At 34.9% G+C, this 106,192-nt stretch carries 93 protein-coding genes and 3 tRNA genes (1 of these 96 cut by a window edge); 43 read left to right on the plus strand and 53 right to left on the minus strand.

Annotated elements, in window-relative coordinates; translation table 11 throughout:
* From secA to BW936_RS08205, 10 genes are all read right to left on the minus strand, one after another.
* Positions 1-402 carry the start of a preprotein translocase subunit SecA gene (gene secA / locus BW936_RS08165; protein WP_076547836.1) on the minus strand. 2,958 nt of this gene lie to the left of the window's left edge, so only the first 402 of its 3,360 coding nucleotides appear in the window; the start codon lies at positions 400-402; its stop codon lies off the left edge, out of view.
* Between the two features lie 216 nt (positions 403-618).
* Complete coding sequence (locus BW936_RS08170; protein ID WP_027064442.1) at positions 619-843, minus strand: DUF2795 domain-containing protein; 225 nt, start codon at positions 841-843, stop codon at positions 619-621.
* A gap of 133 nt (positions 844-976) precedes the next feature.
* Positions 977-1,552, minus strand: a complete 576-nt coding sequence (locus tag BW936_RS08175) for a cob(I)yrinic acid a,c-diamide adenosyltransferase (RefSeq protein WP_076547837.1) — start codon at positions 1,550-1,552, stop codon at positions 977-979.
* 73 nt (positions 1,553-1,625) lie between these two features.
* Positions 1,626-1,775: a hypothetical protein gene (locus tag BW936_RS19720; RefSeq protein ID WP_167368347.1), complete on the minus strand. Its 150-nt coding sequence runs from the start codon at positions 1,773-1,775 to the stop codon at positions 1,626-1,628.
* Between the two features lie 30 nt (positions 1,776-1,805).
* A complete protein-coding gene (locus tag BW936_RS08180; protein WP_076547838.1) occupies positions 1,806-2,300 on the minus strand; it encodes a hypothetical protein in 495 nt (164 codons plus the stop codon).
* A gap of 96 nt (positions 2,301-2,396) precedes the next feature.
* A complete protein-coding gene (locus BW936_RS08185) occupies positions 2,397-2,657 on the minus strand; it encodes a hypothetical protein (protein WP_076547839.1) in 261 nt (86 codons plus the stop codon).
* Positions 2,658-2,965: 308 nt separating this feature from the next.
* The gene (locus BW936_RS08190) at positions 2,966-3,226 is read right to left on the minus strand and encodes a hypothetical protein (protein ID WP_076547840.1); all 261 of its coding nucleotides are present in this window, start codon (positions 3,224-3,226) and stop codon (positions 2,966-2,968) included.
* Positions 3,227-3,380: 154 nt separating this feature from the next.
* Entirely contained in the window at positions 3,381-5,252 is a 1,872-nt protein-coding gene (locus BW936_RS08195) for an ABC-F family ATP-binding cassette domain-containing protein (RefSeq protein ID WP_076547841.1), read from the minus strand.
* A 16-nt stretch (positions 5,253-5,268) separates the two neighbouring features.
* Positions 5,269-6,453 (minus strand): lipoprotein N-acyltransferase Lnb domain-containing protein, encoded by a 1,185-nt coding sequence (locus BW936_RS08200; RefSeq protein ID WP_076547842.1) that lies wholly within the window; start codon positions 6,451-6,453, stop codon positions 5,269-5,271.
* A 171-nt stretch (positions 6,454-6,624) separates the two neighbouring features.
* Positions 6,625-10,077 carry a pyruvate carboxylase gene (locus BW936_RS08205; protein WP_076547843.1) on the minus strand — a complete coding sequence of 1,151 codons (3,453 nt, stop codon included), beginning with the start codon at positions 10,075-10,077 and terminating at the stop codon, positions 6,625-6,627.
* A 392-nt stretch (positions 10,078-10,469) separates the two neighbouring features.
* Between BW936_RS08205 and BW936_RS08210 the strand changes: the two genes are divergently transcribed.
* The 10 genes from BW936_RS08210 to BW936_RS08255 all read left to right on the plus strand — a co-directional run bounded on the left by BW936_RS08210 (position 10,470) and on the right by BW936_RS08255 (position 19,456).
* Entirely contained in the window at positions 10,470-11,207 is a 738-nt protein-coding gene (locus BW936_RS08210) for a CDP-alcohol phosphatidyltransferase family protein (RefSeq protein WP_076547844.1), read from the plus strand.
* A gap of 27 nt (positions 11,208-11,234) precedes the next feature.
* Complete coding sequence (locus tag BW936_RS08215) at positions 11,235-11,747, plus strand: DinB family protein (RefSeq protein ID WP_076547845.1); 513 nt, start codon at positions 11,235-11,237, stop codon at positions 11,745-11,747.
* Positions 11,748-11,982: 235 nt separating this feature from the next.
* Positions 11,983-13,047, plus strand: coding sequence for a flavin monoamine oxidase family protein (locus BW936_RS08220; RefSeq protein ID WP_076547846.1), 1,065 nt, complete (start codon positions 11,983-11,985; stop codon positions 13,045-13,047).
* A gap of 7 nt (positions 13,048-13,054) precedes the next feature.
* Positions 13,055-13,999 (plus strand): tRNA dihydrouridine synthase, encoded by a 945-nt coding sequence (locus tag BW936_RS08225; RefSeq protein ID WP_076547847.1) that lies wholly within the window; start codon positions 13,055-13,057, stop codon positions 13,997-13,999.
* Positions 14,000-14,098: 99 nt separating this feature from the next.
* Entirely contained in the window at positions 14,099-14,551 is a 453-nt protein-coding gene (locus tag BW936_RS08230) for a hypothetical protein (RefSeq protein ID WP_076547848.1), read from the plus strand.
* Between the two features lie 59 nt (positions 14,552-14,610).
* Entirely contained in the window at positions 14,611-16,791 is a 2,181-nt protein-coding gene (locus BW936_RS08235; RefSeq protein ID WP_076547849.1) for a B12-binding domain-containing radical SAM protein, read from the plus strand.
* Between the two features lie 15 nt (positions 16,792-16,806).
* Complete coding sequence (locus BW936_RS08240) at positions 16,807-17,337, plus strand: GNAT family N-acetyltransferase (RefSeq protein WP_076547996.1); 531 nt, start codon at positions 16,807-16,809, stop codon at positions 17,335-17,337.
* Positions 17,327-17,806: a GyrI-like domain-containing protein gene (locus BW936_RS08245; protein WP_076547850.1), complete on the plus strand. Its 480-nt coding sequence runs from the start codon at positions 17,327-17,329 to the stop codon at positions 17,804-17,806. The genes BW936_RS08240 and BW936_RS08245 overlap by 11 nt, the downstream gene beginning before the upstream one ends.
* The gene (locus BW936_RS08250) at positions 17,803-19,086 is read left to right on the plus strand and encodes an MFS transporter (protein ID WP_076547851.1); all 1,284 of its coding nucleotides are present in this window, start codon (positions 17,803-17,805) and stop codon (positions 19,084-19,086) included. The genes BW936_RS08245 and BW936_RS08250 overlap by 4 nt, the downstream gene beginning before the upstream one ends.
* Positions 19,064-19,456, plus strand: a complete 393-nt coding sequence (locus BW936_RS08255) for a DUF4345 domain-containing protein (protein ID WP_076547852.1) — start codon at positions 19,064-19,066, stop codon at positions 19,454-19,456. Before BW936_RS08250 ends, BW936_RS08255 begins: the two co-directional genes overlap by 23 nt.
* A 6-nt stretch (positions 19,457-19,462) precedes the next feature.
* Here BW936_RS08255 and lptB read toward each other — a convergent pair whose 3' ends face one another.
* From lptB to BW936_RS08275, 4 genes are read right to left on the minus strand one after another with little or no spacing between them, the layout of a single operon-like run.
* Positions 19,463-20,203, minus strand: coding sequence for an LPS export ABC transporter ATP-binding protein (lptB, locus tag BW936_RS08260; protein WP_068486398.1), 741 nt, complete (start codon positions 20,201-20,203; stop codon positions 19,463-19,465).
* A 51-nt stretch (positions 20,204-20,254) separates the two neighbouring features.
* Positions 20,255-20,605, minus strand: a complete 351-nt coding sequence (locus tag BW936_RS08265) for a carboxymuconolactone decarboxylase family protein (RefSeq protein ID WP_076547853.1) — start codon at positions 20,603-20,605, stop codon at positions 20,255-20,257.
* A complete protein-coding gene (gene tatC, locus BW936_RS08270) occupies positions 20,589-21,470 on the minus strand; it encodes a twin-arginine translocase subunit TatC (RefSeq protein WP_076547854.1) in 882 nt (293 codons plus the stop codon). Before tatC ends, BW936_RS08265 begins: the two co-directional genes overlap by 17 nt.
* Positions 21,470-22,447 (minus strand): KpsF/GutQ family sugar-phosphate isomerase, encoded by a 978-nt coding sequence (locus tag BW936_RS08275; RefSeq protein ID WP_244156181.1) that lies wholly within the window; start codon positions 22,445-22,447, stop codon positions 21,470-21,472. Before BW936_RS08275 ends, tatC begins: the two co-directional genes overlap by 1 nt.
* Positions 22,448-22,619: 172 nt before the next feature.
* Between BW936_RS08275 and BW936_RS08280 the strand changes: the two genes are divergently transcribed.
* Complete coding sequence (locus BW936_RS08280; protein ID WP_208611110.1) at positions 22,620-24,830, plus strand: RecQ family ATP-dependent DNA helicase; 2,211 nt, start codon at positions 22,620-22,622, stop codon at positions 24,828-24,830.
* 98 nt (positions 24,831-24,928) lie between these two features.
* On the opposite strand, the gene BW936_RS08285 is transcribed toward BW936_RS08280, so the two are convergent.
* From BW936_RS08285 to BW936_RS08300, 4 genes are all read right to left on the minus strand, one after another.
* Positions 24,929-26,164 carry a carboxypeptidase-like regulatory domain-containing protein gene (locus BW936_RS08285; protein ID WP_076547999.1) on the minus strand — a complete coding sequence of 412 codons (1,236 nt, stop codon included), beginning with the start codon at positions 26,162-26,164 and terminating at the stop codon, positions 24,929-24,931.
* A 177-nt stretch (positions 26,165-26,341) separates the two neighbouring features.
* Positions 26,342-27,073 carry a 23S rRNA pseudouridine(2604) synthase RluF gene (gene rluF, locus BW936_RS08290; RefSeq protein ID WP_076547855.1) on the minus strand — a complete coding sequence of 244 codons (732 nt, stop codon included), beginning with the start codon at positions 27,071-27,073 and terminating at the stop codon, positions 26,342-26,344.
* 23 nt (positions 27,074-27,096) lie between these two features.
* On the minus strand, positions 27,097-28,224 hold the full coding sequence (locus tag BW936_RS08295) for a serine hydrolase (protein ID WP_076547856.1): 1,128 nt from the start codon (positions 28,222-28,224) through the stop codon (positions 27,097-27,099).
* Positions 28,225-28,239: 15 nt separating this feature from the next.
* The gene (locus BW936_RS08300) at positions 28,240-28,479 is read right to left on the minus strand and encodes a hypothetical protein (protein ID WP_076547857.1); all 240 of its coding nucleotides are present in this window, start codon (positions 28,477-28,479) and stop codon (positions 28,240-28,242) included.
* Between the two features lie 224 nt (positions 28,480-28,703).
* On the opposite strand from BW936_RS08300, the gene BW936_RS08305 reads away from it, so the two are divergent.
* The 6 genes from BW936_RS08305 (at position 28,704) to BW936_RS08330 (ending at position 38,188) form a co-directional block, all read left to right on the plus strand.
* A complete protein-coding gene (locus BW936_RS08305; RefSeq protein ID WP_143744071.1) occupies positions 28,704-29,585 on the plus strand; it encodes a peptidyl-prolyl cis-trans isomerase in 882 nt (293 codons plus the stop codon).
* The gene (locus BW936_RS08310) at positions 29,554-31,017 is read left to right on the plus strand and encodes a peptidylprolyl isomerase (protein WP_076547859.1); all 1,464 of its coding nucleotides are present in this window, start codon (positions 29,554-29,556) and stop codon (positions 31,015-31,017) included. Before BW936_RS08305 ends, BW936_RS08310 begins: the two co-directional genes overlap by 32 nt.
* Before the next feature lie 4 nt (positions 31,018-31,021).
* A complete protein-coding gene (locus tag BW936_RS08315) occupies positions 31,022-31,975 on the plus strand; it encodes an AAA family ATPase (RefSeq protein WP_076547860.1) in 954 nt (317 codons plus the stop codon).
* A gap of 367 nt (positions 31,976-32,342) precedes the next feature.
* Positions 32,343-35,117 carry a bifunctional aconitate hydratase 2/2-methylisocitrate dehydratase gene (locus tag BW936_RS08320; protein ID WP_076547861.1) on the plus strand — a complete coding sequence of 925 codons (2,775 nt, stop codon included), beginning with the start codon at positions 32,343-32,345 and terminating at the stop codon, positions 35,115-35,117.
* 164 nt (positions 35,118-35,281) lie between these two features.
* Positions 35,282-37,555, plus strand: a complete 2,274-nt coding sequence (locus BW936_RS08325) for an aconitate hydratase (protein ID WP_076547862.1) — start codon at positions 35,282-35,284, stop codon at positions 37,553-37,555.
* Positions 37,556-37,633: 78 nt separating this feature from the next.
* Positions 37,634-38,188 carry a TlpA family protein disulfide reductase gene (locus tag BW936_RS08330; protein ID WP_076547863.1) on the plus strand — a complete coding sequence of 185 codons (555 nt, stop codon included), beginning with the start codon at positions 37,634-37,636 and terminating at the stop codon, positions 38,186-38,188.
* 23 nt (positions 38,189-38,211) lie between these two features.
* Here BW936_RS08330 and BW936_RS08335 read toward each other — a convergent pair whose 3' ends face one another.
* The 6 genes from BW936_RS08335 to BW936_RS08360 all read right to left on the minus strand — a co-directional run bounded on the left by BW936_RS08335 (position 38,212) and on the right by BW936_RS08360 (position 42,995).
* Positions 38,212-38,658 carry a sterol desaturase family protein gene (locus tag BW936_RS08335; protein WP_076547864.1) on the minus strand — a complete coding sequence of 149 codons (447 nt, stop codon included), beginning with the start codon at positions 38,656-38,658 and terminating at the stop codon, positions 38,212-38,214.
* Entirely contained in the window at positions 38,658-39,497 is an 840-nt protein-coding gene (locus tag BW936_RS08340; RefSeq protein ID WP_076547865.1) for a phytoene/squalene synthase family protein, read from the minus strand. Before BW936_RS08340 ends, BW936_RS08335 begins: the two co-directional genes overlap by 1 nt.
* A gap of 6 nt (positions 39,498-39,503) precedes the next feature.
* Positions 39,504-40,961: a phytoene desaturase family protein gene (locus BW936_RS08345; RefSeq protein WP_076547866.1), complete on the minus strand. Its 1,458-nt coding sequence runs from the start codon at positions 40,959-40,961 to the stop codon at positions 39,504-39,506.
* Positions 40,962-40,974: 13 nt separating this feature from the next.
* Entirely contained in the window at positions 40,975-41,874 is a 900-nt protein-coding gene (locus tag BW936_RS08350; protein ID WP_076547867.1) for a MerR family transcriptional regulator, read from the minus strand.
* Positions 41,875-41,983: 109 nt separating this feature from the next.
* A tRNA-Leu gene (locus BW936_RS08355) sits at positions 41,984-42,067 on the minus strand.
* Between the two features lie 82 nt (positions 42,068-42,149).
* On the minus strand, positions 42,150-42,995 hold the full coding sequence (locus BW936_RS08360; protein ID WP_076547868.1) for an AraC family transcriptional regulator: 846 nt from the start codon (positions 42,993-42,995) through the stop codon (positions 42,150-42,152).
* Between the two features lie 133 nt (positions 42,996-43,128).
* Here BW936_RS08360 and BW936_RS08365 point away from each other — a divergent pair, with 133 nt between their 5' ends.
* The 11 genes from BW936_RS08365 (at position 43,129) to BW936_RS08415 (ending at position 54,382) form a co-directional block, all read left to right on the plus strand.
* On the plus strand, positions 43,129-44,052 hold the full coding sequence (locus tag BW936_RS08365) for a dihydrodipicolinate synthase family protein (protein ID WP_076547869.1): 924 nt from the start codon (positions 43,129-43,131) through the stop codon (positions 44,050-44,052).
* 111 nt (positions 44,053-44,163) lie between these two features.
* Positions 44,164-45,741 (plus strand): aldehyde dehydrogenase (NADP(+)), encoded by a 1,578-nt coding sequence (locus BW936_RS08370; RefSeq protein ID WP_076547870.1) that lies wholly within the window; start codon positions 44,164-44,166, stop codon positions 45,739-45,741.
* A 21-nt stretch (positions 45,742-45,762) separates the two neighbouring features.
* Positions 45,763-46,773, plus strand: a complete 1,011-nt coding sequence (locus BW936_RS08375; protein WP_076547871.1) for a 4-hydroxyproline epimerase — start codon at positions 45,763-45,765, stop codon at positions 46,771-46,773.
* A gap of 13 nt (positions 46,774-46,786) precedes the next feature.
* Positions 46,787-48,037 carry an NAD(P)/FAD-dependent oxidoreductase gene (locus BW936_RS08380; RefSeq protein WP_076547872.1) on the plus strand — a complete coding sequence of 417 codons (1,251 nt, stop codon included), beginning with the start codon at positions 46,787-46,789 and terminating at the stop codon, positions 48,035-48,037.
* Positions 48,038-48,161: 124 nt separating this feature from the next.
* Complete coding sequence (locus BW936_RS08385; protein WP_076547873.1) at positions 48,162-48,563, plus strand: response regulator; 402 nt, start codon at positions 48,162-48,164, stop codon at positions 48,561-48,563.
* A gap of 79 nt (positions 48,564-48,642) precedes the next feature.
* Positions 48,643-49,185 carry a heme NO-binding domain-containing protein gene (locus BW936_RS08390; protein ID WP_076547874.1) on the plus strand — a complete coding sequence of 181 codons (543 nt, stop codon included), beginning with the start codon at positions 48,643-48,645 and terminating at the stop codon, positions 49,183-49,185.
* Positions 49,178-51,154 carry a PAS domain-containing sensor histidine kinase gene (locus tag BW936_RS08395; RefSeq protein WP_076547875.1) on the plus strand — a complete coding sequence of 659 codons (1,977 nt, stop codon included), beginning with the start codon at positions 49,178-49,180 and terminating at the stop codon, positions 51,152-51,154. The genes BW936_RS08390 and BW936_RS08395 overlap by 8 nt, the downstream gene beginning before the upstream one ends.
* A gap of 11 nt (positions 51,155-51,165) precedes the next feature.
* Positions 51,166-52,296, plus strand: a complete 1,131-nt coding sequence (locus BW936_RS08400) for an FIST signal transduction protein (RefSeq protein WP_076547876.1) — start codon at positions 51,166-51,168, stop codon at positions 52,294-52,296.
* On the plus strand, positions 52,296-53,354 hold the full coding sequence (locus BW936_RS08405; RefSeq protein ID WP_076547877.1) for a sensor histidine kinase: 1,059 nt from the start codon (positions 52,296-52,298) through the stop codon (positions 53,352-53,354). The genes BW936_RS08400 and BW936_RS08405 overlap by 1 nt, the downstream gene beginning before the upstream one ends.
* The gene (locus tag BW936_RS08410) at positions 53,351-53,671 is read left to right on the plus strand and encodes a histidine kinase (protein WP_076547878.1); all 321 of its coding nucleotides are present in this window, start codon (positions 53,351-53,353) and stop codon (positions 53,669-53,671) included. The genes BW936_RS08405 and BW936_RS08410 overlap by 4 nt, the downstream gene beginning before the upstream one ends.
* Positions 53,672-54,382 (plus strand): LytR/AlgR family response regulator transcription factor, encoded by a 711-nt coding sequence (locus BW936_RS08415; RefSeq protein ID WP_076547879.1) that lies wholly within the window; start codon positions 53,672-53,674, stop codon positions 54,380-54,382.
* 19 nt (positions 54,383-54,401) lie between these two features.
* Here the strand turns inward: BW936_RS08415 and BW936_RS08420 are convergent, their stop codons facing one another.
* The 3 genes from BW936_RS08420 to BW936_RS08430 all read right to left on the minus strand — a co-directional run bounded on the left by BW936_RS08420 (position 54,402) and on the right by BW936_RS08430 (position 58,932).
* Positions 54,402-54,815 (minus strand): response regulator, encoded by a 414-nt coding sequence (locus BW936_RS08420; RefSeq protein WP_076547880.1) that lies wholly within the window; start codon positions 54,813-54,815, stop codon positions 54,402-54,404.
* Complete coding sequence (locus BW936_RS08425; protein WP_159439009.1) at positions 54,812-56,500, minus strand: sensor histidine kinase; 1,689 nt, start codon at positions 56,498-56,500, stop codon at positions 54,812-54,814. Before BW936_RS08425 ends, BW936_RS08420 begins: the two co-directional genes overlap by 4 nt.
* Before the next feature lie 371 nt (positions 56,501-56,871).
* Positions 56,872-58,932, minus strand: coding sequence for a tetratricopeptide repeat protein (locus BW936_RS08430; protein ID WP_076547882.1), 2,061 nt, complete (start codon positions 58,930-58,932; stop codon positions 56,872-56,874).
* Positions 58,933-59,731: 799 nt separating this feature from the next.
* On the opposite strand from BW936_RS08430, the gene BW936_RS08435 reads away from it, so the two are divergent.
* From BW936_RS08435 to BW936_RS08450, 4 genes are all read left to right on the plus strand, one after another.
* Positions 59,732-60,961: a glycosyltransferase gene (locus BW936_RS08435; protein ID WP_076547883.1), complete on the plus strand. Its 1,230-nt coding sequence runs from the start codon at positions 59,732-59,734 to the stop codon at positions 60,959-60,961.
* 276 nt (positions 60,962-61,237) lie between these two features.
* Positions 61,238-62,377: a response regulator gene (locus BW936_RS08440; protein ID WP_076547884.1), complete on the plus strand. Its 1,140-nt coding sequence runs from the start codon at positions 61,238-61,240 to the stop codon at positions 62,375-62,377.
* A gap of 34 nt (positions 62,378-62,411) precedes the next feature.
* Positions 62,412-63,668: an MATE family efflux transporter gene (locus tag BW936_RS08445; RefSeq protein WP_076547885.1), complete on the plus strand. Its 1,257-nt coding sequence runs from the start codon at positions 62,412-62,414 to the stop codon at positions 63,666-63,668.
* A 66-nt stretch (positions 63,669-63,734) separates the two neighbouring features.
* Positions 63,735-64,964 carry a glycosyltransferase gene (locus BW936_RS08450; RefSeq protein ID WP_076547886.1) on the plus strand — a complete coding sequence of 410 codons (1,230 nt, stop codon included), beginning with the start codon at positions 63,735-63,737 and terminating at the stop codon, positions 64,962-64,964.
* A 66-nt stretch (positions 64,965-65,030) separates the two neighbouring features.
* Here BW936_RS08450 and BW936_RS08455 read toward each other — a convergent pair whose 3' ends face one another.
* From BW936_RS08455 to BW936_RS08465, 3 genes are read right to left on the minus strand one after another with little or no spacing between them, the layout of a single operon-like run.
* Positions 65,031-66,572, minus strand: a complete 1,542-nt coding sequence (locus tag BW936_RS08455; protein ID WP_076547887.1) for a glycoside hydrolase family 2 TIM barrel-domain containing protein — start codon at positions 66,570-66,572, stop codon at positions 65,031-65,033.
* Positions 66,553-67,800, minus strand: a complete 1,248-nt coding sequence (locus BW936_RS08460; protein WP_084182017.1) for a hypothetical protein — start codon at positions 67,798-67,800, stop codon at positions 66,553-66,555. Before BW936_RS08460 ends, BW936_RS08455 begins: the two co-directional genes overlap by 20 nt.
* Position 67,801: 1 nt before the next feature.
* Positions 67,802-70,891, minus strand: coding sequence for a hypothetical protein (locus BW936_RS08465; protein ID WP_076547888.1), 3,090 nt, complete (start codon positions 70,889-70,891; stop codon positions 67,802-67,804).
* 425 nt (positions 70,892-71,316) lie between these two features.
* Between BW936_RS08465 and BW936_RS08470 the strand changes: the two genes are divergently transcribed.
* On the plus strand, positions 71,317-73,542 hold the full coding sequence (locus BW936_RS08470) for an FUSC family protein (protein WP_076548001.1): 2,226 nt from the start codon (positions 71,317-71,319) through the stop codon (positions 73,540-73,542).
* A gap of 34 nt (positions 73,543-73,576) precedes the next feature.
* On the opposite strand, the gene BW936_RS08475 is transcribed toward BW936_RS08470, so the two are convergent.
* The 13 genes from BW936_RS08475 to BW936_RS08545 all read right to left on the minus strand — a co-directional run bounded on the left by BW936_RS08475 (position 73,577) and on the right by BW936_RS08545 (position 84,995).
* The gene (locus BW936_RS08475) at positions 73,577-74,203 is read right to left on the minus strand and encodes a chloramphenicol acetyltransferase (RefSeq protein WP_076547889.1); all 627 of its coding nucleotides are present in this window, start codon (positions 74,201-74,203) and stop codon (positions 73,577-73,579) included.
* Between the two features lie 561 nt (positions 74,204-74,764).
* Entirely contained in the window at positions 74,765-75,592 is an 828-nt protein-coding gene (locus BW936_RS08480; RefSeq protein ID WP_076547890.1) for a hypothetical protein, read from the minus strand.
* A gap of 206 nt (positions 75,593-75,798) precedes the next feature.
* On the minus strand, positions 75,799-77,043 hold the full coding sequence (locus BW936_RS08485; RefSeq protein WP_076547891.1) for a mechanosensitive ion channel family protein: 1,245 nt from the start codon (positions 77,041-77,043) through the stop codon (positions 75,799-75,801).
* A gap of 74 nt (positions 77,044-77,117) precedes the next feature.
* Positions 77,118-77,966 carry a universal stress protein gene (locus BW936_RS08490; protein ID WP_076547892.1) on the minus strand — a complete coding sequence of 283 codons (849 nt, stop codon included), beginning with the start codon at positions 77,964-77,966 and terminating at the stop codon, positions 77,118-77,120.
* 54 nt (positions 77,967-78,020) lie between these two features.
* A complete protein-coding gene (locus tag BW936_RS08495; protein WP_076547893.1) occupies positions 78,021-78,413 on the minus strand; it encodes a hypothetical protein in 393 nt (130 codons plus the stop codon).
* Positions 78,410-78,829: a GreA/GreB family elongation factor gene (locus BW936_RS08500; RefSeq protein ID WP_076547894.1), complete on the minus strand. Its 420-nt coding sequence runs from the start codon at positions 78,827-78,829 to the stop codon at positions 78,410-78,412. Before BW936_RS08500 ends, BW936_RS08495 begins: the two co-directional genes overlap by 4 nt.
* A gap of 168 nt (positions 78,830-78,997) precedes the next feature.
* Entirely contained in the window at positions 78,998-80,287 is a 1,290-nt protein-coding gene (locus BW936_RS08505) for a Glu/Leu/Phe/Val family dehydrogenase (protein WP_076547895.1), read from the minus strand.
* A 709-nt stretch (positions 80,288-80,996) separates the two neighbouring features.
* Positions 80,997-81,356 (minus strand): hypothetical protein, encoded by a 360-nt coding sequence (locus BW936_RS08520; RefSeq protein WP_076547898.1) that lies wholly within the window; start codon positions 81,354-81,356, stop codon positions 80,997-80,999.
* Positions 81,357-81,373: 17 nt separating this feature from the next.
* Positions 81,374-81,814 carry a GreA/GreB family elongation factor gene (locus tag BW936_RS08525; RefSeq protein ID WP_076547899.1) on the minus strand — a complete coding sequence of 147 codons (441 nt, stop codon included), beginning with the start codon at positions 81,812-81,814 and terminating at the stop codon, positions 81,374-81,376.
* Between the two features lie 210 nt (positions 81,815-82,024).
* The gene (locus BW936_RS08530) at positions 82,025-83,350 is read right to left on the minus strand and encodes a sigma-54-dependent transcriptional regulator (RefSeq protein ID WP_076547900.1); all 1,326 of its coding nucleotides are present in this window, start codon (positions 83,348-83,350) and stop codon (positions 82,025-82,027) included.
* A 3-nt stretch (positions 83,351-83,353) separates the two neighbouring features.
* Positions 83,354-84,442 carry a sensor histidine kinase gene (locus BW936_RS08535; protein ID WP_076547901.1) on the minus strand — a complete coding sequence of 363 codons (1,089 nt, stop codon included), beginning with the start codon at positions 84,440-84,442 and terminating at the stop codon, positions 83,354-83,356.
* Positions 84,443-84,749: 307 nt separating this feature from the next.
* Positions 84,750-84,822: transfer RNA gene (locus BW936_RS08540), tRNA-Lys, on the minus strand.
* A gap of 97 nt (positions 84,823-84,919) precedes the next feature.
* A tRNA-Lys gene (locus BW936_RS08545) sits at positions 84,920-84,995 on the minus strand.
* Positions 84,996-85,136: 141 nt separating this feature from the next.
* On the opposite strand from BW936_RS08545, the gene BW936_RS08550 reads away from it, so the two are divergent.
* Positions 85,137-85,652, plus strand: coding sequence for a shikimate kinase (locus BW936_RS08550; RefSeq protein ID WP_076548002.1), 516 nt, complete (start codon positions 85,137-85,139; stop codon positions 85,650-85,652).
* On the opposite strand, the gene BW936_RS08555 is transcribed toward BW936_RS08550, so the two are convergent.
* Both BW936_RS08555 and BW936_RS08560 read right to left on the minus strand, forming a co-directional pair.
* Entirely contained in the window at positions 85,644-86,141 is a 498-nt protein-coding gene (locus tag BW936_RS08555) for a phosphoribosyltransferase family protein (protein WP_076547902.1), read from the minus strand. The genes BW936_RS08550 and BW936_RS08555 overlap by 9 nt on opposite strands.
* A gap of 48 nt (positions 86,142-86,189) precedes the next feature.
* A complete protein-coding gene (locus BW936_RS08560) occupies positions 86,190-86,618 on the minus strand; it encodes an RNA-binding S4 domain-containing protein (RefSeq protein ID WP_076548003.1) in 429 nt (142 codons plus the stop codon).
* A 78-nt stretch (positions 86,619-86,696) separates the two neighbouring features.
* Between BW936_RS08560 and BW936_RS08565 the strand changes: the two genes are divergently transcribed.
* Entirely contained in the window at positions 86,697-87,653 is a 957-nt protein-coding gene (locus BW936_RS08565; protein WP_076547903.1) for an FKBP-type peptidyl-prolyl cis-trans isomerase, read from the plus strand.
* A gap of 70 nt (positions 87,654-87,723) precedes the next feature.
* Here the strand turns inward: BW936_RS08565 and BW936_RS08570 are convergent, their stop codons facing one another.
* The gene (locus BW936_RS08570) at positions 87,724-88,314 is read right to left on the minus strand and encodes a porin family protein (protein WP_076548004.1); all 591 of its coding nucleotides are present in this window, start codon (positions 88,312-88,314) and stop codon (positions 87,724-87,726) included.
* 239 nt (positions 88,315-88,553) lie between these two features.
* Between BW936_RS08570 and tgt the strand changes: the two genes are divergently transcribed.
* The 6 genes from tgt (at position 88,554) to BW936_RS08600 (ending at position 95,808) form a co-directional block, all read left to right on the plus strand.
* Positions 88,554-89,684, plus strand: coding sequence for a tRNA guanosine(34) transglycosylase Tgt (gene tgt / locus BW936_RS08575; RefSeq protein WP_076548005.1), 1,131 nt, complete (start codon positions 88,554-88,556; stop codon positions 89,682-89,684).
* Positions 89,684-90,766 carry an LptF/LptG family permease gene (locus BW936_RS08580; protein ID WP_076547904.1) on the plus strand — a complete coding sequence of 361 codons (1,083 nt, stop codon included), beginning with the start codon at positions 89,684-89,686 and terminating at the stop codon, positions 90,764-90,766. The genes tgt and BW936_RS08580 overlap by 1 nt, the downstream gene beginning before the upstream one ends.
* Positions 90,753-91,652, plus strand: coding sequence for a DMT family transporter (locus tag BW936_RS08585; RefSeq protein WP_076547905.1), 900 nt, complete (start codon positions 90,753-90,755; stop codon positions 91,650-91,652). The genes BW936_RS08580 and BW936_RS08585 overlap by 14 nt, the downstream gene beginning before the upstream one ends.
* Positions 91,653-91,701: 49 nt before the next feature.
* Positions 91,702-92,655 carry an acetyl-CoA carboxylase carboxyltransferase subunit alpha gene (locus tag BW936_RS08590; protein ID WP_076547906.1) on the plus strand — a complete coding sequence of 318 codons (954 nt, stop codon included), beginning with the start codon at positions 91,702-91,704 and terminating at the stop codon, positions 92,653-92,655.
* 166 nt (positions 92,656-92,821) lie between these two features.
* The gene (gene dnaB, locus BW936_RS08595) at positions 92,822-94,372 is read left to right on the plus strand and encodes a replicative DNA helicase (RefSeq protein ID WP_076547907.1); all 1,551 of its coding nucleotides are present in this window, start codon (positions 92,822-92,824) and stop codon (positions 94,370-94,372) included.
* A 173-nt stretch (positions 94,373-94,545) separates the two neighbouring features.
* Positions 94,546-95,808 carry an asparagine synthetase B gene (locus BW936_RS08600; RefSeq protein ID WP_076547908.1) on the plus strand — a complete coding sequence of 421 codons (1,263 nt, stop codon included), beginning with the start codon at positions 94,546-94,548 and terminating at the stop codon, positions 95,806-95,808.
* 109 nt (positions 95,809-95,917) lie between these two features.
* On the opposite strand, the gene BW936_RS08605 is transcribed toward BW936_RS08600, so the two are convergent.
* Both BW936_RS08605 and BW936_RS08610 read right to left on the minus strand, forming a co-directional pair.
* Positions 95,918-97,264: a hypothetical protein gene (locus tag BW936_RS08605; RefSeq protein ID WP_076547909.1), complete on the minus strand. Its 1,347-nt coding sequence runs from the start codon at positions 97,262-97,264 to the stop codon at positions 95,918-95,920.
* A 19-nt stretch (positions 97,265-97,283) separates the two neighbouring features.
* Positions 97,284-99,701, minus strand: a complete 2,418-nt coding sequence (locus BW936_RS08610; RefSeq protein WP_076547910.1) for a TonB-dependent receptor — start codon at positions 99,699-99,701, stop codon at positions 97,284-97,286.
* 163 nt (positions 99,702-99,864) lie between these two features.
* Here BW936_RS08610 and BW936_RS08615 point away from each other — a divergent pair, with 163 nt between their 5' ends.
* Positions 99,865-100,821, plus strand: a complete 957-nt coding sequence (locus BW936_RS08615; protein WP_076547911.1) for a helix-turn-helix transcriptional regulator — start codon at positions 99,865-99,867, stop codon at positions 100,819-100,821.
* A gap of 17 nt (positions 100,822-100,838) precedes the next feature.
* On the opposite strand, the gene BW936_RS08620 is transcribed toward BW936_RS08615, so the two are convergent.
* Positions 100,839-101,642, minus strand: a complete 804-nt coding sequence (locus BW936_RS08620) for an HAD family hydrolase (RefSeq protein ID WP_076547912.1) — start codon at positions 101,640-101,642, stop codon at positions 100,839-100,841.
* A 93-nt stretch (positions 101,643-101,735) separates the two neighbouring features.
* On the opposite strand from BW936_RS08620, the gene BW936_RS08625 reads away from it, so the two are divergent.
* Positions 101,736-102,158, plus strand: a complete 423-nt coding sequence (locus BW936_RS08625) for a secondary thiamine-phosphate synthase enzyme YjbQ (protein WP_076547913.1) — start codon at positions 101,736-101,738, stop codon at positions 102,156-102,158.
* 325 nt (positions 102,159-102,483) lie between these two features.
* Here BW936_RS08625 and rplT read toward each other — a convergent pair whose 3' ends face one another.
* The 4 genes from rplT to thrS all read right to left on the minus strand — a co-directional run bounded on the left by rplT (position 102,484) and on the right by thrS (position 105,768).
* The gene (gene rplT, locus BW936_RS08630) at positions 102,484-102,828 is read right to left on the minus strand and encodes a 50S ribosomal protein L20 (protein ID WP_027064529.1); all 345 of its coding nucleotides are present in this window, start codon (positions 102,826-102,828) and stop codon (positions 102,484-102,486) included.
* Between the two features lie 97 nt (positions 102,829-102,925).
* Positions 102,926-103,123, minus strand: a complete 198-nt coding sequence (rpmI, locus tag BW936_RS08635; RefSeq protein ID WP_027064530.1) for a 50S ribosomal protein L35 — start codon at positions 103,121-103,123, stop codon at positions 102,926-102,928.
* A 116-nt stretch (positions 103,124-103,239) separates the two neighbouring features.
* Positions 103,240-103,797 (minus strand): translation initiation factor IF-3, encoded by a 558-nt coding sequence (infC, locus tag BW936_RS08640; protein WP_084135105.1) that lies wholly within the window; start codon positions 103,795-103,797, stop codon positions 103,240-103,242.
* Positions 103,798-103,821: 24 nt separating this feature from the next.
* The gene (thrS, locus tag BW936_RS08645) at positions 103,822-105,768 is read right to left on the minus strand and encodes a threonine--tRNA ligase (protein ID WP_076547914.1); all 1,947 of its coding nucleotides are present in this window, start codon (positions 105,766-105,768) and stop codon (positions 103,822-103,824) included.
* Positions 105,769-106,192: the final 424 nt, after the last annotated feature.

Below are 106,192 nucleotides of genomic sequence, written 5' to 3' on the forward strand. Positions count from 1 at the left end.
AGAGGCAGTTACTTCTAATGTTGGGTTATTGGCAAAACGCTTGGCGGTTTCTTTAACCACTGCAAAAGCCTCCGGTAGAATTTTATTTAAAGTCTCTTCAGAAATTGTATAGGATTCTTCTTTAAGCTTATCTATTTCGGTATATAAATCTTCATTTTTGTCAATATCGGTAGAGTTTTTTACCTCTTCCTCTAAAGCATTGATTTGATCGGTTTTTTCTTTAATAGATTCTTGGATAGCCTCTTTAAATTCTATTGTTTTCTGCCTGAGCTCATCATGGCTAAGGCTTTCTAACTTAGATTCGAACGATTTTATTTGGTCTACTAAAGGCTGCAATTCTTTTACATCTTTTTGTGATTTATCACCAACGAATGCCTTTAGGATGGAATTAATGAAACTCATATATCTTAATCTGTTAAAATTGAAGCTTTTCTGGCTAATTTATTAGTAAGAATCGCTTTCGAAATATTTTATAATCGACAATTATAATCGATGCTATTAGAGAGCAAAAGGTATTCCAGTCTTAATTTTTCAACCAAATTACCTATGAACCTGTCAAAATTACATAAAAAAAAAGCCTCCGAAGAGACTTTTTACTAGTTATTATGATATCGAATATTAATATTCGTCCTCGTTCCAGAGGTAGTCTTCTTCCGTTGGATAGTCAGGCCAGATCTCTTCGATAGATTCATATATTTCGCCACCTTCTTCTTCCATAGATTGTAAATTTTCTACAACTTCAAGAGGGGCTCCAGTTCTGATGGAGTAATCTATTAACTCATCTTTACTTGCCGGCCAAGGTGCATCACTTAAATAAGATGCTAATTCTAATGTCCAATACATAGTAATTGTTTGATTTTAATTTTTTGCAAAAGTAATTTTTAAATTGAGACAGCAAAGAAATTAACAATAAATTTCGTAGTATCTATATGTTTTTTTGCATTTGTTAATTGATAACGAATAAATTACGGATTTATTAGTCCTTTTTTTTAGGAACCCATTTTATTTCATTTGTTTGTAAATCATATGACAATTTTCGTGCCAATACAAACAGATAATCTGAAAGCCTATTTATAAAAGATAGCACATTTTTATCAAATGGCTCATTTTGGTGTAATAAAGTTGATATGCGCTCCGCCCTTCTACATACTGTACGGGCAATATGACAGTATGACACTGTGGTGTGTCCGCCTGGTAGAATAAAATGGGTCATTGGCGGTAATTGCGAATCCATTTGGTCTATAGCTTCCTCTAAGAAGTTGATTTCAGTAGTACCTACTTTCGTTATTTTTAAACGCTCGGTACCATTCTTTAACAATTCTTTTTCTGGATTGGTAGCTAAAATAGCGCCAACGGTAAACAAATGTTCTTGTATAGCAATAAGCTGGTGCTGGTAAATAGGGTCAATATCTTGATCTCTTATGAGTCCAATCCAAGAATTTAGCTCATCTATTGTGCCATAACTGTCAATACGAATGTGATGTTTTGGTACACGCGTGCCACCAAAAAGTCCAGTTGTGCCATCATCACCTGTTTTAGTATATATATTCATTGAAAATGAGTGTTAGTAAGAAGTAAAGATTAAACTGGGGTTGATATTGATATTTTAAATAATAGCTTAGCTTTTAATCCTTGTTACCCTTATTTTTTCTTTCATAATCACCCATGAATTTTCTTGATTTTCGGTCTTTAGATTTTCCTTTACTGCTAATGCGAATGGCTAAGTAGATAGCGAAAACGACACCAAGGGTAATGTATATAGTATTACTGCTCATTAAAATTTGCTTTAGTCTAAAATTACTGGTTTATATCCGTATTTTAAAATGTTCCTTTACTTGTTCTTTTCTAAAGAATATGGCGCCACAATAAAACATATCTATGGTAACCCTAACGTTATCTTCTGTTTTAAGATTTTTCCAGCTTTCTACATTATCTTTGTGTTGATGTATTTCGTCTACAAGAAGCATACAGTCGTTAGGTAAATTACTGAGGTCTAGATTGCTGTTTTTTAGGTCATTGATATTTGAAAGAATAACGTCTGCATTGTTTTCAACGAAAGCTATCTTCGGGCAATGTTTTTTAATAATCTCTTTAGATTTTTTATAATCGCCCACAAGAAAAATGGACTCGTACTTAAAGTATTCTAAACTCTTAACAAGGACTTTTAGGGTTACCGGTAGCTTCAATTCTTGTTTTACATAAAGACATTTGGTAATATAATCATACACAAAAGGAGAATGAATTCCGTGCTGATTGTTAGAAGTAAGAAGAAATTTAATATAGGATATAGAACGAAACACTAGTTACTTTTTCAAATTTCTTCAAAAGTAAAGATTGTCATTGAACTTAAGTTTAATTTTTGAATTTGAGTATGGATTTGAACTTGAATTGTTGTGTTAAGAAAGTTTAGCTCTGTTCAATTTTGTTGAGAATTTTAAAGCTTTGATAATTCTGTTGTTTTTGTTTTTGTACAATCTAGCAACCTCAATGGTGTTTTCAGTTTCAATTGTAGGAACAACGATATCATTATTTTCAATAGTCTGAACCAGCTCTACTTGTGCAGTTTCTATTTCTACGGAAACATTCTCGTTGTTAGCTTGCGCTTGTACTAAGAAAGAAGAGAAGAAAAGAGCGGTTAAAAGAATAATTGATTTCATAACAGTTGTTTTACACTGCTAAAGTACAGGCAAGCCCAAATATATTTTGCCGCCGGTCGTTGGGCGTCATTTAACTATAGACGAATGGTAAATAGGCTTCGTTTATCAATTTTAAGGAAGATGAATAATCAATCAGATTCAGTATGCGGCAGTACGTGCAATAACCGTAAGTACTGGTGTTACTGCTTTAGTTTTTGGGATAAGCTAGCAATGGATAGAGTGTATGGTATACGGATGAACAGTTATTTGAATTTGAATTTGATTTTTGAGTTTGTATTTGATTTTGAACTTGAACTTGAATTGTTGTGTTAAGAAAGTTTAGCTCTGTTCAATTTTGTTGAGAATTTTAAAGCCTTGATAATTCTGTTGTTTTTGTTTTTGTACAATCTAGCAACCTCAATGGTGTTTTCAGTTTCAATTGTAGGAACAACGATATCATTATTTTCAATAGTCTGAACCAGCTCTACTTGTGCAGTTTCTATTTCTACGGAAACATTCTCGTTGTTAGCTTGCGCTTGTACTAAGAAAGTAGAGAAGAAAAGAGCGGTTAAAAGAATAATTGATTTCATAACAGTTGTTTTACACTGCTAAAGTACAGACGGGCCCAAACATATTTTGCCGCTGGTCGTTGGGCGTCATTTAACTATAGACGAATGGTAAAAATCATTCGTCTACTATTTTTATGAATCTAAAAAAAGTGAAATATGTATGCTATAATCAGGGTTAATTTTCCATTAACGCAGAAAGCTCAAACCAACGTTCTGTTTTGGTGTCTATAGCGTCTGTAATCTCTTTAAGTTCAATAGAAAGATTCTTAATATCCTCACCATTTAAAGAACTATCAGTGAATTTCTCCTGTAGTGCTACTTTAGATTTTTCCAATTTCTGAATCTCTCTTTCTAACTTCTTGTACTCTTGCTGTTCTGCATAAGAGATTTTTGGCGAAGCATCTGGTTCTTTCCAATTGGTCTTGGTAGTGGTTTGTGTTTCTTTTTGTTCTCTTTTCTCTAAAATCTGACTGTCTTCATATGCTCTGTAGTCAGAATAATTACCAGGAAAATCCTCTACAACCGCATTACCTCTAAATACAAATAGGTGATCTACGATCTTATCCATAAAGTAACGGTCGTGAGAAACCACCATTAAACACCCTTGGAAATCCATTAAAAAACTTTCCAATACGTTCAGCGTTACAATATCCAAATCATTGGTAGGCTCATCCAATATTAAGAAATTCGGATTCTGTATCAATATGGTACAAAGGTATAATCGTTTACGCTCACCACCACTTAACTTATCTACAAAGTCATATTGCTTTTTTCTATCAAATAGAAAACGCTCCAATAACTGCTGTGCAGAAATCTGCCTGCCTTTCATTAGTGGAATGTAATCTCCGAATTCACGTATAACATCGATTACTTTTTGCCCTTCCTTTATTTCAATACCCTTTTGTGTGTAATACCCAAATTTAATGGTTTCACCCACAACCACTTTACCGCTGTCCGGTTGGTCGCGTCCACTTAATATATTTAAGAATGTAGATTTACCGGTACCATTCTTTCCTATGATACCAATACGTTCTCCTTTCTGAAAAACATATTCAAACCTATCAAGGATCGGTTTGTTTGGGAAAGATTTTGAAATCTTGTGTAGTTCAAGAATTTTACTTCCCATACGTTCCATATTCAATTCTAACTGAACTTGATGGTCTTTTCTACGTTGACTTGCTTTATCTTTTATTACGGCGAAATCATCTATTCTAGACTTAGACTTGGTAGTACGTGCTTTTGGTTGCCTACGCATCCAATCTAACTCCTTTTTAAATAGTAACTCTGTTTTATGTTGCTCAGTAGCCTCTTGCTCTAAACGGGCTTCTTTCTTTTCTAAGTAATAAGAATAGTTTCCTTTATACGGATAAAGTTTTCCGTTTTCTAATTCTATAATTTCATTGCATACACGCTCTAAAAAGTAACGGTCGTGCGTTACCATAAACAAGGTCATGTTTTCTTTCGCAAAAAACTCTTCTAACCATTCGATCATTTCTAGATCTAAATGGTTGGTAGGCTCATCTAGTACTAAAAGGTCTGGTTTGTTAATTAGCGCATTTGCTAAAGCCAAACGCTTTTTTTGTCCGCCTGATAATTTACCGACCTTAGCGTTTAAATCATCTAACTTTAATTTAGATAGAATCTGCTTGTACTGTGTTTCAAAATCCCAAGCTTCAAAACGGTCCATTGCCTCAAATGCTTTTTGGTAGGCATCTGCCTCTTCTATATTTAAAAGTGCCTTTTCATAGTTCTTAATGACTTGTAATACCTCATTATCAGACGCAAAAATAGTTTCTTCAACGGTTAGTTTAGGATCCATTACCGGCTCTTGAGCCAAAAAGGATACACGGGTAGATTTACGGTAGTTCACCTGACCAGAATCTGGAGTGTCAGCTCCTGAAAGTATATTAAGAATAGATGTTTTTCCTGTACCGTTTTTAGCGATCAAGGCAATTTTTTGGTCTTTGTTGATACCAAAAGAGAGGTTTTCAAAAAGAACATGTTCGCCATAGGATTTAGAAATGTTTTCAACGGTAAGTAGATTCATGTAAAGTAACTTGTTTTTATTTTTTACCTAGTTGTTTACTCTTAAAATAATAGATAAGGTAAACGTAGCGTATAGCTAATGCTAGTAATACGATGATTAATAATATGGAAAACACTTGAATTTTAAACATCCAAATCATACAGGTGATGCCTAGTAATATGGTCAAAAATATGATGTAAGTGATCATCCATGACGGAAGCTGTTTTTTGATTACTATAAATGCGATTATTATATTGGGAGCAAATGCCCAAAGGGAATTAAAGTTGGCTTTGGTGGCTAAGTGATCTGTAGCAAACCATAGGAACAAAATAAGAACACCTGCAAGTCCGGTCACTGCAAATAGTCCAAAGTCTAACCATTTATTTCTGCGGAGATTTTTATAATCCGTATACGTTATGTAGCAGACTAGCACCAATATTATACTAAGCCAAAACAAAGGGGTCAAAAATAGGGGTGACCTGTCTTCTTGCTCTGGTATATCTAATATTACCGTCTCTTTTTTAACTATAGGTTTGCCATTTAAAGTGGTGTGTTTCATTTGCTCATACACGTAAATGGGCAGGAACAAATGCTCATATGGCGATGCTTCTCTATCAATTACGGAACCTAGCGCAAGGTCAATACCGAAATTGGACCAAGAATTCGGATTCAATTTTAAGCGTATCAACTCTCTAAATGTCATTTGCTCTTCTAGGTAGTTGTAATCGAATTTGAAGGAGTCACCAAAGGTTTTTTCAAATACCGTTGGTATTCTGGTGGCACAATTATCGAATAAAAAGTCATATTTATACTTCTTGTTCTCGGGTAGCAAATTATGCTCTAAAAAGGTTACAATACTGTTGCGCTGTTCTAAATTGACATTCAACTCTTGTTCCTTAACCCAACGTTTTTCTTGTTGGTATGAATATTCAAAATATTTGAACGGAATTCTAGAAATGGTGTAGGATAATTTACCACGAGTAAAATTCAGGTAGAAATTAGGATCTTCAAAATCATAAGTTCCGTATCCATATACTTCATCAATACCTAAGGTAGGGTCTTGTAAACGAATGGCGCTATGTCCAAATTTGGCAGCTAAATCTTCACCTGTACCAACGGTAAGCAAACTAATTTTTGATAATGGTGATAGTTGTGCATTTTGAGCGTGACCCAAGAATGCAGTAAAAAGGAGGACTAAAAGAAATGTGATTTTTCTGAACATACCTTTACTAGTTCATAGCAACTGCAAAGATGCAAATAATAACAGAATTGAAGCAGGTTGGGTTTTTTAAATTTTTCTCAATTAACTATTTATTTAAAGTGCTCGTTTTTAGAAATATAAAAGCCACCACTAGAGGTGGCTTTTTAAAATACATTATGAACATTTTAATTGCTATTCAATTGTAACGACCAAATCATCTTGCTTTACCATACTACCTTCTTTTAAACTAATGGATGTTACCTTACCGGCTTTGAAGGCGGTTACCGTAGTTTCCATTTTCATGGCTTCAATAACGAATAAAGGATCGTTCTCTTTTACTTCTTGCCCTTTTTTGATCAAAACCTTGTACAAAGACCCTTGTAACGGTGCACCGATCTGATCATCGTTTGCTGGGTCTATTTTTTCGTTTTCTTCAATTTTAAGGTTTAAAGAGGTGTCTAAAACATCAACGAATCTATTTTCACCGTTTACCTGAAAGAATACGGTTCTCATACCTAACTCATTCGGTATACCTACAGAAAGTAACCTTATTATTACGGTTTTGCCAGGCTCTAATTCTATTAAGGTTTCTTCACGTAATTTCATGCCGTAGAAGAAATATTTGGTGGGTACCAAAGCTAAATTTCCGTATAGCTTATAATTCTCATGTGCTTGTTCAAACACTTTAGGGTATAGGGTGTAGGAAAGAAAATCTTCCATTTCTATAGCACGTGTAAACCCTTTTTGAAACTTCTTTTTAAAGGCTTTGAAATCCTTATCAAAATCTGTTGGTGCTAAATGTGCATTTGGTCTGTTCGTGTATGGCTTCTTATTTTTTAGTATGATTTTTTGAAGCTTTTTAGGAAATCCGCCAACGGGCTGACCTAAATCTCCCATGAAGAAACTAATTACTGAATCTGGGAACGATATTTCCTCTCCACGCGTCATGACATCTTCTGTAGTAAGTTCATTCGTAACCAAAAATATGGCCATGTCGCCAACGACTTTTGAGCTTGGCGTTACTTTAATCAGGTTTCCAAAAAGCTTGTTGACATCGGCATACATTTTCTTTACTTCATCAAATCTATCACCAAGACCCAATGCGGTTGCTTGCGGACGCAGATTGGAATACTGCCCACCCGGAATTTCATGCTCATATACTTCTGCGGTACCAGATTTTAATCCGGATTCAAAGGGGTAGTACAACTCTCTTGTATCTTCCCAGTAGTTAGAAAATTGATTCAGCTTCGGCATATCGAACTCATTTGCCCTTGGCTGACCCTTCATCATCTCTACTACAGAATTAAAGTTGGGCTGCGATGTTAATCCAGATAATCCGCCCAATGCTACATCAACAACATCAACGCCTGCTTCAATTGCTTTTAAGTAGGTAGTTGTTTGTAAAGAAGAAGTATCATGCGTATGTAAATGAATAGGTAGCTTTACCGTGTCTTTTAATGCGCTTATCAATTCTGTAGCGGCGTAGGGCTTTAAAAGTCCCGCCATATCTTTAATGGCAATCATATGTGCACCGGCATTTTCTAAGTCTTTGGCAAGCTCTGTATAATATTTTAGATTGTATTTGGTTTCATTTACATCTAGAATATCACCTGTATAACTTAAGGCTGCTTCTGCAATACCGCCAGTTTTATTACGGACATAGCTAATACTAGGTTCCATTGCTTTTACCCAGTTCAGCGAGTCAAAAATTCTAAAGATATCTACACCGTTCTCCCATGATTTTTCAACGAATTTTTCAATCAAATTGTCAGGGTATGCTTTGTAACCTACTCCGTTAGAACCACGAAGAAGCATTTGAAACAAGATATTAGGTATTGCTTTTCTAAGTTCCCGTAATCTAGTCCACGGACTTTCGTGCAAGAATCGCATACTCACATCAAAAGTAGCGCCGCCCCAAACTTCCATACTAAAGGTGTTTGGGTGATTTTTGGCATAACTCTCCGCAACGCGCAACATATCATACGTACGCATTCTTGTTGCCAATAAAGATTGATGGGCATCTCTCATCGTAGTATCCGTATAATGAATCTTCTTTTCATCCATCAACCAAGCACAAAATTTCTCGGGACCCATTTCGGTCAGCATATCTTTTGTTCCCTTTGGATGAGCTTCTAGCGGATTGAATTTTGGAACCTTCGCATTTCTAAAGACTTTGTTTTCGTCTATATATTTAACGTCAGAATTACCATTGACAATTACCTCTGCCAAAAAGTTCACCACCTTAGAGGTCCTGTCTTGAGATAGTTTTATATCAAATAGGGCAGGAGTGTTCTGTATAAAGTTTACCGTAACCTTACCATCCTTAAAAGAAGGATGCTGAATGACGTTCTGAAGGAAATGAATATTGGTTTCAACACCTCTAATTCTAAATTCCTTTAGTGCACGTACCATTTTACGGGTAGCGCCATCTAAAGTTCTACCGTGAGACGATACTTTTACCAACATGGAGTCAAAAAATGGACTTACCTGGTACCCTTGATAAATACTACCGGCATCTAAACGAATTCCCATACCAGAGGCACTTCTGTAGGTGGTTACCGTACCGTAATCGGGAGTAAAATTGTTACCTGGATCTTCGGTCGTTAATCTACATTGTAATGCAAAGCCATAAGTGGCAATGGTTTCTTGACCATATATTTTAATTTGTTTACTATCTAATTTGTAATTGCCAGCAACAAATATTTGTGTTTTTACCAAGTCAATACCGGTAACCATTTCTGTAACCGTATGTTCTACTTGTATTCTTGGGTTTACTTCAATAAAGTAAATGTTGTCATTAGGGTCAACTAAAAACTCCACCGTACCAATATTGTTATAGTTTACCTCTTTGGCAATGTCAACGGCATATTTGTAAAGATCTTGTTTTACTTTTTCACTAACATTATGTGAAGGCGCAATTTCTGTCACTTTCTGGTGGCGCCGTTGAACCGAGCAATCGCGTTCATGCAAATGGCGAATATTACCGTGGTTATCGGCTACGATCTGTACCTCTATATGTTTAGGGTCTTCTACATATTTTTCAAGGAACATGGTGTCATCGCCAAAAGCATTTAGTGCTTCGTTACGGGCAGAATCAAAATTCATTTCTAGATCTTCATCTTTTCTTATGATTCGCATACCACGACCGCCACCACCAGAGGCAGCTTTTAACATTATTGGATATCCAATAAGTGCAGCTTCTGTCAAGGCAACTTTTAAAGAAGTCAATTTTTTCTTGTTGCTCTCAATGATGGGTACGTTGCATTTTACGGCAACTTTTTTGGCAGTTATTTTATCGCCTAAAGCATCCATCACTTTTGGATCAGGACCTATGAATATGATATCGTTGGCAGCACATTGTCTTGCAAATTCAGAGTTTTCAGATAAGAAGCCGTAACCTGGGTGTATGGCATCTACATTTTTAGCCTTTGCCAAAGCTATGATCTGCGGAATGTCCAAGTAAGGTTTTAATGGCTGATGGTCTTCCCCTATTTGGTAAGATTCATCGGCTTTGTTCCGGTGTTGAGAATAGCGGTCTTCATAAGTATAAATGGCAACTGTTTTAATGTTCAGCTCCGTACAGGCGCGTAATACACGAATTGCTATTTCACTTCTATTGGCTACTAAAACCTTTTTGATCTTCATTTTTTGACAATGTATTTAATGGTTAGAATTATTTAATTTTGATATGAAATTTTATTTTTTAGTTTATGTTTTTAATAGGACATGACCTAAATCTAATTAGTCTACAAACCATCCTAATGCATACATAGGATGGTTTGTAGAATTTTCAATTTTTGAAATGTTGATGTAAAAGTTAGCTTATAATTTAAAGAAAACAGCATAACTCATAGTAAATCTGATAATTATGTCGTTGATTTTTTATAAATCCGAATGTGTTGACCCAATGCGGTCAGGCCTTCGATCTGTATTTTTAATACGATTATCCAAAGCACCATTTAATTGTATTATTTTAGAGCAATTATTGGTGAAAGGCTATATTTACGTTCGCTTTTTTTGATATTATTTAAGTTATTATGAAAAAACATATACCTAATTTTATTACCCTATTAAACGTTTTTTGTGGATGTGTGGCAACAGTTTTTGCTGTACTGAACAAATTGGAGATTGCCGCTATTTTTGTGGCTTTAGGTATATTCTTTGATTTTTTCGACGGATTGGCAGCGCGTGTTCTTGATGTGAAAAGCGAATTAGGTTTGCAGTTAGACTCTCTGGCGGATATGATTACTAGCGGTTTAGTGCCAGGGATTGTAATGTTCCAATTATTGGCAATGTCGCAAACAAGCGGATGGGGAGATGGGTCTCATTTTTTTCTAAGTTCTGAAGAATTGAAGTTGGTCCACCTATTGCCATTTTTTGGATTTGTAGTTACCATGGCTTCTGGATATAGATTGGCGAAATTCAACATCGATGAAAATCAGACTTCTTCTTTTATTGGTTTGCCAACTCCTGCTAATGCTTTATTGATACTTTCGTTGCCGCTTATTTTAATGTATCAAAATAATGAATTCTTAAACGGAATTATATTGAACCAATGGTTCTTGGTTATCCTAACATTGGTAAGTGCTTATTTGCTAAATGCCAACTTACCATTGTTCGCATTGAAATTCAAGAATACAAGCTTTAAGGATAATGCTATGCGTTATATCTTTTTGATTATAAGCCTTGTACTTATCGTTACCATGAAATTTATGGCAATTCCTTTAATTATTCTTTTTTATGTGGTAAGTTCCGTTATACAAGAGAGACTTTAAGAATAGAATTATTCAGGAAGATAGATTATGGAAAATGAAGAATATGAATTTTGGTTAAGTGGACCTGTTCAGGGCGTTCCAGATTTGTTGCAGCCAGCAGCACATGCCTTATTACAGTCTGAAAGAGAACTTAAAAAGTATACTACAGATTTCCCAAAAGAATTACTTTGGGCTAAAGCCGCTGGTAGGGCTTCTGTTGGTTTTCATATGAATCATATTACAGGCGTTTTAGACAGAATGTTGACCTATTCCAAAGATGAATCGCTATCAGAGGAGCAATTCCAGTTTCTGAAAACAGAAGGTTCTTTTAATTTAACTACTGAAGTAGCTGATTTACAAGAGCAGTTTTCAACTAAAGTAGCGGAAGCTTTAGCATATTTTAAAACGTTACCAGAATCTTCACTTACCGAAAAAAGAACGGTGGGTAGAAAGAAATTACCAACTACCGTAATCGGTCTCTTATTTCACGCAGCGGAGCATAGCCAGAGGCATATTGGTCAGTTATTGGTTACAGTGAGCGTACTGCAATCAAAGCTTTAACGTTGTTTTTCGGAATGAGTGTAAAAGTAAAAGCGTTAGTTCGAGTGCTTTATTTTACAATATTTTCATTGAAAAATTAAGTGTATCGAGAACCTATTTGAATAAAAGGTTCTCGATACGATTTTTACTCCTGAAAAGGGAACAAAATCACCCGAACGGACAGTAGATTTAAAAATTCAATAAAGTTGGCAATGGTTATTTTATAATACATTTTTAATAAGAATAACTTTATATCATGAATACATCGGTAGTTATTATCGGCGCAGGATTAACGGGGTTATTAGCCGCGTATCGTTTGCAAGAACTTGGTTTTGAAGTCAAAGTATTAGAGGCAAGGGATAGAATAGGTGGTAGAATACACACCTTGCATTCGGGGAACGCTAAAGTTGAAATGGGTGCTACTTGGTTTAACCAAGCTCATTACCATTTAGCTGATGTTATTGAGGAATTTAAAGTTCCGTACTTCGAACAATTTATGACAGGTATCTCTTATTTTCAAACATTTTCAAATGTGCCACCCCAAGAAATAGCTGTTCCAAATGACAGCCCTAGTTACCGATTTAAAAACGGAACTATTGATTTACTCCATTCAATAGCTATTAAACTGATGCCAAATACTATCTTTTTAAATAAAGAGGTCAATGAAATAAATGTGATTGACAATGAAGTTGAAGTGAAAACCAATTCTCGCACATTAAATGCAGATATAGTGATCACTACATTGCCCCCTGCAACGTTAATAGATCAAATAACATTTACGCCAGAGTTACCAAATGATTGGATTGCATTGGCAGAACAGACCCATACTTGGATGCAAGACTCCATAAAAGTTGCCCTAACGTATAAAAAGCCATTTTGGAGAGCGCAAGGTAAGTCGGGTACGATATTTAGTAATGTGGGACCTTTGACCGAATTCTACGATCAATCTAATTTAGAAAATGAGTCATATGCCTTGGTCGGTTTTGCTTCTGGTAGCTGTGCGCGTTTTACCAAAGAACAACGCATAGAGAAGATTGAAGCGCAATTGAAAATGGTTTTCGGGGAAGAGGCTTTGCAATATGAATCGTATCATGAAACGGCTTGGTGTCAAGAAGAATTCACCAAATCTGATAGACAAGCAGATAACTTATTTCCGCATCAAAATGGCGGTCATGCATTATATCAAGAACCATTATTTGATAATAAACTGTTTATTTCTGGTGCAGAAACCTCAAAACATCACTCTGGTTACATGGAAGGCGCTATTTTTGCAGTAGAATCTGTTGTTGCAAAACTGAAAGGTTTGCACCTAACGCAGTAATATATACATGTCAGTTACCTTATTATCATCCCCATTACAGGGTTTTACCGATTTTAGATTCCGCAATGCATTCCATAAATATTTTGGAGGTATCGATACCTTCTATGCGCCATACATTCGTTTAAACGGTAAAATGGTGATTAAGAATTCTTATCAGAAAGATTTACAACCTGAGAACAACACCACCTTAGAAGTAATACCACAGGTAATGACTGGCGATGCCGATGAATTCCTGTTTGTGGTAAAATATATTCAGAGTTTAGGCTATAAAGAGCTGAATTGGAATTTAGGTTGCCCTTACCCCATGGTGACTAAACAAGGTATGGGTAGCGGACTCATTTGTAATCCCGAGAAAATAGACCATATTTTAAAACGAACGCACGAAGAAACTGATGTGGTGGTTTCCATGAAAATGAGAATGGGATATGAAAATGCAGAAGAGATATTAGATGTTTTCCCTATTCTAGATAAATATCCGTTAAAGAATATTGCTATTCACGCCCGTATTGGAAAGCAGTTGTATAAGGGCGGAGTAGACCTTGATGCTTTTCAGAAGTGTGTTGATAGTACTAAACATATATTATATTATAACGGTGATATTACTACAGTAGCGAAGTTTCAGGAAATGAAAGAGCGCTTCCCAACAATTGAAAACTTTATGATGGGAAGAGGCTTAATTGCAGACCCATTTCTGCCAAGTATGATTAAAAACAATACGACCGAGTACCCAAAAGACCGCTGGAAGATATTTTCAGAATTTCATGACACCATCTATCAACAATATGATGAAGCATTATCAGGGCCAACACCTATAAAAATGAAAATGCGTGGTTTTTGGGAATACTTTGCGCTTTCAACTTCTAATCCGCATAAATCATTCAAAAAAATAAAGAAAGCTAATAATCCAAGAGCATATCAGCAGGCGGTGCGCGAGATATTGAATAATGAATAATTTTTCTTTATATTGGTGTAAATCATTTAATTAGTGCTCTGTTATGCGAAACAAATCCACCAAGTTTTTATTAAAAATGCTTATGTTTTTCCGTTTTGCTTGGCTTTTGGAATATTAAGTACTCAATTTAATTTCGATGATTGGATTTTTTTAGTGGTTGTAGGATTTGTGGGAGCATTTGGTGTTACTTTTTGGCACCTTTTTGACTATGAAAAGTTTAATGAGATTTCTTACGAAGATTTTTTAGAATCTAAACATACGTTGGAATTAGAGTACAGTAAAGAAAACTGGGACCAATTTTACGAAATGATTAAAAACCCATTATTGGATTTAGAAATCATTGAGAGTACAGAGAATACATTAAAGGTTCAGTTTGAACGAAAATTTTCGGATTCTATTCTTACCATAAATAAAACACCAGATGCTATTATAATAAGCATTGAAAAAAAGTTCTTTTCGTTTTTGTCAGATCGTGCAGAAAATTACCGTACTATCCAGAAGTTTGCAAAAAGTAGCAAAAAATTAAACAGCATAGCAACAAGCGGTACATGAGATATTGAATAATGAATGAGGTAACCATTATCTTTGCAGCATAGTTTTAAAATAACTTTGTGAAAGACCTTCTTTTAATAACTCCTCCCTTTACTCAATTAAACACTCCGTATCCGGCAACGGCTTACATTAAAGGTTTTTTGAATACAAAGGATATTTCTTCTTTTCAGTCCGATTTAGGAATTGAGGTGATTCTAGAACTTTTCAATAAAAATACATTTCAGCAACTTTTTGATATGGCTTTTTCGTCGGATGCCATAGTGACTGAAAATTGCCAAAGAATTTATGCCCTTCGTAAGGATTATTTGAAAACACTAGATGCTGTCATTCTTTTTTTACAAGGAAAAAATGACACCTTGGCAAGGCAGTTATGTACTGATAATTTTTTACCACAAGCTTCTCGTTTTCAGCAGTTAGATGATTTGGAATGGGCTTTTGGTACTATGGGTATGCAAGATAAAGCCAAACATTTGGCGACCTTGTACCTTGAAGATTTATCGGATTTTATAGTAGAATGTATAGACCCAAATTTTGGATTCAGTAGGTATGCTGAACGATTGGGACGCAGTGCTAATTCATTCGATGAGCTTTATAATCATCTTAAAGAAAAACCTACTTTTATTGATGAATTAACATTAGCCATTTTAAAAGAACAATTGGAAGAAGAGGAACCTAAATTGGTGTGCTTTTCGGTTCCTTTTCCGGGTAATTTATATAGTGCTTTTCGTTGTTCGCAATTTATAAAAGCAAATTATCCTGATGTAAAAATTGCCATGGGTGGCGGATTTCCAAATACAGAATTGCGCAGCCTAACCGATGTTCGTGTATTTGAGTTCTTTGATTTTATTACGTTAGACGATGGTGAGCTTCCTTTAGAATTGGTACATGAATATGTGGTCAATGGAGAAGGGGAGTTAAAACGTGCTTTTATTTTAGAGGATGGCAAAGTTGTTTATAAAAACGATAGTTTAAGGCAAGATTACAAACAACAAGATGTGGGTACGCCAGATTATGCTGACCTGCAATTAACCAACTATATTTCGGTTATTGAAATTGCCAATCCCATGCACAGTTTATGGAGTGACGGCCGTTGGAATAAATTGACCATGGCTCATGGTTGCTATTGGGGGAAATGTACATTTTGTGATATCTCATTAGATTATATAAAAATATATGAACCTGTAGCCGCTAGTCTTTTGGTTGATCGCGTAGAAACCTTAATGGAGCAAACAGGGGAATCAGGTTTCCATTTTGTGGATGAAGCCGCACCGCCATCATTGATGAAAGCTTTTGCGCTAGAAGTATTAAAAAGAAACCTGACCATTACCTGGTGGACGAATATCAGATTTGAGAAAAACTTTACCCAAGATTTATGTTTTTTATTGAAAGCATCGGGTTGTATCGCGGTTTCTGGAGGATTGGAAGTAGCATCTGACCGATTGTTAAAACTTATTGATAAAGGTGTAACGGTAGAACAAGTAGCTCAAGTAACACGCAATTTTACCGAAGCCAACATTATGGTGCATTCCTATTTAATGTACGGCTACCCAACACAGACTGTTCAAGAAACAGTTGATAGTTTAGAAATGGTGCGTCAGTTGTTTGAATTGGGTATTATTCAATCTGGTTTTTGGCATCAGTTTGCATTAACAGCTCATAGTCCCGTTGGATTACATCCAGAGGAATACGGAGTTATGCCAGATTTAAAAAACATCACTTTTGCCAACAATGATATTGATTTTAAGGATAGAACAGGAGTAGATCATAGTAAGTTCAGTTTCGGGTTAAAGAAATCGCTCTTCAACTTTATGCATGGTATCGGTTTTGATATGAGCTTGCAAGAGTGGTTCGACTTTAAAATTCCGCCATCAAACATATCCGCAGATTACATTTATAATTGCTTACAACAAGAGCAGGTATTAAGTACAAAATCAACCGCAAAAATTGCCTGGATAGGTTCTATGCCTATTACTGCCGAAAGGGTAAAGAAGAAAAAAGGAATGACCTGGCAGCAATTAGAATTCCGTTTTCATACCAATTCTGATGTGTATGAAATAACCGTGGATAAAGATAATGGAGAATGGTTGCTATCTATGTTAGAGCAATTAAAGCCTGAAAATAAGCCTTTAAGTTACGGTCAGTTGAAAAAGAATTATGAAACACGCTTAGAAGATTTTGAGCTGTTTTGGTATTCGAAGCAAATAACTGGTTTGCGTAACCACGGACTGCTGGTTTTATAATTTAAGCATATGAAAATGAAAGTAGAAAATATTAGTGTAGAGGAAATAGAAGATGTTTTCAATTTATATGATATTGCCTCAGCTTATCAGAAAAGTAAAAAATCTGTAGTAGTCTGGCCTGAATTTGATAGGAATATGGTTTCTGCTGAAATAGTTGAACAAAGACAGTTTAAATTGGTCATTGATAATCAGATTGCTTGTATCTGGGCCATCACTTTTTCTGATGCTCAAATTTGGATGAAAAGAAATGAAGACCCAGCCATTTATATTCATCGCATAGCCACAAACCCAGGTTTTCGTGGTCATAATTTTGTTGCTTCAATTGTAGATTGGGCAAAAGATTATGCAGTAGTGTATGCTAAACAATTTATACGTTTAGATACCATTGGAAATAACGACCGCTTAATTAAGCATTACTGTGCTTGTGGGTTTAATTTTTTAGGCATGTTTAATCTATCAGATGTTGATGAACTTCCATCTCACTATAAAGAAGGACCTGTTTGTTTATTTGAAATTGATTTAAAAAAAGAGCATAATGAATCCTAGAATCGTTGAATTAAAATCGAAACAACTATTAGGGCTCAATCAAGAAATGAGCCTAGTGGATAATAAGACTTTTGAACTTTGGAAAAATTTTAGACAACGTAGTAAGGATATTTTAAATAAGTCGTCTCAAGATTTTATCTCATTACAAATTTATCCTAAAGGTTATTTTGAAACCTTTTCTCCCGCTAAAAGATTTGTAAAGTGGGCTTGTGTAGAAGTAGATGATAATGAAAATATTTCTACAGATTTTCAGCGTGTAATTCTAGAAGGCGGATTTTATGCTGTTTTCAATTATAAAGGTACTGTAGAAAGTGCCCCCGCTTTTTTTCAATATATTTATGGGGAATGGATACCCAATTCTGATTATAATTTAGATGACCGCCCGCATTTTGAAGTGCTGGGAACCAAATACAAAACCAACGATCCTAACTCAGAAGAAGAAGTTTGGATTCCGATAAAAGCGAAATGAAAAACCCCGAAAAAGCACCTTGGTATTATTTGTTATTGCTGATTCTGGCAGGGGAAAGTGTCTTTATTTTGCCTTTTGTATTGCAGCGCGTTTTTAGACCTACCGTTTTAAAGGTTTTAGAGCTTGATAATGTTTCATTAGGGTTGTGCTTTTCTGTATACGGATTTGTAGCCTTGGTGTCGTATTTGCTGGGCGGACCTTTAGCCGATAAATATCAGCCAAGAAAATTAATAGCCATAGCGCTGTGGATGACTGCCTTGGGAGGATTGGTTTTTGCTACATTTCCCGATTATTTCATCTTGCAGGTGCTCTATGGTTTCTGGGGATTCACTACTATTTTTCTATTTTGGTCACCTATGATTAAAGCTACACGAGTTTGGGGCGGTCAAAGCTCTCAGGGAAAGGCCTTCGGATTTTTAGATGGTGGTAGGGGATTGGTAGGTGCGCTATTTGGTACTTTGGGGGTGCTTGTTTTTTCTCATTTTATGTCGGCAGATTTAGAAGTTGCCACTTTAGAAGATAGTAGGTTTGCTTTTAGGTATGTGATATTGACATCTTCAGCAATAGTATCGATTGTAGGTGTTCTGGTTTGGTTTTTTATGCGATTGCCTGTAAGTCTTGAAAACGATATTGTCATAGAAAGAATCACCGTTTCGCAAATTAAAGAAGTGCTGCGCTTGCCTTCGGTCTTATTATTAATGATTATTATTTTATGTGCGTATGTAGGATATAAAATCACCGATGTTTTTTCGCTTTATGCACAAGATGTTATGTTGTACAATGAGGTAGAATCTGCAGAAGTAGGTACGTTTTTATTATTCGCAAGACCTATTGTGGGTATTTTTATAGGGGTCATTGCAGATCGCTCTAGACCAAGTCTGTTTTTATTGTTAGGCTTTGTAGTTGCTTTAATAGGCTCGTTAATCTTTGCTTCTGGATTGGTTGCCGATGTTACTTATTTTATGTTCTTATTTTCTATCATGATTGTAGCACTAGGGGTATATGCCATTCGTTCATTATACTTTGCGGTGATGCAAAGTGGTAAAATTCCGTTGGTGCTTACCGGCACTGCTGTGGGGTTAATTTCATTGATAGGCTATACTCCAGATATTTTTGCTGGTCCGGCAATGGGGTATTTATTAGATGCATCACCCGGCTTAAAAGGGCATCAACATGTTTTTTGGATGTTAGCCGCATTTTCTTTTATTGGTGGAATAGCCGCGTTTAGATATTTTCAACTTTATGGCAAACCATTTAATGACAAGACCCAAAAATCTTAATTTATTATTATCTGGTGTTGTGGTCATCATAGCTGGTGTAATCTATGGTGGTCACCCAACGTATATTATGCCCGAACTCTTGGGTTTTGAAGTAGAGGATTTAGAATTGAAAAATATGCTGCGTGCAGTAATGGGTATTTATATGGGCGTAGGGCTATTCTGGATTCTAGGCTCTTTTAAAACGAAACTTTGGTATGGAGCAACCTTATGTAATGTGCTTTTTATGGGCGGAATTTCTTTTGGTAGAATAGTAAGTACACAGTTCGATGGAGTTTCGCCATTATTTACGCCCGCATTAATTCTAGAACTATTGTTCTTTGGTTGGGGATTATTTAATCTTAAAAAATATACGAAAATAGAGCAGGTATAGTGCTTCTTAAAAATCTAACTTCTTCTTGCGAAGTTCGAAGTTTTGACCTAGATAAACCTTACGTACCATTTCATCGGCGGCCAAATCTTCTGGAATACCAGATTTTAAAATTCCTCCTTCAAACATTAAGTAAGAACGTTCTGTAATAGCAAGCGTTTCTTGAACGTTGTGGTCAGTAATAAGTATACCAATGTTCTTGTTCTTTAACTGTGCTACAATACGCTGTATGTCCTCTACAGCAACCGGATCAACCCCCGCAAAAGGCTCATCTAGCAGAATAAATTTTGGATCGGTAGCCAAAGCACGTGCAATCTCGGTTCTTCTTCGCTCACCACCGGATAATAAATCGCCACGGCTTTTGCGAATATGACCTAAACCAAACTCTTCTATAAGCGACTCCATTTTCATGTGTTGCTCTTTTTTGCTCAATTTGGTCAGTTGAAGTACACTTAGAATATTCTTTTCAATACTTAGCTTTCTAAAGACGGATGCTTCTTGTGCCAAGTACCCAATACCATTTTGGGCTCTTTTGTACATGGGGAATTTTGTTATCTCCATGTCATCTAAATAGATGCTGCCTCCGTTTGGTTTTATAAGTCCAACAATCATATAAAAGGATGTGGTTTTACCGGCACCGTTAGGACCTAGTAATCCTACAATTTCACCTTGGTTTACTTCAAGTGAAATTCCTTTAACCACCCTACGACCTCTGTAGGACTTCATTATATTGTCGGCACGTAACTTCATATTTTCAAATCTATTGGTTATTGGTCTGTTAGAAAAGTAATTGGCGATTTTTTAACCTTGTTGGTTTTCTAATTCTTCCCAATATTCATACGCTTTTCTTAAATGTGGTATAACTATGGTACCACCAACTAAAGTAGCAATACTTAAAGTTTCCATGACCTCTTCTTTAGAAACGCCTTCGTTAAAAGAGCTTTCTAAATGATATTTTACACAATCATCGCAACGTAAAACTGTAGACGCTACAAGACCTAATAACTCTTTTGTTTTTACATCTAAAGCACCGGCAGCAAATGCATTAGTGTCTAAATTAAATATGCGCTTTACAATTTTATTATTATCAGCCAACAACTTATCGTTCATTTTAGAACGATACGCATTAAATTCTTCAATTTGATTTGACATTTTTATTTGCTTTTTTTTCTTTTTCAGCTTTTTTTCTTTCTTTTCTCAATACCATCTTAGAAATAAAAATACTTATTTGATAAAGTACAATTACCGGTATGGCAACTATAATCTGACTTGTAACATCTGGAGGTGTAATTACCGCAGAAAGTATTAGAACAACGACCAGGGCAATCTTTCGATATTTCTTCATCAATTCAGGAGTAACCAAACCTACTTTGGTCAAAAAGAAAATGATGATCGGCAACTCGAATAATATACCACAGGCGAGTACGGATATTTTTAACGTGCCTATGTAAGAGTCTAGATCGAACTCGTTTAAAACAGAATCACTTACAACGTAGGATCCTAAGAAGTTAATAGAAAGTGGTGCTACAATGTAGTAACCAAATAACACTCCTATGAAAAATAACATGGAGGCGATCAGTATAAATCCGCGAGAGTTTTTGCGTTCATTGGCATGTAACCCCGGACTAATAAACTTCCACATTTCATATAAAATATACGGAAACCCAATAATGACACCTGCCCAGATAGAAGTCCAGATATGGGCTGAAAATTGCCCGCCCATTTCTCTACTTTGGATCGTAAAAGGAAATTCGTCTCCGCAGAAAGAAGAGTTTATTACCGTAAACGATTGCACTTTATTTAGCCAAGTAGCAATATCGCAAAAGAAGCGATATGTTGGGAAATTCATGTTTTTAGGACCGAAAATAACGGTGTCAAAAATGAAACCTTTCATTAAAAAAGCAACACTTCCTATGATGACAACTGCCAATACAGATCTTATTAAATGCCATCTTAATTCTTCTAAATGATCAAGAAAAGACATTTCGTTCGGTGGCGTGGTAGTTTTGGAACTCATTATAAAATACCTTCGTTTATTAAATTATGTAAATGGATAACGCCAACATAAGAATCTTCATGCATGGCTAGCAATTGTGATATTCCTTTTTTTTGCATATGCTCTAAAGCTTTAATAGCTAAGGTGTTTGCAGGAATCGTTTTTGGGTTTGTGGTCATAATATCTTGAGCGGTCAACCCTTTGATATTGTCATGTTTGTTTAACATACGTCTAATATCGCCATCGGTTACGATACCTACAACTTTTTTACCATCAAGAACAGCGGTGACTCCCAACATTTTTTTGGAAATTTCTACTATTACCTTTTTGACCTCTTCATCTTTTTGCACTTGAGGAACTTGATTTTTGCTTACCAAATCAGCAACTCTTAGATATAATCTCTTGCCTAGTGAACCGCCTGGGTGGTATTTTGCAAAATCAGCACTGCTGAAACCTTTTATTTCTAAAAGAACAACGGCAAGTGCATCGCCCATGACTAATTGTGCTGTGGTACTCGTTGTTGGAGCCAGACCATTAGGGCAAGCTTCCTTGTCTACATGAGTGTTTAAAATAAAATCTGCTTGTTTTGCCAAAAAAGAATCCGTGTTCCCGGTCATGGCAATTAGCTTATTTGTACCTCTTTTTATGAGTGGGACCAGCATCTTGATTTCTGGTGTATTTCCACTGTTAGAAATGCAGATGACCACATCATTATCTTGTACGGTTCCCAGGTCTCCGTGTATGGCATCGCCAGCGTGCATGAAGATGGCGGGAGTTCCCGTAGAATTCAGAGTAGCAACAATTTTGGTAGCAATGATAGCGCTCTTGCCAATACCTGAAATTATTACCCTTCCTCTTGCTTGGATAATGCAGTTTACGATACTAGCAAAATCATCGGTCAAAAGAGAGGAAAGTTGTGCAATAGCGTCACGCTCAATTTCAATGGTTTTTTTCGCTAAGCCAATAATGGTGTCCGTTGCAATCAATCTATTATTCAAATTATGGATTGTATTCCTAAAAGAATGTATTATCTTTAAGTTGACAAAATTAAACAAACTTAATTTTAAATGCTGATTATCGCATGATAAATTAGAAATACCCAGCTAGGTATTTCATAATTTTGTTCACTAATAAATTTTAAAGTAAGTAGTGTCCCCTTAAATGTAACATGTGACAGACAGTAAAGAATTTGATAATATAGATTTACGTTCCTCATTAAAAAAATATTTTGGTTTTTCTAAGTTCAAAGGACTTCAAGAAGATGTAATTAAAAATGTTTTAAATAAGAATAATACGTTTGTAATTATGCCAACGGGTGGTGGTAAATCTATGTGCTACCAGCTTCCGGCCCTAATGCAAGAGGGAACGGCTATTATTGTTTCCCCGTTGATTGCTTTAATGAAGAATCAGGTAGATGCCATTCGTGGGGTGTCTTCTGAAATTGGAATAGCCCATGTGCTAAATAGTTCATTGAACAAAGGAGAAATAAAACAGGTAAAACAAGATATAACCAATGGTGTTACCAAGTTGTTGTATGTGGCGCCAGAATCATTGACCAAAGAAGAAAATGTTGAATTCTTGCGTTCGGTTACGGTTTCTTTTGTAGCAGTAGATGAAGCGCATTGTATTTCAGAATGGGGCCATGATTTTAGACCTGAGTATAGAAACCTTAAATCTATTGTGGAGCGTTTGGGAGATAATATTCCCATAATAGGGCTTACCGCTACGGCGACCCCAAAGGTTCAAGAAGATATTATTAAGAATTTGGGAATTGGTGGTGCAAAGCTTTTTAAAGCTTCTTTTAACCGACCAAACCTATTCTATGAAGTACGTACCAAAACAGAAAATATTGAAGCGGATATTATCCGTTTCGTGAAACAGAATTCTGGAAAATCAGGAATTATATATTGTTTAAGTCGTAAAAAGGTAGAGGAATTAGCACAAGTATTACAAGTTAATGGAGTAAGTGCCGTGCCTTATCACGCAGGGTTCGATGCTAAAACTAGATCTAAATATCAAGATATGTTCTTGATGGAAGATGTAGATGTTGTGGTGGCAACCATTGCCTTTGGTATGGGAATAGACAAGCCAGATGTACGTTTTGTAATTCACCACGATATTCCAAAAAGTATTGAAAGTTATTACCAAGAAACAGGTAGAGCCGGTAGAGATGGAGGTGAAGGTCATTGTTTGGCTTATTACTCCTATAAAGACATTGAGAAACTAGAAAAGTTCATGTCAGGTAAACCGGTAGCTGAGCAAGAAATTGGCAATGCTTTATTGCAGGAGGTAGTAGCATATGCAGAGACATCAATGTCTAGACGTAAATTTATGCTTCATTATTTCGGTGAAGAATTTGATGATATCAACGGAGAAGGTGCCGTTATGGATGATAATACCCGAAACCCTAAAGAGAAAGAAGAAGCTAAAGACAATGTTGAAAGACTGCTTACCGTTGTAAAGGGCACTAGTGAAAAGTTTAAATCTAAAGAGATTGTAAATGCTTTACGAGGCAAAACCAATGCTATTATTTCCTCACATAAAACCAATGAAAAGGAATTCTTTGGAATAGGTTCTGATAAAGATAAAAGCTATTGGATGGCCCTTATTCGACAGACATTGGTTGCGGGGCTTCTAAGAAAGGAAATAGAACAATACGGAGTACTACATGTAACGGATATTGGGAAGGAATTTTTAGCGAACCCTTCATCATTTATGATGACCAAAGATCATGTGTATAATGCAGAAAATGATAATGCTATTGTTGGTGCTGCCAAATCTGGAGGTATTGCAGATGAGAAATTATTAAAGCAGTTAAAAGATTTACGTAAAGCACAGGCCAAGAAATTAGGTGTTCCGCCTTTTGTAGTATTTCAAGACCCTTCATTAGAAGATATGGCGTTGAAATACCCTATTTCACATGAAGAACTATTAAACGTTCATGGTGTGGGTGAAGGTAAAGCTAAGAAATATGGTAAGCCGTTTATTGTATTCATAGCTGCCTATGTTGACGAAAACGAAATTATTAGGCCAGATGACCTTGTGGTTAAAAGTACAGGTGCAAATTCTGCGTTGAAATTATATGTGATACAGAATGTAGATAGAAAATTGCCATTGTCCGATATTGCTTCTTCTAAAGGATTGGAAATTCCTGACCTTATCAAAGAGATGGAGCAAATTGTGTATAGTGGTACAAAATTGAATCTAAATTATTGGATCGATGAGATTTTAGATGAAGATCAACAAGAAGAAATTCATGAGTATTTTTTAGAATCTGATTCAGATGATCTAGAAGAAGCCATGTCAGAATTTGATGGTGAGTACGAAGAAGAAGAATTACGATTGTACCGACTAAAATTCATTAGTGAAGTTGCGAACTAAATAATTGTGATAATAAAAGTAAAAATCCCTTTGCTATTCTATGCTATAGACTAACAAAGGGATTTTTTATTGAACACTATTTTTAATAAAAAAAGGTTTTAACGCGCTGCTGTTCCGTTAATAGTTTTATTTTTTCGTAATTGTCTTTGTATTTTTTTTATGGCAGATTCTATAGATTTTTCTGGTTCTATAATATTGTATTCTCCCCAAAAATAGGGATCTGCAAAACCAATTGCTTCATCACTTAGTATAATGGAAGACTTCATTCTATCTTTATGTTTTGGGTAGGTTTTATCAGGGTTCTTTTCCCAATCCGTAATAGCCATTTCGCAATTCATACTATACACAGAATTGAATAAGCGTTTTTTCCAATTAATTTTAAATTCTAGTAAAACATTACTATACCCATAATACCATTTGCCGTCTTTTTCCCTATAGTCTACACGGTATGATACTTCTGTTGGCCATACCTCCGCATTTTTTGGTTTTTTTCTGACAAACATTTGAGAAGCCAATCTCTTATCTGTGATGTTAAGGGAATATATGGCGCTAGTTAATATTTTATTCTCCGCATCTATGTATAATTTACCATGGTATAAGGGATCTATGATTTCAGGTTTTTGCTTAAAATCTATGACATAAATTAATTGATCATTTACACGTGTAGAGGTGTCAAAAGAGAAATCGTAATAGGCTAATGTCTCTACGGTAAAAATGTAATTAGGATATTTTACCATATCAATAAATAAGGTGTTGAACGGACCACCTTGTAGTTTTAAAGCTACGGTGTCCAACTTGGTGTAATCAGTACTTTTACGTGCTTTGTACAGTTCAAGGGCATCGGTCTTTTTAGAAGAATATGGAGTTTTGTAAATGTTCACTACCGCTTCGGAAAGGCTCACATTGGTTCTTCTTTTTTTTATAGTTTCCCGGTAAAAAGCAGTCATGACGGTGCTTTCGTTTAAGTAGTTGTCACCTTTTTTGTTCAGTGTTTCTTTTACCAGTGCCTCTGCATCGTTAGGTGCATCAATACGGGCTTCGGATAATGCCATGACAAATTCTGTCATGAAGATTTTGTTCTTTTTTTGCTCTAATTCTGTAATAGCAATTTGTTTGGTTTTATATCCTAAAAAAGCAATGGTTAAATTGTTTTCCGTATATTCATTTGGCACTTTTAAAGAAAACTGCCCTTCAGAGTTAGTAATGGTGGTAACATTGGTATTGTTTACAGTAAGTGTAGCAAAAATGAGCGGTTTTTTGCTATCGGCATCCAAAACTTCACCAGAGTATTCGGTATAAGTAATAGCTTGTGCCAATACTATATCAGTCCCCATTCCTATATATAGAAAAAATACCAACAAGTATTTGACACTATAATGTCTTGCAGAAAAAATGTACTCTTGAAACATGGCGTATCTTTTCTTATTAAGATAGTGATTTATAATGAATTATGTGTGTAATTTTTTTTAAATCGTTATGCATGTAGATGTACAAAAGAAAAAATAGGGTAATTATATGTTCTTTGATGATGTGCTAACCAATCTCTTAATTTCTTTTAATTCTTCTTCGGTTAAATCACGCCATTTACCAACGGGTACATCTAGTTGGATATTCATAATTCTAATTCGTTTCAACTTTTTGACTCTATAATCTAAATGTTCGCACATTCTACGGATCTGTCTGTTAAGACCTTGAGTAAGAATGATTCTAAATTGATAAGTGCTGACTTCAAAAACATTACACGGTCTAGTTACCTGATCAAGAATAGGAACCCCTTTGCGCATTTTATTTAAAAAATCTATTGTAACTGGTTTGTCTACCGTTACCAAATATTCTTTTTCATGGTTATTACGAGCGCGTAAAATCTTGTTTACAATATCACCATCATCGGTTAAGAATATGAGTCCCTCGCTTGGTTTGTCCAATCTGCCAATAGGGAAAATTCGTGTAGGATAGTTGATGAAATCAATAATATTATCTTTTTCAACGGCTGTATCAGTAGTGCAAACAATACCTACGGGTTTGTTGAATGCCAAGTAAGTTGATTTTCTTTTGCTTTCCTTTATTAGTTCCCCATCTACTTTTACGATATCGCCAGCTGATATTTTAGTGCCCATTTCCGGTACTTCTCCATTTATGGTTACTCTACCTTGGTCAATTAATTTGTCTGCAGCTCTGCGTGAACAATAACCAGCTTCGCTGAGGTACTTGTTTATTCTTGTTTTATTGGTGTTGTCTTGCATAGTTACCGTGATGTTTCTTATGTTTATTTTCTACTCGCTTCTTGCTGGTAGATTTCTCTTCCTAATTGTGCTAGAAATGGTATTCCAATTTCATCGTACTCAAAGGTGTCGTCATTAAATATACCATCTTTGTTTACTAGAATTGTGGCGGTCAAAAGAAAATCAATATTGTTTTTTGTATCTTTTATATATGCACAATCTGTTAACGTACCATAGGCATATCCTACTTTATTATATATTTCTATGTGTTCTGGTATGTCTTTTTTAGTATCGCCAAACATGAAAAATTTACAATAGCTATCGTAATACGTAACTGGATCGTAACCTGCTTTTTGTGGTGTAGTATGCATTGCTTGTAGCAAAAGTTGTCTTTGCAATTCACTGATTTTAAAACGTTGGGATAATTTAAAGTTTTGTGGAAACAATACTCTTTTTAATAGGTTGTGCTGTGCTGAAATTGGATAATAGTTCTTTTGACTAAAATTAAATGGAGCTTCAATTAACGCATCATCTTCATAATACCCTATGCCTTTATCAATTTGTGAAAGTTGTAAATGTTCTGGAGTTTTATTCAAAAGTGATTGGGTGATTCCGGTGGTAGAATCGTTCAAATAAATAATTAAAGGTTTTGTTCTTAGGTCATCTGAATGATATTCTAGTCTATGGCTTAATCTTACAGGTGAAATTCCTTTATTCGTTAAATTCTGATTAATGGCTTCAAAACCTAAAAACTCTACCAATCTATTGTTCGCTAAATTGTCACTAACTACAAAAATTTCAGAGATATCTTTTGCAAACGTACTTTCAATTGTGTCGCCTTCAATATAATATCTGGTGTTGATCGCTAAGGTGTCTATTTCATTCAACTTTTCTAAGGCTAACACTGCCGTAGGGAATTTAACCGTGCTTGCAGGATAAAAATACATACTGTCATTCACCTGAAAATCATAATCGGTAAAAATTATACTGTCATTTCTCCTATTGATCTGTGTGTATTTTATTTGTACCTGATGGTTTTCTAGACTATCCATAACCCTTTTTATTCTAGGGTCACTTGATGATAATGCAACCTCAAGAAGATTTAAGTGCTGCCTTTCTTGAACGCAAGCGGTTAATAGGGTACAACATAAGAAAAATAGTAAGAGTTTCATGCTCGGCTGTTTGGTTTACGGTGTATAAACTTCACCACGGTGAGGTTTAAGTAGGTCTCTGACGGTAATCATTTCCCTTTCTTCTACGACCATGAATGCAATACTGTACATGTCGTTTATTTCTTTAAACCCGGTAATGCTTAACGCCGTTTTTTCAGAAATTATAAATTCATTCAAGTGTTTAACATGGTGTTCTGCTGTTTTTAATGCCGCAGGGCCTCTAAAATCCCAAATTAGTTTTATTTGTCGCTCCAAGAATTTGTGGTGTTAAGTTGTAAAATGAGTTGGCAAATTTACCTAAAAATTGGCAGTTTATAGGCTGTTTAAAACGAGAATACAGCGTATCGAATTGCTATTTTTAATTGATTATTAGCTATTTGTTTTATCTTGTACTCCTTAAAAACGTGTTAAGTAAATGATTATGTATTTGCACACGTTTTGGTTATTGCTATTTTTGTTCGATGTTTTTTAAAAAATTAATGTTTTTACTTTCTAAGGTTCATCCCATTTTGATTATAGGGATGATTTCTGTGATTTTTATTTCTTGTGACGGCCTTTTTAAGAAAGTAGATGACAAGAAGGTCATTGCTAGAGTAGGTGAGTCTTTTTTGTATAAAGAGGACCTAGCTCCGTTGCTAACTGAAAACATGACAAAAGGGGATAGTGCTTCGTTCGCTATTAATTATATAAATAATTGGGCTTCAAAGCAATTGTTGCTATCCAAGGCTAAAATCAATTTATCAGAAGATAAACTGGCAGAATACAATGCTTTGGTAGATGATTATAGAACTGAATTATATACAAGTGTTTATAAAGAGGCGTTAGTAGCCCAGGCTATAGATTCGGTTATTACCAATGAACAGCTGAATACGTTCTATGAGAATGCTAAAGAGAATTTTAAACTTAAAGAGCGAATTGCAAGAATTAGGTTTGTTGCCCTTCCGAAAGGATTTTTAGATCAAGATGAAGTTGGTAAACGTTTAAAAAGATTTAAAAAAGAAGATATTAGATATTTAGATTCTATTGGTGTTCAGTTTACTAAATTGAATTTTAACGATTCTATTTGGGTGCGTTACTCTAGAATATTCGAAGAAATACCCCCAATTACAACAGATAATGCCAATATGTACTTAAAAAATTCACAATTTTTTGAATTGGAGGATTCAATCGGGGTATATTTGGGGAAAATAGAGGAAACGAAAGATGTAAACGATATTGCACCTTTGACCTTTATTAAGCCTACAATTGAACAAGTTTTATTAAGTCGTAGAAAATTAGACTACCTACGCAAATTAGAAACTGAATTATTAGATGAAGCAATCAAGGATAATGAATTTGAAGTTTTCGAAAACAAAAAATAGTATTTACATAGGTGCAGTATTACTGTTCTCTGGTGTGTTGACAGCACAGGAAGAGGAACAAAATGGTTCGGCAAATGAAACAACACCTATGATTGCTTTAACGGAAATAGTCCCGGTTAAAAAAGATACTTCCATAAATTTCAAAAGAATTAAATTAGATGGTATCGCTGCAGTTGTAGGTGACTATGTAATTTTAGACTCTGATATTGAAAAAACGTTGATAGATCTCAAGAGTCAAGGTGCATCTACGGAAGATATTACCCATTGCGGTCTTTTGGGCAAGTTAATGGAAGATCGTTTGTATGCTAACCAAGCTGTTCAAGATAGTATTTTGGTTTCTGATGATGAGGTAAACGCAACCGGTGACCGTCAGCTACAGTCTTTAGTTCAGCAAATAGGTTCTATGGACAAGGTTTTAAAGTACTATAAGAAAACCGATGAAGCTAGTTTTAGAGAAGAACTTTATAAAATTAATAAACTGCGTATGCTTTCTGAGCGTATGCAACAAGATATCATTAAAGAGATTGAAATTACACCTGAAGAGGTTCGTCAGTTCTTTAATAAGATTCCAGAAGATGAGCGTCCGGTATTTGGTGCTGAATTAGAGATTGCACAGATTACCAAAGAGCCAGAACCATCTGAAGAAGAAAAACAAAAGGTAATTGATAAGTTAAATCAAATTAAGGCTGACGTTGATGATAATGATGCTAGTTTCAGTGTAAAGGCAATTCTATATTCTCAAGATCCAGGTTCTAAGTCTAAAGGTGGGTTTTATAGTATTACAAAAGACACCGGTTTTGATAAAAAATTTAAAGATGTTGCCTTTAGTTTAAGAGAAGGTGAAGTTTCTGAGCCTTTTGAAACGGTATTTGGTTTCCATATCATCTACATTGAAAAGATTAGAGGTCAAGAGTTAGATTTGAGACATATTCTGATTCAGCCAGAAATATCCCAAAATGTAATGGATGAAGCGAAAGCCGAGTTGGATAGTATCCGGAAAAAAATAATAGATGGAAAATTCACTTTTGCAGAAGCGGCCTTGAATTTTTCTGATGAGAAAGAAACGAAGTTTGATGGTGGATTATTACGTAATCCAGTAAACTTTGATTCTAAGTTTGAGTTGACTAAGATGGATCCTACCCTTTATAACCAGGTGCAGAATTTAAAGGATAATGAAATAACACATCCTGTTTTGGAACAAGATCCAAGAGGTGGGGCTCCTAAATATAAAATTCTTAAGATTACCAATAGGTATGATGAGCATGTGGCAGATTTCTCTAAAGATTATACTAAGATTCAAGAATTAGCGCTTACCGAAAAGAAGTATAATGCCATTAAAAAGTGGATGGATGAGCATATAAAGGATACTTATATTAGTGTTAACGATGAGAACAAAGATTGTGAGTTCGCTAACAACTGGGTAAAAGAGTAAATATATGTCAGACGTTGCAGCAATAGAACGCCTAGTAGTAAAACATACGGAGCTTAAAAAGGAAATAGCCAAAATCATTGTAGGTCAAGATGAGGTTATTGAACAAATTTTGCTTTCTATTTACACAGGTGGTCATTCATTGTTGATCGGCGTGCCAGGTTTGGCAAAAACATTAATGGTAAATACCATTGCACAAGCTTTAGGGCTTGACTTTAAAAGAATTCAGTTTACACCAGATTTAATGCCAAGTGATATTCTTGGTAGCGAGGTATTGGATCAGAACAGAAACTTTAAGTTTATTAAAGGTCCCATATTTTCAAATATTATTTTGGCGGATGAAATTAATAGAACTCCGCCAAAAACGCAGGCTGCACTTTTAGAGGCTATGCAAGAACGCGCGGTAACCATTGCCGGTCATCAACATAAATTAGATTTGCCATATTTTGTACTGGCAACACAAAACCCAATTGAGCAAGAGGGTACCTATCCTTTACCAGAAGCGCAGTTAGACCGTTTTATGTTTGCCATAGAATTAAAATATCCGTCTATCGCTGAAGAAATTCAGGTAGTGAAAAATACAACTGCGGATAGAAAACAAGTAGTGAACCCATTATTTAATGCCCAAGATATTTTAGCAATTCAAGATTTAGTACGTAGAGTGCCGGTTGCTGATAATGTGGTGGAGTATACGGTTAAATTGGTGAACAGTACAAGGCCTAATTTAGATTCAGCTTCAGATTTTGTAAAGCAATACTTGGATTGGGGAGCAGGACCAAGGGCTTCTCAAAATCTTATTTTGGCAGCTAAGGCTCATGCGGCCGTTCACGGTAAATTTTCTCCAGACATTGAAGATGTACATGCCGTAGTTAAAGGAATACTTCGTCATCGTATCATTAAAAATTACAAAGCAGAGGCAGAAGGTATCAGTGAAGAAGATATTATCGATAGATTACTTTAAGAACTGTTACTTTTCTACATTTTTTGAAGAAATTAAACAAATAGTTGTTATAATTCTTTGATTTTCATGTGCTTTATTTCTCATTTGAGAAAAAAGACCTAATCGTACTTATTTAATTTTAAATGCGTTCTATATTGTTTAATTTTACGAAATTGCGTTAACTTAATATACATAAATAGATGACATTTGAAATTGATAAATATAAAAGAATATATAGTGTTTTTATTCCGTAAAATATATCCTTAAAATCAATTCAATCTGTCCATGTGTAGTTGTAATGATTCTCCATTTTTAGACAAATCTTCAGCGAGAAAAAAGATATTTAACTACATGATTTCATCCAAAATTATACACAAATTATTTTTTAATGAGCATTTATAAAGATTACCTTAAGGAGATAGAAGAGCGTAAAAGTCAAGGTCTTCATCCAAAGCCAATTGATGGTGCTGAATTACTAAGCAAAATCATTGAGCAAATTAAAGATGTAGATCATGAGTATAGAGAAGAATCTCTAAACTTTTTTATCTATAATGTTTTGCCAGGTACAACTAGTGCCGCAGTGGTAAAAGCTAAATTTTTAAAAGATATCATTCTTGGTGAGTCGGTCGTAAAAGAAATTAGCACCACTTTTGCTTTTGAGCAATTATCTCATATGAAGGGCGGACCTTCTGTAAAGGTTTTGTTGGATATCGCATTAGGATCAGATGAAATTTTAGCAAAACAAGCAGCTGAGGTTTTAAAAACCCAGGTGTTCCTTTATGAGGCGGATACTTCTCGTTTAGAAGAAGCTCTAAAAAGTGGTAATGTCATTGCAAAAGATATTATAGAAAGTTATGCCAAAGCGGAGTTCTTTACCAAGCTTCCAGAAGTAGAAGAAGAAATAGAGGTAGTAACATATATAGCCGGTGTTGGTGATATTTCTACGGATTTATTATCGCCAGGTGGTGATGCACACTCAAGATCTGACCGTGAATTACATGGTCAATGTATGTTTGAGCATAACAAAGATATGCAACAAGAATTATTGGCTTTGAAGGAGCAACATCCTGATAAGCGTGTAATGCTAATTGCTGAAAAAGGGACTATGGGTGTTGGTTCTTCTAGAATGTCTGGTGTTAATAACGTAGCATTATGGACAGGTATTTCTTCTAGTCCATATGTTCCTTTTATTAATATTGCTCCGGTAATTGCCGGTACAAATGGTATTGCTCCAATTTTCTTAACTACAGTAGGGGTAACCGGTGGTATAGGGTTAGACCTTAAAAACTGGGTGAAGCAAAAAGATGAAGCGGGTAATACTATAGTTGATGAAGATGGCGAGCCAATTCTAAAACAAATGTATTCTGTTGCTACAGGTACGGTGCTTACTATTAATACAAAAGAAAAGAAGCTTTATCACGGTAAAGTGGAATTAAAAGATATTTCCGCTGCATTTACTCCACAGAAAATGGAGTTTATGAAAGCAGGTGGTTCTTACGCGGTTGTTTTTGGTAAAAAACTACAAACGTTTGCTTGTAAAACTTTAGGCATTGATGTACCGCAAGTATATGCTACTTCTAAGGAAGTTTCTATAGAAGGTCAAGGATTAACAGCTGTAGAGAAAATTTTCAATAGAAATGCGGTAGGTACTTCAGGAGCTACGTTACACGCTGGTTCTTACGTTCGTGCTGAGGTTAATATTGTAGGTTCTCAAGATACTACAGGTTTAATGACCTCTCAAGAGTTAGAGATGATGGCTGCTACGGTGATTTCTCCAATTGTTGATGGAGCATACCAATCTGGTTGTCATACAGCTTCTGTTTGGGATGATAAGTCTAAAGCGAATATTCCAAGATTAATGAGCTTTATGAACGACTTTGGCTTAATTACCGGTCGTGATCCAAAAGGAAAGTATTTTCCAATGACGGATGTTATCCATAAGGTACTTAATGATATTACCGTAGGGGATTGGGATATCATTATTGGTGGAGATTCGCACACACGTATGTCTAAAGGTGTTGCTTTTGGTGCGGATTCAGGAACAGTTGCTTTAGCATTGGCTACAGGTGAGGCATCAATGCCTATTCCAGAGTCGGTTAAAGTAACCTTCAAAGGTCAAATGAAATCCTATATGGATTTCCGTGATGTGGTACATGCTACGCAACAGCAGATGTTGCAACAGTTTGGAGGCGAAAATGTATTCCAAGGTCGTGTAATAGAGGTTCATATTGGAACCTTGACTTCTGATGAAGCATTTACGTTTACAGATTGGACTGCAGAAATGAAAGCGAAAGCATCCATCTGTATTTCAGAAGACGATACTTTAATTGAATCTTTAGAGATTGCAAAAGGTCGTATCCAAATCATGATCGAAAAGGGTATGGACAATGCAAAAGGCGTTCTTCAAGGACTTGTTGATAAAGCAGATACTAGAATTACAGAGCTTAAAACAGGTATTAAGCCTTCGTTAAGACCAGATGCTGATGCTGTATATCACGCAGAAGTAATTATTGATTTAGATGAGATTGCTGAACCAATGATTGCAGATCCAGATGTAAACAATGAAGATGTTTCTAAGCGTTATACGCATGATAATATACGTCCATTATCTTACTATGGCGGAACCAAAAAAGTAGATTTAGGTTTCGTAGGTTCTTGTATGGTTCATAAAGGTGATATGAAAATATTAGCTCAAATGTTGAAAAACGTGGAAGCTCAAAACGGTAAAGTAGAATTTAAAGCTCCTTTGGTTGTTGCGCCGCCAACATACAATATTGTTGATGAATTGAAGAAAGAAGGAGACTGGGATGTTTTGGTAAAATATTCTGGATTTGAATTTGACGATAGTGCACCTAAAGGTTTGGCACGTACCAAGTATGAAAACATGCTATACTTAGAGCGCCCAGGTTGTAACCTTTGTATGGGTAATCAAGAAAAGGCAGAACCAGGAGATACGGTTATGGCAACATCTACACGTTTATTCCAAGGTAGAGTTGTAAAAGATACAGGAGAGAAAAAAGGAGAATCATTATTATCTTCTACTCCGGTGGTGGTGTTATCTACTATTTTAGGAAGAACTCCTACAATGGCAGAATATGAAGCAGCTGTTGATGGAATTGTACTAACAAAGTTTAAACCTTCTACTAAGCAATTAGTGAGATGATTAATTGCTGGTTCTAATTGATATAAAGCCCGGGTATGTATACTCGGGCTTTTTTATAGCCGTTTTTTATAATCATTCTTAATTTCATATGCGCTCTTAAAATCACCCTACATTTTGTATCTTGTACAGGTAACATAGATTAACAATTTTTATAAATAGATTTTATGGCTTTTGACATAGATATGATTAAAAAGGTTTACGCTTCCATGTCGGAACGTGTAGACAAAGCAAGAGAGATAGTAGGTAAACCACTTACCCTTTCAGAAAAGATTTTATATTCTCACTTATGGGATGGTAGCCCGACCGAAGCATTCACCCGAGGGAAGGATTATGTTGATTTTGCTCCGGATCGTATTGCTTGTCAAGATGCTACGGCACAAATGGCCTTATTGCAGTTTATGCAAGCGGGTAAGCCAAAGGTTGCTGTGCCAACTACCGTTCACTGTGACCATTTAATCCAAGCAAAAAGTGGTGCTACAGCAGATTTAAAATCTGCGAATTCAACAAGTGCAGAGGTTTTTGATTTCTTGGAGTCTGTTTCAAATAAATACGGAATTGGTTTTTGGAAACCAGGTGCTGGTATCATTCATCAAGTAGTATTGGAGAATTATGCTTTTCCAGGAGGAATGATGATCGGTACCGATTCTCATACGGTTAATGCCGGTGGATTAGGTATGGTCGCTATTGGTGTTGGTGGAGCAGATGCTGTTGATGTAATGGCGGGCATGGCATGGGAACTTAAATTTCCAAAATTAATAGGGGTAAAGTTAACGGGTGATATTTCTGGATGGACAGCACCAAAGGATGTTATTTTAAAGGTTGCGGAAATACTTACCGTGAAAGGTGGCACCGGTGCTATCGTAGAATACTTTGGTGAAGGTGCCAAAAATCTATCTTGTACCGGAAAAGGAACTATTTGTAACATGGGTGCAGAAATAGGAGCAACGACTTCCACTTTTGGTTACGACGAATCCATGGAGCGTTACTTAAGAGCTACTGATAGAGCGGATATTGCCGATGCGGCAAATGAGGTTAAGGAACATTTAACTGCAGATGCTGAAGTGTATGCTAATCCTGAACAATATTTCGATGAGGTCATTGAAATTGATTTAGCGAAATTAACCCCGTTATTAAACGGACCATTTACTCCAGACTTATCTACCAAAGTAGGTAGTGATATGACCGAAAAAGCTACTGAGAATGAATGGCCATTAGCTGTTGAATGGGGATTGATCGGTTCTTGTACCAACTCTTCTTATGAAGATTTATCAAGAGCTTCATCCATTGCGCAACAAGCCATAGATAAAGGATTAAAAATGAAAGCAGAATTAGGAATCAATCCTGGTTCTGAACAAGTACGTTATACTGCAGATCGCGACGGTATTCTTGGTATATTCGAAAAACTGGATGCTAAGATTTTTACCAACGCATGCGGACCATGTATTGGTCAATGGGCACGTTATAACGATCCTAAGAATGCTCCTAAAAATAGTATTGTGCATTCTTTCAACAGAAACTTTGCAAAACGTGCAGATGGTAACCCTAATACACATGCTTTTGTAGCTTCTCCTGAAATTACAGCGGCAATTGCTATTTCTGGTCGATTAGATTTTAATCCGATGACGGATAAATTGATCAACCAGAAAGGAGAAGAAGTAATGTTCGATGAGCCTACAGGATGGGAATTGCCTCCAAAAGGTTTTGAAGTAGAAGATGCAGGATATCTTGCGCCTAGAAAAGATGGGTCCGGAGTTGAAGTAAAAGTTGCTTCAAATTCAGAAAGATTGCAATTATTAGAGCCGTTTACCCCTATAAAAGACGAAAGCTTAATGGGAGCCAAATTGTTGATCAAAGCGTTTGGTAAGTGTACAACGGATCATATCTCCATGGCTGGACCATGGCTGCGTTTTCGAGGACATTTAGATAATATTTCCAATAACTGTTTAATTGGAGCTGTTAATGCGTTTGGTAAAAAGACCAACATGGTCAAAAACCAATTGACCGGAGAGTTTGGTGGTGTACCTGATACGGCACGTGCATATAAAGCAGCAGGAGTAAGAAGTATTGTAGTAGGTGATCATAACTACGGAGAAGGTTCTTCACGTGAGCATGCGGCCATGGAGCCCCGTCACTTAGGTGTAGCAGCGGTAATTGTTAAATCATTTGCACGTATTCACGAAACTAACCTTAAAAAACAAGGTATGCTAGGTTTAACTTTCGCCAATGAAAATGATTATGATCTAATTCAAGAAGATGATACTTTTAATTTTACCGATATTGCTGAATTTGCTCCTGATAAACCGTTAACGGTAGAGATAGTTCATTCAGATGGCAGTAAAGACGTTATTAAAGTAAATCATACATATAATGCCGCCCAAATAGGATGGTATAGAGAAGGGTCTGCTTTAAACGTTATTAAGAGAGAAAATGCTTCATAAGGTAATAGCTTAAAATATGTAAAGAAAACTCCTGATATTAGTCAGGAGTTTTTTAGTTTTGACCCCTATCTAACTTTTATGACCAGACAAACGGTTTTTACCTTATTGATTATTGCTTTTGTACTATCTTTTTTTGTTACTCCATTGGGTGATTATAGCAAAATTTTACTCAATAGGTTCTTTGCCTCTTCACCTACAATTATTTCACCAGAAAAACGAGGTAAAATAACGGACTACGACTGGAAGTTAAAAGATGGAAATTGGAATTATTTTAATTTTAATGAAGCAAAGGGAGAGGTTGCCTTCATTACTTTTTGGGCTTCTTGGCATATGCCTTCTCAAGCACAATTAAAAGACATTCAGTATTTATACGATACATTTGGTAATAAGATGAAGTTTTATGTAATTACCAATGAAGAAAGAGCTCCTGTTGAGATTTTTATGGAAGAACAGGGATATTCATTTCCTGTAACCTATCAAATTATTGGAGAGCCAAGTTCGGTATTATTATTAAAACCTTCAGGGTCTTATATAATTGATAGGAGTGGTGCCATTGTAGTTCACCAGAATGCCATAGCTGATTGGGACAATAAAAAAGTAGATAAGCTTTTACATCAACTAATCGCAGAATAAAATTTGAGCATACTACTTTAACCCTATTTTTTAAAATATTTAAAGGGTACAAAAAGCATCCCAAAACATTCACCATCTCCTTTGCCAATATGTTTATGATGCATTTTATGCGCTCTTCTAACACCTCTACTATACCAATTATTTGCGTTTCTAAAAAGCTTAAAACGTTGGTGAATAAAGATGTCATGCACTAGAAAATAGGCTATACCATATGCTAAAATTCCAAATCCTAACGGATAGCCGTACCAAAAACCCGTGGTGCCAGCATAGAATAAGGACATACTAACAATAGCATAGAAAATAAAAAATGCATCATTTCTTTCAAACCAAGAGTCGTGGTCTTTTTTATGATGATCTTTATGAAGGCTCCATAAAAAACCATGCATTACATATTTGTGCGTGAACCAGGCCATAAATTCCATGAACAAGAACGTTCCTAGAAAAATCAATATCCAAATAACTATATTCATTACACTAAGTTCATTTTAAATTTAACATAAGAACGTGCCAGTAGTCCAAATTTTTGATAATTTGGTACTCGTATCCTAGCATTTTTAATTTCCAATGACGGTGTGCCCTGTAATTTTTTAAGTAGTTTATAGTAATATTTGTACGCAGTATAGACACCAAATTTAGCTTCAGCAGGTAAGTTTACAATACCTTGGTAGCCTAATTTAAAATCCGCCTTTATTTCTTCAACGATTCTTTTTTTAGAGGCTTCGTCCAATTCTTTTAAATTGGTATTAGGGAAATAGGATCTGTTCAATTCTTCAAAATCGGCTTTTACATCACGTAAAAAATTTACTTTTTGAAATGCCGAACCTAATGCCATGGCAGATTCTTTCAACTTGTTATATTCTGCTACATCACCCTTTACAAACACTTGTAGGCACATTAGACCAACTACATCTGCTGAACCATAAATGTATTCCTTGTATTCGGCATCGGTACGGTAAATGTTTTTAACAAGATCCATACGCATACTTTTCATAAATGAATCAACCAAATGCTTAGGAATACTATACGTGTGGTAGGTATGTTGAAATGAATTTAAAATAGGATTTAGACTTATTTTATCTCGTAAAGAAGCTTCAAGCTCTTGTTCAAATTTATCAAAAAGTATTTCCTTGTCATAGTCATGAAAAGTATCTACAATTTCATCGGCAAAGCGTACAAAGCCATAAATATTATAAATATGACTACGAATAGATGGGTGAAGCATCTTAGTTGCCAAAGCAAAAGAGGTACTGTATCGTTTGGTAACGACTTTACTGCACTGGTACGAAACTTGATCAAAAGTATCTTTCATATATCACTAGTTGTCCTTAATAATTAACTCTGACACTAATTTTCCAGATATTAAAGCTGGTGGTACTCCGGGGCCAGGTACTGTCAGTTGTCCTGTAAAGTAAAGATCGGTGACCTTTTTACTTCTTAAATTTGGTCTCAAAAAAGCGGTCTGTGTCAATGTATTCGCCATACCGTAGGCATTTCCTTTGTATGAATTGTATCGTTCTACAAAATCATTTATGCAGAATGTTTCCTTGAATATAATATTATTTCTAATGTCTTGGCCAGTTCTTTCAAGAAAACGGTCCATTATGACATTAAAATATTTATTTCTAAGTTCTTCGGTGTCTTCTAAAGCGGTCGCAATTGGAACTAAGAAAAAACCCGTCTCGCAACCTTTGGGAGCCATACTCGCATCTGTTAAAGAAGGAAAGTTTGCATAAAATAACGGTTTTGTAGGCCACTTTGGGCTGTCATAAATTTCTTTGGCATGTAACTCAAAATCAGTATCAAAAAATAAATTATGATGTTCTACATTATTTAACTTTGTATTAAACCCAATGTAAAATAGAAGAGACGAGGGAGCAAAAACTTTTTTCTCCCAATAACTCTTGCTGTATTGTTGGTGCTTTTCATCTAATAAGCTTTCAGAATGTTGGTAATCTGCGCCACTAAGAACTATATCCGCTTTATGTACTTTACCATTGCAAGAAACACCAGAAGCTTTACCGTTGGTTACAATTATTTTATTGATAGGCGAATTCGTATGTATGGTTACACCCAGCTCTAGGGCTAAACTTTTCATAGCTTTAATAACTTCATACATACCACCTCTTGGATGCCATGTGCCTAAACCAAAATCAGCAAAGTTCATAAAGTTGTAGAATGACGGAGTATTGCTTGGCTTGGCACCAAGGAATAATACAGGAAATTCTAGCGTAGATACTAATTTTGGATTTTTAAAAGACTTACGTACTTGTGAACTAATAGTTTTAAAAAATTGATCAACTTTTAAAATTGTTTCTTTTGTTACCAATTCTAATGGAGACAGTCCTGGTCTTAGAACAATTTTATTAATGGCAATATCATAATTTTCTTGCGCTTTGTTAATAAACTTCTTTAAAGCTTTTGAGCTACCTGGTTCTATGCGCTCAAACTCCTCACAAATTTTATCCATACAATCACCTATAGTAATGGTATCATCTGCAAAGAAAATCTTGTAAGCCGGGCTCAACTTGTCTAATAGGTAATAGTCTGATGTTTGTTTATTAAAATCCGCAAAGAATTTATCAAAAATATCAGGCATCCAATACCAGCTTGGCCCCATGTCAAAAGTAAAGCCATCTTTTACAAATTGTGATGCACGGCCTCCCACAGATTCATTTTTTTCAAATATGGTCACGTCCAACCCAGCTTTTGCCAAGTAACACGCCGCAGATAATGATGAAAAACCAGAACCGATTACGATGCAATTTCTATTCATTTATTTATGGGGGTTATAGATTGTTAACCAAGCTGTCAATAGAAGTAAATGTTCTACAAAACTTAGGTTTTATATCGTCCTCGATAAAATTTGTTTGTCGTCCTATAATCCAAAAATTAGGATTATGATACTCAGATACTAGGGTTGTGAAATCCTCTATATATTTGTTTATTTTATCTTTTTCAGGGTAAACTGTAAAATAAGAAACGAAATAAATGTTATCGAAATACTTCAGGACATCTTCAAGATTTTCCATGGGTATGGTGGGGCCTAAATAGATGCACTTATATCCTTTTAAAATAATCTCGTAATTAATATAAAGTAACCCTATATCATGTATTTCATTTTCAGGCAAAAATGCAACAAACACTTTGTCTTTCTTGGTGGGCTCTAAATGTTGAAGCTTTTCTGTATTAATTAGAATTTTTTGTTTAATCAAACTACTCATAAAATGTTCATGAGCAGGGCTAATAGTGTTCGTTTGCCAAAGAAGACCAAGCTCATTTAATAGCGGTACGAAGGTTTCTTTAAATATCTCCCTAAATGAATTTTCACTCAATAAGGCATTATAGGTATTAAAGAACATCGTTTGATCGAAATTGATCATGGCCAGTTTAAAAGTATTAATTGCCTGACTCTTATGACTGTGTTTTGCTACTATTTCACGTACTACATACGGAATATCTTTATCAGAAATCTTGGCGATTTTGGATATTTTGTGTCCATTATTATACAACAATGTAACATTGAGTAACTTTTGTAAACTCGAAAGGCTATATGTTCTAATATTTGTATCTGTACGTTCAGGCGATAAAAGATTATATCTTTTTTCCCAAATTCTGATCGTGTGTGCCTTAATGCCAGAGAGGTTTTCAAGGTCTCTAATACTAAATTGCTTTTTTACATTGTTCATGCTTTAAGTAAAATGGTTAAACAAATTTACGATTTATAAGTATGCCATGGGGTACATGAGAGTTAAAATTATCAAAATAAAAAAGGTTAGACCTAAATCTAACCTTTTGTGCCCACGACTAGATTCGAACTAGCACGTCCTTACGAACACTACCCCCTCAAGGTAGCATGTCTACCAATTTCACCACGTGGGCTTGTTCGGTATTTATTCAAGAACAAATATAGAAACCTATCCTTCAATTTAAAATATATTGATCACAATAAATCAGAGAAAATTTAAAGTAGCAGAGAGTGCTGGTACTGAGAAGGAGTAATTCCTTTTATTTTTTTAAATTTTTTATTAAAATTAGATATGGAGTTAAATCCGGATAAGTCTGAGATTATATTAATATTCAGCTCTTTTTTAGAATTTAGTAATTGGCAAGCATGTTCTATTCGTAGTTCTATTAAGAACTGAAAAAATGTTTTATTGGTTCTTTGTTTAAAAAAGCGACAAAAGGCGTTTGGTGTCATATATGCCATTTTTGCAATGTCGTCTAAAGAGATAGGTTGCTGAAAGTTTTTGAATACAAAATCGAAAATGTCCTGTAATCGTTCGCCTTCGGTAGAGCTTAAGGTTTTAGAGTATATAAATTTACTAAGTGGTTCTGTGGTTGCTTTGCTAAGTTCTTCTAATAGCTCTAAAAAAGAAACAAATAGTTGTAGTTTTTGTTGAGATTGTATGTCTACTAATTGTTGGGCTATATCCTTTTGGTTAGATGTGACTTTAAATCCGCCTGTAGCATTTGTAAAAAAAATCCTTAAATCTTTTAAATATGGTAGCTTAAAGAATGCTGCGCCAAAGGATTTTTCAGTAAAAAATACGGTTATCATATGCGCATCTTCCTGCCTTGGTATACTCTTGAACACGTGGGGTAGATTACTACCAATAACATAGATATCACCTGCGGAAAATTGATGAATACTGTCACCTACCAACAACTTTCCGTTTCCGTTTAAGATATAACTTATCTGTATTTCTTCGTGTTGATGAAGTCTATTGTAAAAAACAGGTTCTTTGTCTACCTGAACTATTAGATGTTGATCTAAAGGCTTCGGTATTTTAAAAGGAAACACTTTCATATGCTTCTAATTTATCACTAAAAAATGAATTATAGCTCATAAGGTGTTAGAATAGTACCAAGTCTGGATAATATGACAACACATATTCCTATGTGCTATCCCTAATTTTGAGTATTAACTAAAAGAAAGCAAAATGAGTATTTCATGGACAGGGGTAATGCCGGCGGTTACCACAAAATTTACAGATAAAGATGAACTTGATCTAGATATGTTCTCTGTTAATATTAAGGCGCAATTAGATGCAGGTGTAAGTGGAATAATACTGGGCGGAACTCTGGGTGAGGCAAGTACACTGACCTATGAAGAGAAGAAAGTTTTAATGAGAGAGACCGTAAATCTGGTAGAAGGTCAAGTACCTGTAATCATTAATATTGCCGAACAGACTACTAAAGGTGCTATACACGCTGCTGAAGTGGCTAAAGAATGTGGAGCTACAGGATTAATGATGTTGCCGCCAATGCGATATAAAGCTAATGACTATGAAACGGTTACTTATTTTAAAGAAACTGCCCATAGTACGGATTTACCGATCATGATTTATAACAACCCAATAGATTACGGTATAATGGTAACTCTAGATATGTTAGATGAATTGATGGTATGCGATACTATACAAGCGGTAAAAGAATCAACAAGGGACATCTCTAATATTACCCGAATTAAATCAAGATTTGGAAATCGATTGAATGTTCTTACTGGGGTTGATACCTTAGGATTGGAAAGTACCTTAATGGGTGCTGATGGTTGGGTTGCAGGTTTGGTTTGTGCTTTCCCTGCCGAAACTTGTGCGGTTTTTGAATTGGCAAGAGCTGGCAGAATTAAAGAAGCCCTAGAAATCTACCGATGGTTTTTACCATTGTTAGAACTGGATATTAGTCCGCAATTGGTACAGCACATTAAAATGGCAGAAGTAGCTACAGGTATTGGTACCGAAAATGTACGTGCACCAAGATTACCTTTAGTAGGTGCAGAAAGAGAAAGGGTGGCGGCAATTATAGAACAAGGTATAGCTACTAGACCATCACTGCCTAATTATAAGGGTATTAATCAACTATAGATACGTTTAAAAAAATTGGATGTATTTGGCACTTTAATAAAATGTAAAGTTAGATTGGGATTTTGTTTCTAGTACTTTCTTTACTTTTGAGTAACACCATAAAAAAAGAAAATGATCAGCGGTACAAATGCAATAGGCACTAAGTCTTCAAAGCAAGGGAATAATACTTTTAAGACATTTGATCCTAAAGAAAATATAAATACGGAATGGACTTTCTATGAGGCATCTTCTAACGAAATTAATGAGGCTGTTGATTTGGCAACAGATGCTTTTAAAACATATAAAGAGTTCTCTGGGAACAAAAAAGCAGGATTTCTTGAAGCTATTGCAGATGAGATTGAAGCTTTAGGGAACGAGTTGATTGAGACCTATTGCAAAGAATCTGGTTTGCCTGAAGGTAGGGCAAAAGGAGAACGTGGACGTACCATGGGGCAACTTCGTGCTTTTGCTAAATTATTAAAAGAAGGTTCTTGGGTAGAGGCTGTTATTGAAAGAGCGCAACCTAATAGAACACCTATGCCAAAATCTGATATTAGAAAAATGCTATTTCCATTAGGACCTGTGGTTGTTTTTGGTGCAAGTAATTTTCCGTTGGCTTTTTCAACAGCCGGTGGAGATACGGCAAGTGCACTTGCAGCTGGTTGCCCGGTAATCGTAAAAAGTCACCCAATGCACGCCGGTACCGGTGAACTGGTATCGTCTGCAATTATTAAGGCAGCGGAGAAAACGGGAATGCCAAATGGTGTATTTTCTAATTTAAACAGTAGCGGTATAGCAGTAGGGCAGCAGTTGGTAAAACACCCAAAAGTAAAAGCTGTTGGCTTTACGGGAAGTATAAATGGTGGTACGGCATTATATAAGTTAGCGAATGAAAGAGATGAGCCTATTCCTGTTTTTGCAGAAATGGGGAGTATTAACCCAGTGGTTGTTTTACCATCGGCTTTAGTAAACGATGGCGATGCTTGGGCAAATACCTATGCTTCTTCAGTTACTTTAGGTGCCGGGCAGTTTTGTACCAATCCAGGGTTGTTGTTGGCGATAAAGGGAGAAAAATTAGATGGTTTCATCAAAACACTTTCCGATGAAATATTGAAATTTGAGCCCACCTGCATGCTGCATCCTACTATATATGCAAAGTATAACGAAGGTAAAAAGGAATTGTCAGCACAGAGCGGAGTAACTATATCTGCCAATTATAAGAAGGATACCAATGCCAATACTGCAAAACCTTCTATTTTGAAAGTGAGCGGAGCAGATTTTTTGGCGAATACCAAATTACATACTGAAGTTTTTGGACCTTTTTCCGTAGTGGTTGAATGCGAGAATACCAAAGAATTAGAAACTATTTTAAATCATTTAGAAGGTCAGTTAACGGGTACAATTTTAGGCTCTGAAGAAGATTTAAAGAACAATTCTGGGATTGTTGACGCATTACGGAGTAGGGTAGGGCGTATTTTATTCAATGGTGTGCCCACTGGTGTAGAGGTAAATTCTTCTATGGTTCATGGCGGTCCGTTCCCCGCAACTACGGATCCTCGTTTTACCTCTGTTGGGACATCGGCAATAAAAAGATGGGTACGTCCGGTTTCTTTTCAAGATTGGCCTAATACTTTATTGCCAATTGCGCTACAAGATGAAAATCCGCTAGGCATTACTCGTTTGGTAGAGGGTAATTACACTAAAAATTGAAATATATAACAAACTTCTAATATGGCCAGCAGCACTTTTGTTTGTATTGATGCTCATACCTGTGGTAATCCTGTTAGGGTTATAAAAAAAGGTGGCCCAGATTTAGTTGGAGCTACAATGAGTGAAAAACGTCAGCATTTTCTAAAAGAGTATGATTGGATTAGAAAGGGATTGATGTTTGAACCACGAGGTCATGACATGATGAGCGGTAGTATTTTTTATCCGCCTAATGACCCAATCAATGACTTCGGTATATTATTTATAGAGACCAGTGGATGCTTACCTATGTGCGGACACGGAACTATTGGTGCCATTACTATTGGGATAGAAGAAGGATTGATTCATCCAAAAACACCGGGCAAGATTCGTATGGAAACACCTGCCGGATTGGTACATATTGCTTATCAACAAACTGGTAGAAAGGTTGATTGGGTAAAATTGACGAATGTAAAATCTTACCTGGCAGCTTCCGGTTTAACAATACTATCTTCAGATTTAGGCGAACTGACCTTTGATGTATCTTATGGCGGCAATTTTTATGCTATTATTGACCCGCAAACCAATTTTAACGGAATTCAAGAATATTCGGCTAGTCAATTAATTCAATTCAGTCAAGAAATACGGGAGAAAATTAATGTGAAATATCCAAACCTATTTATTCATCCGGAGGATAGTACAATAAAAAATGTAAGTCATATGCTTTGGACAGGGAATACCATCTCTGATAAAGCTACAGCTAGAAATGCAGTATTTTATGGAGATAAAGCTATTGATCGTTCTCCGTGCGGTACAGGTACATCTGCACGTATGGCACAATGGCATGCTAATGGGAAATTAAAAGTGGGTGAAGATTTTATTCATGAAAGCTATATAGGTTCTCAATTTATAGGTAGAATAGAAGAAGAAACTACCTTGTCAGGAAACCTTGCAATTGTCCCAAGCATACAAGGATGGGCAAAAATTTATGGTCAAAATACAATAACTATCGATGATATTGATGATCCCTACGCGTATGGGTTTCAAGTAATTTAATTTTAATACGGAGATGATGAAAAGTGTGGTAATTATTGGTGGAGGTATCGTTGGTTTAAGTACTGCCTATTATTTGCATAAAGAAGGTTTTGAAGTTACTGTGATTGATAAAGGCGACATTACTTCAGGTGCTTCATTTGTAAATGCGGGCTATATCACCCCAAGTCATATCATTCCGTTAGCATCACCTGGTATGATAGCAAAAGGAATTAAAATGATGTTCAACGCTGCTAGTCCGTTTTATATGAAGCCTAGGTTGGATACGGATTTTTTAAAATGGTCATGGTATTTTCATAAATCATCAACACCTGCAAAAGTTGAAAAAGCGATTCCAGCGATAAAGGAAATCAACCTTATGAGCAGAGAATTATTCACCGATATTAAAAATTCAGGTGATTTAGGCAATTTTCAGCTAGAAAGAAAAGGCCTTTTAATGCTCTATAAAACCGAAGCAGCTTACTTACATGAAAAGCAAGTTGCTGAAAGGGTAGCTTTTGAAGGACTAGAAGTTTCTGACTTAAACAAGTCAGACCTACATAAGCTAGAACCACATGTAAATATTGATGCAGAAGGAGCTATACATTATGAATGTGATGGCCATACTACACCCACGGAGATTATGCCCAAGTTGTTAGCCTATCTAAAGGGAGAAGGAGTTGTGATTAAAACAAATGAAGAAGTAGTTGATATTAAGAGTTCAGGAGACAGAATAATAGAGGTTATAACAAATAAGGATAATTACCAACCAGATGAGGTGGTGTTAGCTGCGGGTTCATGGAGCGCAAACCTTGCAAAAAAATTACACTTAAAACTACCTTTACAAGGAGGTAAAGGATATTGTATTAATAGGGAGAGAAATACGGGTATTTCTATTCCCGCAATTTTAATGGAATCTAAAATAGCGGTAACGCCTATGAATGAGTTTACCAGATTTGCGGGTACTATGGAGTTTTCAGGTAATAATGATATCATTAGAAAAGAAAGGGTTATGGCAATAGTGAACGGCGTACATTCCTTTTATCCTGAAATTGAAATCGATGTTGCAGAAATTGAAAATGTAAAAACCGGGTTACGCCCGGTTTCACCAGATGGATTACCATATATTGGCAAATCTATAAAAATTAAAAACTTGACAATTGGTACAGGTCACGCAATGATGGGTTGGAGTTTAGGACCGGCAACCGGTAAGCTAATTTCAGAGTTATTGACTGGTAATAAGACCTTTATGAGTATAGCTGCTTTTAGTCCAAATAGAGTATTTTAACAATTTTAGTAATGATGTTCATCGGAATGAAATTACCATTCGTCTACAGTAAATTGCAATTCGTCTACACTGGTCATTTTATATCTAGTGATTGTTAGACATTTGAATTTCAAATATTTATGTAATGGATATATTACTTATAGAAGATGATTTAATTGAAGTAATGAAATTGAAACGAACAATTTCTAAACTTAATTTAAAACATTCTATCCAAGAGGCCAAAAACGGAGAATCTGCCTTAACGTATTTAAGATCAGGTGAGAAATTACCAGATATTATATTGTTAGATTTGAATATGCCAAGAATGAACGGTATAGAATTTCTTTCTATTTTAAAGGAAGATGAGCAGCTTCGGTATTTACCTACAATCATATTGACCACATCTGAAAATAGAGCAGATTTACTAAAGTGCTATGAGGTTGGTATAGCTGGCTACGTAATCAAGCCTTTAAAATATGAGGATTATGAGTATAAATTAAATGCTGTTTTAGAGTACTGGAATGTTAATCAATTAGTGAAAGGCTAACAAAAAAGCTCATTTCACAACATTTTCCCTCATTTTAGTATTAATTTTCCTACGTTTGAATATATTATAAAAAATTCAGATGAAAGGAATAGTATTTACCGAGTTTTTAGAAATGGTCGAATCCGAGTTTGGGTTAGAGACCGTTGATAATATTATTGAAAAATCAGATCTGCCTTCCCAGGGCATTTACACCTCTGTAGCCACTTACGAATTCAATGAAATGGTGGCCTTGATCACCCAGCTAAGCGAAGAAGTAGATTTGCCGGCCGGAGATTTAATATATGCGTTTGGACTTTATTTGTTCTCTAGTCTTAAAAATGCCCACCCAGAGGTTATTCAAAGTTACCGATCTCCCATTGGTTTGCTTTACTCCATAGAAGATCATATTCATGTACATGTAAAAAAGCTTTATCCAGATGCTGAGCTACCTACATTTAAAATTCTAGAAAAAACCGATAATTCTATTTCAATGATCTATTCTTCTTCTAGAGGGTTATATAGATTGGCGCATGGTCTTATTGAAAAAGCTTTCGAGCACTTTAACGGAAAAGCTGATATAACTTATGAGCTTCTTAAAGAAGATGGCACAGAAGTGAAATTTGACGTTGTACAACATGGATAGTAAGGAAGTTACTCTTCTTAAGAGAGCCTTGGAAAGGCAAAAAAAGGCACGCCAACAAGCCGAGAAAATATTAGAAGAAAAATCTATTGAGCTTTATGAGGTTGCGCGTCACTTAAGGGAGTCTAATAATAAACTTGAAAATTTATTGAGTGAAAAGACCTCTGAACTAGATGGGGTCTTTATCAATATTATAGATCCATATGTGGTCATGGATTTATCATTCAATGTGGTAAGCATGAACCAATCTGCGAAGGACTTCTTAGGTTTTGATAATGAAAAAGAGGAAATCAACCTTTGGAAACTAGTGCATAAAGATTTTATGGAATACACCATAGAATCTTTTAGTAGCTTGAGAGAGGTTGGTATGCTAAAAAATTATAGAGCTAAAATCGTACTAAGAGACGGTGTGGAGAAATGGGTTGAAATTAATGCAAGTCTAATTTTTAATAAAGATAAACAACCTATTGCAGCTCAAGGTATTGTTCGTGATATTACTCAAGAAATGGAGATTACAGAACTATTATCTGAACAAAAAAAGCAATTAGATATTATTGTGAACACCTCTCCCCTTGGTATTGTTCTTTCCGATACTGAAAAAATAATAAAAGTAAACCATGCAATGACTAATTTGCTTGGTTATAGTTCGCAGGAACTAATAACTATGAATATAGCAGAAATAACCGCTACTGATAATGTAGAGGAAAGCAAACGGTTAATGCAACGAATTTATGATGGTGAAGTAGATGAATTTACAGTATCAAAGAAATATATTAATAAGAGTGGAGAGACTTTATATCTAAAAGTATCTCTCAATGCAGTTAAGAACACTAGAAACGAGACACGTTTTGTTCTTGGGATGTTAGAAGATATTACCAAACAGCATGAAGCTGAAGTAAAATTAAAAGCGGAAAGAGAAAAATATAGTGACATTATCGCTAATATGAATTTAGGTTTGTTAGAAGTAGATGAAAAAGATAATATTCTTCTGGCCAACCAAAGTTTTTGTGATATGAGCGGCTTTGAGGAACATGAACTTATTGGTAAAAACGCCACAGATTTCTTTAAGGTTGAAAATAAGAATGTTATTAAGGCAGAATTAAAATTAGAAGCAGGTGGTAAATCAAATTCGTTTGAAGTAGAAGTACTGAATAAATCTGGGGATAAAAAACATTGGCTCATTAGTGGTGCTCCTAGATATAATGAAGCAGGTGAAGTAGTTGGTTCGGTAGGGGTTCATTTAGATGTCACAAACCAAAAAGAACTGGAACTACAAAAAGAGCAATTGGTAAAAGATTTAGAGAATAGCAACCAAGGCTTGCAAGAATATGCACATATAGTTTCACATGACCTTAAATCGCCTCTTAGAAGTATAAGCGCCCTAGCAACTTGGCTAAATGAGGATTACAAAGATGTTTTAGATGAAGGTGGTAAACAGAATCTTGAACTTATGCAAGAGAAAGTTGCTTCTATGGATAAGTTAATACACGGTATTCTTGAATATTCTACTGCAAATAGTTCTGTATTAGATGATTCTAAAGTAGATTTAAATGTAGTTATTGCTGATATTGGTGAAACAATTTATATACCTGACCATGTAAAATTAGTAATTCCTGAACCTTTGCCTACTATTTTAGCAGATAGAATTAAGGTGCACCAAGTTTTTCAAAATATTATCGGTAATGCCGTAGTTCATATAGAAAGAGAAATAGGCCTTGTAGAAGTGCTCTATAAAGATGATGGTGAATTTTGGCAATTTACCATTAGTGATAATGGCGTAGGTATACCAGAAGAATATCATAAGAAGATTTTTGATATATTCCAATCTATAGGAAATAACGAAAGATCTACAGGTATAGGGCTGTCTATAGTGAAGAAGATTATAGATAGGTACCAAGGTAACGTATGGGTAGATAGTGTGGTTGGAGAAGGAACCCAGTTTCATTTTACCATTAAAAAAGACCATAACTAATACAACTAAAGATGAAAACAGTACAAGCAATTAAAAAACCAAATGAGTCTTTTGTACTCCAAAATCCGGTGCCATTAAACGAACCCCTGGTATTGGTTTTTGGCAATAGATATATGCTAGAAAATGAACAAATTTATGATGAGGTTAAAGCTTTGTTCCCTAACGGTCATATAGTATTTGGTACAACATCTGGTGAAATTATAGATGATAAGGTTTTGGATGGTACGGTTGTTTTAACCGCTATAGAATTTGAAAAAAGTTTCGTATTGGTTAAACGTTGTAATGTAAATGATTTTCAGAATGATGATGAAAAATTAGGAGAGCGCTTAATAGCGGAATTTCCTAAAGAAGACTTAAAGCATTTGTTTGTCATATCTGAAGGTAGTACCGTAAATGGTAGTGCACTTATTGAAGGACTTGAACATTTAAAAAATACTAGTTTTGGACTATCTGGAGGGCTTTGTGGAGATGATGATCGTTTTGAGAGAACGTTAGCTTCTTATAATGAAAACCCTAAAGAAGGAGAAATTATAGCCATTGGTTTTTATGGTGACTCTTTAGAAATTACGAGCTCTAATTTTGGGGGATGGACCACTTTTGGACCAGAACGTATCGTTACAAAATCTGAGGGAAATTTGCTTTATGAATTAGACGGTAAACCAGCATTGGACCTTTATAAAAAATATTTGGGTGAGAAGGCAGTAGAATTGCCCAAATCGGCTTTACTCTATCCGCTAAGTGTAAAAGCAACTGAAGACTCAGAACCGCTAGTAAGAACAATTCTTAATATAGATGAAGTTGAAAATACAATGACACTTGCTGGTGACGTTCCTGAAGGTTCTCGCGTGCAATTAATGATGTCTTCTATAGATGATATAGCGAACGGGGCTTCAAGAGCTGCAGAACTGGCTATGGATGGTAGAACTAATTCTCCTGAGCTAGCTTTATTAATAAGTTGTATAGGTAGAAAATTGGTCATGGACCAACGTACAGAGGAAGAGATAGAGGAAGTTAAAGCTGTAATAGGCAATAATACAGTAATAAGCGGGTTTTATTCTTATGGAGAAATGGCTCCGTTCAGTGGTCAAGATAGTTGTAAATTGCATAACCAGACTATGACTATAACTTTATTTAGCGAATAATGCATTCCCTTTTAAAAAGACAAATTCGAAAGTATTTACCTGAGGATCTAAAGGCACATTCAGAAATGGAGCGCTTCTTAGAGGCTATCGAAAAGTCTTATGAAAATTATGACGATAAATTCTCTATGCTTCAAAGGGCATCAACAATTAGTTCTGATGAACTTTTTGTTGCTAATAAAAAGTTACAGCAAGAGGCTTCTCAACAAAAAAATATTCTCGTTTCTCTAGAAAACGCTATTCGTAGTTTAAGAGAAAATTTAAACGATGAAAATGATTTAAAGGTTCAAGATGATTTTAATACAGAACAACTTGCATCTTACATAAGCAATTTGGCATCTCAAGTATCGACGATGGCTACAGAAAAAGATAAATTACTTTCTAGTTTAGAAAACCAGAATGAATCTTTGAACAATTATGCACAGATGGTGTCTCATGATTTAAGATCTCCTATTAGAAATATTAGTGCATTAATGAATTGGATAAGAGAAGATGAAAAAGAAAATTTTTCTGAGACAAGTAAAGATAATTGTTTATTGATATCTGATAATTTGAGAAAAATGGATAAGCTCGTTACTGGTATTCTAAGCCATGCTACCATGGGAGAAACCAAAGAAAAAAGAGTTGCGTTCAAGTTAGAAGAGTGCTTAAGAGATATAGAAAAGACCATTTTTGTTCCAGAAAATGTAACTTTTAAGTTTCCGGAAAACTTGCCAGAAATGGTATTTGAACGAGAACGGTTAGAGCAACTGTTCATGAACTTGTTTTTAAATGCCATTACTGCTACAGAACATTTAGAAAATGGGTTAATAGAAATTAACTATCAGCCAGATGAGGTCTATTGGAAATTTAGTGTTTCTGATAATGGAAAAGGAATTCCATTAAAACATCAAGAAGGTATTTTTCAAATGTTCAAAAAATTAGAAACAGCCAATAATGCTACAGGAATAGGACTTGCAATTGTTAAGAAAATTACAGTTCTTTATGAAGGTAATGTGTGGTTGAAGTCAGAAGAAAATGTAGGTACTACGTTTTTTATAACTTTAAAAAAAAATGTATGATAGAGCAACCAAACTTAAACTATGTAAATGAACTTGCTGGTGATGACCAGGCGTTTAAAGATCAATTTATAGCTATTATTAAAAATGAATTTCCTTTAGAGAAAGAGGAGTATTTTGGTCATGTAGAAAATTTAAGGGTAAAAAAAACAGCTGAAATCGTTCATAAACTAAAACATAAATTCAATATTTTAGGAATGGAAAATTCTTATAAACTAGCAGTGGCTTATGAGATGGAATTATTGGAAGGAAAACACAATAGTCAATCTAAATTTGTTGAAGTATTGGAAACTATTGATGAATATATAAAAGCTATTTAAATGAACTGTATTATAATTGATGATGAAGCTACGGCAAGAGCAGTTGTTAAACAACTGTGCTCAAAAATTCCTGAGCTAGATGTCGTTGAAGAATTTGATAATGCAATTTCTGCAATCAAGTTTTTAAATCAGCAAACTATTGATGTCATCTTTCTAGATATTCATATGCCTGGCTTTAGTGGTGTTGATTTTGTGCAGACACTTAAAGACCCCCCTAGAGTGGTGATGACCACTTCTGATACAGATTTTGCCATAGCGGCTTATGAGTATGAGTGTATCGTTGATTATTTGGTAAAACCGATTACGTTAGCACGTTTTGAAAAAAGCATAGAGAAAATTAAGAGTAGTTCACCAAAAAAGGCACAGGCACAGGTAACATCTCAACAAAATTCTCCTGAAGGTGAAGATTTATATATCAATATTGATCGAAGACTTATTAAATTAAAACTCAATGAAATTTTGGTTATAGAAGCCAAAGGAGATTATATCGACGTTAAAACTCAGAAAGAAGAACATAGAGTACATACAACTTTAAAGAAAATTAAAGAGAAATTACCAGAAAAATTGTTCTTACAAATACACCGGTCTTATATAATCAATTTTACAAAAATAATTGATATAGAGGATAATAGCGTGCTAATTGCAAAGAATGTAGTGCCCATAAGCCGATCTAACCGTCCAGAGCTAATGAGACGGTTAAACTTACTTTAAGCATAAGCTTAGCATTTATCTACCAATTTTCATGATAGATTTTTTTAAATATTTCTGCTAGTTGTACTTTGTCTACCGGCTTTACAACATAGCCTGTTAGTTCTTCAAAATGTGATGCTCTTTTAATATCACTGTCACGCATAGACGAACTTACCATATAGATGTTTATGCTATTTTGAATTTTAGCTTTCAGCTTTTTAAACTCATTTAAAAATCCCCATCCATCTAAAAAAGGCATATTGATATCTAAGAAGATTACTTCTGGGAGTTCTATCTTTTTTTCAGTGCAGTTAGAGATGTATTCAACAGCTTGTTCACCATCGGTAAAAGTGGATACCACCAATTCACTTGATAATTGATGTATGGTTTTTTCCATTAAATACAAATAAAGCTCGTCGTCATCAACCAGTAATATGTTCGGTTTTGTTGTCATTTTTTAAATATTATTTTAAACGTGGTTCCTATTCCTACTTTACTATCTATTGTTATTATTGCATTAAGTGCTTCTAACTGAGATTTTATCAAGAATAACCCCATTCCCTTTCCAGAAATATTTCTATGGAATCTCTTATAGAGTTTAAACACATTTTCGCCATGCCTATCAAGATCTAGTCCTATACCATTGTCTCTAACATATAGAACTTGTTGATTGTTTTCTATGGTAGATTCAAATTCAATGTATGAGTCTACGTTTTCTCTTTTATATTTTATGGCATTAGATATGAAATTATGTACTATACTTTTAAAATAAAATCTAGAATAAGAGATATGATCCCATACTTCTAAGTTTAACCGTACTTCAAAACCGCTATTGTCTAATAGTGTTTCTGTAAATTCATGTTTTACCTCATGTATAAGTTCTAGTATATCTATATCAATTATTTTAATTTCCTTGTTGTCAAGAATAGCTACATAATCGTTGATATCTTCTGTTAATTGGGTTATACTATGGGCAACTTGCCCTAATTTAGGTAATAATTGATGTAATATTTCTGGTTTTTTTTCTTTCTGTATCATTTCAACAATAACAGACATACTGGTTACCGGAGAACGCAAATTGTGTGAAATTAAATAGTTGAAATCACTTAATTGCTTATTTCTAATTTCTAAACTATTATTCATTTCATTGACTATGACATTATTTTCTTCTAATTTAACTTTATTCCTTGTCAACAAAATATTTTTACTTTCTAGCTTTCTGTAAAATAACTCTTTTTCTAGTTTCTTTTTTTGAAAAATATAACATAGCGTTAGTAGACTAATAATTGAAATAATATTAAAGGTTAATAAGCTTTCAAATACAGGCTGTAATTCGGCTGTTACTAATCTTGGAGGTATTTCCAAAGCCATAATCCAATTAGAGGGGGTTACTATTTCTGTTGGTACGTTAGAAATAGAACCAAACGTAAATCTTGCTCCATTTAAATTAATAGATTGCTGCGACCATATATGACCATTTTCAATAAAAGTGCTGTCTTGGTTTTGGGTTATTGCTTTGGTATATAAAATACCGTCTCTAGTACTTTTTTTATTTCCGGATTCATAGGGTAAATCATCTTCTATAGTACTGGCACTTATAACTCTAAAATCCTCATCTAATAAATAAACATTTTTGTCTTCAACTTTATATTTTATTTGGTCCAGAATTTTTTTCATTTTAAAATTGATGACCACTAAACCTATTTGGTTTTGCTCATTATCAAAAATAGGAGCCACAGTTCTAATTACTGGTTTATGCGGTTTTTCAATTTCTCCATTTTCTTTATTTAAGCTTATTTGCGAAAGATATATTTGATCTTTTTTTAATTGTAATCCTGCTTTTACATAAGGATGGTAGTTTTTATTTTGCAAAGGGCTAATTATAATAGAATCGTTTCCAATCCGTTCTGCCCTAAAAAATTCTTTGCCTTCTAAATCTATAAAGCGGAACTGATCATAAAAAGTGATATCCTCAATAAGTTCTAGATAGGACCTTAAGAATGAGGAATGTGCTATTAAAGGATCAAAATTCTTTGGATATTTTAAATTGGCCCAATAATGGGTATTACGTAAAAAAGAATGGCATTCTTCTTCAAAGGAAACCTTCTTCATCGTGTTTGCACGAATCTGACGCTCCATAATAGTTTCAATTAGTTTTACCTTTTGGGAATAATATAAAAAAAGGGTAAGCGCAAGAAGTGGCAAATAAAGGCCAATAAACATCTTTAAAACTCTTTTCCACATAGTGATTTAATTAGAGTTTCATTTTCAATTGAATTTCTCGATTGGGGGAACGATAATTAAACCTACGCTAAAATAGGTAAAATTCTTACATGTTATTGATTGCTTGAATGAAATTTTCAATTAATTCTAATTTCTATAACTTTAACAGTATATATGCAATAAAATGTTCATTTATATATTTAAATGATACTTGTAATTATGATTGTTTCTTTAGTTAGTAATTTGGATATCAACTTCTTGTATTGCTATTTTTAGTTAAAAATAGACTAATCTAAGTTTAGCTTTTTGTAGAATATTGGTTTCTTTAAAATTAACCATTTTGCTTTTAATCCTATTTCTGTAAACTCGAAACCGGCTGCAGTTGCAGAGGCAATGTTGCTATATTTACCATACATATTTAAACTAAAACGCTTAGAAAACTGATGTTGTACAGAGGCTTCTGCTCTAAAAATATTAGTATTTGGGTCATCTTCAACTTTTTGAATACCGGTAGCGGCACTTGCTATATATGTTGTTTTTTCAGAAATTTTGCCTCGTATATCTGCGAACAGTTCTACCGCTTGGTATTTATCAGGACTAAAATATATGGTAGGTACTTGATCTTTAAATGTAATATACTGGTAATTAACACCCATTTTTAAAGCAGGTTTTCTAAGTACATTATAATAAAGTGAGGTAAACAATAAATTTCTTACGTTCGCATCGCTCTGTTGGGTGTGCATTAATTGTGTATACCAACCAAAATTGACATTGGTCCCTAAATTATAATTTAATCCGTAGTGGTTTTGTACTATTTCACGTTCGATCAATTCTGCATTAAAACTTTGTACTTCTCTTTGGTATCCTAATGTCAGATTCTGAAGCTTAAATGGTTGCAAATCTAATTTTAGATCAAGAACCGGTTGTGTATAAGCTTCATCTAAAAATCTTGAGTTGTTTAAACCAAGAACCGATTTTAAAACCGTTTTTGGAAATAGTTTATATTGTAAACCAACTAAGGCTACATGAGAAGTTGCTTTATTGTTGGTGACCGTATTTTCCGTAGACCTAAAGAAATAAGAAATGGTAGTTCTAAATTTGGTGGAGAAAGGCAGGTCTACAGTAGTATTTGTAAAAAAGGCTGTATTGTTACCATTATCAAATGTATAGGCAGCATGCTCTTCAATTGTTGGGGTATGCATCAAGTTTAGCTTCTCAATAAATCCTTTCGCATCCTTTTGGTTTTCATAATATTTAAGCGTTTGGTTCGCCATGTTGTATGCAGGTATAATTTTGTCAGAAGCAAATAAGGCATTGGCCTTACCAAGGTTACCATCAAATGATGCACTGTCATTTTCTAATATTCTATCATAATTTTCTACACTGGATTTTGCATCACCAGTATATAGCCCCAAAGTGGCTTTTAAGGCTAAAATCCAGTTTTTGTTAGGGTAATGAATTTCTAGACTGTCAATTTTTTTCTTGGCAGAAATAAACTTTCTATTCCAGATCAAGGCTTGAACATAACGGGCATACGTATTTTCAGTAAGTGGTACATCATCAATTTTATCAACGCTTACTATAGCACTTTTAGAGATGATAAGGGCATCTTTATCGTTTTCATCTATATGTTCTGCCAATGCAATACCGTTCAGTGCCGTAATAGAATCTTTAGCGGTAGTTGCATATCTTTTATACACACTTTTTGCCTTGTCAGCCTGTTTAATTATCAGGTAGAGGTTTGCTAGGTTAATGAGTACATCCTTGTCATCTGGGAAATCTTTAAAAATCTTTTTTAGAGTTTGTTCTCCCTTTCCATACTGTTGCTTATTTACAAAAGCATTTGCATAACCTAATCGCATGAATTTTCTAGAGACCTTGGCACTTTGGTTTTCTGGTTGCAGTGCTATTGCTTTTTCAACCCAACTTAAAGCCAATTTATATTCTTTTAGGTTGCTTAAGGTATTTGCGTACCCTAATAGTGCCCCAAATTTTTCAGGATATTTTTCAACTAAATCTGCATACAAGGGCTTGGCTTGTTCATATTCTTTTGCCCATAAGTAAGATTCGTTGTAATTGATAAGAATTTCAAAATCACCTGGGTAATCTTTTAAAAGATCGGAAAATAAATCAGTAGCTTTTTGTGGTTCTCCACTTAACCCAACGGCACGCGCATAACAGAGTAATGCTGTTTTATTGTTAGGATTGAATTTTAGGTATTCTTCAAAAAAAAGTTCTGCTTCTTGAAAGTTACCTTTTTCTAATAAACCAAAGCCCTTGGTCATATCTGATTGTGCTCTTAATAGCGAAGAGGTAAAAAAAATAAGGAATACTACTTTACGAATCATTTAAAGTGAGATTAATACTACAAATACCTAACGGTAATTATTAAGATTTATTTGTCTAGATTAATATTGTAAAAATAAAATACCACCTACCATTATGGAATTGGGATAATTGCCTATCATAAAATATAACGCTATAGTCACTAAAAACCTTTAAAATATCCGTGGTTTAAATAGGAATTTAATGCTGACCAAGTAAAAGTTTGTATGTGGAAAATACTAGAATGACAGCAATTAAATTTGTGTTGTATTAAGTTTTTCAGAAAAGATATTTATAAATGCGTATTGGTCGTTGTCAGGGGTAATGAACTCTCAAATTTTGTTGGAAGTGGATTTCTGTTGGACGTAATATATGGTAAGGTTGCCTTATAGTATACGAATAGTACTCATATTTTTTAAGAGACCGTTTACATGGCATTGACAGGCTTTACTGGAATATCTAGATTTAAATGATGTAACGCTTGCGTGGATATCTATAAAAAATACAATTCAATGTTTTTAAGGCTTGTCGCAAGGATGTTTATTCATATTATGTAAACAAAACAAAGTCTCTTATTACTTTACTATTAGAGAAGTCTTATTTGTAAGGATTTTAAATCTTGATGTTTTTTCTGTATATAATATTCTTTTGCAAAGTGTAAGTGTTTGATATATTGAAGTATAGGTACGCTGTAAAGATTTAACCAGTCATCTCTACCATTCGTCTATAGTAAGGTTGCATCCACCTAAAATCGTTCCAAAAAAATTCTTATTAAATAGATATTTGTTTCATAATCAACCAGTTTGCATTAAAACTTAACCTATGAGACTTGCCATTGTAACTGCCTATCCGCCCAGTAAAGTAACCTTGAGCGAATACGGATATCACTTAGTAAAACATTTTAGACTTCAAAAAGAGGTGACAGAAATAATAGTGATTGCCGATAAAACAGAAGGAAAAAAAGATCTTATTTTTAATGAAGATGGATGTAAGATTACCGTAAAAGAATGTTGGAACTTTAATGATTATGGGAATCTATTTAAAATTAATAAGGTGATATCGGCTACTAAACCAGTTGCTGTGCTTTTTAACCTACAGTTTTTAAAGTTCGGTGATAAGAAAATACCTGCTGCACTTGGTTTAATATTACCCTTCCTGTGTAAAATGAAAGGGATACCCACTATTTCAATATTGCACAACAAATTTGAGCAAGTCTATTTCGAGAATGCAGGAATAACTTCTAATACAATAATAAAGAAAGTATACAAATGGGTTGGTAATGTGCTTACAAGATTTGTATTGGCTTCAGATGTAGTTGCAGTACCCATTAGTAAGTATAAAACCATACTAGAAAATAAATATCAGTCTAGAAATGTGGCTTTAATTCCGCACGGTTCTTTTGAAATCCTGCAAGACCCTAATTATGATTTACCTGTAGGAGCAAAAAAGGTTATGGCTTTTGGCAAGTTTGGCAGCTATAAAAAAGTAGAGGTTATGGTAGAGGCAATAGAGCTAATTAGAGCACGAACTAATGAAAATATAGAAATTGTAATTGCAGGTACAGATAGTCCAAATACTCCAGGATACTTAGATCGTATGAAAAAGAAATATGCGCATGTAGATCAACTATGTTTTACAGGTAATGTAGCTGAAGAAGATGTACCGGTTGTATTTGGTAATAGCGCAGTTGTGGTTTTTCCGTATACCTCAACTACCGGTAGTTTTGGTGTATTGCGTCAGGCAGTTAGTTACGGTAAGGCAGTTGTGTTGCCAGCGTTGGAAGATTTAAGAATTTTGGTTAATGAAGAAGGCTATAAGGGTGAGTTCTTTAAGCCCGAAAGTGCAGCATCTTTAGCAGATGCTATTGAGAGTGTTTTGTTGCATGACTCGTATAGATTATACTTGGCAAAAGCTAATTATAGAGCAGCTTCTTCATTACCAATGTCAGCTATTACAAATAGGTATATAGAATATTTTAAAGCATTACAAATAGCAAAGCATAAAGGTTTTAAGTTAGATGTGCCTTTAATAGAAAAAGAATTAATTGCATAAATTATTTGGTTGGGTTTAGTGACAAAAGGGGTAGTGTGGTTAGCTGCTCCTTTTTTATCTTCTTAAAAAAATATTTTAAACATACTACTAAATTGTAGCAGGGACCTTTTTTGAAATTCTTATTAATATTTACGATGATGAAGTAGTGATTTTAGTTAGTTATCAGTAGGTTATAATGCTCATCTGTTCTAACAATTTTTTATTTTTTTTCATAAAAACTACAATTTTTGAGTAATACTGCGTTATATGTAAGTTAAATCTTACTTAAATACAACCATGAAAATACTAACTATAGATGACCAACAACTTATTTTATTGTCTGTTGAAAAACGACTTACCGAACTAGGTTATGACGTTAAGACCGCTGATTCAGGTCAAAAAGGAATAGATTTATATGACTCTTTTAAGCCAGATTTAGTACTAGTTGATATCAATATGCCAGATATGTCTGGTTTAGAAGTTGTAAAACATATAAAGAACGGAAGAAGAAATTCTACCCCGGTTTTAGTAATGTCCGGTAATACGGAAGAAGGTATTATTATGGACGGTTTTACTTTGGGTATTGATGATTATATGAAAAAACCAGTGAGTTTATCTGAAATGTCAGCCCGTATTAAAAGACTTATTGGTGCCCCTGTTATTGAAATGAATGCTGAGGTTTCAAGTACAGGAAGAATGTTGCAAAAAAATTGCGTTGGGGTTGTTATCCCTTGTTATAATGAAGAAGAACGCCTTTTGGGTAAAGAGTTTAGAGATTTTGCACATAGTAATCTGGGTTATCATCTTTGTTTTGTGAACGATGGTAGTACAGATAAAACTTTAGAGGTTTTAGAAGAATTAAAAAAAGGTAATGAAAGCAATATAAGTATTTACGATTGTGAAAAAAATGGTGGTAAAGCTGAAGCGGTACGCTTAGGAATGCTGCATATGGCAAAAGATCCGCAATTAGATTATATAGGCTTTTTAGATGCCGATCTTTCCACAGATTTCAGAGATTTTGATGATTTAGTGGAAACACTGGATAAGTCTGATTTTAAAATTGTTAGTGGTTCTAGAATGAGTAGAATGGGGGCAGATATCACTAAAGAATCTGCACGTAAAATAATAAGTATGACCATTAATTTGATTATACGAACCATTTTAAGAATGCCATTTAATGATACTCAATGTGGTGCCAAAGTTATGGATCGCTCTGTGGTAGCTTTAATGTTTACCAAACCATTTATAACCAAGTGGTTGTTTGATGTTGAGATGTTTATACGAATGAGAAAATACTACGGTAAAAAAGAAGCCATTAAACTTATCTGTGAACAGCCACTTAAAAGATGGATTCATGCAGATGGCTCTAAACTATCAATGAAAGACTCTGTTAAAATTGTTGGTCAACTCGCTAAGATTGCGGTTGTATACAGATAATTATACTCAATAATCCAAAGAACCACCCTATTAAATGTCAGCAATAAAATTAGCTTTAAAGCGAATCTCCCCTAAACAGTTGTTTATGGGTAGCGCATTGCTTGTAAACGGCGGAAATTATCTTTACAACCTCTTATTAGGTAGGTCGTTAGGTCCTGAAGCCTTTGCAGATGCTGCATTATTGGTCACTTTACTGTTAGTACTTTCTTTTGTTGGTATGACATTTCAATTGGCGACTACAAAATTTGCGGTGCTATTTACAGATTATACGTGGGTTGTATTTAAGAATACCATGTATAGATATGCTTTGGCATTCGGTGTATTTACGGGTATTCTGGTACTCATTTTCTCTAAGAATCTTCAAGAATTGTTCAATACGCAGAATCATTATATGTTCATGATTTTTGCGGTAGCTATACCCTTGTACTTTGTTATGAGTGTAAATAGAGGAAGATTTCAAGGAGGTCATGATTTTGGAAAATTGGCGGGTACCTACCAAACAGAAATGTGGAGCAGGTTGTTGTTTACCTTTGCCTTGTTGCTATTGGTACCTTTTGAATCTAGTATTTTAATTGCCACAGGTATCGCCCTTTCTTTTGTATTCGGACTATTTCCATCAGATTTTAAAGGTATTCAACTATTTAGTAAGGATAAATTAGCTGCGGTAGATTTAAAACAAGTTTGGATTTTCATAGGTCTCACGGCTGGTTATGAACTTACCCAGATTATAATAAATAATAGCGATATATTATTGGTCAAGCACTATTTTGATGATAAACAAGCTGGCTTGTATTCTTCATTGGCATTGATCGGTAGGGTGGTGTACTTTGTGGCTTGGATGTTTGTAATGCTATTAATGCCAACAGTCATTCAAAAACAAAAAGATGGTGAGCCAACGGCTCCGGTGCTGTTTAAGTACGTATTCTTTATTGGTGGGCTATCTACCTTTATCGTATTTGTGTGCTTCTTATTTCCAAATTTAATAATCACCTTAATGTTCGGTGACGCTTATTTATCTATTGCACATTTACTGTGGAAGTATGCCTTGGCGACTTCATTGTTCGCGGTATCAAATATTTTCGCTTATTACTTTTTATCGTTAAATCAATATTCGCCCGTAATATTATCCGGATTGTTAGGCTTCTCTCAAGTTGCTTTAATCATGCTATATCATGACAATCTAGAGATGGTAGTTCATATGCAAATCATAGCTATGATCATATTACTGGTAGCTCAACTACTATTTTTCATCATCAAGAACAAAGCGGATTCAAAAGTCACTGATACATAAAATAAAAATCAATGCAGTGGTCCTGCAAATAAAAAAAATAGTTCTGTTTAATAAAATATAAATCAAATGAAATTAGCCATTGTAACCGCATACCCACCTAGTAAAGTAACCTTAACAGAATATGGTTATTATTTGGTAAAACATTTTAGGCTTCAAGAAGAAGTAACAGAATTAATATTGATCACTGATAGAACAGACGGTCCTAAAGATTTAAATTTTAAAGGCGAAGGCTGTAAGATTACGGTGAAAGAATGTTGGAGCTTTAATAGTTATAGCAATATTTTTAGCATTAGTAAAACCATATCTAAGGTGAAACCAGATGCGGTTTTGTTTAATCTTCAGTTTTTAAAATTCGGAGATAAAAAAATACCGGCAGCAATGGGCTTAATGCTTCCGTTTATTTGTAAAACAAAAGGAATACCAACTATTTCATTATTACATAATATTCTGGAGCAGGTTGATTTAGAAAATGCAGGTTTTACCAATAATAAGGTATTACAAAGTATTTATAATTTTATTGGAACCACGTTGACAAAATTTGTTTTAGCTTCAGATATTCTTGCAGTTACTATTAGCAAATATGTAACTACGTTAGAGAAGAAGTATAAGGTGAAGAATGTTGCGTTGATTCCGCATGGGGCTTTTGAAACTCCACCAGAACCAGATTTTAAACTTCCGGAAGGTCCTAAACAAATAATGGCTTTTGGTAAGTTTGGCACCTATAAAAAGGTTGAAATTCTTATAGAGGCCGTAGAAGAAATTAGAGCCCGTACCAATGAAGATATTGAAATTGTCATTGCCGGGACAGATAGCCCCAACACACCGGGGTATTTAGAAGAAATGAAGCAGAAGTATAGCCATGTACCTCAAATAAGATATACTGGTTATGTAGCTGAAGAAGATGTGCCAAAAATATTTGGTGATAGTGCGGTTACTGTATTTCCATATACATCTACTACGGGTAGTTCTGGTGTATTGCACCAAGCAGGTAGTTATGGTAATGCCGTTGCTTTACCGGATTTAGGAGACTTAAGTGTATTGGTAAAAGAAGAAGGGTATGTGGGCGAGTTTTTTGATGCTCACGATACTTCATCTCTAGCAAACGCAATAGAAAAAATTATTACCGATGATTCTTACCGAATTCATTTGGCCAAACAAAATTATAAAGCAGCTTGTTCATTACCAATGTCCGCTATTACACAGATGTATATAGATTACTTTAAAGCTATACAGAAATCTAAAAAAACAGGTTTCAATATTGATATATCAACTATGGAGAAGAAATTGGTTCATTAAGAATCAATATGGTTAGTATTTGAAGGCTGGTGTGGTAACCAGCCTTTTTTATACCCATATATTAGCTTATTTATTCTCTATTGACAATTCATAATATGATGGCTTTTTATTTCCTAAAGAATCTAAACAACCAAAGAAGTGTTGCTTTTTTGTTTTCCAAGGTAGGCTACCGGCAACTGAGCTAGGTACCTTTTCAAAGTCATAAAGTGTCCAAAATAAAAAAGGTATGTTCTTTTTTTTCAAGTAACCCTGCATTTCTTTATAATACGCAGCTTGTTTTTCATCAGAACCTAAAAATCCGCTCCACATACCATCATAAGAAGAATCTCCATATTCTTGTAAAACAATGGGCTTATGAGGTATTAAATTGCTTAGAATATTATAGGACGCTATAAAGTGTTTTGGCTTTTTATAATAATGAAAGGAAATAAAGTCAACCTCTTCTGATAGGTTCATTGCAGCTTCTGGGTTAGACCAGCCAATGGTTATTGGGTTTTTAGTATCCCAATTTCTTATTTCCAAAATCATTTGATTTAGCCATTGTATTACATTCTCTTTGCCACGAGAACCAAAATCCAAATCGGGTTCGTTTTTTATATCCCATCCTAAAAGCGCTGGGTGGTCTTTTACCGCATTTACAATGGCTTCTGCGTGCCTGTGGGTCAAAGTCCAATTAGAGATATCATAATCTCCATAAAAATCGAATAGGGTTATGAGAACATCTAAGTCGTTATTTGCTGCCTTATCCAAAAGTTTCTTTAAAAGTTCTAGCTTTTTAGCATGAACCCTATTTTTTCCAAAATCTTCATATTGTATAAATACACGAATGGAGTTTAACCCCATATCATGAATGATTTGAAAATCTTTATCGATTATGGTATCATTAAAACGCTTACCAAAAGTGTCCCATGGAGAATCCTTTGGGTAGTAATTTAAGCCTCTTTGTCTTTTAATTTTATCAAGCTTAGCCTGTATGTTTCGTTTCTCTTTCTTAGGAGTGTCAATAGGGTTAGGGATTTCCTTTAAATGCCTAATACGCCAAAATCCATCTTCTAACAGCATCATGACTTGGTAACTAGTGGTGTCTTTTTCTTTTAAAATAAGCGTCTCGCCTTCATACGTTTCTTGGTATTCTTCAACATTATAATCTTTAAAGACTACCATAGTACCATCTGCCGTATAAAAATCTAAGGCAGGATTATGGTTTAGGGTAGTACGTTTGTACCAATGATTGTTCTTTATATTTAAATCAATATTGTCATATAATCTAACTCTTGCACTATCCGTATAGAAATCTTCAATGCCGTAACGATCATTTTTCTTGAACGCAATATTTCTAACATGCCAAGCATTCATATAATCATTCGTAATTTCCTCCAAAGCTTGCTCTTCCATTGGTCGCCCTGGGTTGTCTAAATCTGTCCACTCTAAACCTGGCTTATAAACATCATCCATGGGTACTTCTAAATGTAGCATAGAAGTTTTATCCGCTCCGGTATTCATAAATGCCCAGGCAGCTCCTATACCATATATAATAAGGCCGTTTATAGCCAAAAAGGTGACTATTAGCACCGTCCTATACAATGTTTTATTTAATTGTTTCGCCATGTATATTGATTATAAATTCTTTTGTAATACCTGCAGCGGTTAATTTTAATGTATAATCACCATCTTCAAGAAAATGCTCGCCTAAGAAAATAGTAGATACTCCGTTTTTAGATGTTGTTTTCTTGGTGTCAATAAATTCTCCATTAGCATCGTAAATATCTAATTGCAATAGTAGTCCGTCAGGAATCAATTGTTTCATGAAACTTTCAAACGGACCAACATCAATATTTCTATTTCCTTTAGAAAAATGAACGGCATAGTCTTTTACTGCAGATTTAAACTTAAATGTAGTTATGTTACTTTCTGCAGCACCTGTTATAAAAGCTTGAACTTCCCAAGTGGTAGCCTGGTCTGGGTGTAAGGTTTTTGCCTCGGCAACACCATTAATGGTAGTACCAACAGTATATAGATATTGATTTCTTTCATTTTTGATAACGAAAGTGACCAGTGTGCCATTAGTAACCGTATTCCCATATTCATCTTTTATAATATCTGATACAAACGTTACGATCTGGTTGCCATCAGCAAATGTATGCGCGCTAGAAGCACTAATGGAAAAGTTGACCGCATTGGCAGGATATACAATGGTAGCTAATTCTTTGGAGGTGGTACCGTTACATTCTGATGTCACCAATATTCTACCAGATTTTAAGGTAGAAGCTACATTATACCAGGCAATAAAATTATCTGTAGTTATCTGTAATTCATCAATGTTTTCTAAGAATTGATATTTAACGGTTATCTCAGTGCCATTATTTAAGGGATTGTCATAAGCATCTGTGGGCGAGATGGTCAACATTGAAAAATCATTTCTACCTGCGGTTATACTACGGGGACCAAAGTAAGATTCTACATAAGTAGCCTTTTGGGCATTGGTAGCAATTTGATGCGTGCCTTCTTCCAAAATCTCACTTTTTAAAACCAACTTCCAATGGAATGGACCGGCAATTCTCGTGAAGTTCTCAGGAATGTTGAATTCAATATTTTCCCTCTCATTTGTATTAGGTTTTAGTAACACACTGCCGTAAGCATTTTTTATTTGCAATTTATAGGTTTCATTGGGTGCATCTGTTTTAAAGAAAAAAGTGATGGCATCACCAGCGATAGTGTTTTTTACTTGCGATATTAGCTCAGTTTGGGGTATATAAATTTCAGTAGGCTGTTCTTCTTTTTTTTCTGAACAACCTAATAGTACAAGACCTAGAAATATTAAAATGGTATTACGCATACTATTTAGGATTACCTATATAACTGTTGATCTCAAATTTTATGTACTCATATCCTTTCCCTTTAAAAGGTTGGGTTTGCTGTTTACCATGTACCAACTTTCTATTAGGGAATAATTTATCTGCAATGGCCTTGTTGGGAGATCCATTAACAAAGCAATTTTCTAAACTGCTGTTTATAATTTTTAAATTATTAAGATCTAATGGTGTGTAATTAAAGAACTGTTTACGCTGTATTCTAACCCCTTCTGTTACAAATTTATGATCTACCCAAAGTAGTTCACTATTTTCATCGTAATAAGATATAATTAATTGGGGAATGGTCACTTCCTGCACCCCCGAGTTGAATAACACTCCATTAAAACCTTGTTCGGTGTATTCCAAACCTTGTAGGGCAACATGCTTATATAAATCTGTGTTAGCAGTGTTACCTGCAGATTGTAGGTTGAACTTGGTGGGTTGCTGTTCAAAGCTTATAGGTGTAAATTGATCAGGGTCAAAAGTTGGTGGTAGGGTGTCTTTGGTAGACGACCATGCAATTCCTTCAAAATTAATTTTAAAGGTCGTTGTTTCTTTTGGCATCAACTTATGCTTTATCTGATGCTTTGCATTGTAATTGGCCAATTCCTTATTGTCATCATTATAAAGCGTGGCTTTAATTACAATATCTGCTGGGGTATTGTCTACATTTTGTAATTCACCTATTATACTATACTGTCCTTTGTATTTGACCAATTTAGCCGATAGAATTTCTAGAACGGGTTGTTTTAAAACGTCTTCATGATAGGTTTCTTGAGTTGTAATTTTTCGTCTACCATGATTATAGTAGGTGGTGCCATTGGCGGTAAATAGTTGATCTGGCGGTATGTCATTATCAACCTTTAATGATTTTACATACCACTTATTTTTTCGCTTTACCAGTTCATAGAACTCATTGTTGAACACATTTTCTAAAGGGGTGATCCAACGTGTAGCTACTTTTGCCTTTGCGCTATTTTCAGTTTCATCATAAATTTCTATGCCTAACGAATCTAATTTGGCATACGAGCTTAAAATACCATCAGTAACGGAGACTTCTAGCATATACTGGGCAATATTAATATTTTCTTCTGGGTCTATGTAAGAGTGTGCTCTGGAGAACTCCTTAAAATCTAAGGCGTCATAGTAAGATTCTATCACATTATTGGGTGAAAGTTGGGTGACATTTTTTACATAAAAAATATACATGCCATACCCCATGCATACCAATACCACTAATGCCCACCAGTGCGAAATGGTCAACAGCTTAGAGGAGAATTTATTATAGGGTAGTTCTAACTTCATAAAAGCATGTACCGGTACTTTTCTGGATTTTAGAAGGCGGACCCATATCATCTGAATATTGACAAAAATGGCAATAAGTACGGTAGATAACGGAATTATACCCCACATAAGTTTCATTATGGTAGGTACATCTTGTTTAGGCATAATTTGAGGAATGGGTGCCACATTTAGTTTCTCCCATACCATAATTCCGTTTTCTAGTTGCTGCAGCCGTTGCCAACCGCAGTAGTAGAGAATGGGGTCATAAAACTTATCATTAGAAAATATATATTTTAAATTATATTTTTCTGGTACGGTCAGGAATTGCTGTAATGAACCAATACCTTCAACACCTCTAAACTTAGAATTTTCTATTCGTTCAATAGCCCTAGTGGTCAATTCGGGCAATCGTCGAGCTGAGTGGTAATTGCCATCAACGGTCATTGCCCTGGTCTGTGCAGAAAGCCAGGCCATTTGATCGCCAAACCCCAACGGTAGATACCGCCATGAGTCATGTGAATCTGCCCCTAGAAAATTGACAATGGGTTGCATTTTAATTTTAGCAGGCTGAGAGGGCCTAAAATAACCCAATGTCATGGTAAAGATGACCATGAACAGCATACCACCAGCTATCAGTCCGCCTAACACTCTATGGTAAACTCCACCAAATTTTTCTTGTATCAATATTTTTAAATCACCTTCAACCATCCGGTAGGCAAACTCTGCAAATATGGGAAGTGCCATAATGGTAGCCCATAAGGTAAACCTATCCAAGGTCAAAATATTAAACGCCATTTCACCCAACATCATACGTGGTATAGGAGTAGTACCACCTGTTCCTAATATGGTCAATAGGGTAAAGGATAATCCAAAGAATACATATCTTTTACTAAAATATCTGTAAAAGAAATAGGGTAGAATAAAGAGAAATACACCCCACGGAATAATGAAAAATACGAGGCCCGATGAGGTTATCTCCAAGAAGTTATCTCTTGATCCATGTGGTATGGCAACTTGGGTTATTGGGTTTCTTTTAGAGTTGTACCAGTAGGGAAAAATACAGAATACGAGTAAGAATATTGCCGTGCCGCCAAACTTGGCTATACGCCAAAAATGCTGAAGAGTGGTACCCCAAAATATTTTAAAGGTAAGTGCTTTGTACGATGCTACTTTTTCTCTGGCAGCATCCATTACCGCCATGCCCATTAAAGGAGCAATAAAAAATACCATACCAAAAAGCGGAGTAACATGGTGAGAAGTTACTGTTACTGCAAGCATAGTCGCCGAAGTAATGAAATAACGCGTTTTACCTGTTTTGATCCATAGGTAAATCTCGGTCATGGAATGCAGTAATATTGATAATGCCGATATACTGGGCAATTGCCCGAAAATATGGAGTGTCTCTACAAAGGTAGACGAGAAAACGGCCATTACAGCACCGTAACCAGCAATACGACGGCTACCGGTCATTAATAAGGTATACCTGTATGCCCCGGTAATAAATAATACAATGGCTATTAATGCAACGGTATACATACCAAATTTTAGTCCACCAATGTATGAAAGTATGCCTATAAGCTGATGTACCAATGGCGGATACGACTGTACGGTAAAACCGGTATACCACCTATATTCCCATGGGTCAAACCAACTACTAGCGTAGTGATCAGCAAAGAATAAATGAATTAAAGCGTCATAGGTAGATTCTAACGTAAAGAAAATAGCAGAACCATGAAAAGCTAGCCCTACTATTAAAGCTAGTATTAAAAGAGTATTAGTTTTTTTTTTCAATGGTTATGGTAGCATCTAATTGTTATAAAGGTATTAAATATATAAGACGATGATTACAATAAGAGCAGAATAGTTTCAATTTTAATAATGGAATACTTACAATTATATACTGTATTGTTTTAATATTTATTTAGAGCACAAATGGTTTTTCCATTTATAACTGGTCATGAAAATAAAAAAAGTATTTTGGTAAAGCTGCTGTTCATAGCATGATTGGCGAGCAAGCACTACAAAACGAACTCATGCCGTTGGTTCTAAATTATTTTTAAAAGATGTTATTTTGATTATTGAGTAACTAGTTCAAATCTCCATAGATTGTAGTTGATTTGGCAAAAAAAATAAGGAGCACCATTTATACTTTTTGTTTTTATGAAGTCAACCCCTCTTGTTACCAAAGCGTATCTTTGTGTTAGATTTTATAGGTGTTGAGCAAAATACAAGATTATATCACTACTTCTTTTAAAGAATTGCTACAGTTTCTTGGTAGTACTAATTTTTCTAAATCGGTACTGACTATGATTGCAGTGATTACACCATTGGCAATTGGTATTTATACAGGGTATACAGAAATAGGTGTAGCCCTTTGTTTTGGTGCTTTTTGGTGTAACCCAAGTGATGTAAACGGTAGTCTTAAGCATAAGGTATATGGTATTTTGTTCTCGGCGGCCTTGGTCATGGTGGTTAGTTTTATTGGTGGTTATGTTCATTATTCGCCCTGGCTTTCTTTAGTAATTTTAGGGGTGACCAGCTTTGCTATTTCCTTGATATCATCTTATGGATTTAGGGCGTCGCTTATTAGTTTTTCAGGATTACTGGCGCTGATATTAAGCTTTGCCCATACGCCTGATAAGTTAAGAATTTATGAGTATTCTTTGTTGGTGGGGCTTGGCGGACTATGGTATTTGGCAGTGTCTCTTCTATGGTATAAGATAAACCCTAAAGGTCAGACCGAAGAGATTTTATATGAAACCATAGCGCGTACAGGTAAGTTGATGAAGAAACGCGGAAAGCTTATTGATGAACTTTCTAATAGAAAAAAACTGCTAAAAAGTTTATTCTTAATGCAGAGCGAATTGACGGAGCAGCATGAAACACTTCGTGAGATTCTTATACTTTCGCGTAAAAATTCTGGTAGGTCGGTTTATAATGGTAAGCGTGTGCTGGTCCTTGTGCAGCTTATAGAGATGTTAGAGACCGCTGGTGCCAACCCGGTGAATTATACGAAAATGGATCGGCAGTTTCAAATGTACCCAGAATTTACAAAACTATTTCAGAATCTTATTTTTGAAATGGCAAGACAATTACAGACCATTGCTGAAATTGGTAACAAACCAAACAAAATTCCGAAGCACGAAACGCTAAATTCTCATTTTAAAGAAATACGCATAAAATTGCAAGACCTCAGTGAGGTAAAAGAGGCAAAGGCATATGAGGCATATATTATGTTTCAGAATTTTTTGGAATATCAAGAAAAGCAATTTGATAAACTTAAGCGTATAAAATGGTTATTAAGTGATCATGATGTGGCATCAGAAGAGTTTATTGATAAAGAGATCTTAAAACGATTCTTGATTTCTCAAGATTATAGTCCGCGTATCTTATTAAGAAATTTAAGCTTTAGGTCTACCATTTTTAGACATTCGTTACGTATGGCGGTTACCTTAATGATTGGTTTTGTACTAGGTAATTTATTTGCTTTTCAGAATCCGTATTGGATTCTGTTAACCATTATTTTAATCATGAGACCTAATTATGGTCTCACGAAAACACGCTCAAAAGACAGAACAATTGGTACTATTATTGGCGGTGTCATTGCCACGGTTATTGTTTATTTAGTGCAAGATGTATATGTATACGCAACGTTGGCATTGATTTCGTTTGTGATAGCACTTTCAATGCTGCAGAAAAATTACAAGGCATCTGCCATATACGTAACGCTTAGTATTGTATTTATTTACGGCATCTTACAACCAGATGTAATGGCAGTAATTCAATATCGCATTATAGATACGCTTTTAGGCGCGGGATTGTCCTACTTAGGATTTCTATTTCTATGGCCCAGCTGGAGTTTTCAAGAAATACGAAAAGATGTTACCAAGAGTGTTGAAGCAAATAAAGTGTACCTGGCTAAAATTGCAGATTTTTATATTCATAAAGGCAGCGTACCTACAAGTTACCGACTGGCACGTAAAAGTGCATTTTTAGAGACTTCAAACTTAAGCTCGGCTTTTCAGCGAATGACCCAAGAACCACATTCGAAACAGAAGAACTTGAATAAAATTTATGAGTTGGTAGAACTGAACCATAACTTTTTATCTTCCCTGGCCTCATTAAGTATTTATATACAACACCATACCACCACAGAAGCTTCTGAGCGGTTTAATGGTATTGTTCATAAGATCGATGAAAACCTTTCTTTTGTGCTGAAATCTCTTGCGGATGTTGGACAGAATGATGAAAAATTGAATTTAGATGAGGTGATTTCGTTTGAAGAGCAATTACCGAAATTTGAATCTGAGAATGTAAATTTAGGCGATACAGATAATGTCAGGTTAAAACGAAACCATCAAGAAGAACAACTTATATGGGAGCAATTACGTTGGCTCTACTCCTTAAGTTCTACGATGTTGAAACTAACATCTAGTATGTGATAAAATTTTTAGTTATGCTTTTTAAAAATTACACTTAACTTTCTAGCATTAATTCTTGAAGCTTCTCAAAGAATAAGCCCACATGCAAGCCGTCCATTAAGCCATGGTGTACGTGTACAGATACGGACATCATTTGTTTGGCATCTACGGTTATCATTTTTCCAAAACTAATTTTGGGGCAACTGTCTTGAAAATCATAATGTCTGGCATGTGAAATTGAAGTAAAGTCTACCCATGGAAGGGATGAAAAATGAATGACGTCTACGCCAGTTAATGCTGGCATTAAGCTATTAGATGCTTTAACTTCTTTTATTCTTGGTGCTGCCAATGTGCAGAACTTGTGAAAATCAGAATTGTAATCAAGGTAAGAAAACCCAAAAGTACCATTTTCACGACCAATTGTTGGAGACGCATTTATGGTGTCATATTCATACACTTTTCCGTTGTCTATTCGGTACCTAAAATTATCAATACTATTAGCAGCTACAAGTGTTTTATGTAGATAATATAAAAAGAAGGAATACGATTTTGATTTAGACGTGTTAAAGGCTATAGAACAATCAATCTTGGCGGTAATACCAAGGAAGGGTTCGCTAAATTGAGAGTAAAATTCAAAATGATCTTTTCTGTTCCATTCGTCTAAATTTACTTCTTTTCGCATGCTAGTTTTTTAATAATTAATAAAGAGTATGCTACTAAATTACAACGCAGAAGCCTAAATATGCTTACTTATTTTAAGTTTAAATTTGTTGTATTCTAGAATAATAATATCAAGACAGCCTATTTTGAAAGCAAGATGTGGGTTCGCTCAATAAATTAATGCGATAACGGCGAGATAGAAAACGATGAAGCTATAAAGAAGAAATCCAACAACTGTATAAAGCGTATTTTTATGATAGTTGTATCAGGTTGATCAATGAGTGACGTTGACAACAACGCTGTAGCTAAAGCTCAACTAGATAGTATATATCAATTTGTAAGAGTAGAGTACATTGGATACTAGGTCCTTCATAGCATTGTGGCTCATATTTGAATGCAGTACTTTTAATGGTGCAAAAAAGTGAGACGAGAAAAAAAATACTATTTTTCTTCTCGTTGTATTAAAGTAGATACTCATGAGTGTTGCCCCAGTTTTGTTACTATTAATTTTCTTACTAATGATGTATCAATAGCCTAATTACTTAATAGGTATGCATTGTATATAGTTATGATTATGGACAGGTTAATCTTTAGAGCTATGGATACTGTTAAACTCTATACTTTTAGTTTCTAGATAAGTCCATATTTCTGTCATATTTCTTGAGTGGGATAATGCATTAAAATCAGGTTGAGAAAGACAGTAGGTAAGAAACCCGTTCACATTAGACTCCGGAATGTCAAAATTTTCTGCTATTGTTTGTATTGAAAATTTATTAATAATTTCTTTTTCTAAAGCCATGTTTTGGTCACGCTCTACCATCTCCTCTAATGATTTTGTTCTGCCAGAAAATTTGTTCATTATTTTGTGGGTATTAATTACTACGGTAAAAGCAGTATACCCAAGAATTTCAAATACCTTACCGTATTCATCTGTTGTTGCTAGCTTAACGTACTTTCCTCTATCAGCTTCTTGGAGTAATCTTTGGTTTTGGGACATTTTGGTAACACCTGCATTTTGTAGCCCTAAGGAATATGATGTAACGGTAGGTTCAATGTGTAGCCTATTAATGTCTCTATCAATATCTCCAGTTAAATTATAAGGGGTAACGGTAACTTCAGTTAAATCAATGACATTATCAAGAAGTTGAATAGTTAGTAAACTACCATTCATGTGAGATTCGTTTACTGTGATTACTTTAGGTAGGTATTGCACTGCAGTAATACGTATCGTATCTTTTAACTTCACCTTTATTGCAAATAAACCTAAGGAATCTGTTATGGTAGATTTATTAGAATTTAGATTAACTATTAATATATTGGAAACATCATTTTTAGTATTTGAAACTTTACCTTTTATTAGGGTAGAATTGTTTTGACCAAACCCTAAAAGTGAGGCTAGTACTGTTATCAACAAGAATATTAGGAGCTTTGGCAATGATAGGTTTTGAGCTAAAACTACTATGTCTTTATTTAAAAAATGAAAAGATTAAGTTAAATGTAGTGTGTTTATTATGAAAGTGTTATGGTTGTTTGTTATAGCTTGATTGATACAATTTTCAGCAAAATCCAATAGAGCTAATAGCATTAAAATAGATTAGGAGAACAAAAGACAACTTGTTATGAGGTAGCTACTGGTACAGGTATTTCATATACCTGTAATTGAAAATAGGGTAGGGCAGCTAGTAGGTGATCAAAAATATCTGCCATTACATACTCATAATTCTCCCATCTTTTGTCAGCACTAAATGCATACACTTCTAACGGAATACCCTGCGGTGTTGGTGCTAATTGACGTACCATTAAGGTCATATTTTTATTTACGGCAGAATGGCTTTGCAGATAGTCGTTTACGTATTTTCTAAAAACTCCTATATTGGTTAAGTTCCTTCCATTTAGAGCTAGGTCTTTATTGATGTTATTAGCTGTATTGTAGGTGTTAATCTGTTCTGATCGTGAAATTAAATACGGCTGTATCAATTGTATTTTTTGAAATTCCTCTACATCGGCATCCGATAGAAAACGAATGCTATTTTGACTAATGATCAAGGCACGCTTCATACGTCTTCCGCCAGATTCTTGCATGCCACGCCAGTTCTGAAAAGAATCAGAAATTAATGCATAGGTAGGTATGGTGGTAATGGTCTTATCAAAATTCTGAACCTTTACCGTTGCTAACGAAATTTCAATAACATCGCCATCTGCACCAAATTTATCAAAACTGATCCAATCACCAATGCGTACCATATCATTAATGCTCACTTGTATACTGGCAACTAGACCTAGAATAGAATCTTTAAAGATTAATAGAATAACGGCTGATCCTGCCCCAAGGGCAGTAAAAAATTTCCAAACTTGTATTTCTGTAATAATCGCAAAAATGGTAAAAATACCTACCACCCAAGCGAAAATCATAAATACCTGTATATAACTGCCCATGGGTTTATCTCTAAACCTTGGTTTGGTCTTTAAATAGTCATTAATGCTTGTAAATACACTTTTAACTATATACAGGGTAAGAATAACAAACAGTACATTTAAAAATTTTAAAACTATTTTTTCTGCATAGTCAAATCCTATAAACGCAAAAGGCACGAGTTCAACCATGATGCTCAAGGGTATGATATGTGCTATATATCTAGGCACCCTATTGGCAACCAGAAAGTTATCAAAATTAGTTTTAGATTTTCGAGCAATTCTTACTGATACCGACCGTAATATTTTCCAAATGATAAGATCTAAAGAATAAGCTAAAAGCAAAGCGATGACAAATAAAATAGCAAGGTTTGCGTATGCTGCCACATTATCGCTCAGTCCGGTTTCTGTAAGATAATTGTATAAAATTCTGTGAAAATCGTCGTTCATGGTTGCTATTCATTTTAACGGTACAAAGGTACGATTTGCAACAACCAGTAACGACGATTTTGTGTATAATTACCCTATTTGGCATGTAAAGCCAATACAGGTACATTTGCAAAATACCCTAATTTACTTAGCGAAATTTTAACAAAACCAAGACGTTCCCAAAATGATGGTTTTCTATCTATATAACTGATCATGTTAGATTTCCTGATCTCTACGAAACAGCTTAAGGCAGTAGCCATTTTTACATTTCGTAGCGAATTAAACTTATGCGCTACGTCTTTAAGCTGACTACGAATCAATACTTTATTTCTCTTTTGTGAGAAACTTAATTTATGAGGTTGTGTTAAACTCAATACTTGTATGCTTGCATTGCTAAGTTTGGCAATTTCAACCAAATATCTAATCTCAGAGACTTTGATCTTAGAATTGAAATTAGTAGTCAATACAATTTCTTTAGGATGATTAAAATCTACCTTTGTTGGCACAACTAAAATGGGGCATTGTCTAATTTCTTTTAAAAGACCTAAGGTTTGTTTACCGTAGGTTTCTTCTTTTTGGTTTGTTATGCCCTTTGCTCCCATAACAATCATTTTAAAGCGCAGCTCTTTATTTAACTCTTTTACTGCATTACATAATAACGCAGGTTTAGATACCACATGAAATTGGTGATTGTCATTGTGCTGCAGTTTAGATAATTGTACCAGTATATCGCCTAGACCTTGTTCCGATCTCAACTTACACATTTTATTGAATGCTTGATCCGGATCTAATAAAGTTAAACTATCTAAACCATGGGTTTCCTTAGAATAGGTGTGCAAAATATAAAATATGCATTTTTTTTCTTCAAATAGTTTTATGGCGTACTGTATGGCATTCCATGAGTTCTTTGAAAAATCTGTTGGTAATAATATTCTATTTTCCATGATAATATGTTTTAGACGGTTTGGTTTGGCTCGTAATGGTTGTTTCTATTTCACTTAGCTTCTCGCATTTATTAATATTTGTGACAATACTTTTAGTTTAAGGTTCCTGTAATTTTTTATGAACGTCAAGTATGCATCTCTTTTCTTTTCATGATGACTTAGATAATAGGCATCACATGCTACAGTATCGCATTCAATGGCCTTGCTTACCACATTATCATATCTATATAGTGTTGCAAGTATTAGTGCATTTTCTCTACGTGTACCATGTAGCTCTTGGTATAATTTAGAGTTTTGTATAATGCTATCTTCAATATCCAAATAGAATTCAATTTCTTTATTTAGAAACTCTAATTCATCTGTCCAGCTATTAATTTCTAACCGATCTTTTTTCATCATTATTCTTTTATCAGATTCATGCGGATAAAAATGCTTGGATGTTATCATAGTACCATATTAATATTTATATGCTCATTCTCCTGTTCTACTTTTTCTATGGTTAGTTTTTGTTCTCCCGATGGAAATTCCCAAATAATGGCATCACCTTGGCTATAACCAATAACAGCTGCACCCATAGGGGTGAGAATAGATATTTTATCATTTTTAATATCGCTGTCGTTGGGCATTACCAGTTTAAACTTTTTCTTCCACCCGTTTTCTGAAACGATCGTGACTGTGGAGTTGAACCGTATAACATCTTCGTACATGTCTGATGCATCGCAGATGATGGCAGTCTCTAATTCACCGACCAATTTTTGTACAGATTTACGTAATGTATCATCTTTATAGTAGCCCGATAGGTTCATGAACCTTTTAAGTACCACGTATTCTTTCTTTTCAATAACTAGATTGCCGTACTTCATTTTCTATTATTTATTTCGATTTAAGTTTAAAAACATAGTTCATTGCCATTTTAAGCGCGGCCAGGAACATTAGCTAGCTTATTTCAAATAATTTCGACCACGCCTATTGTGGCAGTAATTACTACTTAGTTTTAAACCGTTATCATTAATTATTACTTTTATTATTTATCATGGAAAAATACCACGTTGCACATAAGCTTCCTCTAAGCGTTCAATGGCAATTATAAATGCTGCCGTACGCATATCTACTTTTCTTTTCTGCGAAGTTTCTAAAACGGTTGTAAAAGACTCTTTCATCTTTTTCTCTAACTTGACCATCACTTCGTCTAAAGACCATATTTCACCATTCCGGTTTTGTAACCATTCAAAATAACTACCTATTACTCCGCCAGAGTTACAAAGTATATCCGGTATAATGTCAATACCTTTTTTCAATAGTATTTCTTCAGCATCTACATCTGTAGGTCCATTGGCACCTTCGGCAATTAAATATGCTTTTATCTTGTGGGCATTTTTAGCAGTAATTTGATTACCTAATGCTGCGGGGATACAGATATCGCAGTCTAATGAAAAGAAATCTTTACTATCTATTGTTCTTGCATTTGCAAACCCAAGTATACTGCCTTTGTTACTTTTTGTATAGGCAAGTAATTGATCTACAGCTATACCTTCTTCATTTACAATACACCCATATGCATCTTGTACCGCGGTTAAAATTGCGCCTTCGTTTACCAAAAAATAGGACGCCCAATACCCAACGTTACCAAAGCCTTGTACAATGAATTTTTTATCCTTTAAATCTACGTTATGACTTTCTGCCCAGAATTTAATGGTTAAGAACACTCCATAACCTGTTGCCCTATCTCTACCTTTAGATCCGCCGGCACCTATAGGTTTTCCTGTAACTACATGCATATTGGTTGATCGTTCTGCCGGAGATTTTGTTGACATATACGTATCAAGAATCCAAGCCATGGTCTGCGGGTTGGTATTTACATCTGGTGCAGGAATATCTAATTCAGGGCCAATGTTATCTCCTAATGCGTAAGTGAATCTTCTGGTTATGCGCTCTAATTCAGAATTAGAATATTTATTTGGGTCTAATTGAATTCCGCCTTTGGCACCGCCGTAGGGTAAACCGGCCAAAGAGGTTTTCCAGGTCATCCACATTGCCAATGCCTTTGCGGCATCTATATCAACAGTTGCGTGGTAACGTAGTCCGCCCTTATAGGGTCCAAGCGAATTATTATGCTGAACACGGTAACCTGTAAAAATTTCAACTTCACCATTATCCATCCGTACAGGAAAATGAACAACAATCTCATTATTGGTCACCTCTAGTATTTTTCTAATATTGGTATTTAAGTCAATTATGTCTGCGGCATTATCAAATTGACGCATTACATTTTCTAGCATGCCTTGTTTGGGCGCATTTTTAGATGCTACTTTTGCTATCATTCTATTTAGTTTAAGACTAATTCTCTATTTAATTTATTACTTGACATTTCATTAGATATCACCATTGTAGGTTCCTGGGTTTTATCTAGAAAATGGACATATTCGCTACACGCGTAAATGCTCTTTTTATTTCTTGTTATAGAGCAATAGGATACATGGGTGCAGGTTGAGCATATGCTCTGCATATAATTTATCATCGAGCTCATATTAAGATGTATTAGTTGTTCTTATAATTTTCCGCTATTCTATGACGGGCTGTTTTGTTTTTATTGTATTAAAAGTGATTGCTGTTAGGGCTTAATCAATAAATATTAAGAATATAAACGTTAGTTAAGACATGAGTAAACTACTCCTTAAAGCTGTGGCTCTTGCCTGTATTGATCAAGATGTGTTTCTTTAATGATATTTAATTGTTCATATTTATCTTTCAAAAGCCAGTGTATATTTAGTCTTCTAACTTTAATGTTAGGTCTGTCTATAGTTAGCTTTACGCTATCTAAAGATGTTTAGTGCTTTTTTGAAATTTAGTTCATTGATTATAATAAAACAGGTGTGCAATTGTGGTGAACCCTTTTGTTTAGTTAGCCTAGTAACTGGTTTAGAGATAGCCCTTAGCATTTTTTTTATGAAATCCACTTGGTTATTTCTAAATAAATCAGCCAATTTATATATAGAGGCCAAGTGGATTGTCAATCAACTAAAAATAAAATTATAGTGCTTGTAATTCGCCCGAGTTTATGGCGTCTTTATAGTCTGCTGTAACTACAGTATGGCTGCCAAAAAAACGATGACCGTCATTGCGTTTTATTTTAATTTGTGTTGTTCCGTCCTTTAATTCCTTTACGGCCGTAACCACAACTTCTTCACCTTGAACTTGCTTATAATTGGCAATGCCACCACGTTTAATAATAAAGTTTACTCTTGGAAAATCTACATGCTTGTATGTATTGGTCTCTGGTTTTCCTATTTCAAAAATATCACCAACACTTACTTCCGTTTGTGCAACAGTGTTGTCTTGAGCGTTTAACATACTTACTGAAAATAATAGGGTAATTGCGTATTTTAACATAACTGAATAATTTAGAATTAATGAATTTTTACTTTTTTAATTTCTTCAGTAGCGTTTTTGCTGGTTGAGTTTGGTTGAGTGACTTTTGTTATTTTCAATGAAATGAGATCTCCTGGTAGTCCATATGAAATTTTGTCTCCTACGGCACGGCCAATTACTGAAGCACCTAAACTGCTGACGACAGAAATTTTATTCATTTTAATATCAACTTCATTCGGTGATACTATTTTAAATTTTTGACGAATACCAGAAGCTCCACTTACTTCTATAATAGAATTTAAAGTGATAATATCTAACGGGATATCCTCTGCATTTAAACACATGGCAATAATCATGTTTTGATCAAGAATTTCTAACACATTTTTATGTGCATAATCTTCTAAAGTGACATTGTGTTCTTTAAATTTTTTTACCATCAAGAATTCACTTTTTTCAAAAACAAGACTACCGTATTTCATCTGTTACTTTTTAAATGATACCACTTACTATTTGTAATTTTCTAATAGTTTTCTATTTGTGGTCTATAAAGCAATTGATATGCCACTTAAAAAGAATATGCTAAATAATTTTGTAAATAGTTGATTGTCAGGTATAAAAGGTAGTTTATATTCTACGTTTATTGTTTGTAGTGGGGAGAAATTACCCGGGAGGGGAGAAATTACCCGAATTTATTTTAATTTTTCACGTAAAGTTTTGCGGTCTATTCCAAGAATTTCCGCTGCTCTTGTTTTATTTCCTTTTGTATGGGCTAAAACGCGTTGTATGTATTCTTTTTCTATGTCAATAAGTGGTCTTAATCCATTATCGGAAAATTCAATTTGGTACTTTAAAAAGTCTGGTAAATCTTTTACTTCTATACTACCATCTGCCATAATAACGGCTCTTTGAATAATATTTTCCAGTTCTCTAATATTTCCGGGCCAATTATAGCGTTCAAGAACTTTAAGTGCTTCTGGAGATATACGTAATAATCTGTCTTTAAATTCTATGCCGTACTTACGTAGAAACTTCTCTGTTAAAATAGCAATATCAGATTTACGTTCCCTTAATGGGGGAACATTGATTTCTACTACCGTTAGTCTATAGAACAGGTCCTCTCTAAAGGTGTTGTTCTTTATTTCATTTCTTAAATTGGCATTAGTAGCTGCAATGATTCTAATATCTACTTTTTCAATTTTTTGTGAACCTACCCTAGTAATTTCTTTCTCTTGTAATGCTCGTAGCAATTTTGTCTGTACGGCTAAGGAAGCGGTCCCTATTTCATCTAAAAATAGTGTACCACCTTTTGCAGCTTGAAAAAATCCATTTCTATTTTCGGTGGCTCCTGTAAAGGCGCCTTTCATGTATCCGAATAGTTCTGCTTCTTGAAGATTTTCTGGAATTGCAGCGCAGTTGACGGCAATGAAAGGTTCTCTGGAAAACTTACCTGAATAATGAATTGCCCTGGCAACTAACTCTTTACCTGTGCCACTTTCACCAGTAACTATAACGGTAGCTTTATTGTCTTTTACCCGCTCAATAATGTTCGTTACCTTTTTAAAAGCTTCCGATTCACCAACCATATCCGAATACGGATATTTATCAGATGTTGTAGGAGTACTTTTTGTCTTTTTACGAAAAGTATTTTGTGTTAATGCTTTTTCAATTGCCTCTTTTAATTCAGCTTTAGTGAAGGGTTTTGTCAAGTAATCCGTTGCTCCAGATTTTATGACTTCCAAAGTAGCTTCTATAGATGGGTAACCGGTAACCACTAATTTAGGTATCTCCGGGTAATGTTCATTGGCGAATTTTAATAATTGTAGCCCATCAATTTCCGGCATTTGTATATCGGTAATGATCAAGTCAATAAACGTATCTTTAAGTATAAATAAAGCTTCCTTTACAGAAACAGCTTTGTAAGTATGGTAGTCCATAGCTTGTAAGTGTCTTTGCAAAAGCTCTAGAATATCAATATCATCATCTACTATTAGAATATTCTCTTTGCGCAAATTCATCTATTACTGTTTTGGGAAATTCACGGTAAAGATAGTTCCTTTAGGGGTATTCTTGGTGTGTTCTATAGAGCCTTTGTGACTGGTAATTATTCCGTGAACTACACTAAGTCCTAAGCCAGAGCCTTCTCCTATAGGTTTGGTAGTAAAAAAGGGTTCAAATACTTTATCTTCCAATTCTGCAGGTATGCCCTTGCCATGGTCAGCAATTTTCAATAACACAAAACCATCGGTTTCTAAAACTTTAACAGTGATAATGCCATTTTCGGGCGAGTAATATATGGCATTCATTATTAAATTGAAAAGTACTTGGGTCAACTGTACGGTGTCTCCCCTAAGTTCAATACGTTCATTTTCAAAGGTACTAACAAGTTTAATTTTTTTATTACGTAAAGACGGTCCTAGAAGTTTTATGACGCCAGTAACAATAGGTATTAATTTAACTGTTTTCATTTCTTGTGGCATCTCACAAGCAAAAAACATAAGTTTTTTAACGATTTCTCTACTAAATATGGCACTGTCCATTATTTTTTTTAAATCTCTAACAGTTTCTTGATCGGTAACTTTATCTGTTAATAGTTCAGAAAAACCAAGAATGTTGGCAAGGGGAGTGTTTAGTTCATGTGCAATGCCTGCGGTAATTTCACCGAGAATATGTAAACGGTCCGTGCGCTCCATTTTTCTTCTGGTTATGGCCTCACTGTCTCTAATTTGTTTACGTTCAATAAGATTACCAATATCTAAGGCTACGTTATTCAGTAAGGTCTGTTCTTCAACTAAAAAATCGTCATGTGTATATTGGTTTGGTGGGTAACCAACAATTACTTCGCCTTCTATTTTATTAAATACTTTAATCTTAGAAATTAAGGTTACCATATTGTGCTTAAAATCATCGGTCTGTACTTGATATTCGTTTACTTTTAAATAAGCTTCGGTTACATTTTCAAATTGCCATGCTCTTTTAAGACAATAAACGATTGCTTCAAGTGATGCGTCTAATTGGTCATAATCAGAATTTACTATAATTGAAGTCACCTCATATAGACAAGTGAGCTCTTTAACACGCTCTTTTAGTTTATCCTTGGTCGTCGTCATATCAATTTTATTTTGCACCTAAAGTTCAGCAATATTTATTGAAAAAGATAGGGTCAATAACGAATCTTACTAAATATCGGCTAAGCCAATACGGAGGTCATGGCTATAAATAATAGATTAGGAAGTGAGAATATTTTTTTTGACAGCACTAAAGAAAGGTGCTTTGTAAGTTTTAAATGATAAAGGTAATCAACAACTGTTCGGTTAATCAGCGTAACTTTTGCTATATGTAATTTCAAAATAGCTTTCTGCATACTTTAATAAAACAAAAAAACCTCCAAATAATAAATACTTGAAGGTTTAAAAGTGACCGGGCTGGGGCTCGAACCCAGGACCCTCTCCTTAAAAGGGAGATGCTCTACCAACTGAGCTACCAGGTCAAAAAATCTTAAGAACATCAACGTTAATTACTTATAAAATAAGTTTGAACGCTTAAATAAAAAAAGCCTCTTTTTTTGTCAAGAGGCTACTATTTATTGGTGACCGGGCTGGGGCTCGAACCCAGGACCCTCTCCTTAAAAGGGAGATGCTCTACCAACTGAGCTACCAGGTCAAAAGCATTTTCAGAAGTACTATTCCCTCAATGCGGGTGCAAATATAAGTCGATTACTTTATTTTACAAACCCTTTTTTAAATAAATTTATTTTTTTTTGAAAAGGGTTTTATTTAGTTCAATTTTGTACAAATGAAAAACGTGAAAATAGTATTGTTAGGATATATGGGTAGTGGTAAATCTACTGTAGGTAGAATAGTGTCTAACCATTTGAATGTTAAATTTTTAGATTTAGATGATTATATTGAAGAAGGAGAGGGAATGTCCATAGCTTCCATTTTTGAGACCAAAGGAGAAATCTATTTTAGAAAAAAAGAAATAGAATATCTCAATAAAATTTTTTCAAATGAAGACAGCTTTGTGCTTTCTTTAGGTGGTGGTACGCCTTGTTTTGGTTCTAATATGGACTTTATAAATGAGAAAACTGCTCATTCTTTCTATTTGAACGTGGGTATAAGTGAACTTTTTGATCGCCTTAGAAAAGAGAAAAGTCATCGGCCTATGATTTCTCATTTAAAAGATGAAGAACTGACCGAATTTATAGGTAAGCATTTATTTGAAAGAAGCTACTTTTACAATCAAGCACATCAAAAGATAAAAAGTAATAATAATACACCAACAGAGATCGCTGAAATGATAGTGAATAAGCTAGTCTAAATACACTCTGTCATTTTTAGTTTCAAAATGAACGTTTACGTGTTCTTGTAATGAAGTAGATAAGGAAATTCCCTTGTAATCTGCTTTTACCGGATACTTCTTGTGGTTTCTGTTTACCAGAACAGCAGTTTTTAGTTGCTTTAATGGTGTTTTTAGAAAATGATGAACACCATATATTAAAGTGGTGCCAGAGTTTAAAACATCATCTACGATAACTACAGACTTATTAATGAACTCATTATTGGGCAATGAAGTAGTAACTCCACTAGTCAGTGGGTTTTTCTTGTCCATGGATAATTTGCATAGCACAATTTTTGCTACTGTAATTTTTTTAAGCTTAGCCACAATTTTCTTGGCAAATGCTAGTCCGCCGCCATCTATGCCGGCAATAATGATTTCTTCTTCATAAACATTTGCTTCATAAATTTGATACGCAATTCGTTCTATTTTATGCTGGATCTGCTGATGTGTAAGTATGGTCTGTTGCATGTATTGTTCTTAAAACATTAAAGATAGTTATGTTTTTAAAAGATTTGATCAATCTTTAACTTCTTTACTATTATTACCGGGTTCAACGGTATTGTCCTTATCTGAATTTGGCGAGCTATCTAAAAAGTCATCTATATCCCGTCTATCCTTTTTTGTAGGTCTGCCAATTCCCTTTTTACGATAGTAGTCTTTAGAATATTGTAAAAGCTCATTATGTTCAAAGGCTTCTTTAGGTGTTGTATCCTTTCTGTATATATCAACTAATTTGGCGCCAACACGACTTGGTGGTATATCAAGAACTGTAAGTTTATAATCAATTTGATTTTTACGAACTATGATTTCATCCATCGGAAAAACTTCTTTTCCCGGTTTTGCGGTAATACCGTTAATTTTTATATGTCCTTTTTTACATGCCGTAGATGCAATGTTTCTGGTTTTAAAATATCGTATACTCCACAAGAATTTATCTATACGCATTATAGGTTGCATTTCTTTGTTAACTTCCAAACAAAAATAAGGGAAAATTGTATCTTGCGCGTTCAAAATAAATTATTGATGAAATTGAAAAATGCCTATTTGCTAATAGCTGGTTTACTGGTAATAAGTTCATGTAAAAATGATGACGATACTATTGGTGAAGTTGTGCCGCCAAGGTTATTGAGTGAAGTTACTGTAGAGGATGATGCGGAAATCGTAGAATTTTTAAAGACTCATTTCTATAATAAAGAAGAGTTTGATGCACCACCTGAAGGCTTCGATTTTAAAATAAGGTTCGATACTATTGCTGGTGAAAACAGTTCAAAACAATCACTTTTTGATAGTCCTAAATTAATAACCCAATCAATTACCGTTGATTCTGAAGATTTCGGATTAGATGACGGGGAAAAGATTTCGCTAAAACTCTATTTGCTAATAGCACAACAAGGTGTTGGCGGACAGCCAACTATTGGAGATAATTCATTTATACAATATGAAGGGTTATTGTTAGACGGAAATCTTTTTGATGCTTCAGCTAATCAACCAGCCAGGTTTTATTTAGGAGAACCTGGATTGAGAGTAGGTTTTGCACAAGCAGTTTTAAAACTGAAAACAGGTTTAGGTCCAATAGAAAATGGGGATGGCACTGTTAGCTACACAGACTTTGGTGTAGCAGCAGTTTTTATGCCATCTGGTTTAGCATATTTTAACCAAACTGTAAGTTCAATACCTGCTTACTCTCCACTTGTTTTTAAATTGCAAGCATTAGGTTATGAGGCAAATACAGATATTGATGGTGATGGTATTCCTTCTATCTTAGAAGATTTGGATGGTGACGGAGATTTAAATAACGATAATACTGATACTGAATTAGAAGCCATTAATGGTAAAATTCCTAATCATTTTGATAATGACGATGATGGTGATGGTATTTTAACAATTGATGAGATTGAATTAGATGCCGATGGTAAATTTGTTGGTTTCTTAGATACCGATGGTGATGGTACCCCCGATCATCTAGATAATGATTTGTAACCAAGTATTTATAAGCATAAAAAAACCTCTTAAGTATCCTTAAGAGGTTTTTTGTTTCTTGCAATTTTATTTACAACATTAAAGACAAGCTTAGTATCAATTGATCTGGTCTTGTATCTATTCTACTTGGACCTAAATTTGTAATGTTGGTATTAATAAAGGAAGCTTCATTATCACTGAATCCTCTTTCATATCGTAAATCTATTCCTAATTTACCCAGACTAACTCCGGCACCGATATTCAACCCAACTGAAAAATCATTTTCAACATCATCAATTGTAACACCATCAAATTCGGTGTCTAAAATATATTGAAATGACGGACCTGCAAAAACATGTAAGGGTCCTATGACTTTAACACCTAAAAGTACAGGTACATCTAACTTGCTCATGTCAAAATCAGCATTGTCATAATCAGATTTCGTTTTGGTATACACCAGTTCTGGTCTTAAATATACTTTTGATAATCCAATTTTTCCAAAAATACCTAAATGGTAACCTACATTTCTATCTGGATTTCTAGCAGCTTCACCGGCAGACTCAAAGTAATCTCCGTTTGCATTGTAGTTTAATCCCCCTTTAATACCAAAGCCAGAGTCACTCTGTGACATTCCATAAAATCCAGAGAGCGCCATAAAGGCGACTAAAATTGTTTTTTTCATATTCATTGTTGTTTTGAGAGAAACTGATATCAAATACAATACCAATAGTTCCATATTCTATTTATACCATCAAAACGGACGTAAAATAGCTTTATTGTTTAAAGGTGCCTTTTGGGCTAATTTCAGTTTTATGAAGTCAATTGGTTTAAATGATGGTTTAGCTGTTTCATAACATCTTTACCTTTTATTAAGTTTTTCCCACAGACAGTTCATTATATTTGCAGCTAGATATAGAAAGTTTGAAGTTTACACTACACAATACAGATTTACAGTCAAAGGCTAGGGCAGGGACTATTGTAACTGATCATGGTACTATTGAAACTCCAATTTTTATGCCAGTGGGCACGGTAGCCTCTGTAAAAGGAGTGCACCAAAAAGAATTAAGGGAAGAGGTGAATCCAGATATTATTCTTGGTAATACCTATCATCTGTTTCTTAGACCTAAAACAGAGATTTTAAAAAAAGCTGGCGGACTCCATAAATTTATGGGGTGGGATAGAAATATTCTTACTGATAGTGGTGGCTACCAAGTATATTCTTTATCCGGCAATAGAAAGATTAAGGAAGAAGGGGTTAAATTTAAATCGCACATAGATGGATCTATGCATTTATTTACACCAGAGAACGTAATGGAAATTCAGCGTGTGATCGGCGCAGATATCATCATGGCTTTTGATGAATGTACGCCTTATCCGTGTGAGTATAATTATGCCAAACGATCCATGCATATGACGCATAGGTGGTTAGATAGATGTATTAATCATTTGGAAAAAACACCTTTTGAGTATGATTATGCACAAACATTTTTTCCTATTGTACAAGGGTCTACCTATAAAGATTTAAGAAGACAATCTGCAGAGTACATAGCAAATGCTGGAGCTGAGGGTAATGCCATTGGTGGATTATCTGTTGGTGAGCCTGCTGAAGAAATGTATGGCATGACAGAGGTGGTATGTGAAATTTTACCAGAAGACAAACCAAGGTACCTAATGGGTGTTGGTACACCTATTAATATATTGGAGAATATAGCTCTTGGTATAGATATGTTTGACTGTGTAATGCCTACAAGAAACGCAAGAAATGGAATGTTGTTTACGGCGCATGGTACCATAAATATTAAAAATAAAAAGTGGGAAGATGATTTTTCTCCTATAGACGAAATGGGAACTACCTTTGTAGACCGTGAGTATTCTAAGGCGTATTTAAGACATTTATTTGCGGCCAATGAATATCTAGGTAAACAAATAGCTACAATTCACAACTTAGGTTTTTACATGTGGTTGGTAAGAGAAGCACGTAAACATATTATTGCAGGAGATTTTAGGCCATGGAAAGACACCATGGTAAAACAAATGGATAAAAGGCTATAATGCTATCAATAATAGATAAATACATTCTAAAACGGTATTTGGCGACTTTTTCGCTAATGCTTTTGTTGTTCATTCCCATAGGTATTATGGTGAATTTGGCGGAGCAGATCGGTAAAATGATCGATAATGAGGCGCCCCTGAATGAGATAGTTATGTATTATGTAAATTTTACGATTTACATTGGCAATCTATTATTTCCAATTTTTCTATTCTTGTCTGTAATATTCTTCACTTCTAAACTTGCTAACAATACAGAGATTGTTGCCATTTTAAGTTCAGGGGTTTCTTATGGGAGATTTTTAAGACCTTACATTATTGGGGCTACCATGGTGGCAATTTTAATGTTCTTTATGACTATGTTCATTGTACCTAACGCTAGCGTGGGCTTCAATGAATTTAAATACAAATACCTAAAAAAGGGCAAGCAGGACAGGGTTACCAATAATATCTTCAATCAGCTGAACGAAACCGATTTTATTTATGTCAGTAGTTTTGATCCGGCTAGGCAGCTAGGTCATAATTTTACATTTGAGCGGTTTAAGGAAAATAATGAATTAGATTTTAAAATATCAGCAGCTAATATAAGATGGGTAGATAAAGATTCTAGTTACCGTTTAACTTCCTATAAAAAGCGAACGGTTATAGGTGATACGGCCATATTGGAAAGTAAACGAAGGTTAGATACTATTTTTGCCTTTGATATAGGCGATCTTACCCCCGTGTCATACGTTGCAGAAACAAAGAACCTTTTTGAATTGGATACTTTTATTAAGGACCAAAGAAGAAAGGGAGCTTCTAATATTAATACCTATGTATTGGTAAAATATAAGCGTTGGGCTTTGCCGTTAACAGCTTTTATTTTAACTATTATTGCTGTATCGGTTTCTTCGGTTAAGCGGCGTGGCGGTATGGGGGCCAACTTGGCATTCGGTATTTTAATAGCTTTTATATTTATATTTTTTGATAAGGTTTTTGGTGTACTGGCAGAGCAATCGGGGTTTTCTCCTTTGCTTGCTGTTATTATACCTAATGTAGTTTTTGGATGTCTGGCATTTTATCTACTTCAAAATGCAAAACGATAGAGTACTCAATTTACTACACCTACATTTCATTGTTTTCATTTGGGGCTTCACGGCCGTTTTAGGAAAGTTGATCTCTATAGATTCGCTACCCTTGGTATGGATCAGAATGGGTATGGCAACTATTTTTATAGCCGTGTATATTTTCATTGCGAAATTCAGCTTAAAAGTTTCAAAGAAAACATTTTTGTGGTTGTTAGGTGGGGGAGTAGTTGTTGCTCTGCATTGGGTAACGTTCTTCTTGGCAATAAAAGTTTCTACCGTGTCGGTGGCATTGGCCATGATGTCTACAGGTGCTTTTTTTACAGCTTTAATGGAGCCTTTTTGGTATAAACGTAAAATAATAGGATACGAGATTTTTTTCGGTGTAATGGTCATAGCTGGACTCTATTTAATATTTAAAGTAGAAACGGAGTATGTCTATGGAATGGTCATCGCATTGATTTCTGCATTTTTGGCAGCAGTCTTTTCGTTGATAAACGGTAAACTGGTTCAGAATCATAAACCATCGGTAATCTCTTTTTATGAACTAGGTGTAGGCATGGTTTTCTTATCTGTTGTCTTAATGTTTAAGGGCGATTTTAATATTGCATTACTAACATTGCCGCAATTAGATTGGATGTACTTAGTAGTGTTAGCGCTTATCTGCACGGCTTATGCTTTTATAGCATCGGTAAAGATCATGCGTGTTTTAACGCCGTATACGGTAATGCTAACTACAAATTTAGAGCCAGTGTACGGTATTCTGTTAGCTTGGTTGATATTTGGTTCTGAAGAAAAAATGAAGCCTATGTTTTATGTGGGAGCCTTAATCATACTCAGTACGGTCATTGCCAACGGTATTTTAAAACAAAGAGCAAATATTAAAAAAAGGGTACCCAAGATTTAGGTATTAAAGTTTTATCTTTGAGCCGCAACTAAAGAAACTTTATAGAAATATGGAATATTTGGATTTTGAACTTCCCATTAAAGAACTGGAAGAGCAATTGGACAAGTGCATGATCATTGGAGAGGAAAGTGATGTTGATGTTACCGAGACTTGCAAACAGATTGAAAAGAAACTTACCGAAACTAGAAAAGATATCTATAAAAACCTAACTGCTTGGCAACGAGTACAGTTATCTAGACATCCAAATAGACCCTATACATTAGATTACATTAAAGCCATATGTGGAGATACGTTCTTGGAGCTGCATGGTGATCGTACCGTGAAAGATGACAAGGCCATGATCGGTGGTTTAGGTAAAATTGGTGATCAGAGCTATATGTTCATTGGTCAGCAAAAAGGGTATAACACTAAAACACGTCAGTACAGAAATTTTGGTATGGCCAACCCAGAAGGGTATAGAAAGGCTTTACGCTTAATGAAATCTGCAGAAAAATTTCAGGTACCTGTAGTTTGCTTGATAGATACACCGGGTGCTTACCCAGGTATTGAAGCAGAAGAAAGAGGACAGGGAGAAGCAATTGCAAGGAACATTCTTGAAATGACACGCCTTAAAGTCCCTATAATTGTTGTAATTATTGGTGAAGGTGCTTCTGGTGGTGCATTAGGTATAGGTGTGGGTGATAAGGTGTTGATGTTAGAGAATACATGGTACTCCGTTATTTCACCAGAATCTTGCTCTTCTATTTTATGGAGAAGCTGGGAATATAAAGAAAGAGCTGCCGAAGCTTTGAAATTGACAGCGACCGATATGAAAAAGTTGAAACTGATCGACGAAATCATACGTGAACCTGCCGGTGGAGCACATGCCAACAGACCTAAAACTTTTGAAACGGTAAAAAACAAAATTTCTTCTCATTTTGAAGATCTTCAAAAGTTATCACCAAAAGAACTAGTAAATCAACGCATGGATAAATACGCACAAATGGGCGTTTTTAACGGCTAATCTACATTTTAGGCTTCTTAAAAATATACCGAGGATTTTATTCCTCGGTTTTTTTATGTTATCAACAGAAAACTGTAACTTATTAACAGTCAATTGTTAGTCAACTGTGAACATCGAAATTGATGTTTTTCACGTTAACTAAAGGTTAATTGTATACTTTCGCACTATGGAGAACACGAAACCTTTTGTTGCTCGTAAGATCGACAAATCTAATATTATAAACCTTGAAAAAGGTAAAATTCCGCCACAAGCAACTGATTTAGAGGAGGTTGTGCTTGGTGCTATGATGATAGATAAAAAAGGTGTTGATGAAGTAATTGATATTTTACACCCAGATGTATTCTATAAAGACGCTCATAGATTTATTTACGAGGCTATCTTCATTCTCTTTGAAGAATCGCAACCGGTAGATTTATTAACCGTTTCGTCACAACTTAAGAAAGCAGGGAAATTAGAGGTTAGCGGAGGCGATTTTTATTTGATAAAATTGACTCAAAAAGTAGCTTCATCTGCTCATATTGAGTTTCATGCCCGTATTATCCTACAGAAGTTTATTCAGCGTAGTTTGATCAAAATTTCTGGTGAAATTATAGAAGAGGCTTATGATGAGGCTGTGGATGTGTTTGACTTGTTAGATACTGCTGAAGCTAAATTATATGATGTTACGCAAGGTAACTTAAAGCGTTCTGCAGAAACTGCGCAAGATTTGGTAATACAGGCCAAAAAACGAATAGAAGAGATTGCCGGTAAAGAGGGGATGAGTGGTGTAGCTTCCGGATTTGATAAATTGGATAAGCTAACATCTGGTTGGCAGCCCAGTGATTTAATTATTGTTGCTGCCCGTCCTGGTATGGGTAAAACAGCTTTTACCTTATCTATGGCCAGAAATATGGCGGTAAATACAAATACTCCGGTAGCTTTCTTTTCACTGGAGATGTCCTCGGTACAGTTGATTACTAGATTAATTTCTTCTGAAACAGGATTGTCTTCAGAAAAATTAAGAACCGGTAAGCTAGAAAAACATGAATGGGAGCAGCTAAACGTAAAGGTGAAAACTTTAGAGAAGGCTCCTTTGTTTATTGATGATACCCCGTCATTATCTATTTTCGATTTGCGTGCAAAGGCAAGACGTCTTGCTTCTCAACATGGTATAAAAATGATCATGATTGATTATTTGCAGTTAATGACAGCTGGTGGTAGCCAAAAAGGAGGAAACAGGGAACAAGAGATCTCTACGATCTCTAGAAACTTAAAAGCATTAGCAAAAGAATTAAACGTTCCTGTAATTGCATTATCCCAGTTATCACGTGCGGTTGAAACGCGTGGCGGCAGTAAAAGACCTATTCTTTCGGATTTGAGGGAATCTGGAGCAATCGAGCAGGATGCGGATATTGTATCCTTTATCTATAGACCAGAATACTATAAGATAGAAGAGTGGGATGATGAAGAACGTACACCAACACAAGGTCAAGGTGAATTTATTGTAGCCAAACACCGTAATGGTGGTCTAGAAAATATTAGGTTGAAGTTTATTGGTAACCAAGGTAAGTTTGATAACCTTGATGATTTTGATTCTCCGTTCGAATTTCAATCCAAAATGAATGCTAATGAGGAGAATCCTTTTGCAACCAAAAACTTGCCAAGTGCAGATGATGCCTTTGGTAGTAGCATGAACAGTAGTCCAGATTTAGATGAGGATAATGATGTTCCTTTCTAAAACAGTACTTATATATACGTTTAAAAGTCTTCCATTTGGGAGACTTTTTTGTTTTAAAAACAATTGATTTTAAGTACGTATCATTATCTTAATTACAATAGCTTTAACTGCATCTTAAATACGGCTCCAAAGATTTTACTATATCTTTGAGTGAATACCTATCATCATACCTTATGTCTAAATTAATTACCTCAGTTTTATTGCTCTTCTTTTCTGTGCAAATATTCGCTTCATCCATATTAATACCCATGGATGCCGATAGTCAAAAAAATCATTTAAAAGCATACGGCATTACCTATTGGGTGCTGGCAAAACAGCAAAAAGTACAATGGTTGTTAAATTATCGTGGGGGTTCTTTTTTGTTGCCAGATGGGGAAAGTATTAGAAAGGAGTGTCAGATCAGAGGAGTAAGTTTTGAGATTATATCAGACGGACAGGCAAACGGAATTTTAGATGAAATTAGCAGTCCTTCCGTTAATCAGGATGCCGTAATTTTAGAAAAAGCGCCACGTATTGCCGTATATTCCCCCAAAGACAAACAACCTTGGGATGATGCCGTGACCATGGCATTGACGTATGCTGAAATACCATATACCACAATTTATGACGAAGAAGTGCTTGACGATAAGTTGGCCTTGTATGATTGGTTACACCTACATCATGAAGATTTTACAGGGCAATATGGTAAATTTTATGGTGCTTACAGAGCTACGCCTTGGTATATTGAAGGGAAGAAAAATTCAGAGAAATTAGCCAAGAAGTTAGGTTTTGATAAAGTATCCGAAGAGAAAAGAGCCGTTGCCTTAAAAATTAGAAATTATGTAATTGGTGGTGGTTTCATGTTCGCTATGTGTTCTGCAACAGATAGTTTTGATATTGCATTAGCTGCTGACGGCATTGATATTGTAGAACCTATGTTTGATGGTGACGCTTCTGATCCCAATTATCAAGCAAGTCTAGATTATGGAAAAACTTTTGCGTTTACAGATTTTGTTCTGGAACGTAGTCCATTAAAATATGAATTTTCTTCTATAGATATGACCAATAAAAGAGGTAATGTACCTAAAGAATCAGATTACTTTTCCTTGATGGAATTTTCGGCTAAATGGGATCCTGTGCCTACCATGTTATGCCAAAATCATACTTCTTTGGTAAAAGGGTTTATGGGGCAAACAACAGCTTTTACTCGCTCTGAAATAAAGCCGACTGTTTTAGTCTTGGGAGAAAATAAAATTAACGAAGAAGCAAGATATATTCACGGAATTAAGGGTAAAGGATTTTTTACCTTCTATGGCGGGCACGATCCTGAGGATTATCAACATAGGGTAGGGGACCCAAAGACGGAACTTGAGTTGCACCCAACTTCACCAGGTTACAGATTAATATTAAACAATGTGTTATTTCCTGCAGCACGTAAAAAGAAGCAAAAGACCTAATTTATTATGGAATACTAGTAAAAATTAAAACCCGTTATCAAGACAAAAGCCATGATAACGGGTTTTTAATTGCTGAAATTTTAGTTCATTCAGTCTATAATCACGTAGTTTAAAATACGCCAATAAAATGGCTGCCTGCAACATTTACCAATTCGGCTCCTTTTGTTACTGCACCTGTTTCTGTTTCTACAACATAGATATTTCCATTTTGACCAACAGCACCTTGAGTAAGGTAAATTTCCGTTCCTTCAACTACGAACCCTTGGTATTGAAATAAGTAGAAATCAGGATCGTAAGGAATATCATCAAGTTTTACCGCAGTCTTGGCATTTAAATCAACCAAAGCGAAAAAGCCTTGTAATCCGGCAACACCTTCAGCTGACCCTTCATGACGGTAAGCCAATACCGCTTTTCCATTAGAAGCTGGTCTCCATGCTAAAATATAAGCACCATCAACGCCTAAAGCATCATCCAAATTGAAATCATACGTATTATCATACTCGTTATCCGCATTGATCTTTAAGATGTGAGAACCTTCTGGGTCACCTTGGTTAGCTTGGTATACACTACCGTTATATTCAAAAGAATTAATACTTCTATAACCATTAGTGTTACCATGACCAATTGTAGAAGAAATAACAGTTGGGTTAAGTAGTGATGGGTAATCTAATACAATGGTTTTTGAGCCTAAAATTTCTCCATTTCTATCAGTTTCTGCAGTTGCTGGATCAACTTTGCTAATACGTGCACCTATATATAATTTATCTCCTGCTGTATTTAAAGTTGGCATATCAATTCTTGAAATATAATAACCTTGAGCTTCTTCCTCATCACTCAAAGGAACACTATGCTCTTGAAATTCTTTTATGGAAGAATTTACCAAATCTAAAGTTACCACACCAATAGTAGCCTCAGTACGTGTATACTTATCATTTTCGTCAAATTCATTTTCAGTATTTACATAAACGGCAGCACCTGTTTGGTCTCCGTCGAATAATTTTATCCATCTAGGAGCAGTACCAACATATGGGGCTATACTTACTTCTGTACCAGTTGGTGTAAAATTTTGTCCACCTTCTACGGTATATTTAGTGTAATTACCACCGGTATCACCTGCGTAGCTAATATTGAAAATAGTATTTCCATCTTCGGAAGATTGCAATCTTGCAGTTCTGTTAGAAGGTGCTATGAACCCATTCTCAAATGGACTTATAGAAACTGTAGGGTCTTTTGCATCTTCACTTGTAACAGAATATATCAAGGTACCACCATTTCCATCGCCTGGATTATCACCCATTTTTGCGGCAGCAACGGTAATCCATCTTGGCTTTTCAGGTTCTACAGTACCTGGATCTGTTGGGTCTATAGTATCGTCGTCACTGCTACAAGCGGTCATTAGACCAGCTGTTAATATGATGGCAGCAAAGGTTTTAAGGTTTAGAAAAGTTCTTTTCATTTTTGTATTAATTAAAAGATTAAAATTTATTAATTGCGTAATTGATTTTTATATAAAAAGCTCTTCCTGGTTTTTGTACAGAAAGATTATCATAAACAGGTTCGTCAAATATGTTTTTGACATCAAAACTTACTACAACTTTGTTATTAGGGAAAGCATAACTTAGCCCAAAATCTTGTGAAAGTTGTTGGGGTACTTCAAAAAATTCATTGCCAACGGTATTGCTTCCTTGGGCGGTTATGAATGAAAATTCATCAGTGAAATACACATTGTAGAATGCATTTAGGCGAGATTTTTTTTGAATGAGATTTTTAAACGAATAGCGTAAACCTCCGTTCATGGTAAAAAACGGAGTATTGGGTACGTCTACCTCTATCCCTTGGTTTTCAATTTTTAAGTCGAACTTGGAAATATTGAAGTTAAGTCCAAAATTATTATTGTAAGCATAGTTTAATTGCGCATCGAAACCTTTTGAGGTTCCACTACCTTGATTTACATATACTATTAATTCATCATCTACATTCAAAGAAGTTTCTATGGGCAAACCAATTCTGTCTTTTATATTACGGGTAAATATATTTGTAGAGACCGTAAAGGCATGCTTTCTTATATTGAAGTTTCCAAACCTAAATCCTAAGTTATAGTTATTACTGCTTTCTGGGTCAATACTTGAATTTGCCACTATGTTATCCCCATCATTACCAAAAACTTCAGTTTCGTTAGGCAAGCGTATCGCTTTTTCTGCTGATGTTAAGAGTGTTATGTTCGGAATAAATTCATAGGAAGCTGCAAAACCATAACCGTCATAATTCTTATTACTGCTAACTACTTCATCTATAGTGATATTATTGCCATTAGCATCAGTTGCAACTGCGGGGTCAACACTAGTTGTTTTCTGTTGATAATGCTTGCCAAACAAACTAGTCTTTAATTTGTCGTCAATTGCCGATAACTCATAGGTAATGGAGTAAATATTTTTTTTCAAGTCTCTTGTGCCTACAAAGGTGTTTTCCAACACGGATCTTAAGGCATCGCTATCTTCACGGTCAATACCACTGTACACATGATTTACTGAAAACTTATGATTGTCGTTTATGGCGTACGAAACACCTGTTCTTATAGATGCAACATTTCTTTTTATTTTAGCTAGGGTAGGTCCACCTTCTTGTTGTGAACGCCACGTATATTGATATTCATTTCCTCTAAAATCAATTGCTCGTTTTCCGTTCCAGCTATAGGCATAAGAAACGGTGTCGTTGACGGCACGATTTCTTTTTCCATATAATCCGTTAACATTTACATCTAGTCCTTCCGTAAATAAATTTTTCTTGTGGTAGCTAATACTTCCCAATAATGCATCAGATTCCAAGAACCTGTCTTTATAAGGGGTTATGGTCATAAATGCACCATGTTGTACTTCTTTGTAATCGTCAGAGCCGGTTACCCCTATAAAGAATTTATCTGCCCATTTAACATCAGTAAATCCTATTTCTGCTTTACCACCTGTGGATCTATAGGCATCGTTAAATCTTCTAGCGGTAATAGGTGTTTGCACACCACCTAAGCCGGTTACCACAACACTTCTGCCAGAAACTTTATAATCATTATCAGAATAGTTATGAAAAAGAGATGCCTTTACAGTTAAACCTGACTTATCAAACCTATATAAGCCGTTTACACTGGCTTGTGTGGTGTTGAAAGAACCGTGAGATATAGAGGCGTTAAAATGTGTTTTTGCATCATTGTGTAGTACTATATTAATGGCCCCGCCCAAGGCATCGTCTGCCAAATGACCAGGAACAACACCTTTGTAAACCTCAATGTTTTTAATCATTGAAGGAGGTATACTATTTAGGTTGAATGAATTGCCATACGTGGAAATAGGAATGCCATCAATAAAAACACGAACAGAGTTCCCTGACAATCCGTTTAAACTATAGGTTACATCAGATCCTAAACCACCGTTTTGGCGAATTTTTACGCCAACCGTGGTGTTTAGTAATTCATTGGTTTGAATATTTCTAAGGCCGGCTTCCTCTGTGTTTATAGCATTTACGGCAAAGCCTTTAGTTTCTAGTTGTGTTTCTTTAGATTTACCGTTGACATTAACTTCATCAAGATTTTCAATGTTTTCTTCTAAGATAAAATTAAGAGCTATCTTTTTACTACGCTCATTAATTTCAATAGCTTGTGTGCTCGTTTTATAACCAATAAATGAGACTATGATGTTATGCTGACCTTGAGGTACATTTTTAATGGTATATTTTCCATTATCATCTGTAAGAACACCAAGTTTTAAGCCTTTGACTAATACATTTGCAAAAGGTAATGGCTTGCCTGAAGTGTCTTGTACAGTACCTGAGATTGTACTAAAGACATCTTGAGCGTGTGCAGATAATAGCACTAAGAAAAATGTAAGGGTTAAAAAGTTTTTCATTTGATATAAAAAAAGACATTTATCTTTATTAAGATTTAGTCTAAATAAATTAGTTTTGCAAATCTAAAGCAAGATTGAGGAGTGGAGTACCGAGAAAGGAATTTAAACATACGCGAAAGGAAGTAATGATTTGCGGTAGAAAAGGCTTATGAATAACGAGTTGATGAGGAAGGAAATACGGGTGAGCGATTTGTTTAAAAACGGGTTTATGAACAACTCGGTACAGTTCAATGAGGTAGAGGTGACTACAAAAGATAATAGTTCTTTTATACGTGGAATTGACTTCTCCAATAACCACTTAATTCATGAATTTGATTCAGAAATTTGTGTGTCCAGTGATGAGCATTTAATTAAGCTTCATTTTTCCTTAGAAGGTACCTACTGTTATCAACCTCTTAGGCATATAAAGTATCTGGTTCAGATACCAGAAAATCACTGTAATATGTTCTATTACCCAACAACAGAGGGGAGAGATATTTTTTTTAAGGGTAATGCTAAATCATTTGAAATTTATGTTAAGCCTAGCTTGTTGAAAAATCTATTGGGTACTGAATTTGAACATTCGTTTGAAAAACTAAAGAACGCTATTAGGAATTCAAATTCTTTTGTTCTCTGGGATAAAAGTAAATTTATTCCACCTAGTATCCGAAGTAAAATAAATGAGATTATACAATGTCCATATGACGGTGAAATTAGAAAGACCTATTTAGACAGTAAATTAACTGTTTTAATGATCGATTTTCTATTGGGCAGACAGACATCTAAGCTCTCTAAGGGTAATATAAAGTTGTTGAATTCAGATTACCTGGCATTGGTACGTGTAGAAGATTATATAAGAAACAACTTAAAGGAGCCATTAAAAATTGTAGATTTAGCAGACTTAGCAGGATTCAACGCAACGAAACTGAAACGCGACTTTAAGAAGCTATATGGCGTTACCGTATTTAAATATATTACGGCATTACGTATGGAAGTCGCAAAAAGTTTAATTACCCAAGACGGTGTTACAATTGCTCATGCCGCTTATGAAGTTGGTTATGCTAATCCACAACATTTTACCACGGCATTTAAAAGAACAATGGGTTATGTGCCAAGTGAATTAAAGCCGGCAGTTCAGTAAATTGTGTAGCTTTGTGATTACGCCTTTTGTTTAATGAGCATTTTTAAAATATGTTCAACACCATTTTCATCATTACTTAAAGTGCTGTATGTAGCTAGTTCTTTTACGTTAGGATGGGCATTTGCCATTGCAAATCCAAAATCTGATAATGCTAGCATTTCCAAATCGTTATTGAAATCTCCAAAGACCATAACTTCATCTGATGCTAGATTGTAGGTTTTCATCAATTTATCTAACGCAAAGCCTTTGTTGGCATTCATACTTGAGATATCTAGCCAATTTTCGCCAGATACTTTCACCTTCAGATGTTCTTCAAAATGCTTTACAAACGGATAAATGTGTTCTTCTGAACTTTCAAAATGATAAATAGCAATTTTAATAACTTCAGAATTGAAGTCACCTAAGTTTTCTAAAATTTCAAACTCAGTATAGTATTCTTCTAATTTACTAGCAAACTCCTCTGATTTATTTGTTAAGAAGGCTTTATGCTTAGTACAAATGACAGGATGTATGTTTGGGATATCATCAAGTGTCTTTAAAACTTCTTGTACATGTTGTTGGTCTAGTGGAGTAACTAAAATTTCAGTTTGTTGTTTCATGGCAAATCCGCCATTCTCAGCAATAACGATAATATCATCTTTAATAGTATTTAGCTTATCAATGATGCTATTGTATTGTCTGCCACTTGCAGCAACAAAGGTGATGCCTTTAGATTTTAAATCCTTAAATAGGTCAAAGAATTGGTCACTGACTTGGTGATCGGAGTTTAAAAGCGTCCCGTCCATATCGGTTACAACCATTTTGATCTTTGATAAATCCATATGCTTTTTAATTTAGGGACAAAGATATTTGAATGAAGTTTAATACGGTGGGTAATGTTCAAAGTTTTACCTTTATTTTATAATATATAAAGTATGAAGTTATTTCAAAAGGAGTTCCAATTGTCCGCATTTAACAGAGGATTTCATATCATAACAAATAAGATACTCCTTAACATTCCAGAAATAAAAACCATAGAAACCGGATTTTTACAGGTGTTTATAAAGCATACATCGGCCAGTTTAACTATAAATGAAAATGCTGATCCTACAGTAAGAGAAGATTTTGAGTCTCATATAAATATTATGGTACCTGAAAATGCTCCATATTACAAACATGATTATGAAGGTTCAGACGATATGCCCGCACATATAAAGGCCTCTTTAATGGGAGCTTCAGTTCAAATTCCTGTTACTAATGGTAAATTGAATATGGGTATTTGGCAGGGAATTTATTTGTGTGAGCATAGAAATTATGCTTCAGGTAGAAGTATAGTATTAACGTTATGGGGAAATTAAAACTTGATTAGACTGAAGAAAATAGAATAAATAAGAAATCTATGTTGATGACCGATCATATCTGTACAACGGTAATGGCTTTCAATTATTTTTGTTGCGGAAAATGATTAGAAACTAATAAATGCTGAAGTGGTAAAACTTCTAAAAGATGCTGAGATAAGTGGGGTAATTAGTGTAGTAGTAGAATTTTCTCGTATTGTTGGTTATGATAAGACTGGCGGTGAATTCTTAGATAGGTAAGTAAGTATTAAAAGAAACAAGTACTGAAATTAAAAAATCCGATTCATAAGAATCGGATTTTTCAAAAAGTGAGATTGTTATTAATTTATTTTACCTGATCTACAACTGCCTTAAAGGCATCTGGGTGGTTCATTGCTAAATCTGCAAGAACTTTTCTGTTAAGTTCTATGTTATTAGCTTTTACTTTTCCCATAAATTGAGAATAGGACATTCCGTGTTGTCTGGCACCTGCATTTATACGGGTAATCCATAATGAACGGAAAGTTCTTTTCTTGTTTCTACGGTCTCTGTAAGCATATAACATTGCTTTTTCAACCGCATTTTTGGCTACTGTCCAAACGTTTTTACGTCTTCCAAAGTAACCTTTGGCTTGCTTCATAACCTTTTTTCTTCTGGCTCTTGAAGCTACTGCATTTACTGATCTTGGCATTTTTTTCTAATTTTTTGTAGTAGGCGCCCTTATAATTTAAAGGAACTTTTAAGGCCTAACTCCATGGTTAATAATTTTACCTTTAAAAGAACGTGAATTACTTTAAACGTAATTGTTCTTTAATACTGTTAACATCTGCTTGATGAACTAAACCATCATGAGTTAACTTAAGCTTACGCTTTTTAGACTTTTTAGTCAAAATGTGACTCTTAAAAGCGTGCTTTCTTTTAATTTTACCTGTACCTGTAAGCTTAAAACGCTTCTTAGCACTGGATTTTGTTTTTTGTTTAGGCATTTTCTCCTAGTTTATATATTAATCTCACTTTGCATGCTAAACGCTGCTCACAAAGGTAAGCAGCGTTTAGTATTTTATAAATACATTCGGTCGTTATACAAAGCCGAAATGTTATGTTATTTTCCTTTAGTCTTAGGGGCAATGAACATTGTCATACGCTTTCCTTCTAGCTTAGGCATTTGTTCTACCTTTCCTAATTCTTCTAATTCAGAAGCTAATTTCAATAATAAGATTTCACCCTGATCTTTATAGACAATAGAACGACCTTTGAAAAATACGTACGCCTTTAATTTAGCCCCTTCTTTAAGGAACTTTTCAGCGTGTTTCTTTTTAAAGTCATAATCATGATCATCTGTATTAGGACCAAATCTTATTTCTTTAACAACAACCTTAGAAGCTTTCGCTTTCATGGCCTTGTCTCTTTTCTTCTGCTCGTATAAAAACTTTTTATACTCCATTATTTTACAAACAGGAGGGTCTGCCTTTGGAGATATCTCTACCAAATCCAAACCTAATTCTTCTGCTTTCTCAAGAGCCTGAGGAAAAGGATATACACCTACTTCAACATTGTCACCTACCAACCTAACTTTTGGGGCTGTTATCTTTTCATTGATATTATGGGGATTCTTATTTTCCCTTCTAGGTTGTGGTCTAAATCTTTTACGTATTGCTATGACTAAATAATTTTAATTAAACTTTTATTCTTTAAACGTCTTTAAGGTACTATTTATTTCTTTGTTGACCAAGTCTGTGAACATAGTTACGTCTATAGCTCCTAAGTCTTCACCTCCATGCTTACGCACAGATATAGTGTTTGCAACTTCATCATTTTCCCCTACGATTAGCATAAATGGAATTTTACTCATTTCTGCTTCGCGTATTTTTTTGCCAATAGTCTCGTTTCTACTATCGATAAGGGCGCGAATTTCGTTATTTTCTAGGGATTTTAAAACTTTTTCAGCATATTTTTCATGTTTTTCGCTAACAGGAAGAATAATGGCTTGCTCAGGGGTTAGCCATAATGGGAAATTACCACCCGTATGTTCTATCAATAATGCTATAAAACGTTCCATACTTCCAAAAGGAGCTCTATGTATCATCACTGGTCTATGAAGCTCATTGTCACTACCTTTATAAGTTAACTCGAATCTTTCCGGTAGGTTGTAATCTACCTGAATGGTGCCCAATTGCCATTGTCTTCCCAAGGCGTCTTTTACCATGAAGTCTAACTTTGGGCCGTAAAAAGCAGCTTCGCCACTCTCTATTATGTAATTAAGTCCTTTTTCTTTAGCGGCATTAATAATTGCTTGCTCTGCTTTTTCCCAGTTTTCTACTGATCCAATATATTTTTCAGGAGTATCTAAATCTCGTACAGATACTTGAGCTGTGAAATCATCAAAACCTAAAGATCCAAGTACATATAAAGAAAGATCTATTACTTCTTTGAATTCTTCATCTAATTGATCTGGTGTACAGAAAATATGTGCATCATCTTGAGTAAATCCTCTAACCCTGGTTAAGCCGTGTAACTCTCCACTTTGTTCATATCTATATACAGTACCAAACTCTGCAAATCTTTTAGGAAGTTCTTTATAGCTAAATGGTTTAGAGTTGTAAATTTCGCAGTGATGGGGACAGTTCATGGGTTTTAATAAAAACTCCTCATCTTCCTTTGGTGTATGTATAGGTTGAAAACTATCTGCTCCATATTTTTCATAATGCCCAGAGGTAACATAGAGTTCCTTTTGACCAATATGTGGTGTAGCTACCATTTCATAACCAGCTTTCTTTTGTGCTTTTTTTAGGAATTGTTCAAGTCTTTCCCGTAATGCAGCGCCTTTAGGTAACCATAATGGTAAGCCTTGCCCTACCTTTTGAGAAAACGTAAATAGCTCTAGTTCCTTCCCGAGTTTTCTGTGGTCACGTTTTTTTGCTTCCTCTAAAAGAGTTAAGTATTCTGTAAGCTCTTTTTGTTTTGGAAATGATATACCATATATACGTGTTAATTGGGGATTGTTTTCATTTCCTCTCCAATACGCACCTGCAACACTTAATATTTTAATGGCTTTTACAATACCAGTGTTTGGTATGTGGCCACCCCTACATAAATCTGTAAAAGTATCATGGTCACAAAATGTAATAGTTCCGTCTTCAAGGTTTTCTATTAACTCAACTTTATATTCATTACCTTGATCCTTGTAGAAAGAAAGCGCTTCTGCTTTTGAAACAGCCCTCATTTTATAGTCATGTTTACCTCTGGCAATTTCTATAGCTTTCTTTTCGATTGTGGGAAAGTCTTTGTCAGAAATAGAGCCAGTAGGAAGTTCAACGTCATAATAGAATCCATTATCAATTGCCGGACCAATAGTTAGTTTTACTCCAGGGTATAATTCTTCTATTGCTTGAGCTACTATATGTGAGGTGGAATGCCAAAAAGCAGTTTTCCCTTCTTTATCGTTCCATGTATATAAAGTTAAGCTTCCGTCAGTATCTAGTGGTGTGGTAGTTTCTACAACGGTATCATTGAATTTTGCAGAAATAACATTACGTGCTAATCCTTCGCTTATGCTTTTTGCAACCTGCATTGGGGTTGTGTCTTTTTCAAATTCCTTGACAGATCCGTCGGGGAGTGTAATTTTAATCATTGGTGTACATGTTATAGGGTGTCAAAGATAATATGAACTATTCACGTCCACAATAGTATGATACTATAATGTAAAGTATACATATAGTTATTATTTGTTGGGTATTGAAATAGGGGGTATATGTAATAACACCGCAATGTTATGTTGATGGTATCCTATATTATGATGAAATTGTAGGTGACATTTAATTTTTAGCACTTCTTTTTCTGTTTGACAATAGGTAGAACAAGCTATTGTTATAGTGAGTAGAGCGGTTATATATAGTGCTCATTACAATTCTTCCATTTTTACCACATTTTATTTCAGGTGTAACCATCGGTAAACCATGTAGTTAGTCCGGGGTCAAAAAATCTTTCATTATTTTCTTCAAAAAAGGCTTGTGGTATTAAGAATAGTGTGTACATTTGCACCCCGCAAACGAGGA

The sequence above is a fragment of the Maribacter ulvicola genome, from assembly GCF_900155985.1.
GTDB classification, from domain to species: domain Bacteria; phylum Bacteroidota; class Bacteroidia; order Flavobacteriales; family Flavobacteriaceae; genus Maribacter; species Maribacter ulvicola.

Bases quoted from the DNA above. Each gene is read 5' to 3' on its own strand.
- BW936_RS08170 (WP_027064442.1), bottom strand. From the start codon at position 843: ATGTATTGGACATTAGAATTAGCATCTTATTTAAGTGATGCACCTTGG.
- BW936_RS08175 (WP_076547837.1), bottom strand. From the start codon at position 1,552: ATGAATATATATACTAAAACAGGTGATGATGGCACAACTGGACTTTTT.
- BW936_RS19720 (WP_167368347.1), bottom strand. From the start codon at position 1,775: ATGAGCAGTAATACTATATACATTACCCTTGGTGTCGTTTTCGCTATC.
- BW936_RS08185 (WP_076547839.1), bottom strand. From the start codon at position 2,657: ATGAAATCAATTATTCTTTTAACCGCTCTTTTCTTCTCTTCTTTCTTA.
- BW936_RS08190 (WP_076547840.1), bottom strand. From the start codon at position 3,226: ATGAAATCAATTATTCTTTTAACCGCTCTTTTCTTCTCTACTTTCTTA.
- BW936_RS08195 (WP_076547841.1), bottom strand. From the start codon at position 5,252: ATGAATCTACTTACCGTTGAAAACATTTCTAAATCCTATGGCGAACAT.
- BW936_RS08200 (WP_076547842.1), bottom strand. From the start codon at position 6,453: ATGTTCAGAAAAATCACATTTCTTTTAGTCCTCCTTTTTACTGCATTC.
- BW936_RS08205 (WP_076547843.1), bottom strand. From the start codon at position 10,077: ATGAAGATCAAAAAGGTTTTAGTAGCCAATAGAAGTGAAATAGCAATT.
- BW936_RS08210 (WP_076547844.1), top strand. From the start codon at position 10,470: ATGAAAAAACATATACCTAATTTTATTACCCTATTAAACGTTTTTTGT.
- BW936_RS08215 (WP_076547845.1), top strand. From the start codon at position 11,235: ATGGAAAATGAAGAATATGAATTTTGGTTAAGTGGACCTGTTCAGGGC.
- BW936_RS08220 (WP_076547846.1), top strand. From the start codon at position 11,983: ATGAATACATCGGTAGTTATTATCGGCGCAGGATTAACGGGGTTATTA.
- BW936_RS08225 (WP_076547847.1), top strand. From the start codon at position 13,055: ATGTCAGTTACCTTATTATCATCCCCATTACAGGGTTTTACCGATTTT.
- BW936_RS08240 (WP_076547996.1), top strand. From the start codon at position 16,807: ATGAAAGTAGAAAATATTAGTGTAGAGGAAATAGAAGATGTTTTCAAT.
- BW936_RS08245 (WP_076547850.1), top strand. From the start codon at position 17,327: ATGAATCCTAGAATCGTTGAATTAAAATCGAAACAACTATTAGGGCTC.
- BW936_RS08250 (WP_076547851.1), top strand. From the start codon at position 17,803: ATGAAAAACCCCGAAAAAGCACCTTGGTATTATTTGTTATTGCTGATT.
- BW936_RS08255 (WP_076547852.1), top strand. From the start codon at position 19,064: ATGACAAGACCCAAAAATCTTAATTTATTATTATCTGGTGTTGTGGTC.
- lptB (WP_068486398.1), bottom strand. From the start codon at position 20,203: ATGAAGTTACGTGCCGACAATATAATGAAGTCCTACAGAGGTCGTAGG.
- BW936_RS08265 (WP_076547853.1), bottom strand. From the start codon at position 20,605: ATGTCAAATCAAATTGAAGAATTTAATGCGTATCGTTCTAAAATGAAC.
- tatC (WP_076547854.1), bottom strand. From the start codon at position 21,470: ATGAGTTCCAAAACTACCACGCCACCGAACGAAATGTCTTTTCTTGAT.
- BW936_RS08285 (WP_076547999.1), bottom strand. From the start codon at position 26,164: ATGGGGACTGATATAGTATTGGCACAAGCTATTACTTATACCGAATAC.
- rluF (WP_076547855.1), bottom strand. From the start codon at position 27,073: ATGCAAGACAACACCAATAAAACAAGAATAAACAAGTACCTCAGCGAA.
- BW936_RS08295 (WP_076547856.1), bottom strand. From the start codon at position 28,224: ATGAAACTCTTACTATTTTTCTTATGTTGTACCCTATTAACCGCTTGC.
- BW936_RS08305 (WP_143744071.1), top strand. From the start codon at position 28,704: ATGTTTTTACTTTCTAAGGTTCATCCCATTTTGATTATAGGGATGATT.
- BW936_RS08310 (WP_076547859.1), top strand. From the start codon at position 29,554: ATGAATTTGAAGTTTTCGAAAACAAAAAATAGTATTTACATAGGTGCA.
- BW936_RS08315 (WP_076547860.1), top strand. From the start codon at position 31,022: ATGTCAGACGTTGCAGCAATAGAACGCCTAGTAGTAAAACATACGGAG.
- BW936_RS08320 (WP_076547861.1), top strand. From the start codon at position 32,343: ATGAGCATTTATAAAGATTACCTTAAGGAGATAGAAGAGCGTAAAAGT.
- BW936_RS08325 (WP_076547862.1), top strand. From the start codon at position 35,282: ATGGCTTTTGACATAGATATGATTAAAAAGGTTTACGCTTCCATGTCG.
- BW936_RS08330 (WP_076547863.1), top strand. From the start codon at position 37,634: ATGACCAGACAAACGGTTTTTACCTTATTGATTATTGCTTTTGTACTA.
- BW936_RS08335 (WP_076547864.1), bottom strand. From the start codon at position 38,658: ATGAATATAGTTATTTGGATATTGATTTTTCTAGGAACGTTCTTGTTC.
- BW936_RS08340 (WP_076547865.1), bottom strand. From the start codon at position 39,497: ATGAAAGATACTTTTGATCAAGTTTCGTACCAGTGCAGTAAAGTCGTT.
- BW936_RS08345 (WP_076547866.1), bottom strand. From the start codon at position 40,961: ATGAATAGAAATTGCATCGTAATCGGTTCTGGTTTTTCATCATTATCT.
- BW936_RS08350 (WP_076547867.1), bottom strand. From the start codon at position 41,874: ATGAACAATGTAAAAAAGCAATTTAGTATTAGAGACCTTGAAAACCTC.
- BW936_RS08360 (WP_076547868.1), bottom strand. From the start codon at position 42,995: ATGAAAGTGTTTCCTTTTAAAATACCGAAGCCTTTAGATCAACATCTA.
- BW936_RS08365 (WP_076547869.1), top strand. From the start codon at position 43,129: ATGAGTATTTCATGGACAGGGGTAATGCCGGCGGTTACCACAAAATTT.
- BW936_RS08370 (WP_076547870.1), top strand. From the start codon at position 44,164: ATGATCAGCGGTACAAATGCAATAGGCACTAAGTCTTCAAAGCAAGGG.
- BW936_RS08375 (WP_076547871.1), top strand. From the start codon at position 45,763: ATGGCCAGCAGCACTTTTGTTTGTATTGATGCTCATACCTGTGGTAAT.
- BW936_RS08380 (WP_076547872.1), top strand. From the start codon at position 46,787: ATGATGAAAAGTGTGGTAATTATTGGTGGAGGTATCGTTGGTTTAAGT.
- BW936_RS08385 (WP_076547873.1), top strand. From the start codon at position 48,162: ATGGATATATTACTTATAGAAGATGATTTAATTGAAGTAATGAAATTG.
- BW936_RS08390 (WP_076547874.1), top strand. From the start codon at position 48,643: ATGAAAGGAATAGTATTTACCGAGTTTTTAGAAATGGTCGAATCCGAG.
- BW936_RS08395 (WP_076547875.1), top strand. From the start codon at position 49,178: ATGGATAGTAAGGAAGTTACTCTTCTTAAGAGAGCCTTGGAAAGGCAA.
- BW936_RS08400 (WP_076547876.1), top strand. From the start codon at position 51,166: ATGAAAACAGTACAAGCAATTAAAAAACCAAATGAGTCTTTTGTACTC.
- BW936_RS08405 (WP_076547877.1), top strand. From the start codon at position 52,296: ATGCATTCCCTTTTAAAAAGACAAATTCGAAAGTATTTACCTGAGGAT.
- BW936_RS08410 (WP_076547878.1), top strand. From the start codon at position 53,351: ATGATAGAGCAACCAAACTTAAACTATGTAAATGAACTTGCTGGTGAT.
- BW936_RS08415 (WP_076547879.1), top strand. From the start codon at position 53,672: ATGAACTGTATTATAATTGATGATGAAGCTACGGCAAGAGCAGTTGTT.
- BW936_RS08420 (WP_076547880.1), bottom strand. From the start codon at position 54,815: ATGACAACAAAACCGAACATATTACTGGTTGATGACGACGAGCTTTAT.
- BW936_RS08425 (WP_159439009.1), bottom strand. From the start codon at position 56,500: ATGGAGCGTCAGATTCGTGCAAACACGATGAAGAAGGTTTCCTTTGAA.
- BW936_RS08430 (WP_076547882.1), bottom strand. From the start codon at position 58,932: ATGATTCGTAAAGTAGTATTCCTTATTTTTTTTACCTCTTCGCTATTA.
- BW936_RS08435 (WP_076547883.1), top strand. From the start codon at position 59,732: ATGAGACTTGCCATTGTAACTGCCTATCCGCCCAGTAAAGTAACCTTG.
- BW936_RS08440 (WP_076547884.1), top strand. From the start codon at position 61,238: ATGAAAATACTAACTATAGATGACCAACAACTTATTTTATTGTCTGTT.
- BW936_RS08445 (WP_076547885.1), top strand. From the start codon at position 62,412: ATGTCAGCAATAAAATTAGCTTTAAAGCGAATCTCCCCTAAACAGTTG.
- BW936_RS08450 (WP_076547886.1), top strand. From the start codon at position 63,735: ATGAAATTAGCCATTGTAACCGCATACCCACCTAGTAAAGTAACCTTA.
- BW936_RS08455 (WP_076547887.1), bottom strand. From the start codon at position 66,572: ATGGCGAAACAATTAAATAAAACATTGTATAGGACGGTGCTAATAGTC.
- BW936_RS08460 (WP_084182017.1), bottom strand. From the start codon at position 67,800: ATGCGTAATACCATTTTAATATTTCTAGGTCTTGTACTATTAGGTTGT.
- BW936_RS08475 (WP_076547889.1), bottom strand. From the start codon at position 74,203: ATGCGAAAAGAAGTAAATTTAGACGAATGGAACAGAAAAGATCATTTT.
- BW936_RS08485 (WP_076547891.1), bottom strand. From the start codon at position 77,043: ATGAACGACGATTTTCACAGAATTTTATACAATTATCTTACAGAAACC.
- BW936_RS08490 (WP_076547892.1), bottom strand. From the start codon at position 77,966: ATGGAAAATAGAATATTATTACCAACAGATTTTTCAAAGAACTCATGG.
- BW936_RS08495 (WP_076547893.1), bottom strand. From the start codon at position 78,413: ATGATAACATCCAAGCATTTTTATCCGCATGAATCTGATAAAAGAATA.
- BW936_RS08500 (WP_076547894.1), bottom strand. From the start codon at position 78,829: ATGAAGTACGGCAATCTAGTTATTGAAAAGAAAGAATACGTGGTACTT.
- BW936_RS08505 (WP_076547895.1), bottom strand. From the start codon at position 80,287: ATGATAGCAAAAGTAGCATCTAAAAATGCGCCCAAACAAGGCATGCTA.
- BW936_RS08520 (WP_076547898.1), bottom strand. From the start codon at position 81,356: ATGTTAAAATACGCAATTACCCTATTATTTTCAGTAAGTATGTTAAAC.
- BW936_RS08525 (WP_076547899.1), bottom strand. From the start codon at position 81,814: ATGAAATACGGTAGTCTTGTTTTTGAAAAAAGTGAATTCTTGATGGTA.
- BW936_RS08530 (WP_076547900.1), bottom strand. From the start codon at position 83,350: ATGAATTTGCGCAAAGAGAATATTCTAATAGTAGATGATGATATTGAT.
- BW936_RS08535 (WP_076547901.1), bottom strand. From the start codon at position 84,442: ATGACGACGACCAAGGATAAACTAAAAGAGCGTGTTAAAGAGCTCACT.
- BW936_RS08555 (WP_076547902.1), bottom strand. From the start codon at position 86,141: ATGCAACAGACCATACTTACACATCAGCAGATCCAGCATAAAATAGAA.
- BW936_RS08560 (WP_076548003.1), bottom strand. From the start codon at position 86,618: ATGCGTATAGATAAATTCTTGTGGAGTATACGATATTTTAAAACCAGA.
- BW936_RS08565 (WP_076547903.1), top strand. From the start codon at position 86,697: ATGAAATTGAAAAATGCCTATTTGCTAATAGCTGGTTTACTGGTAATA.
- BW936_RS08570 (WP_076548004.1), bottom strand. From the start codon at position 88,314: ATGAAAAAAACAATTTTAGTCGCCTTTATGGCGCTCTCTGGATTTTAT.
- BW936_RS08580 (WP_076547904.1), top strand. From the start codon at position 89,684: ATGCTATCAATAATAGATAAATACATTCTAAAACGGTATTTGGCGACT.
- BW936_RS08585 (WP_076547905.1), top strand. From the start codon at position 90,753: ATGCAAAACGATAGAGTACTCAATTTACTACACCTACATTTCATTGTT.
- BW936_RS08590 (WP_076547906.1), top strand. From the start codon at position 91,702: ATGGAATATTTGGATTTTGAACTTCCCATTAAAGAACTGGAAGAGCAA.
- dnaB (WP_076547907.1), top strand. From the start codon at position 92,822: ATGGAGAACACGAAACCTTTTGTTGCTCGTAAGATCGACAAATCTAAT.
- BW936_RS08600 (WP_076547908.1), top strand. From the start codon at position 94,546: ATGTCTAAATTAATTACCTCAGTTTTATTGCTCTTCTTTTCTGTGCAA.
- BW936_RS08605 (WP_076547909.1), bottom strand. From the start codon at position 97,264: ATGAAAAGAACTTTTCTAAACCTTAAAACCTTTGCTGCCATCATATTA.
- BW936_RS08610 (WP_076547910.1), bottom strand. From the start codon at position 99,701: ATGAAAAACTTTTTAACCCTTACATTTTTCTTAGTGCTATTATCTGCA.
- BW936_RS08615 (WP_076547911.1), top strand. From the start codon at position 99,865: ATGAGGAAGGAAATACGGGTGAGCGATTTGTTTAAAAACGGGTTTATG.
- BW936_RS08620 (WP_076547912.1), bottom strand. From the start codon at position 101,642: ATGGATTTATCAAAGATCAAAATGGTTGTAACCGATATGGACGGGACG.
- BW936_RS08625 (WP_076547913.1), top strand. From the start codon at position 101,736: ATGAAGTTATTTCAAAAGGAGTTCCAATTGTCCGCATTTAACAGAGGA.
- rplT (WP_027064529.1), bottom strand. From the start codon at position 102,828: ATGCCAAGATCAGTAAATGCAGTAGCTTCAAGAGCCAGAAGAAAAAAG.
- rpmI (WP_027064530.1), bottom strand. From the start codon at position 103,123: ATGCCTAAACAAAAAACAAAATCCAGTGCTAAGAAGCGTTTTAAGCTT.
- thrS (WP_076547914.1), bottom strand. From the start codon at position 105,768: ATGATTAAAATTACACTCCCCGACGGATCTGTCAAGGAATTTGAAAAA.